Annotated in this window: 93 protein-coding genes and 3 pseudogenes (1 of these 96 only partly in view); 46 read left to right on the forward strand and 50 right to left on the reverse strand. The window is 69.6% G+C overall.

Annotated elements, in window-relative coordinates; genetic code table 11:
* Positions 1-31: 31 nt before the first annotated feature.
* Entirely contained in the window at positions 32-5,350 is a 5,319-nt protein-coding gene (pulA, locus tag AB0I69_RS27490; RefSeq protein ID WP_363098368.1) for a pullulanase-type alpha-1,6-glucosidase, read from the reverse strand.
* 429 nt (positions 5,351-5,779) lie between these two features.
* Here pulA and AB0I69_RS27495 point away from each other — a divergent pair, with 429 nt between their 5' ends.
* Entirely contained in the window at positions 5,780-7,855 is a 2,076-nt protein-coding gene (locus AB0I69_RS27495) for a carbohydrate-binding module family 20 domain-containing protein (RefSeq protein WP_363098369.1), read from the forward strand.
* A gap of 141 nt (positions 7,856-7,996) precedes the next feature.
* On the forward strand, positions 7,997-8,611 hold the full coding sequence (locus tag AB0I69_RS27500; RefSeq protein ID WP_363098370.1) for a DUF4232 domain-containing protein: 615 nt from the start codon (positions 7,997-7,999) through the stop codon (positions 8,609-8,611).
* Positions 8,612-8,672: 61 nt separating this feature from the next.
* Here the strand turns inward: AB0I69_RS27500 and AB0I69_RS27505 are convergent, their stop codons facing one another.
* The 5 genes from AB0I69_RS27505 to AB0I69_RS27525 all read right to left on the reverse strand — a co-directional run bounded on the left by AB0I69_RS27505 (position 8,673) and on the right by AB0I69_RS27525 (position 15,350).
* On the reverse strand, positions 8,673-10,049 hold the full coding sequence (locus tag AB0I69_RS27505; protein ID WP_363098371.1) for an alpha-amylase family protein: 1,377 nt from the start codon (positions 10,047-10,049) through the stop codon (positions 8,673-8,675).
* Positions 10,050-10,188: 139 nt separating this feature from the next.
* Positions 10,189-11,868, reverse strand: coding sequence for a glycoside hydrolase family 13 protein (locus AB0I69_RS27510; RefSeq protein WP_363098372.1), 1,680 nt, complete (start codon positions 11,866-11,868; stop codon positions 10,189-10,191).
* Between the two features lie 194 nt (positions 11,869-12,062).
* On the reverse strand, positions 12,063-12,929 hold the full coding sequence (locus AB0I69_RS27515; protein ID WP_363098373.1) for an ABC transporter permease subunit: 867 nt from the start codon (positions 12,927-12,929) through the stop codon (positions 12,063-12,065).
* Positions 12,930-12,942: 13 nt separating this feature from the next.
* Positions 12,943-13,947, reverse strand: coding sequence for a sugar ABC transporter permease (locus AB0I69_RS27520; RefSeq protein WP_363098374.1), 1,005 nt, complete (start codon positions 13,945-13,947; stop codon positions 12,943-12,945).
* Positions 13,948-14,075: 128 nt separating this feature from the next.
* Positions 14,076-15,350 (reverse strand): extracellular solute-binding protein, encoded by a 1,275-nt coding sequence (locus AB0I69_RS27525; protein WP_363098375.1) that lies wholly within the window; start codon positions 15,348-15,350, stop codon positions 14,076-14,078.
* 350 nt (positions 15,351-15,700) lie between these two features.
* Between AB0I69_RS27525 and AB0I69_RS27530 the strand changes: the two genes are divergently transcribed.
* Both AB0I69_RS27530 and AB0I69_RS27535 read left to right on the forward strand, forming a co-directional pair.
* The gene (locus AB0I69_RS27530; RefSeq protein ID WP_363098376.1) at positions 15,701-16,735 is read left to right on the forward strand and encodes a LacI family DNA-binding transcriptional regulator; all 1,035 of its coding nucleotides are present in this window, start codon (positions 15,701-15,703) and stop codon (positions 16,733-16,735) included.
* A 142-nt stretch (positions 16,736-16,877) separates the two neighbouring features.
* A complete protein-coding gene (locus AB0I69_RS27535) occupies positions 16,878-17,738 on the forward strand; it encodes a phosphatase PAP2 family protein (RefSeq protein WP_363098377.1) in 861 nt (286 codons plus the stop codon).
* Positions 17,739-17,753: 15 nt separating this feature from the next.
* On the opposite strand, the gene AB0I69_RS27540 is transcribed toward AB0I69_RS27535, so the two are convergent.
* Positions 17,754-18,677, reverse strand: a complete 924-nt coding sequence (locus AB0I69_RS27540) for a LysR family transcriptional regulator (RefSeq protein WP_363098378.1) — start codon at positions 18,675-18,677, stop codon at positions 17,754-17,756.
* A gap of 72 nt (positions 18,678-18,749) precedes the next feature.
* On the opposite strand from AB0I69_RS27540, the pseudogene AB0I69_RS27545 reads away from it, so the two are divergent.
* Positions 18,750-19,598: pseudogene (locus AB0I69_RS27545) on the forward strand (DMT family transporter); the annotation flags it as partial.
* A gap of 114 nt (positions 19,599-19,712) precedes the next feature.
* Here the strand turns inward: AB0I69_RS27545 and AB0I69_RS27550 are convergent.
* Complete coding sequence (locus AB0I69_RS27550; RefSeq protein ID WP_363098379.1) at positions 19,713-20,510, reverse strand: hypothetical protein; 798 nt, start codon at positions 20,508-20,510, stop codon at positions 19,713-19,715.
* Positions 20,511-20,659: 149 nt separating this feature from the next.
* On the opposite strand from AB0I69_RS27550, the gene AB0I69_RS27555 reads away from it, so the two are divergent.
* Positions 20,660-21,307 carry a hypothetical protein gene (locus AB0I69_RS27555; protein WP_363098380.1) on the forward strand — a complete coding sequence of 216 codons (648 nt, stop codon included), beginning with the start codon at positions 20,660-20,662 and terminating at the stop codon, positions 21,305-21,307.
* 79 nt (positions 21,308-21,386) lie between these two features.
* Here AB0I69_RS27555 and AB0I69_RS27560 read toward each other — a convergent pair whose 3' ends face one another.
* On the reverse strand, positions 21,387-24,386 hold the full coding sequence (locus AB0I69_RS27560; protein ID WP_363098381.1) for a bifunctional [glutamine synthetase] adenylyltransferase/[glutamine synthetase]-adenylyl-L-tyrosine phosphorylase: 3,000 nt from the start codon (positions 24,384-24,386) through the stop codon (positions 21,387-21,389).
* Positions 24,387-24,558: 172 nt separating this feature from the next.
* Between AB0I69_RS27560 and AB0I69_RS27565 the strand changes: the two genes are divergently transcribed.
* From AB0I69_RS27565 to AB0I69_RS27580, 4 genes are all read left to right on the forward strand, one after another.
* Entirely contained in the window at positions 24,559-24,999 is a 441-nt protein-coding gene (locus AB0I69_RS27565) for a VOC family protein (protein WP_363098382.1), read from the forward strand.
* A gap of 169 nt (positions 25,000-25,168) precedes the next feature.
* Positions 25,169-26,068: an alkaline phosphatase family protein gene (locus AB0I69_RS27570; protein WP_363098383.1), complete on the forward strand. Its 900-nt coding sequence runs from the start codon at positions 25,169-25,171 to the stop codon at positions 26,066-26,068.
* A gap of 1 nt (position 26,069) precedes the next feature.
* On the forward strand, positions 26,070-27,368 hold the full coding sequence (locus AB0I69_RS27575; RefSeq protein WP_363098384.1) for an MFS transporter: 1,299 nt from the start codon (positions 26,070-26,072) through the stop codon (positions 27,366-27,368).
* A complete protein-coding gene (locus tag AB0I69_RS27580) occupies positions 27,365-28,384 on the forward strand; it encodes a TolB-like translocation protein (protein ID WP_363098385.1) in 1,020 nt (339 codons plus the stop codon). The genes AB0I69_RS27575 and AB0I69_RS27580 overlap by 4 nt, the downstream gene beginning before the upstream one ends.
* A gap of 28 nt (positions 28,385-28,412) precedes the next feature.
* Here the strand turns inward: AB0I69_RS27580 and AB0I69_RS27585 are convergent, their stop codons facing one another.
* On the reverse strand, positions 28,413-30,221 hold the full coding sequence (locus AB0I69_RS27585; protein WP_363098386.1) for a hypothetical protein: 1,809 nt from the start codon (positions 30,219-30,221) through the stop codon (positions 28,413-28,415).
* A 376-nt stretch (positions 30,222-30,597) separates the two neighbouring features.
* Between AB0I69_RS27585 and AB0I69_RS27590 the strand changes: the two genes are divergently transcribed.
* Positions 30,598-31,299, forward strand: coding sequence for a histone-like nucleoid-structuring protein Lsr2 (locus AB0I69_RS27590; protein WP_363098387.1), 702 nt, complete (start codon positions 30,598-30,600; stop codon positions 31,297-31,299).
* 76 nt (positions 31,300-31,375) lie between these two features.
* Here AB0I69_RS27590 and glnA read toward each other — a convergent pair whose 3' ends face one another.
* Positions 31,376-32,737, reverse strand: a complete 1,362-nt coding sequence (glnA, locus tag AB0I69_RS27595) for a type I glutamate--ammonia ligase (protein WP_363098388.1) — start codon at positions 32,735-32,737, stop codon at positions 31,376-31,378.
* Between the two features lie 342 nt (positions 32,738-33,079).
* Between glnA and AB0I69_RS27600 the strand changes: the two genes are divergently transcribed.
* The 5 genes from AB0I69_RS27600 to AB0I69_RS27620 all read left to right on the forward strand — a co-directional run bounded on the left by AB0I69_RS27600 (position 33,080) and on the right by AB0I69_RS27620 (position 39,332).
* The gene (locus tag AB0I69_RS27600; RefSeq protein ID WP_363098389.1) at positions 33,080-33,751 is read left to right on the forward strand and encodes a DUF3105 domain-containing protein; all 672 of its coding nucleotides are present in this window, start codon (positions 33,080-33,082) and stop codon (positions 33,749-33,751) included.
* On the forward strand, positions 33,748-34,377 hold the full coding sequence (locus AB0I69_RS27605) for a DUF305 domain-containing protein (protein WP_363098390.1): 630 nt from the start codon (positions 33,748-33,750) through the stop codon (positions 34,375-34,377). The genes AB0I69_RS27600 and AB0I69_RS27605 overlap by 4 nt, the downstream gene beginning before the upstream one ends.
* 265 nt (positions 34,378-34,642) lie before the next feature.
* The gene (locus tag AB0I69_RS27610) at positions 34,643-36,562 is read left to right on the forward strand and encodes a S53 family peptidase (protein ID WP_363098391.1); all 1,920 of its coding nucleotides are present in this window, start codon (positions 34,643-34,645) and stop codon (positions 36,560-36,562) included.
* A gap of 86 nt (positions 36,563-36,648) precedes the next feature.
* Entirely contained in the window at positions 36,649-37,173 is a 525-nt protein-coding gene (locus AB0I69_RS27615; RefSeq protein ID WP_363098392.1) for a hypothetical protein, read from the forward strand.
* Positions 37,174-37,295: 122 nt separating this feature from the next.
* Positions 37,296-39,332, forward strand: coding sequence for an NAD(+) synthase (locus AB0I69_RS27620; RefSeq protein ID WP_363098393.1), 2,037 nt, complete (start codon positions 37,296-37,298; stop codon positions 39,330-39,332).
* Positions 39,333-39,573: 241 nt separating this feature from the next.
* Here AB0I69_RS27620 and fxsT read toward each other — a convergent pair whose 3' ends face one another.
* The 5 genes from fxsT to AB0I69_RS27645 form a co-directional block, all read right to left on the reverse strand.
* Entirely contained in the window at positions 39,574-42,114 is a 2,541-nt protein-coding gene (gene fxsT / locus AB0I69_RS27625; protein WP_363098394.1) for an FxSxx-COOH system tetratricopeptide repeat protein, read from the reverse strand.
* A gap of 158 nt (positions 42,115-42,272) precedes the next feature.
* Positions 42,273-43,487 carry an MFS transporter gene (locus tag AB0I69_RS27630; protein WP_363098395.1) on the reverse strand — a complete coding sequence of 405 codons (1,215 nt, stop codon included), beginning with the start codon at positions 43,485-43,487 and terminating at the stop codon, positions 42,273-42,275.
* Between the two features lie 98 nt (positions 43,488-43,585).
* Positions 43,586-44,638, reverse strand: coding sequence for an endonuclease/exonuclease/phosphatase family protein (locus tag AB0I69_RS27635; RefSeq protein ID WP_363098396.1), 1,053 nt, complete (start codon positions 44,636-44,638; stop codon positions 43,586-43,588).
* A 188-nt stretch (positions 44,639-44,826) separates the two neighbouring features.
* Positions 44,827-45,483, reverse strand: coding sequence for a TetR/AcrR family transcriptional regulator (locus AB0I69_RS27640; protein ID WP_363098397.1), 657 nt, complete (start codon positions 45,481-45,483; stop codon positions 44,827-44,829).
* 55 nt (positions 45,484-45,538) lie between these two features.
* Entirely contained in the window at positions 45,539-47,128 is a 1,590-nt protein-coding gene (locus AB0I69_RS27645; RefSeq protein ID WP_363098398.1) for an MFS transporter, read from the reverse strand.
* 203 nt (positions 47,129-47,331) lie between these two features.
* Here AB0I69_RS27645 and panB point away from each other — a divergent pair, with 203 nt between their 5' ends.
* The 3 genes from panB (at position 47,332) to AB0I69_RS27660 (ending at position 50,348) form a co-directional block, all read left to right on the forward strand.
* Positions 47,332-48,207, forward strand: coding sequence for a 3-methyl-2-oxobutanoate hydroxymethyltransferase (panB, locus tag AB0I69_RS27650; RefSeq protein WP_363098399.1), 876 nt, complete (start codon positions 47,332-47,334; stop codon positions 48,205-48,207).
* Between the two features lie 303 nt (positions 48,208-48,510).
* Complete coding sequence (locus tag AB0I69_RS27655) at positions 48,511-49,530, forward strand: ATP-binding cassette domain-containing protein (RefSeq protein WP_363098400.1); 1,020 nt, start codon at positions 48,511-48,513, stop codon at positions 49,528-49,530.
* A complete protein-coding gene (locus AB0I69_RS27660; RefSeq protein WP_363098401.1) occupies positions 49,527-50,348 on the forward strand; it encodes an ABC transporter permease in 822 nt (273 codons plus the stop codon). Before AB0I69_RS27655 ends, AB0I69_RS27660 begins: the two co-directional genes overlap by 4 nt.
* Before the next feature lie 52 nt (positions 50,349-50,400).
* Here the strand turns inward: AB0I69_RS27660 and AB0I69_RS27665 are convergent, their stop codons facing one another.
* The gene (locus AB0I69_RS27665) at positions 50,401-53,727 is read right to left on the reverse strand and encodes a BTAD domain-containing putative transcriptional regulator (RefSeq protein WP_363098402.1); all 3,327 of its coding nucleotides are present in this window, start codon (positions 53,725-53,727) and stop codon (positions 50,401-50,403) included.
* Positions 53,728-53,942: 215 nt separating this feature from the next.
* Here AB0I69_RS27665 and AB0I69_RS27670 point away from each other — a divergent pair, with 215 nt between their 5' ends.
* On the forward strand, positions 53,943-54,743 hold the full coding sequence (locus tag AB0I69_RS27670) for a site-2 protease family protein (protein ID WP_363098403.1): 801 nt from the start codon (positions 53,943-53,945) through the stop codon (positions 54,741-54,743).
* On the opposite strand, the gene AB0I69_RS27675 is transcribed toward AB0I69_RS27670, so the two are convergent.
* The 3 genes from AB0I69_RS27675 to AB0I69_RS27685 all read right to left on the reverse strand — a co-directional run bounded on the left by AB0I69_RS27675 (position 54,733) and on the right by AB0I69_RS27685 (position 56,839).
* Positions 54,733-54,903 (reverse strand): hypothetical protein, encoded by a 171-nt coding sequence (locus AB0I69_RS27675; protein WP_363098404.1) that lies wholly within the window; start codon positions 54,901-54,903, stop codon positions 54,733-54,735. The two genes, AB0I69_RS27670 and AB0I69_RS27675, sit on opposite strands and share 11 nt — an antisense overlap.
* Positions 54,904-54,966: 63 nt before the next feature.
* Positions 54,967-55,719 carry an NADPH-dependent F420 reductase gene (gene npdG / locus AB0I69_RS27680; protein WP_363098405.1) on the reverse strand — a complete coding sequence of 251 codons (753 nt, stop codon included), beginning with the start codon at positions 55,717-55,719 and terminating at the stop codon, positions 54,967-54,969.
* Positions 55,720-55,756: 37 nt separating this feature from the next.
* Positions 55,757-56,839 (reverse strand): sialidase family protein, encoded by a 1,083-nt coding sequence (locus AB0I69_RS27685; RefSeq protein WP_363098406.1) that lies wholly within the window; start codon positions 56,837-56,839, stop codon positions 55,757-55,759.
* 114 nt (positions 56,840-56,953) lie between these two features.
* Here AB0I69_RS27685 and AB0I69_RS27690 point away from each other — a divergent pair, with 114 nt between their 5' ends.
* Complete coding sequence (locus tag AB0I69_RS27690; RefSeq protein ID WP_363098407.1) at positions 56,954-57,556, forward strand: hypothetical protein; 603 nt, start codon at positions 56,954-56,956, stop codon at positions 57,554-57,556.
* A 281-nt stretch (positions 57,557-57,837) separates the two neighbouring features.
* Positions 57,838-59,154, forward strand: coding sequence for an MFS transporter (locus AB0I69_RS27695; protein WP_363098408.1), 1,317 nt, complete (start codon positions 57,838-57,840; stop codon positions 59,152-59,154).
* Here the strand turns inward: AB0I69_RS27695 and AB0I69_RS27700 are convergent, their stop codons facing one another.
* Positions 59,155-59,385: a hypothetical protein gene (locus AB0I69_RS27700; protein ID WP_043686978.1), complete on the reverse strand. Its 231-nt coding sequence runs from the start codon at positions 59,383-59,385 to the stop codon at positions 59,155-59,157. It abuts the gene before it with no gap.
* A 58-nt stretch (positions 59,386-59,443) separates the two neighbouring features.
* On the opposite strand from AB0I69_RS27700, the gene map reads away from it, so the two are divergent.
* Together map and AB0I69_RS27710 are read left to right on the forward strand one after the other, a co-directional pair.
* The gene (gene map / locus AB0I69_RS27705) at positions 59,444-60,301 is read left to right on the forward strand and encodes a type I methionyl aminopeptidase (protein ID WP_363098409.1); all 858 of its coding nucleotides are present in this window, start codon (positions 59,444-59,446) and stop codon (positions 60,299-60,301) included.
* A 126-nt stretch (positions 60,302-60,427) separates the two neighbouring features.
* Positions 60,428-61,075: a biliverdin-producing heme oxygenase gene (locus AB0I69_RS27710; protein WP_363098410.1), complete on the forward strand. Its 648-nt coding sequence runs from the start codon at positions 60,428-60,430 to the stop codon at positions 61,073-61,075.
* A 2-nt stretch (positions 61,076-61,077) separates the two neighbouring features.
* On the opposite strand, the gene AB0I69_RS27715 is transcribed toward AB0I69_RS27710, so the two are convergent.
* The 3 genes from AB0I69_RS27715 to AB0I69_RS27725 all read right to left on the reverse strand — a co-directional run bounded on the left by AB0I69_RS27715 (position 61,078) and on the right by AB0I69_RS27725 (position 64,928).
* On the reverse strand, positions 61,078-61,722 hold the full coding sequence (locus AB0I69_RS27715; protein WP_363098411.1) for a PhzF family phenazine biosynthesis protein: 645 nt from the start codon (positions 61,720-61,722) through the stop codon (positions 61,078-61,080).
* 191 nt (positions 61,723-61,913) lie between these two features.
* Complete coding sequence (locus tag AB0I69_RS27720; RefSeq protein WP_363098412.1) at positions 61,914-63,413, reverse strand: HtaA domain-containing protein; 1,500 nt, start codon at positions 63,411-63,413, stop codon at positions 61,914-61,916.
* Between the two features lie 75 nt (positions 63,414-63,488).
* Positions 63,489-64,928, reverse strand: coding sequence for an HtaA domain-containing protein (locus tag AB0I69_RS27725; RefSeq protein ID WP_363098413.1), 1,440 nt, complete (start codon positions 64,926-64,928; stop codon positions 63,489-63,491).
* A 129-nt stretch (positions 64,929-65,057) separates the two neighbouring features.
* Here AB0I69_RS27725 and AB0I69_RS27730 point away from each other — a divergent pair, with 129 nt between their 5' ends.
* From AB0I69_RS27730 to AB0I69_RS27760, 7 genes are all read left to right on the forward strand, one after another.
* Complete coding sequence (locus AB0I69_RS27730; RefSeq protein ID WP_363098414.1) at positions 65,058-66,062, forward strand: ABC transporter substrate-binding protein; 1,005 nt, start codon at positions 65,058-65,060, stop codon at positions 66,060-66,062.
* Complete coding sequence (locus AB0I69_RS27735) at positions 66,059-67,096, forward strand: iron ABC transporter permease (protein ID WP_363098415.1); 1,038 nt, start codon at positions 66,059-66,061, stop codon at positions 67,094-67,096. The genes AB0I69_RS27730 and AB0I69_RS27735 overlap by 4 nt, the downstream gene beginning before the upstream one ends.
* A gap of 235 nt (positions 67,097-67,331) precedes the next feature.
* The gene (locus AB0I69_RS27740) at positions 67,332-68,150 is read left to right on the forward strand and encodes a heme ABC transporter ATP-binding protein (protein ID WP_363098416.1); all 819 of its coding nucleotides are present in this window, start codon (positions 67,332-67,334) and stop codon (positions 68,148-68,150) included.
* Positions 68,151-68,324: 174 nt separating this feature from the next.
* The gene (gene efeO / locus AB0I69_RS27745; protein ID WP_363098417.1) at positions 68,325-69,461 is read left to right on the forward strand and encodes an iron uptake system protein EfeO; all 1,137 of its coding nucleotides are present in this window, start codon (positions 68,325-68,327) and stop codon (positions 69,459-69,461) included.
* 7 nt (positions 69,462-69,468) lie between these two features.
* Positions 69,469-70,755 carry an iron uptake transporter deferrochelatase/peroxidase subunit gene (efeB, locus tag AB0I69_RS27750; protein WP_363098418.1) on the forward strand — a complete coding sequence of 429 codons (1,287 nt, stop codon included), beginning with the start codon at positions 69,469-69,471 and terminating at the stop codon, positions 70,753-70,755.
* 3 nt (positions 70,756-70,758) lie between these two features.
* Complete coding sequence (gene efeU / locus AB0I69_RS27755; RefSeq protein ID WP_363098419.1) at positions 70,759-71,631, forward strand: iron uptake transporter permease EfeU; 873 nt, start codon at positions 70,759-70,761, stop codon at positions 71,629-71,631.
* Positions 71,591-72,580 (forward strand): hypothetical protein, encoded by a 990-nt coding sequence (locus tag AB0I69_RS27760; RefSeq protein WP_363098420.1) that lies wholly within the window; start codon positions 71,591-71,593, stop codon positions 72,578-72,580. Before efeU ends, AB0I69_RS27760 begins: the two co-directional genes overlap by 41 nt.
* 26 nt (positions 72,581-72,606) lie before the next feature.
* Here AB0I69_RS27760 and AB0I69_RS27765 read toward each other — a convergent pair whose 3' ends face one another.
* From AB0I69_RS27765 to AB0I69_RS27780, 4 genes are all read right to left on the reverse strand, one after another.
* A complete protein-coding gene (locus AB0I69_RS27765; protein WP_363098421.1) occupies positions 72,607-73,344 on the reverse strand; it encodes a bifunctional DNA primase/polymerase in 738 nt (245 codons plus the stop codon).
* Between the two features lie 163 nt (positions 73,345-73,507).
* Positions 73,508-74,506 carry a small ribosomal subunit Rsm22 family protein gene (locus AB0I69_RS27770; protein ID WP_363098422.1) on the reverse strand — a complete coding sequence of 333 codons (999 nt, stop codon included), beginning with the start codon at positions 74,504-74,506 and terminating at the stop codon, positions 73,508-73,510.
* Positions 74,507-74,616: 110 nt separating this feature from the next.
* Positions 74,617-75,792, reverse strand: coding sequence for a serine hydrolase domain-containing protein (locus AB0I69_RS27775; RefSeq protein WP_363098423.1), 1,176 nt, complete (start codon positions 75,790-75,792; stop codon positions 74,617-74,619).
* The gene (locus AB0I69_RS27780; RefSeq protein ID WP_363098424.1) at positions 75,744-77,030 is read right to left on the reverse strand and encodes a multidrug effflux MFS transporter; all 1,287 of its coding nucleotides are present in this window, start codon (positions 77,028-77,030) and stop codon (positions 75,744-75,746) included. The genes AB0I69_RS27775 and AB0I69_RS27780 overlap by 49 nt, the downstream gene beginning before the upstream one ends.
* A 105-nt stretch (positions 77,031-77,135) precedes the next feature.
* Here AB0I69_RS27780 and AB0I69_RS27785 point away from each other — a divergent pair, with 105 nt between their 5' ends.
* Positions 77,136-78,134, forward strand: a complete 999-nt coding sequence (locus AB0I69_RS27785; protein WP_363098425.1) for a Gfo/Idh/MocA family oxidoreductase — start codon at positions 77,136-77,138, stop codon at positions 78,132-78,134.
* Between the two features lie 16 nt (positions 78,135-78,150).
* A complete protein-coding gene (locus AB0I69_RS27790) occupies positions 78,151-78,912 on the forward strand; it encodes an SDR family oxidoreductase (RefSeq protein WP_363098426.1) in 762 nt (253 codons plus the stop codon).
* A 244-nt stretch (positions 78,913-79,156) separates the two neighbouring features.
* Here the strand turns inward: AB0I69_RS27790 and AB0I69_RS27795 are convergent, their stop codons facing one another.
* Positions 79,157-80,335, reverse strand: coding sequence for a D-alanyl-D-alanine carboxypeptidase (locus AB0I69_RS27795; protein ID WP_363098427.1), 1,179 nt, complete (start codon positions 80,333-80,335; stop codon positions 79,157-79,159).
* 275 nt (positions 80,336-80,610) lie between these two features.
* Here AB0I69_RS27795 and AB0I69_RS27800 point away from each other — a divergent pair, with 275 nt between their 5' ends.
* Together AB0I69_RS27800 and AB0I69_RS27805 are read left to right on the forward strand one after the other, a co-directional pair.
* Positions 80,611-82,098 (forward strand): ABC transporter permease, encoded by a 1,488-nt coding sequence (locus AB0I69_RS27800; protein ID WP_363098428.1) that lies wholly within the window; start codon positions 80,611-80,613, stop codon positions 82,096-82,098.
* Between the two features lie 99 nt (positions 82,099-82,197).
* Positions 82,198-82,953 carry an ABC transporter ATP-binding protein gene (locus AB0I69_RS27805; protein WP_363098429.1) on the forward strand — a complete coding sequence of 252 codons (756 nt, stop codon included), beginning with the start codon at positions 82,198-82,200 and terminating at the stop codon, positions 82,951-82,953.
* A 127-nt stretch (positions 82,954-83,080) separates the two neighbouring features.
* Here AB0I69_RS27805 and AB0I69_RS27810 read toward each other — a convergent pair whose 3' ends face one another.
* Both AB0I69_RS27810 and AB0I69_RS27815 read right to left on the reverse strand, forming a co-directional pair.
* A complete protein-coding gene (locus tag AB0I69_RS27810) occupies positions 83,081-84,070 on the reverse strand; it encodes an aldo/keto reductase (protein WP_363098430.1) in 990 nt (329 codons plus the stop codon).
* A gap of 73 nt (positions 84,071-84,143) precedes the next feature.
* Positions 84,144-84,470 (reverse strand): nuclear transport factor 2 family protein, encoded by a 327-nt coding sequence (locus AB0I69_RS27815; protein ID WP_363098431.1) that lies wholly within the window; start codon positions 84,468-84,470, stop codon positions 84,144-84,146.
* A 122-nt stretch (positions 84,471-84,592) separates the two neighbouring features.
* On the opposite strand from AB0I69_RS27815, the gene AB0I69_RS27820 reads away from it, so the two are divergent.
* The 6 genes and pseudogenes from AB0I69_RS27820 to AB0I69_RS27845 all read left to right on the forward strand — a co-directional run bounded on the left by AB0I69_RS27820 (position 84,593) and on the right by AB0I69_RS27845 (position 89,235).
* On the forward strand, positions 84,593-85,138 hold the full coding sequence (locus AB0I69_RS27820; RefSeq protein WP_363098432.1) for a DoxX family membrane protein: 546 nt from the start codon (positions 84,593-84,595) through the stop codon (positions 85,136-85,138).
* A gap of 59 nt (positions 85,139-85,197) precedes the next feature.
* Positions 85,198-85,590, forward strand: coding sequence for a MazG-like family protein (locus AB0I69_RS27825; RefSeq protein WP_363098433.1), 393 nt, complete (start codon positions 85,198-85,200; stop codon positions 85,588-85,590).
* 79 nt (positions 85,591-85,669) lie between these two features.
* A complete protein-coding gene (locus AB0I69_RS27830; RefSeq protein ID WP_363098627.1) occupies positions 85,670-87,028 on the forward strand; it encodes a hypothetical protein in 1,359 nt (452 codons plus the stop codon).
* A gap of 92 nt (positions 87,029-87,120) precedes the next feature.
* Positions 87,121-88,038, forward strand: a complete 918-nt coding sequence (locus AB0I69_RS27835; protein ID WP_363098434.1) for an NAD(P)-dependent oxidoreductase — start codon at positions 87,121-87,123, stop codon at positions 88,036-88,038.
* Between the two features lie 52 nt (positions 88,039-88,090).
* Positions 88,091-88,330, forward strand: a pseudogene (locus AB0I69_RS27840) (hypothetical protein); the annotation flags it as partial.
* Positions 88,331-88,524: 194 nt separating this feature from the next.
* On the forward strand, positions 88,525-89,235 hold the full coding sequence (locus AB0I69_RS27845) for a DUF4232 domain-containing protein (RefSeq protein WP_363098435.1): 711 nt from the start codon (positions 88,525-88,527) through the stop codon (positions 89,233-89,235).
* 24 nt (positions 89,236-89,259) lie between these two features.
* Here the strand turns inward: AB0I69_RS27845 and AB0I69_RS27850 are convergent, their stop codons facing one another.
* The 5 genes from AB0I69_RS27850 to AB0I69_RS27870 form a co-directional block, all read right to left on the reverse strand.
* Entirely contained in the window at positions 89,260-89,862 is a 603-nt protein-coding gene (locus tag AB0I69_RS27850) for an ATP/GTP-binding protein (RefSeq protein WP_363098436.1), read from the reverse strand.
* Positions 89,843-90,217 carry a DUF742 domain-containing protein gene (locus tag AB0I69_RS27855; RefSeq protein ID WP_363098437.1) on the reverse strand — a complete coding sequence of 125 codons (375 nt, stop codon included), beginning with the start codon at positions 90,215-90,217 and terminating at the stop codon, positions 89,843-89,845. The genes AB0I69_RS27850 and AB0I69_RS27855 overlap by 20 nt, the downstream gene beginning before the upstream one ends.
* Positions 90,214-90,651: a roadblock/LC7 domain-containing protein gene (locus AB0I69_RS27860; RefSeq protein ID WP_363098438.1), complete on the reverse strand. Its 438-nt coding sequence runs from the start codon at positions 90,649-90,651 to the stop codon at positions 90,214-90,216. The genes AB0I69_RS27855 and AB0I69_RS27860 overlap by 4 nt, the downstream gene beginning before the upstream one ends.
* Positions 90,648-93,695, reverse strand: coding sequence for a nitrate- and nitrite sensing domain-containing protein (locus AB0I69_RS27865; RefSeq protein WP_363098439.1), 3,048 nt, complete (start codon positions 93,693-93,695; stop codon positions 90,648-90,650). The genes AB0I69_RS27860 and AB0I69_RS27865 overlap by 4 nt, the downstream gene beginning before the upstream one ends.
* Positions 93,696-94,253: 558 nt before the next feature.
* Complete coding sequence (locus tag AB0I69_RS27870) at positions 94,254-96,026, reverse strand: helix-turn-helix transcriptional regulator (protein ID WP_363098440.1); 1,773 nt, start codon at positions 96,024-96,026, stop codon at positions 94,254-94,256.
* A gap of 470 nt (positions 96,027-96,496) precedes the next feature.
* On the opposite strand from AB0I69_RS27870, the gene AB0I69_RS27875 reads away from it, so the two are divergent.
* On the forward strand, positions 96,497-97,246 hold the full coding sequence (locus AB0I69_RS27875) for a class I SAM-dependent methyltransferase (protein ID WP_363098441.1): 750 nt from the start codon (positions 96,497-96,499) through the stop codon (positions 97,244-97,246).
* On the opposite strand, the gene AB0I69_RS27880 is transcribed toward AB0I69_RS27875, so the two are convergent.
* Entirely contained in the window at positions 97,212-97,496 is a 285-nt protein-coding gene (locus tag AB0I69_RS27880; protein WP_363098442.1) for a hypothetical protein, read from the reverse strand. The genes AB0I69_RS27875 and AB0I69_RS27880 overlap by 35 nt on opposite strands.
* Before the next feature lie 411 nt (positions 97,497-97,907).
* On the opposite strand from AB0I69_RS27880, the gene AB0I69_RS27885 reads away from it, so the two are divergent.
* Positions 97,908-98,498, forward strand: coding sequence for an alpha/beta hydrolase (locus AB0I69_RS27885; RefSeq protein WP_363098443.1), 591 nt, complete (start codon positions 97,908-97,910; stop codon positions 98,496-98,498).
* A 63-nt stretch (positions 98,499-98,561) separates the two neighbouring features.
* Entirely contained in the window at positions 98,562-99,455 is an 894-nt protein-coding gene (locus AB0I69_RS27890; RefSeq protein WP_363098444.1) for an arylamine N-acetyltransferase, read from the forward strand.
* A 19-nt stretch (positions 99,456-99,474) separates the two neighbouring features.
* Here AB0I69_RS27890 and AB0I69_RS27895 read toward each other — a convergent pair whose 3' ends face one another.
* From AB0I69_RS27895 to AB0I69_RS27905, 3 genes are all read right to left on the reverse strand, one after another.
* Positions 99,475-100,734, reverse strand: a complete 1,260-nt coding sequence (locus AB0I69_RS27895; RefSeq protein ID WP_363098445.1) for an ATP-grasp domain-containing protein — start codon at positions 100,732-100,734, stop codon at positions 99,475-99,477.
* 2 nt (positions 100,735-100,736) lie between these two features.
* A complete protein-coding gene (locus AB0I69_RS27900) occupies positions 100,737-101,711 on the reverse strand; it encodes an EamA family transporter (protein ID WP_363098446.1) in 975 nt (324 codons plus the stop codon).
* A 141-nt stretch (positions 101,712-101,852) separates the two neighbouring features.
* A complete protein-coding gene (locus tag AB0I69_RS27905; RefSeq protein WP_363098447.1) occupies positions 101,853-102,215 on the reverse strand; it encodes a holo-ACP synthase in 363 nt (120 codons plus the stop codon).
* 213 nt (positions 102,216-102,428) lie between these two features.
* Between AB0I69_RS27905 and AB0I69_RS27910 the strand changes: the two genes are divergently transcribed.
* Positions 102,429-103,514 (forward strand): branched-chain amino acid aminotransferase, encoded by a 1,086-nt coding sequence (locus tag AB0I69_RS27910; RefSeq protein WP_363098448.1) that lies wholly within the window; start codon positions 102,429-102,431, stop codon positions 103,512-103,514.
* A gap of 28 nt (positions 103,515-103,542) precedes the next feature.
* Here the strand turns inward: AB0I69_RS27910 and AB0I69_RS27915 are convergent, their stop codons facing one another.
* The 9 genes from AB0I69_RS27915 to AB0I69_RS27955 form a co-directional block, all read right to left on the reverse strand.
* Entirely contained in the window at positions 103,543-104,961 is a 1,419-nt protein-coding gene (locus tag AB0I69_RS27915; protein WP_363098449.1) for a S8 family serine peptidase, read from the reverse strand.
* On the reverse strand, positions 104,958-106,535 hold the full coding sequence (locus AB0I69_RS27920) for an amino acid adenylation domain-containing protein (RefSeq protein WP_363098450.1): 1,578 nt from the start codon (positions 106,533-106,535) through the stop codon (positions 104,958-104,960). The genes AB0I69_RS27915 and AB0I69_RS27920 overlap by 4 nt, the downstream gene beginning before the upstream one ends.
* A gap of 42 nt (positions 106,536-106,577) precedes the next feature.
* A complete protein-coding gene (locus tag AB0I69_RS27925; RefSeq protein ID WP_363098451.1) occupies positions 106,578-106,856 on the reverse strand; it encodes an acyl carrier protein in 279 nt (92 codons plus the stop codon).
* Positions 106,857-106,863: 7 nt separating this feature from the next.
* On the reverse strand, positions 106,864-108,375 hold the full coding sequence (locus AB0I69_RS27930) for a radical SAM protein (protein WP_363098452.1): 1,512 nt from the start codon (positions 108,373-108,375) through the stop codon (positions 106,864-106,866).
* A 23-nt stretch (positions 108,376-108,398) separates the two neighbouring features.
* Positions 108,399-108,692 (reverse strand): ferredoxin family protein, encoded by a 294-nt coding sequence (locus AB0I69_RS27935; protein ID WP_363098453.1) that lies wholly within the window; start codon positions 108,690-108,692, stop codon positions 108,399-108,401.
* Positions 108,693-108,744: 52 nt separating this feature from the next.
* Complete coding sequence (locus AB0I69_RS27940; protein ID WP_363098454.1) at positions 108,745-109,833, reverse strand: aminotransferase class IV; 1,089 nt, start codon at positions 109,831-109,833, stop codon at positions 108,745-108,747.
* A 190-nt stretch (positions 109,834-110,023) separates the two neighbouring features.
* Positions 110,024-110,605, reverse strand: coding sequence for a bacilysin biosynthesis protein BacA (locus AB0I69_RS27945; protein ID WP_363098455.1), 582 nt, complete (start codon positions 110,603-110,605; stop codon positions 110,024-110,026).
* Complete coding sequence (locus AB0I69_RS27950; RefSeq protein ID WP_363098456.1) at positions 110,602-111,750, reverse strand: branched-chain amino acid aminotransferase; 1,149 nt, start codon at positions 111,748-111,750, stop codon at positions 110,602-110,604. Before AB0I69_RS27950 ends, AB0I69_RS27945 begins: the two co-directional genes overlap by 4 nt.
* Positions 111,743-112,891, reverse strand: coding sequence for a DUF6421 family protein (locus AB0I69_RS27955; protein WP_363098457.1), 1,149 nt, complete (start codon positions 112,889-112,891; stop codon positions 111,743-111,745). The genes AB0I69_RS27950 and AB0I69_RS27955 overlap by 8 nt, the downstream gene beginning before the upstream one ends.
* A 1,318-nt stretch (positions 112,892-114,209) precedes the next feature.
* Between AB0I69_RS27955 and AB0I69_RS27960 the strand changes: the two are divergent.
* Positions 114,210-114,353: pseudogene (locus AB0I69_RS27960) on the forward strand (IS5/IS1182 family transposase); the annotation flags it as partial.
* 64 nt (positions 114,354-114,417) lie between these two features.
* Here the strand turns inward: AB0I69_RS27960 and AB0I69_RS27965 are convergent.
* Positions 114,418-115,343 carry the 3' portion of an amino acid adenylation domain-containing protein gene (locus AB0I69_RS27965; protein WP_363098458.1) on the reverse strand. It continues 2,293 nt past the right edge of the window, so only the last 926 of its 3,219 coding nucleotides appear in the window; its start codon lies beyond the right edge, outside the window; the stop codon is at positions 114,418-114,420.

Below are 115,343 nucleotides of genomic sequence, written 5' to 3' on the forward strand. Positions count from 1 at the left end.
CCACAGCCTGCCCCACTACGGTAATGCGCTTTCAGGATGTCCGGGTGAATACCGCCACAGTGCGTCCAGGAACGGCGAAGGTGCCCGAATTCTCCGCGTACGAGGCCGCCTTCACGGTGGCGTCCGCACCTGCGGCCTGCACCGGGTGCAGCCGGTAACCGCTGCCCGCGAGGGAGCCCACCGTCTGCTCCTGCGTACTCGGCGTCGCGTTGAACACGACCACGAGATCACCGAGTTCCATGGTGATCACCCCGGGCGTCTCGTCCTTCCCCGACAGCGGGAACGACAGCTTCGCCTGCACCTGCCCGGCCGTGTCGAGCGAGAAGACGGGTTCCGTCGTACGGATCTTCAGCAGATCCTGATACGCGGCGGAGGTCCCCTCGATCTGCCCGCAGCCGACCTTGACCGACGTCAACAGGCCTTTCGCGTACGGCCACTTGGACTCGTTGTCGGCCGCCATCGGCAGCCCCTGCCCGAAGCCGTTGCCGTCCGCGCAGTTCCAGTGGATCGCGTTGAACCAGTCTCCGCTGTCAAACGAGTTGCGGTCCAGGGACTTGGAGCGCAGCAGGTCGGTCCCGGCCTGGGAGAGGGACGGCCCCTGCGACAGGGTCGCCGTGGCCATCGCTAGGACCTGCATCCGGGCCCGGTCGGCGGCGGTCGTCGTGGCGGGCAACTTGTAGGTCAGCGCGTCGAACAGGGACTCGTTGTCGTGCGCGTCGACGTAGGCGAGGGCGTCGCCGGGCGCGTCCGCATATCCGGCGGGAGCGCCGTTGTAGTCGATCTCGGCGCCGGTGACGTCCTTCCCGTCGGTGTCGGTGAAGCGGTACTTGGCGAGGTTGCCGCTCAGACCGACCTTGATGAGGTCCTGGTAGTGCAGGAGGCGGGCCTTCTGCTCGGCCGAAGTGCCGTTCGCCGTAGAGGAGTTGGGGTCGGTGTAGAGCCCGGAGGCGAAGCCCTGCACCCCCGGGTCCGCGTCGAAGGGGCTGCCGCCGCGCACGGCGTCACGGGCCCGGTCGGAGAAGGTCGCGATGCCGGTGCCTGCCATGTTCTTCTGCGTGGCCTGCACGAAACGGGCGTCGTCGGCGACCTCGCCGAAGTTCCAGCCCTCGCCATACATGATGATCTTCTTGCCGTCGACGCCGTCCCTCGCGAGCGTCAGCGCGTCAAGTGCCTTGCGTACGGCGAGGATGTTGGCCTTCGGCTGGTGCCCCATGAGGTCGAAGCGGAAGCCGTCGACCTTGTACTCCTTGGCCCAGGTGACCACGGAGTCGACGACCAGCTTGCCCATCATGGCGTTCTCGGTGGCCGTGTTGGCACAGCAGGTGGAATTGGCCACACTGCCGTCGGCGAGGAGCCGCTGGTAGTAGCCGGGCACGATCTTGTCCAGGACCGAGTAGTCCGCCTGCCCGCCGGCCGCCGTGTGGTTGTAGACCACGTCCATGACGACCCGGAGCCCGTCCTCGTTCAGCGACTTGACCATCTTGCGGAACTCGACGGTACGGCCGGTGCCGTCCGGGTCGGTCGCGTACGAACCCTCGGGGACCGTGAAGTGGTACGGGTCGTAACCCCAGTTGTAGGCGTCCTTCGCGGCGACGGCCGCCACGCACTCCTGCTGCTTCTGCGAGTCGGCGGCGTAGGAGGCGAGGTCGCAGTCGGTGGTGGACTGCTCGGACTTCTTCTCCGGGATGGTCGCGATGTCGAAGGCGGGCAGCAGATGCACGTACGACGTGCCGGACTCGGCCAGCTCGCGCAGGTGCTTCGAGCCGTCGCTGTTCTTGTCCGTGAAGGCGAGATAGGTCCCCTGGTCCTTCGTGGGGACCGTCTTGTCCGCGACGGAGAAGTCCCGGATGTGCAGTTCCTGGATCTCGGCGTCCTTCAGCGCCACCGCCTTGGGCTTCTCCAGGGACGACCAGCCGCTCGGGGCAAGGGACTTGGCGTCGAGGTCGACGACGAGGCTGCGCTCGGAGTCGGCGGTGAGGGCGACCGAGTAGGGGTCGGTGACCTCGTTGGTGACGACCTTCTGGACGGTCGGCGCCCACACCTTCACGACGTACCGGTACGGCTTGTTCTTCCAGGAGGCCGGACCGGTGACGGACCAGACGCCGGTGGTAGCGTTCCGGCTCATCTTCTTGAGCGAGCCGTCGAGGTCGAGCGACACGCTCTGCGCGGTCGGCGCCCAAACGGCCAGCGTGGGACGACCGTTGTGGAAGGTCGGGCCCAGGTCGGCCTTGGTCGCGTCGGCGTACACGTCGTCGAGGACACCGGCGATCTGCACGCCGGTGGCCGCCAACACCGCGCCGTTCACGGCCCGTTGGGAGGCGACGAGCTGACCCTTCAGGGCCTCCCTCACGCGACCCCGGTCACGCGGATCGACCGACCAGGCCGTGTAGTCCTTCAGATAGGGGAACTTGGCCTTCTGGGCGTCGGTGAGCGTGGTCTTCGACAGCCGGAGCCAGCGCTCGTCGTCGCTCGTCAGCGTGCCGTCCTTCACGGCGATCGAACCGTCGTGGGAGTACACGAGTTGGGTGGAGGCAGCCGCGTCGGAGCCGTTCCAGGCGACTGTGTTCCGGTCGATCCAGACCGCCTTGGAGGTGGTCAGGTCGAGGGCCGCCGCACTGCCCGCGGGCTGCGGCAGGAGGTACTTCTCCTGGCCGTTCAACAGCCACACCTCGTAGCCGTTGGACTTGATGTCCAGCGACTGGTCGGCGGAGAGGTCCTTCTCGTCACCCTTGTGGATGATGTAACTGAGGCTGGTGGCGCCGGAGTTGAGCGGCACCTCGAAGACAGCGCCATACGCGTCAGTCTTCACCGGCTGCAGCGGGCTCGACCAGTCCGTGGGACTCGCGGCACCCGTCCAGACATGCAGCCCCCAGCCGGTGTAGTCGCCGTCGGCACGGTGGTAGTGGATGACGGCCTTGGCGGTGTCCTGCGCCGGGTAGTCGGGCCGCTGCGTCTGTACGGCCTCCTTGCCCTGCTCGATCCACACCTCTCCGGTCTGCGTGACGTCGATCGAACGGTCGACGGAGACGTCCTTGTTGCCGTCCTTGTCGATCACCAGGAAGCTGACGTTCGAGGCGCCGGGCTTCAACTTGACGTAGGCGAAGGCTCCGTAGGCGTCCCGTCCGACGAAGGGGTGACTGGCCGGCCAGGTCGTCGCCTCGCCGTCGGCGAGGTCGCCCCAGGCGTACAGGCCCCAGTTGTCGTAGTCGCCGTCGGTGCGCTTGTAGTGGACGATCGCATAGTCGCGGGAGGAGGCGGTGGGGACCTCTTCGGCGGGCGGGGTACCGGAGGTGGAGGCGGCCGTCGCGCTCGCCGTACGCCCGGTCGAGTCGACCACAACTGCCTTGTAGCGCAGGGTGGTTCCGGCCGGTACGTCCTTCCCGATGGCCTGCGTGACCTTGTACGGGGCGTGGTCGGCGGAGCCCAGCGTCTGCCACTTGCCGTTGCCTGTCTGGGCGGCGAAGACGACCCGGTTGAGCTGACCGCCGGTGACGTCTGCGCTCAACTCGACGGTGCCGGTGGCGCCCGTGTCCGGGGCCTTGAGGGTGATCGTGGGGTTGGTGACGGGCTTGGCGAGGGCGCCGGCCGCCTTGAGGACGATCGCCGTACCGGCAGGGACGGTGACGGTCACCTTGTTGTCGGCGCCGCTCGTCGCGGTGGCCGAAGTGCCGTAGATCCCCCGGTACTTCATGTCCGCCGAACCGGTCGCGAAGGTCACCGTCTTCGCCGAGTCGGCGTTGTTGAGGGCGACGACGTACTCCGAGGCGCCACTTGTCCGCGTGAAGGCATAGACACCGGCGCCGTCGGCCGCGTAGCGCTCGGTCTGGACGCCGTCGGTCAGTGCCGGGTTGTCCGCGCGCAGCTTGGAAAGAGCCACAATCTGCTTGTAGAGCGGGGCAGTTGGGTCGTACGCGTCGCTGGCGGCGGTCCGGTCGGTGCCGATCTCGTCGTCGTCGAGATAGTCCGCGACCTTCGACGCGAACATCGTCTGGCGGGCGTCCTTGTCGCCGCCGGAGCCGGTGAAGCCCTGTTCGTCGCCGTAGTAGACGACGGGGTTGCCGCGGCTGAGGAACATCAGCTCGTTGGCGAGCTTGTCCTTGGCGAGGAGTTGGGCGTCGGTGGCCTTCGGGTTGTCCTGGTCGAGGAAGTAGCCGATGCGGCCCACGTCGTGGTTGCCGAGGAAGGTGACCTGCTCGTACGCGTTCGCCTTGTCGGTCGTGTACTTGTAGTCGTCGCCGAAGACGCTCGCGAGTTTCTGTGCGCTGCCGTTCTGGGAGGCGTAGCTGCGGGCCGCGTCCTGGAAGGGGAAGTCGAGCGTGGCGTCGAGGCGGCCCTGGGTGACGTACGGCGAGGTGATGGACGTGTCGGCGGAGTAGACCTCGCCGAACATGAAGAAGTTCTTCCGGCCGTGCTGGGCCGCGTACTTGTCGAGTGCGGTGGCCCACTGGGTCCAGAAGTCCATGTCGACGTGTTTCACGGTGTCGATGCGGAAGCCGTCGACGTCGAAGTCGCGGACCCACTTCTCGTAGATCTTCTCCATGCCGCTGACGACCTCGGGACGTTCGGTCCACAGGTCGTCGAGGCCGGAGAAGTCGCCGTAGGTGGCGTTCTCGCCGACGTAGGTCGAGTCGCCGCGATTGTGGTACATCGTCGGGTCGTTGAGCCAGGACGGGACCTTCACGTCCGCCTTGTCGGCGGGGACGGTCGGGGCCTTCGGGAAGGAGGCCGTGGAGACGGTCGGGAAGGTCTTCTTGCCGTCCGCGTAGTCGGCGTCGTCGAAGGGCTGCCCGTCCTTGGTCAGGTAGGGGAAGGCGCCCTTGGAGAGGTAGTCGTAGGACTTGCCCTCGTAGTCGACGACGTCGGCGGTGTGGTTGGTGATGACGTCGAAGAAGACCTTCATGCCCTTGGTGTGGGCCTTGGAGATGAGGGTGGCGAGGTCCTTGTTGGTGCCGAAGTGCGGGTCGACCTTCGTGAAGTCCGTTATCCAGTAACCGTGGTAGCCGGCGGAGGCGTTGCTCCCCGTCCCCTGCACGGCCTGGTTCTTGAAGATGGGGGCCATCCAGATGGCGGTGGTGCCGAGGCCCTTGATGTAGTCGAGCCTGTTGGTCAGGCCCTTGAGGTCGCCGCCCTGGTAGAAGCCCTTGTCGGTGGGGTCGTAGCCGGTGCTGAGGCGTGAACCGGTAAGCCCGCCCTGGTCGTTGGCGGTGTCGCCGTTGGCGAACCGGTCCGGCATCACGAAGTAGAACTGCTCGCGGGTGTCGTCGTGCCGGGCGGGCGTCGACACCAGTTTCGCGTCGGACGGGGGTGCGGGCGGGGTCGCGGCGTGGGCGGCGAGGGGTTGGAGGAACACTGCCGCGAGGACGGTCGCGGCGAGGGCCGCGATCCATCTCGGGGACGGGGTGCGGCGTGCCGTGAGCGGGTTCGGCGAAGGCCGCTGCGGTTCGGCAGCGGCCCAAAGGGGCGCGGGGCTGTATGCATCAGCGGCTCCGCCACGGGGCGCGGCCGGCCACGACCGCGCCGCGGACGACGGACGACGCGTCCCTGCACTTCCAGCGGAGCGCCTAGGCGCCGGCCATCTCGGTATCACAGGCGTGAACTCCTCGCGATTACGGCTCAGTTCGGGTCCGACCCCGGCGTGACCGTATCGCCGACGCAAGGGTTGCAGCAAGAGACCTGAAAGTCACAGAAAGAACTTTCAGCCGCAACCTTGACGTGCCCTTCTCAACTGGCCCACGCTCACCAGTTGTTGAACGCCGAATCCCCCCTTTCGGAGCCGCAGATGAGCAGATACGGACCTCCCCCTTCCCTGCGCCGGGCGGCCAGTGCCGTCGCCGCCGGCGCTCTCGCCCTGGCGGGCGTCGTCGCCCTGCCCGCCGCCACCGCCCACGCGGACACCTCCGCCAAGGGCGACGTCATCGCCAACCTCTGGGAATGGAACTGGGACTCCATCGCCTCGGAGTGCACGAACGTGCTCGGCCCGGCCGGTTACGGCGCGGTCCAGGTGGCCCCGCCCGCCGAGTCGCTGAAGCAGACCAACTACTACTGGTGGGACGTCTACCAGCCGTACTCGTACAACCTCAACAGCCGTTTCGGTACGGCGACGCAGTTCGCGAGCATGGTGAGCACGTGCCACACGGCGGGCGTCAAGGTCTACACGGACGCGGTGGTCAACCACACCGCCGCCCAGACCGGCACCGGCTACAACGGCACGACGATCACCAGCAAGTACGACACCCCCGACTGGGACCCCTCCGACTACCACACCTCGGCGGACTGCCCCACCTCCGACCTGACCATCCAGGACTACTCGAACCTCACCCAGGTCCAGAACTGCGAACTCCTGGGCCTGCCCGACCTGAAGACCGGCTCGGACACGGTCCGCGCGGGCATCGCGAACTTCCTGAACAAGCAACTCACCCTAGGTGTCGACGGGTTCCGTGTCGACGCGGCCAAGCACATCCCCGAGACCGACCTGGCGGCGATCGAGGGCAAGCTGACCAACACGACGGCGGGTTCGGCGCCGTACGTCTTCCAGGAGATCTACCCCGGCTCGACGCCCCAGCCGAGCGACTACTACGCCTCGGGTGACGTCCTCGACTTCACCTACGCGAGCAAGATGAAGTCGGCGTTCCAGGGGAACGTGAGTGACCTGTCCTCGCTGGAGAGCAGCGGCGTCCTCCCGGCCGCCAACTCGGTGTCCTTCGTGACGAACCACGACACCGAGCGCAACGGCCTGCACATGAGCTACAAGGACGGCGACACCTACAAGCTCGCCAACCTGTTCCAGCTCGCCTACAAGTGGTCCACCCCGACGGTGTACGCCAGCTGGGAGTGGACCCAGAGCGACCAGGCCCCGCCGAACTCGTCCGGCTTCGTCACCAACACCGACTGCTCCAGCGGCAGTTGGTACTGCCTCGACCGGGACACCGGGGTCGTGGGCATGGTGGCCTGGCACAACGCGGTGGACACGGCGGCCGTGTCCAACTGGCAGACCAAGTCGTCGGGCGTGATCGGCTTCGGCCGTAGCGGCGCGGGCTTCTTCGCGCTCAACAACGGTTCCTCGTCGGCGACTTACTCCTTCACGACGGGGATGGCCGACGGCACGTACAAGAACGTGGTGGACGGCGGCGCCTCCACCGTGACGGTGTCGGGCGGCAGTGCGTCCCTCACCATCCCGGCGAAGAGCGCGATCGCGTTCTACAACTCCTCCTACACCTGCACGGTCGGCTGCGAGGACACGGGCGGGGGTGGCTCGTCCGGCTCCACGGTGACCGCCACCTTCAACGAGTACGCCTCCACCACCTCCGGTACGAACGTCTACGTCGTCGGCTCCATCGACGCACTCGGCAGCTGGGACACGTCGAAGGCGGTCGCGCTGTCGTCGTCCGGGTACCCGGTCTGGTCGGGGGCGGTGAGCGTGCCGACCAACACGTCCTTCACCTTCAAGTACATCAAGAAGGACTCCTCCGGAAACGTCACCTGGGAGTCGAACGCCAACAGGGCTGCCACGACGACCACTTCGGCGGTCTCGCTCAACAACTCCTGGAACGTGGCCGACACCGACGCCACCGACGTCACCTTCAACGAGTACGCGACCACCGACCTCGGCACCAACGTCTACGTCACCGGCTCCATCGCGTCGCTCGGCTCATGGAACACGAGCGACGCGATCCCGCTGTCGTCGGCGTCGTACCCGACGTGGAGCAAGCTCGTCATCGTCCCCAAGAGCACGGCCTTCACGTACAAGTACATCAAGAAGGACAGCTCGGGGAACGTGACGTGGGAGTCCGGCACGAACCGCTCGTACACGACGGGTACCTCGTCCGGCTACACGACGAGTGACACCTGGAAATAGGTCTCCTCGCGCACTATCGAAAAATCCTTCGAACTCCTGCGAACAAATCCGCCGTACCGCGCATCGAACCTTGTGTACGGCACCAGAAGGACGGTGCGGGCCGCAGACCACGGCCCGCGCCGCGGAGCAGGAGTGGGGAACATGACCGTGAACGAAGTCCAGCACACCACCGACCAGGCCGGCACCGCCAAGCACCGGCACCGCGCCGACCGCCGGTTCGGGCGCACGGTGATCGGCCTGGCCGCGGTCGCCGGTCTGGGGCTCGCGGCCTGGGCGGGTACCGCCAACGCCGCGACCTCCAGTGGTACGGCCACCGCGAAGGCCACGCCGACCTGCTCCGCCGCCGCGCTCAAGGCCACCTACGGTCAGCAGCTCGCCGGCGGCATGAACCACGAGGGTGTCGTCATCAGGCTGCGCAACCTCAGCGGCAGGACCTGTGCGCTGCGCGGCTACCCCGGCCTGGGCCTGGAGAACTCCGCCCACAAGAAGCTCACGACCCACACGCACTGGGGCAACACCTGGTACGCGCACAACCCCGGGAAGAAGACCCTCACCCTCAAGGACGGCGAGAGCGCCGAGGCCGTCGTCGCCTGGACCCACGCCAACACCGGCACCTCGGGCGCGGTGCACGCCGCCTACCTGGAGATCACCCCGCCCGCCTCCACCCAGCACAAGACCCTGGCACTCCCCCAGTGGGTCGACCACGGCGACCTGTCCGTCACCGCGCTGGCGAAGCACATCACCGTCAACTCCTGATCCCCCACGGGCCGGACGGCGGCGACGTGCCCCCTCGCGCCGCCGCCGTCCAACACCGGGATCAGCAGCTCGACTTGCCCGCGTAGATCGCCAACGCCGTGTTCGAGCCCAGCGTCGCCGTGAACTGGCCGCTGGAGTTCACGGTCACCGACGTGTTGTTCTGGACGTTGCAGTACGTGCCCGCGGCCAGCGACGTCTGGTACGTCTCCGTCAGCGACGACGACTCGTGGTTGATGGCGACGTAGCCCTTGCTGCCCCGGCCGAACCCGATCGCGTCGTTGCCGTCGTCCCACCAGTTGCTGAGGGACTGGCCGCTCGTCGCGTTGCGGAAGGCGACCATGGACTCGATCTCCGGCCAGGCGTGCTGGCACTTCCAGCCGTCCTGCCAACAGGCGGTCACCGCACCGTTGTTGGGCGGTCCGGCGTCCGCGTCCGACCACTCGTAGCCGGAGTTGATGTCCGGGGCGCCGTAGGGGTAGGCGAGCATGAAGACGTTGGCCAGCGTGTAGTTGGCGCCGTCCTTGTAGTTGAGGGTGCTGCCGTTGCGCTCGGTGTCGTGGTTGTCGACGAAGACACCGGCGACCGAGCTGCTCATGTAGCCCCAGCCCTCGCCGTAGTTCTTCAGGTAGGCGAGGTTCTCGTTGTTGAAGACCCGCTTGAGGTCGTAGGCGTAGCGGAACTCCTGCACGTCGCCGTTGCCCGTGTACTCGGTGGGCTGGACGGCCTCGCCCGCGCCGTAGATGACCTCCTGCTTCCAGTACACGGAGGGGTTGGTCAGGCGGGACTTGATGTTCGCGAGGTCGGTCGCCGGGATGTGCTTGGCCGCGTCGATGCGGAAGCCGTCGGCGCCGTAGCCGGGGAGGGTGTTCATGTAGCCGGCGATCGTGGCGCGGACGTACTCCTCGCCGGTGTCCAGGTCGGCCAGGCCGACCAGTTCGCAGTTCTGGACGTTGGCGCGGTTCGTGTAGTCGCTGACCGTCGACGTGCAGTCGTCCATGTCGTACGAGGAGTACAGGCCGGGGTAGTTGTACTTCGTGTACGTCGAGCCGCCGGTGCCGGTGCCGCTGCCCGCCGACATGTGGTTGATGACCGTGTCGACGACGACCTTCACGCCCGCCGCGTGACACGTGCTGATCATGTTCTGGAAGGCGGTCGCGTCGCCGAGCCGCCCGGCGATCTTGTAGCTCACCGGCTGGTACGACGTCCACCACTGCGAGCCCTGTATGTGCTCCGCGGGCGGGGAGACCTGGACGTAGCCGTAGCCGGCGGGGCCGAGCGTGTTGGTGCACTCCTTCGCGACGGAGGCGAAGTTCCACTCGAAGAGGACGGCCGTGACGTCCTTGCTGCCGGGCGGGGACGCGTGTGCGGTACCGGGCACCAGGAGGGCCGTCGCGGCGGCGAGAGCGAAGGTTCCTGCAAGTGATCTGCTGCTGGCCATGTGGGGTTCCTTCTCCGTTGAAGGTTCTTGCTGAAACGCGATGGAAATCTTGCGGTGGCCAGATGTTAAAGGCCCGCCACCCAAAAGGGCAGCGGGCCGTGTGAAGTTGCTGCAAGAACTTCCCGTGGCGGAGGGGGAGTTACGGTGTGGTCGTCCACCATGCCGTCGTATCGGCGGGCAGCTTCGCCTCGCCGTCCGCCTCGGTCACCTCACCACTGCTGAGCAGGAGACGACCGTACGCCGATGTCGTCACCGACTCCCCGCTCGTGTTCGCGACACACACGAACTCCCCGCGCCGGAAGGCGAGTACGCCCTCGGGCGCCCGCAGCCACTCCACCGAGTCGCCCGCGCCCAGGTCGGGTTGGGTGCGGCGGGCGGCCAGCGCGGCCCGGTACAGCTCCAGCGTCGAACCGTCCGCCCCGGTCTGCGCCTCGATGCTCAACTCGCCCCAGCCGTCCGGCTGCGGCAGCCAACTCCCGCCGTTTCCAAAGCCGTACGACGATCCGGTGCGCGTCCACGGGATCGGCACCCGGCACCCGTCACGGAAGCCGTCCTGGCCCGCGCCCCTGAAGTAGGCGGGGTCCTGGCGGACTTCGTCCGGAAGGTCGACGACGTCGGGCAGGCCGAGCTCCTCACCCTGGTAGACGTACGCCGAGCCGGGTAGCGCCAGCATCAGCAGCGTGGCGGCACGGGCTCGGCGCAGGCCCAGCTCCCGGTCACCGGCGGTGCGGATCTGGGTGCCGAGGCCGGGCGGGTTGGCGAAGCGGGTGGCGTGCCGGGTGACGTCGTGGTTGGAGAGGACCCAGGTGGCGGGGGCACCGACGGGGCGCATGGCCTCCAGGGTGCGGTCGATGACCGTACGGAGTTCCGCCGCGTCCCAATCCGTCGACAGGTACTGGAAGTTGAAGGCCTGGTGGAGTTCGTCCGGGCGGACGTAGTTCGCGGTGCGCTCGACGGTCGGCGTCCACGCCTCGGCGACGAAGATCCGCTCGCCCGCGTACTCGTCGAGCACGGTGCGCCACTGGCGGTACACGTCGTGCACGCCGTCCTGGTCGAAGAACGGCATGACATCGTTGCCCAGCAGCTTGAGTTGGTCGTGCGAGCCGAGGTCGGGCAACCCCTCCGCCTTAACCAGCCCGTGGGCGACGTCGATGCGGAAGCCGTCGACGCCGATGTCCAGCCAGAAGCGGAGGATCGAGCGGAACTCGTCCCCCACCGCCGGGTGTTCCCAGTTGAAGTCGGGCTGCTCGGGCGCGAAGAGGTGCAGGTACCACTCCCCCGCCGAGCCGTCCGGTTCGGTGACCCGCGTCCAGGCCGGGCCGCCGAAGATGGACTCCCAGTCGTTGGGCGGGAGTTCGCCGTGCTCGCCCTTGCCGGAGCGGAAGTGGTAGCGCTCCCGCAACGGCGAACCGGGGCCCTCCCTCAACGCCCGCTTGAACCACTCGTGTTGGTCCGAGGAGTGGTTGGGGACCAGGTCGACGATGATGCGCAGGCCGAGCCCGTGGGCGTCGCGGATCAGCGCGTCGGCGTCGAGCAGGTTGCCGAACATCGGGTCCACGGCACGGTAGTCGGCGACGTCGTAGCCGGCGTCCGCCTGCGGGGAGGCGTAGAACGGGCTGAGCCAGACGGCGTCGATACCGAGGTCACGCAGATACGGGAGTCGGGCGCGGACGCCCTCCAGGTCGCCCATACCGTCACCGTTGCTGTCGGCGAAACTGCGGGGGTAGACCTGATAAATCACCGCGTCCCTCCACCAGTCGCTGCGCTTGGCTGCGGCGGGGATCGGTGCCGGGGCGGTGGCGGAGTGCTGCTGGGTCATGGCGTCCTTGGTATGTAACGGGGTTCTGTTCATGGGGAGTTGATGACGAGGCGACCGCGGTGATAGCGGGGTCGGATGACCACCACGGCCGCCTCGGGTCTCAGGGGGGTTTGGGGGGCAACGCCCCCCAAAGGGGCGCGGGGAACTGCGCGACCAGCCACGACGGACCCGCAGACAACAACGAAACCGGCGTTCTAGCCCTTGGTTCCACCCGCCGTCAGGCCGCTGACCAAGTTCTTCTGCACGAGATAGAAGAACGCGGCCACGGGTATCGCGATCAACACCGCCGTCGCAGCCATCAGGTTGCGCTGCGCGTCGTGCTCACTCACGAACGTCTGCAACCCGACCGCGAACGTGTACTTCGTGTCGGACAGCATGAACGTCGACGCGAACGCGACCTCACCGAAGGCCGTGAGGAAGCTGTAGAACGCTGCGACCGCCAGGCCCGGCTTTGCGAGCGGCAGGATCAGTCGCAGGAACGTGCCGAAGGGGTTCAGCCCGTCGACGCGTCCCGCCTCGTCGATCTCGAACGGGATCGTGTCGAAGTACCCCTTGAGCAGCCAGGCACAGTAGGGCACCGCCGTCGAGCAGTAGACGAGGATGAGACCAAGGTAGCTGTCGATGAGCTGCAGGTCGGCCAGGATCTGGTACATCGGCACGATGAGTACCGCTATCGGGAACATCTGGGTGACCAGCAGCACCCACATGAACTTCCGGTAGCCGGGGAAGCGCATGCGCGAGACGGCGTAGCCGGTGCTGGCGGCGATGGTCACGCCGATGACCGTGGTGCCGAGCGAGACGATCAGCGAACTCTTCAACCAGTCGAAGAACTCGGTGTGTTGGAGGACGAACGAGTAGTTGCCGAACGTCATCTTCTTCCAGATGCCGGCCGGGTGGAGATAGTCGTCCGAGTCCGGGCCGAGGGAGAGGAAGACCAGCCAGGCGATCGGGAAGAGGGCGATCAGGCTCGCGACGATCAGGATGCCATGGGAGCCGATGGAGCCTGCGCGGCTCAACTCGCCCCGGCGGCGGGTCCGTTGCGGTGTGGTCGTGGTGCTCATGGGGACTCCTGCCTCAGATCGCGAGCTGTTGGTCATTGCGGTTCAGCCAGCGGCGGTAGAAGGAGGTGAAGACGATCAGGATGGCCAGCAGCAGGATGCCGTAGGCGGCCGACTGGGCGAAGTCGCGCGGCTGTTGGCCGAATCCGAGGAAGTACGACCAGGTGACGAGGATCTGGGCGTCGGGTGCGGTGTTGCCGAACAGCAGGAAGATGACGGCGAACTGGTTGAACGTCCAGATGATGCCCAGTAGTACGACGGTGGAGCTGACCGACCTGAGGCCCGGCAGGGTGACGTAGCGGAAGCGCTGCCAGGGGCTGGCGCCGTCCATCTCGGCGGCCTCGTAGAGCGAGGTGTCGATGGACTGGAGGCCGCCGAGCAGCGAGACCATCATGAAGGGCACACCGCACCAGGTGTTGACCATGATCGCGGCGAACCGCTGCCAGAACGTGCTTTCCAGCCAGTCGGGTTGGGGCAGATGCAGGCTGTGCAGCGCGGAGTTGATGATGCCGCCGTCGGCGAGCATGAAGCGCCAGCCGAAGACCGTGACGAAGGTGGGGACGGCCCACGGCAGGATGAGGATCAGCCGGTAGAGGGTCCTGGCGCGCAGCTTCTGGTTGAGCAACAGGGCCAGGGCGAGGCCCACCGTGTAGTGGAGGGCTACGCAGAGCGCGGTCCAGACGATCGTCCAGATGAAGTGCGACCAGAAGCGGTCGTACGACGTCGGGCCGAACAGGATGTCCTTGTAGTTGTCGAGCCCGATGAACTTGTAGGTGGCGTCGATGTGGTTGACGCCGATCGTGCGCGCGGTGTTGAGGCTGTTGGCGTCGGTGAGCGTCAGATACAGGCCGTACGCCAGGGGGTACAGCACGAGGACGCCGAGCACGACGACCACGGGGATGATCATCGCGTACGCGTACCAGTGCTTCTGGTACGCGAACTTGAGGCGCCTGCCGGGCCCGGGTCGGGGTGCGCGGTCACCGTGGCGCTTGCCGGTCGCGCGGTCGATGGCGACTGTCATGGTTCGTTCGACACCTTCTGGAAGTTCAAGCGGGTACGGCAAGTTCGAGGGCTACGGCGACGCAGGCCGATGGCCGCCGGATCCGTCCCCCCAGTACCTGTCCTGGCGGATCCGACGGCCACTCGGGGCTACTTGCTGAAGTCCGGGACCAGCTTCTGGATCGCCAACTCGGCGTTGCTCAGGCCCTTGTCGAGGGACTCCTTGCCACCGGCGACCTTGGGCAGTTCGGTGTCCAGCGGACCCCACAGCGAGCTGTACTCGGCGAGCGCCGGGCGCGGCTGGGCGGCGCCGAGGACGCTCTGGAAGCCGGCGATCCCCGGGTCGGACTTCACGGCGGCGGTGTAGGCGTCGTCGCGGGTCGGCAGCGTCGAGTTCTTCAGCGCGATCGTCGACTGGGAGGCGGCGGAGGTCATGAAGTTGACGAACTTCAGGGCCGCCTTCTGGTGCGCGGAGTCCGAGCCGGCGTAGACCGAGAGGTTGTGACCGCCGGTCGGGGCACCGGACTTGCCGGTGGAGCCGGCCGGGATCGTGGCGATGCCGAGGTTGGACTTGTCCTTGAAGGCCGAGCCCTTGTAGAAGTTCGTGATCTCCCAGGGGCCCTGGATGATCGCGGCGACCTTGCCGTTGACGAACGCGTCCTGGATGTGGGCGTAGGCGTCCGCGGTGGTGTCGGCCTTGTGCAGGCCGGTGCCGGAGAAGAGGCTCAGCCAGGTGCCGTAGGCCTTCTTCGCGGCGGCGGAGTCCACGGTGATCTTCTTCGCGGAGGCGTCGACGGTGTCGGTGCCCTCGCCGTAGAGGAAGGTCTGCGCGTAGTAGGCCTGGGTGGAGCCCCAGTAGCCGTCGACCTTGGCCTTGGCCTTGATCGTCGCCGCGTCGGTCTTCAACTCGTCCCAGGTGGTGGGCGCTTGGGTGATCCCGGCCTGCTTGAACAGCGCCTTGTTGTAGACGAGGGCCAGGGTGTCGGTGACCAGCGGCACACCGTACGTCTTGCCGTCGTACTGGGCCTGCGTGATCAGGTTCGACTTGAACTTCGCCTGGTCCGCGAGGGCTTCGGTGCCGTCGAGCGGCAGGAAGTAGCCCTTCTTCGCGAAGGCGGGGGTCCAGCCGACCTCCGAACGCAGCACGTCCGGGGCGCCCTTGGAGCCGGCGGCGGTGTCGAACTTGTTCTGCGCCTGATCGAAGGGCACGTTGACGTACTTGACCTTGACGTTCTTGTTGGCCGCCTCGAACTTGGCGACCAGGGCCTTGTACGTGGGTGCCTCATTGGTGGCGTTGGAGGTGTCCCACCAGGTGATGGTGACCGGCCCGTCCGACTTGCCGCTGCCACTGTCACTGCCGCCGCAGGCCGTCGCCGCGAGGGCGAGGGACGCCACCAGCGCGGTGGCCGCTATGCCACGCCGCATGAGTTCTCCTTGAGGGTGAAAGCCCGTGTGCTGCAGGGGGCGGGCCCGTCCGCCGCCCCTGCGACTCGCCGACTGCGCCTTCGCGGCCGCCGGGCGTCGCCGAACGTAACAGCGATGTAAGCGCTGCGAAAGTCCTTGCTGCAAAAAACTGCAAGACAACCTGAGAGTTACCTGCCCGTGACCTCTTCTCGACCCCCGCGAAACCCGGTATTGATGGGGCTGAGCGGGCAATGGGACACTTGTGCAAGACTCTGCAAGCTCTTGCCGCATGCCGTACGCCGACCAGAACACGAGGGATCGCGATGACGCAGCAACCCGCAGCGCGCCGACGGCCGGTACAGTCCACTCCCGTGACCACACGGCTTGCCGACATCGCCGCCCAGGCGGGGGTGAGCGAAGCGACCGTCAGCCGCGTCCTCAACGGCAAGCCGGGCGTCGCCGCCACCACCCGTCAGTCCGTCCTCGCCGCGCTCGACGTGCTCGGCTACGAACGTCCGGTGCGGCTGCGGCAGCGCAGCGAGGGCCTGGTCGGCCTGATAACACCGGAGTTGGAGAACCCGATATTCCCCGCCCTGGCGCAGGTCATAGGGCAGGCGCTGACCAGGCAGGGCTACACCCCGGTGCTCGCCACCCAGACCCCGGGCGGTTCCACGGAGGACGAGCTGACCGAGATGCTCGTCGACCGCGGCGTCGCGGGCATCATCTTCGTCTCCGGACTGCACGCGGACACCTCCGCGGACATGCAGCGCTACGAGCAACTCCGGGCGCAGGGCGTGCCGTTCGTCCTCGTGGACGGCTTCTCGCCGAAGGTGCAGGCGCCGTTCATCTCCCCCGACGACCGCGCGGCGATGACCCTCGCCGTCACCCACCTCGTCTCGCTCGGCCACACCCGCATCGGACTGGCGCTGGGCCCCAAGCGGTTCGTCCCCGTACAACGCAAGATCGAGGGCTTCGTCCGCACGATGCAGGACCAACTGGCCCTGACCGCCGAGGACGTGGAGACCCGGCTGGTCCAGCACTCGCTGTACACGCTGGAGGGCGGGCAGGCCGCCGCCGCCGCGTTGATCGACCGCGACTGTACGGCGATCGTGTGCGCGAGCGACATGATGGCGCTCGGCGCGATACGGGCGGCCCGGCAGCGCGGTCTTGAGGTGCCCCGGGACGTCTCGGTGGTCGGTTTCGACGACTCCCCGCTGATCGCGTTCACCGATCCGCCGCTGACGACGATCCGCAAGCCGGTGCCGGCGATGGGCCAGGCCGCGGTACGGACGTTGCTGGAGGAGATCGGCGGGACGCCCGCACCGCACAGTGAGTTCGTGTTCATGCCGGAGCTGGTGGTGCGCGGTTCGACGGCTTCGGCGCCTGGGGACCGGAAGCGTCACTAAATCATCCCCAAGGGGGAGAAACCGCGGTTGCGCCCAGTGCGCTGGTAGTAGTCCGGGCACTCTTCCCGTCGTAGAACATGCGAGCCGGACCCGACCGGGGGATGATCGGTCGCGGAAGCCTTTTCTGGCAGACTTCGTGTCTATGGGTGAGACCACCGTGACGACATTGGAAGGCCGTGAAGAAGCCGTTCCGAGCCCCGTCGCGGACGCCGCGGGGCAGGGCTTTCTGCGCCGGCTGCGCACCCCGCGCCGGCCCCGGCTCTGGTTCGAGATCCTGCTGATCGCGGTCAGTTACTGGACGTACTCACAGATCCGCAACGCCGTTCCGGAACAGCGGGGCCAGGCGCTGCGCAACGCGGACTGGCTCTGGCGCGTCGAGAACCATCTCGGCATCGCCGTCGAGCAGTCGGTCAACCACGCCGTGAACTCGGTGACTTGGCTGATCGTCGGCATGAACTACTACTACGCCACACTGCACTTCGTGGTCACGCTGGGTGTCCTCGTGTGGCTGTACCGCAGTCATCCGGGCCGGTACGCGGCGACCCGCCTCGTCCTCTTCGCGACGACGGCCGTGGCCCTGATCGGCTACTACTTCTTCCCGCTGGCCCCGCCGCGCCTCATGAACGGCGGCCACTTCGTCGACACGGTCATGGTCCACCAGACCTGGGGCTCGATGGCGTCCGGCGACCTGAAGCACATGTCGAACCAGTACGCCGCGATGCCGTCCATGCACATCGGCTGGTCCCTGTGGTGCGGCCTGACGATCTTCGCCCTGGCGAAACTCCCCTGGGTCCGCATCCTGGGACTCCTCTACCCGGTGGCGACCCTCATGGTCATCGTCTCCACGGCCAACCACTTCTGGCTCGACGCGGTCGGCGGCATGCTCTGCCTGGCCTTCGGCTTCACGGTCTCCCGCCTCTGGTACGGCGCCTTCCCGTACGCCCTGCCGCGGACGGTGGCGGTACGGGGGACGAGCGGTAGCTGGCTGCCCACCAAGGCCTGACCGGCGAAACCAAGGTCAGTCGGCGATACCCAAGGCCTGGTCACCGCCGGTCGCCGCGTCCCGCAGCGCCCGCAGAAACGCCCGCAGAGCCGGCTGTGGCGGTGCCGTCTCGCGGACGGCCGCGTGGATGGTCCGTACGGGCTCCGGATCCCGTACGACCCGTACGACCACGTCGGGGTGGCGGCTGCCGAGCCCCAGCCGGGGAATCAGGGCCACCCCTAGGCCCGCCGCCACAAAACCCTGAGCCGTCACGTAGTCCTCGCTCTCGACCGCGAACCGCGGCCGGAACCCGGCTGCGTCACACGCGCCGAGCTGGGCATCGAGACAGGGCCCCGGCCACTCACTCCCGACCCACGACTCCTCGGCCAGCTCCCCCAGCTCCACACTCCGCCGCCCCGCCAGCCGATGTCCCTTGGGCAGGACGGCGAGATACGGATCATCGAGCAGTTTCACGAGCCGTACGCCCTCGTGTCTCCCGGAAACCCCGGACGCCCCGACCACGAGCGCGACATCCGCCCGCCCCTCCTTCACCTCGGGCAGCGGATCCTCGGGGTCGGTCAGCTTCAACTCCAGCTGGACTCCCGGGTGTTCGACGCGTAGCCGGGCCACGGCAGGGGCGACCAGAGCAGCACCGGCGGTGGCGAAATAGCGGACCGCGAGCCGTCCCGTGCGCCCGGCCACCAGGTCGGCCAGCGCCGTCTCCGCCTCGGCGACCTGCCCGGCGATCGCGTCCGCGTACCCGGTGAGCAGCAGCCCGGCCGCCGTGGGCCGCACCCCGCGCCCGACCCGCTCAAGCAGCGCGGTCCCGGCCTCCTTCTCCAACGCCCCGACCTGCTGACTGACGGCGGACGGCGTGTAACCGAGCCGGGCCGCCGCGGCGGTCACCGACCCACACCCGACCACAGCCCGTAGTACCTGCATGCGTCGCACATCAAGCATGTAGCAGAGGTTAACAGTCACTGTAGAATCATTCGCTTGTCCTGAAAGGACGGCCTGCCCGACCGTGGACCCATGCAGCCCGCTTCGACAGTCCGCATGGCCGTGCTCGCCCTCCTGTGGGGGTCGGGCTTCCTGTGGATCAAACTCGCCCTGAACCACGGCCTCTCCCCCGCCCAGATCACGATCACCCGCTGCGCCCTCGGCACGCTGGTGCTGCTGGCCCTGGCCCGCTCGGCCGGTCAGCGCCTGCCGCGCGACCGTACGACCTGGCTCCGCCTGGCGCTGGCCGCCCTGTTCTGCAACGCCATCCCCTTCGCGTTGTTCAGCGTCGGCGAGCAGACCGTCGACTCCGGCGTGGCGGGCGTCCTGAACGCCACAACTCCCTTGTGGTCCCTGCTGATCGGCATCGCCCTCGGCACAGACCGCGGCCTGAGCCGAGCCCGCCTGACCGGACTCCTCCTCGGCTTCGCCGGTACGGTCCTGATCTTCGCCCCCTGGCACCGCTCGGGCCTGCTCAGCTGGGGCGCCCTGGCCCTCCTGGGCGCCGCCGCGAGCTACGCCGTGGCCTTCGCGTACATGGCCCGCAAACTCACCACGGGCCAGGCGCCGTTGGCGATGTCGGCGGCCCAGTTGATGGCCGCGACGGCTTGGACCACCCTCGCCCTGCCTGCCGCCGGTCCGGTACACCCCGACCCAACGGCCCTGCTGGCAGTGACCGCTCTCGGCGTCCTCGGCACCGGCGTCACGTTCTACCTCAACTACCGCCTGATCGCCGACGAGGGCGCGACGAGCGCGGCAACGGTGGGATATCTGCTGCCAGTTGTGTCGGTTTCGTTGGGTGCGGTGCTGCTGGACGAGAGGGTAGGGCCGAGGGTCGTAGCGGGCATGGCGGTGGTCCTGGCGGGCGTAGCACTCTCAAGGCACCGTTCAGTGTCGGGATTTCAGCACGTCGACCTCACATCGTCCGCAGGGCCCGCTCGAACGCCGCGTCGCGGGCCGACTCGTACTCGAAGCGTGCCGGCTCGGTGTTGCGCGTCAGCGGTGGCCGACGTAGGCGACGAGCCCGCCGACGTTCAGACCCACCGCGCATCCGCGGCGGAAGGCCTCGTAGCGCATGACCGGGGTGTGCTGGGCGGCGGTCATCGCGTACGGTGCGTGGATCCCCAGTTCCACGCCGCACAGGCACACGACGTAGCCGTGACGCAGGGCGGCGGCTGCCCACTCGGGCTCGTGCGGGAGCCAGATCCGGGAGTAGATGTCCCCGTCGGGCGTTCGCAGTTCCAGCCGGGAGTGGGTGTATCCGTAGCGCTGCCACTGTCCTGGCTGTTCATCGGGTATCTCGTGCAGTTCCCATCCGGGGATCGAGCGCAGGTCGGCGTAGCCGGGCGGCCTGCTTCTCATGCCGAAGTAGACCTGGTCGGGGTCGCGTCGCGGCGGCTCGGGCATGCGCAGCTCGTCGAATATGGTGGGCCGCTTCTCGTCGAGGCGGTCCCCGTCGTCGTCGGATCCTGGCGGGTCCGGCATGCGCAGGTCGGAGAACTCGGGCGGTAGGCGCCTCATGCCGAACAGGATGGCGCCTTCGATCTGCGGTTCCTCGGGTATGTCGTCGAGCGAGGTTGCCCACGTGTACCGCATCCCGAAGTCGCCCCTGCCCAGGGCATGCCTGAACTCGAAGAGGGCAGTGGGCATGCGGTACGTCTGTGCGGGATCGAGGGTGACTGTGCCTTCCGCGGTCTCCAGACCCAGCAGGATCCCCTCAAGCTGCAGCGCGGGGTCGTCGCTGAACAGGATCTGCCCGAGGTCGTCGACCTGTTCGTCCTGATGCCGGCTCATCTCCTGCAGCCCTCCGGTTGGTTGCCGTTCCGCGTCCGCGCAGCAGACGACTCGATGTTGAACCATTCTATTGAAGGATCGTTCAACAATCCATACATTGGAACGCGTGCACCACCAGGACGGCGCTTTCGTCGAGAGCAGGGGTGAGGGTGAGCGCGGAGGAAGCAGGCCAAGAGCGGACAGGCGTGGGCCGGCGGGTGCTGGCGGGCGCCGCGAGCACCGGCGCAGCGTTGATGCTGTGGGCGATCGTGCGTCTGATCGGGCGCACGGCCTTCGTCACGCACGCCCAGTGGATCGACGCGTTGTGCGCGCTGGCGATCCTCCTCGGCTGCGTGTTCCTGTGCACGTGCTGGTACTTGGACATCCGGTGGCTGCTGTGTGCGGTGTGCCTCTTCGGGGTGCTGATCCTGCAGAACCTGGAGCTGGATCAGCAGGCACTGCACCAGCACGGGCGTACCGAACACGTCAGGGTCCGACAGATTCAGTGGAACGCCGGTGACGGCATGGATCCGGGCGTTCACCGCTACACGGTCACCGTCCTCGACGGCCCGCCACTGGCTCCGTTCGAGGAGAACGGGCTCATGGGCTGGAAGTGGGTGGTGGGCGGCACTTACACGGTGACCGTCGATCCGCAGGGCAGTGCCTCGCTCAAGCGGGGGAACAAGCCCGGGCCTCCGGTGATCCAGCAGTTCCTGCAGATCCCCCTCGGCCTCGGCCTGGCCTTCGCCCTGTGGCGGCCCGCAGGGCTGCTCCTGCGCCGCCAACGCGTCCCGTCGGCCGAACCCACTCAGCCATAGGGGGCTGTGATCGAGCGGCGGCCTCGTGCACGACACCGACCGCTCACCGGGCCAAGCCCAGCACTTTTGTCAGGAGTCCTCAGGCCCCGTAGAACAACACGTCCACCACACCACGCGCCCGACGAGTCGTACGCCGATAGTCATCAAGCATGTCCCCCACATGCCCGGGCCCGTACCCCAAGTACCTTCCCACGGCAGCCAGTTCACGCGGATCAGAAGGAAACGTGTCGCCCGCTCGCCCCCGCACCAACATCACCGCATTACGAACCCGGGTCGCCAACACCCAAGCCTCGTCCAGTATCGAAGCGTCCTCGGCGGACATCAGCTCGGCAGCACAGGCCGCAGCAAGAGCCGCCCGCGTACGCGTGGTACGCAACCCCGGCTCCGCCCACCCATGCTGCAACTGCATGAGCTGCACAGTCCACTCGACGTCGGAGAGCCCCCCACGCCCCAGCTTGGTGTGCAGAGTCGGGTCCGCGCCGCGAGGCAACCGCTCGGACTCCATCCGGGCCTTGAGCCGCCGGATCTCCCGTACGGCATCATCACCGAGCCCCTCCGCCGGATACCGCAGCGGATCGACCAGCTCGATGAACCGACGCCCCAACTCCTCGTCCCCGGCAACAGGTTCGGCCCGCAACAACGCCTGCGACTCCCAGACCAGGGACCACCGGCGGTAGTACGCCTCGTAGGAGTTCAACGACCGTACGAGCGGCCCCGACTTGCCCTCCGGCCGGAGATCCGCGTCGATCAGCAGCGGCGGGTCCGAGCTGGCGACCTGGAGCAGCCGGCGCATCTCGGAGACGACCTTGTTGGCCGCGTCGGAGGCCTCGCGCTCGGGCATGCCCTCGCGGGGTTCGTGGACGAACAGGACGTCCGCGTCGGAGCCGTAGCCCAGTTCGTGGCCGCCGAAGCGGCCCATGCCGATGACGGCGAAGCGGGTGGGGAGGGTGTCGCCCCAGCCCGCGCGGACCACCGCGCGCAGGGTGCCGGCGAGGGTCGCCGCGGTGAGGTCGGAGACGGCGCCGCCGACCCGGTCGACCAGGGCGCCCTGGTCCGCTTCGACGGGCTGGGTCTCGGTGCCGTAGGAGCCGACGATGTCGAAGGCGGCCGTACGGAAGAGTTCGCGGCGGCGGACTCCGCGGGCGAAGGTGACCGCCTGGACGGCGTCGTCGGCGCGGCCCACCGCGGCGAGGATCTCCTGTTCCAGGTGGGCGCGTTCGCGTGGTTCGAGGCCGCTGCCGCCGTCTCCGTCGCCGAGCAGGGCGACCGCTTCGGGGGCCCGCATGAGGAGGTCGGGGGCGAGGCGGCCGGCCGACAGGACGCGGGCGAGGTTCTCGGCGGCGGCGCCCTCGTCTCTCAACAGCCGCAGGTACCAAGGGGTTTTGCCGAGCGCGTCGGACACCTTGCGGAAGTTGAGGAGGCCCGCGTCCGGGTCGGCGGAGTCCGCGAACCAGCCCAACAGGACGGGCAGCAGGGTGCGTTGGATGGCGGCCTTGCGGGTGATGCCGGAGGCGAGTGCCTCGATGTGCCGGAGGGCCGCCGCCGGGTCGATGTAGCCGAGGGCGACCAGCCGTTCGCGGGCCGCCCGAGGGCTCAACCTGGTCTCGCCGGGGGCGAGTTGGGCGACCGCGTCGAGCAGCGGGCGGTAGAAGAGCTTCTCGTGCAGGCGTCGTACGACCGTCGCGTGGCGCTTCCACTCGCGGTTCAACTCGGCCACCGGGTCGGTGCGCAGGCCCATGGAGCGGCCGAGACGGCGCTGGTCGGCCTCCTCGACGGGGACCAGGTGGGTGCGGCGCAACCGGTAGAGCTGGATGCGGTGTTCCATGGTGCGCAGGAAGCGGTAGGCGTCGTCGAGGCGAGCGGCGTCCTCGCGGCCGACGTAGCCGCCGGCGGCGAGGGCCTCCAGCGCGACGAGCGTGGTGCCGCTGCGCAGCGAGGTGTCGGCGCGGCCGTGCACCAACTGCAGGAGCTGGACGGCGAATTCGACGTCGCGGAGGCCGCCGGGGGCGAGCTTCAGTTCGCGCTCGATCTCGGCGGCGGGGATGTTCTCGACGACACGGCGGCGCATCTTCTGCACGTCGGTGACGAAGTTCTCGCGCTCGGCGACCGTCCACACGAGGGGTTCGAGTGCGTCGACGTACTCCTGGCCGAGCGCGAGGTCGCCGGCCACCGGGCGGGCCTTGAGCAGGGCCTGGAACTCCCAGGTCTTGGCCCAGCGGTGGTAGTAGGCGAGGTGGCTGGCGAGGGTGCGGACCAGCGGGCCGTTGCGGCCCTCGGGGCGGAGGTTGGCGTCGACGGGCCAGATGGACCCCTCGACGGTGGTCTCGGAGCAGATCCGCATCATGTGCGCGGCGAGCTTGGTGGCGGCGCGGAGCGCCTTGCCCTCGTCGGCGCCGTCGACGGCCTCGCCGACGAAGATGACGTCGACGTCGGAGACGTAGTTCAGCTCGTGGCCGCCGCACTTGCCCATCGCGATCACCGCGAGCCGGCACAGCACGGCGTCGTCCGGTGCGGCGGCGCTCGCGATGGCGAGGGCGGCGCGCAGCGTGGCGGTGGCGAGGTCGGCGAGCTCGGCGGCGGTCTGGGCGAGGTCGGTGGTGCCGCACACGTCGCGGGCGGCGATGGACAGCAGGCAGCGGCGGTAGGCGACGCGGAGGGCGACCGGGTCGGTGGCCTCCGCCAGCCCGCGCTCGAACTCCTCCACCCCGGGGTGGAGGTCGCGGGGCTCGTACATGACGAGGGCGTGCCAGTCGCGCGGGTGCCGGGCGAGGTGGTCGCCGAGGGCGGCGGAGGCGCCGAGCACACCGAGCAGCCGGTCGCGCAACGGCTTCGCCGCGATCAGCGTGTCCTGGAGCTCATGCCGGGCGGTGGGCTCGGGCTGCGCCTCCAGCAGCCGTACCAGACCCTGGAGGGCCAGGTCCGGGTCGGCGGTGGCGCCCAGGGCCTCCAGCAGGACCGGGTCGTTCCTTATCGGCGCCAGTTCCGTGCTCTCCAGGAGCCGCTCGGCGGCCGAGGGATCGGTGAAGCCGTGCCGCAGCAGTCGCGTGAAGGTACTGCTCCTGCGTCCCGGCGCCGTCATCCTCGGCCTCCCGTCCGATCGCGTCCTGATCAGGCTCCGATCAAGGTCGTACACGTGAGCGTAACCCGGGGTCTCGCGCTGGCGCCCTGCCGCGGATTCGGGTTCTGTGGGGAGAGCCGTTCGAGGTACGACGGAAGTACGTACACCCGAGGTATGACAAAGGAGTCACACCATGGACATGACCCTCGAAGTGATCCTGCTGCCGGTCTCGGACGTGGACCGGGCCAAGGAGTTCTACCGGGACAAGGTCGGCTTCCACGTGGACCTGGACGGCGAGGTGATGGAGGGCGTGCGGATCGTGCAGCTGACGCCGCCGGGCTCGGGCTGTTCGATCGCGCTGGTCGACGGACTGCGGATCCCCACCGGAACCCCGCGGCCGGGGACGTACCACGGCATGCAGCTGTGCGTCGCGGACGCCAAGGCGGCCTACGACGAGCTGACCGCGCGCGGGCTCGACGTGAGTGAGCCGGTGCAGTTCGCCCCGCAGGACGGCGCGACGTTCATGTACTTCAAGGATCCTGACGGCAACGGCTGGGCGATCCAGGAGTACCGGAAGCGGGCCGCCGAGCCGCTCCACCAGGTGCTGGCTCAACTGGCCGCGCCGCGGGAGTAGTTCAACCGCCGGCGGAAGTGGTTCACCGCCGGCAGGAGTAGTTCACCACTTCTTCATCCGTCGGGTTGAGAGCCGTGGGATGCGGGCATTTTGGCGTGTGCATGCTCTGTCCGCACCGTCACCCCCGTACTCCCCCCACCCGGAGGTAGAAGTGTCCGGCAGTCTAGAAATGCCCGGCAGTTCCGGCAGGTCCGTATACCGCCGCAGCCGCGCCGTCGTGGCGTCCGCGCTCGCCTTCTCGGCAGCCGCCGTCGGGGTCTGGACCGGTTTCGGCACCGTCTCGACCGCGCACGCCGCGACCGGGGTACCGACCCCGGACCACGTCGTCGTCGTGGTCATGGAGAACCACGCCTACAGCCAGGTCATCGGCTCCTCCAGTGCCCCCTACATCAACTCGCTCGCGTCCGGCGGTGCCGCCCTCACCCAGTCGTACGGGATCACCCACCCGAGCCAGCCCAACTACTTCGCCCTGTTCTCCGGCTCCACCCAGGGCATCACCAGCGACAGCTGCTACACGGCCGGCTTCTCCTCGGCCGCGAACCTCGCCTCCGAGGTGACCGCCGCGGGCGGCACGTGGGCGAGCTACAACGAGACGCTGCCGAGCCAGGGTTCGACGACGTGCAGCAGCGGCACCTACGCGCGTAAGCACAACCCGTGGTTCGGCTTCAGCAACGTCGCGACCTCCACGGCCAAGACGTTCGCGCAGTTCCCCACGGACTACACGACGCTCCCCGACATCTCCTTCGTCACCCCGAACCTGTGCAGCGACATGCACGACTGCTCGGTGGCGACCGGCGACACCTGGCTGAAGAACAACCTCGGCGCATACGCCACTTGGGCCAAGACCCACAACAGCCTGCTCGTCGTCACCTTCGACGAGGACAACCTGCTCAGCGGCAACCGCATCCCGACGGTGTTCTACGGCCAGCCGGTGACCGCGGGCGCCACGTCCTCGACCACGTACAACCACTACAACCTGCTGCGGACCCTGGAGGACTCCCAGGGCCTGTCCGCCCACGCGGGCAACGCGGCCTCGGCCGCCGACATCACCGGCATCTGGGCGTCCTGAGATGTACGTGGCGGACAGCCGCGCCAACGCCGACCCAAGTGCCGGGAGTACTACGGGTATTGCCCGTAGGACGGCGCGGGTGTCCGCCGTCGTCTCCCCCACGGTCTTCGCGCTCGGCGCGGTCAGCCTGATCACCGACGTGTCGTCCGAGATGGTGACCGCGGTCCTCCCGCTGTACCTGGTGACAGGCCTCGGCCTGTCACCGCTGGGCTTCGGTCTCCTGGACGGCATCTACAACGGCTTCTCGGCACTCGTCCGCCTGGCCGGCGGCCACCTCGCCGACCGCGGCGGCGGCCGCCACAAGTGGATCGCGGGCATCGGCTACGGCATCTCGGCGGCCTGCAAACCCCTCCTCCTCCTGGCCCACACCCTCACCCCCATCGGCCTGGTCCTGGCCGCCGACCGCACGGGCAAGGGCCTGCGCACGGCACCGCGCGACGCACTGATCTCGCTCTCCTCCACCCCGGAGAACCGCGGCCGTGCCTTCGGCGTACACCGCGCGATGGACACGGCGGGCGCGCTGCTCGGCCCGCTGGTGGCGTTCCTGATCCTCCGGACGACGGTGGACGGGTACGACGCGGTGTTCACGGTGAGCTTCTGTGTGGCGGTGGTCGGCGTCCTGGTGCTGGTGCTGTTCGTGCCGCGTTCCTCGTCGGCGCCGGTGGTCTCCTCAGCACCGGCAGCCGGGGAGGCCGTACACCCGACCCTCCGCGCGGCGTTCGCCCTCCTCGGCCGCCGCGACCTGCGCCGGATCACCGTCTGCGCCCTCCTGCTGGGCCTGGCGACGGTCAGCGACTCCTTCGTCTACCTGCTGCTGCAACGGCGACTCGGCGTGCCGGACCGCTGGTTCGCGCTGCTGCCGCTGGGCACGGCGGCGGCGTTCCTGCTCCTGGCCGTGCCACTGGGCCGCCTCGCGGACCGTGTCGGCCGCTGGCGGGTGTTCCTGGCGGGCCACGGAGCCCTCCTCACGGCGTACGCCATATTGCTGACCTCCTGGCACGGCACGGCCCTCCCCTACGCCGTCCTCCTCCTGCACGGCGGCTTCTACGCGGCGACCGACGGCGTGCTGATGGCGGTGGCCTCGGACAGCGTGCCGGAGGAACTGCGTTCGTCGGGGCTCGCGTTGGTGCAGACGGGCCAGGCTGCGGCGAGGTTCGTGTGCTCGCTCGGCTTCGGCGCGGCGTGGACGCTGTGGGGCGACCGTACGGCGCTCATGGCGTCGGCGGTGGCACTGACGGTCTGCGCGGTGTTCGCCCTGACGCTCCGCCCCGGCCGAACAGTTCTGGAGTCCGCCTCATGAACCTGCGCAACCGCATCCTGGTCCTCCTCGCGGCCGTCGCCGCCCTCGCCGCCGTCGCCACGGCCTCGGTCCTGCACGCGTCCGCGCGAGCGGAGCGACGGGACCAGGCCCAGCCCGGCGGCCCGAAGATCACAGCGGGCAGGCTCGCCCTGACGACGCCCGGCACCATGGTGTTCCGCAACATGGCGTGGGGCCCGCACCGCGACGAACTGACCACGGTCCCGGCCGCCGACCCCTCCGGCCCACGCACCGCATCCGACCTCAAGTGCCTCCGCTTCTACGCCGCTTCGGGCACCGGAGTCTGCCTCCAGGCGGTCCACGGCACGGTCACGGACACGTACCGCGCACTGATCCTGGACGCCCACCTCAAGGAGACGGCCCACTACGACGTCCCCGGCATCCCCTCCCGTGCCCGGGTCTCCCCCACGGGCCACTTCGCCGCGTGGACGGCGTTCGTCGGCGGCGACTCGTACGCGGGGACGAACTTCTCGACGCGGGCAGCGATCGTGGACACCAGGACGGGGAAGCTGATCCCGACCCTGGAGTCGTTCCGCATCCTCAAGGACGGCCACGTCTACCACGCGGCGGACGTCAACTTCTGGGGCGTGACCTTCGCGTCGGACGACCGCACGTTCTACGCGACGCTGGCGACGAAGGGCAGCACGTATCTGGTGCGGGGCGACCTGCGGGCGCGGACGGTCACCACGATCCACACCAATGTCGAGTGCCCGTCCCTGTCCCCCGACGGCACGAGGATCGCCTTCAAGAAACGGGTGAAGGGCCTCCCGAAGGACGCCCCGTGGCACCTTTACGTGCTCAACCTCCGCACGATGCACGAGACTTCGCTGGCGGAGCCGAGGAGCGTCGACGACCAGGCGGTCTGGCGCGACGACCACACGATCGTCTACGCCATGCCCGGGGACTACGGGGCGGACCTGTACGAGGTACCGGCGGACGGCACGGGCAGGGCCCGGCGGATCAGTACGGCGGCGGTGTCGCCGGCTTTCGTGCGGTGAGACTCCCCGCGTCGGGGCTGACAGTTCGTCAGCCGAACTGGAGATGCCCGTCCGAGTCGAGCCGGGCCGCGTCCAGCAGCGGCCGTACCGAGCCGTCGTCTTCGGCGAAGCGGAACCGCAGGGCCCACGTGCTCAGTTGCTTGGTCACGGGGTCATCGTGGCCGGCCAGGAGTTTCAACAGGACCTGGGAGAGATCCTCCGCCGTACCGCCGCCCCGGCCCTGCGCGGTGAAGGTGAGCAGATAGGCGGCGGCGCGGGCGACCGGCCACGTCCGTTCGGCGGTGAGGAGATCCGACCTCACCAGTGTGTCCAGCGTGGGCCGGAGCCGCTCACGCACCAGCCGGGCCTCCTTCTCCGCGCCGCGCGCGCCGAAACAGTCGCCGACGGCGAAGAGCGCGGCGTGCAGTTCGGTGACCATGGCGGGCTTCTCGTCGGGGTGGTCGCACTTGGACAGGTTCTCGGCGGCCCGGACACAGGCGTCGACGAGAGCCTGTCGTACCTCCTGGTTGCGGCACTGCAGGAACCCCAGTGCGAACAGTGCCCGGATCCGCAGCCAGGACTCCTGCCGTTCCTTCGTGAGGACGTCGATCAGGGCGGTGGCGACCTGCGCGGCCCAGCCCGCCGCGACGATCGTGTCGATCGCCTGACGGCGCGGGACACCGGCGTTCTGCAGCAGCGCGTGCTCGAACAGCCTTCTGGTGGCGGGCCGTACATGCTCGGGTATCGTCAGGTCCTGGCCCAGGCTCTCGGCCGCGTTCATGACGGTGCCGAACCATGACTCGTCGTTCGCGGGCCATACGTTGCACACCTCCACGCCCTCGGTGACGACGGCGTCGAGCGTGGCGGCCGTCCAGCGCATCCCGGCGGCTATGTCGGGGCGCGCGTCGGCGTCCTGGAACTCGTCGATCAGCGCTCGCACCTCAGCCTCGACGGTCTCCTTGTCCCGGCCCTTTCCCTGTACGGCACGCTGCCACAGGCCGTGCGCGGCGGTGGCGCGTTCCCGCAGGGTGGCGTCGGTGTTCCGGGCCCGGTCGAGCAGCACCTTGCCGACCCAGTCGCCCGGCGGCCCGTCCGAGGGATCGGACCAGCCTCCGGGCAGGGAGATGGCCAGTTCGAGATCGAGGGAACGGCCCGGATACAAGCTCGTCTCCCGCAGCTCCTCGGCACGCTGCAGCAAGCGCTGCACGCAGACACGGAGGGACCTGATGGCGGCCTTGTCGACCTTGGAATCCTTCGCCGCGGCCGTGTTCACGGTGTTCAGCAGCACGCTCTTGGTGACCGCCCGCCACACCCGGAAACCGAGCGGGGTCGTACTCACCGTCTCGACCAGCCGCTCCCTCATCAGTTCGAAGGCGTATCCCGACAGGGTGCCCAGCCAGATGAGCGCCTCGACGTTGCGCTGGGTGGGCGGCGCGGCGCCGATCAGGATCAGCCGGCTGACCACCGGGTCGATCTCGTCGGTGCTCTGACGGTGCACCGGCCTGCCCAGATCGGAGGCGACCCGCAGCCGGGAGACGAGGGCGTCGGCCTGGAGCAGCACGGTGTCCTCGTCGTTCGACAGGCGGCTCAGCAGCTCCCGGTGGGTGGCGGCCGGCGAGTGGGGGTCGACCGGGCCGCCCCTGCGGTCGTGTGCACCGCGCAGCCGGACGGCCAGCGCACTCAGGCCGCCCGCGTGGTCCAGGCCGAGCACGGACATGATCAGGTCGAACCGCTTGAGGTGCGCGTCCTCGAACTGAGCCTGCCCGGCACCGAGGGCGTGCGAAAGCGCCGAGTCGTCCTTCATGCCCATCTGGAGCGCGATGGCACCCTGGTTGACCTCAAGGTCCCGACGCAACATCAGACGTCCCAGCTGGGACGCGACGGCGTATCTGATCAAATCACGCGGATTGCTGATGTTGTTCAGCACGTGTGTGTGCGGAGGCGGCGCCATCGTGTGAAATTAGCAGCTCTTCATGCGCGGCAAGAGCGGCTTCTTGTGTTTGCTTTCGCCATTCATGAGTTGATCAAGAAAATACGCCTCTGACCTGCAAGTACCAAGAAACAAATCGGCTGCGGAAACTTGCGCCGCAATCCCCGGATCCGCCACTCTTGACACTGCGGAAAGCAACGACCCCCTGAAATGCGCTCAGGGGGTCGATTGCGAGAGAAGAAATCGGGCCCGAGTCGCATTCGGGCACGATCTTGAAACCACTAAGCGCACAAAGGACGCTGACATGGCTCTCTCTTACTTCAAGGGTACGCGCGCGGATGGCTGGTCGGTGCCGATTCCGTGGTGGGAGGACAGCAACGGCAAGCCGAACGCCTGGTGCGGAAAGCGTCCGAGCTGGCACGGACTGATCTTCTACGTGGCCGCCGTCGGCCCCACCCGCGCCGCCCTCAACGTCGTCGCACCGGCCGACTGGACCTGGTACCTGTTGACATACGGCGCCTGCCTCGCGATCGGCCTCGTCGTCGGCCGACTCATCCGCATCAAGGCGGACGAGGAGTTCTCGCGCAAGTGCAGCGGACTCCTCGGCTTCCTCGGGGTCACCGCCACGGGGCTCGTCGTCGCGCTCTCGAAGGCGCACTCACCGGCGGCCACCCAGCCCATGGCGGGCTACGCCCCGGTGGCGGGCGGTGCGTTCCTGCTGCTGCTCACCATGGGCGGCGGGCTGCTGTCCCGGATGTTCCCGCACTGCGTCGGGACGTCGGCGCAGGAGCTGGAGGCCCGGATCGGGGAACTGACGCGGCAGCTCGACGAGGCGCACCGCCGGCACTCGACCCTGCGGCAGGCACCCGCGCCTCGCGGTCACGCACACGACCCCAAGGTGGTACGTGCCTGGGCCCGCGATGCAGGGCTCGGCGTGCCGGCCCGTGGCCGCATCCCCCACCACATCCTGGAGGAGTGGCGGGCGGCGGGCAGCCCCACGTCCTGACCCGGACACCGGAAAAGAGGGTGGGCCCGACGGTTCAAACGACCGTCGGGCCCACCCTCTTGCCGTACGGCAGCGCCTACAGCACCGGCAGGTTCTTCCGCAGCTCGAACGCGGTGACCTCGCTGCGGTACTCCTCCCACTCCTGCCGCTTGTTGCGCAGGAAGAAGTCGAAGACGTGCTCGCCCAGGGTCTCCGCGACCAGGTCGCTGCGCTCCATCAGGGTCAGGGCCTCGCCCAGGTTCTGGGGCAGCGGCTCGATGCCCATCGCGCGGCGTTCCGCGTCGGAGAGGGCCCAGACGTCGTCCTCGGCGCCCGGGGGGAGCTCGTAGCCCTCCTCGATGCCCTTCAGGCCGGCGGCCAGGAGGAGTGCGTATGCCAGGTACGGGTTCGCGCCCGAGTCCAGGGAGCGGACCTCGACCCGCGCCGAGCCCGTCTTGCCGGGCTTGTACATGGGGACGCGGACCAGGGCGCTGCGGTTGTTGTGGCCCCAGCAGATGTACGAGGGGGCCTCGCCGCCCGCGCCCGCCGTGCGCTCGGAGCCGCCCCAGATGCGCTTGTAGGAGTTGACCCACTGGTTGGTGACGGCGGAGATCTCCGCGGCGTGCTTCAGCAGGCCCGCGATGAAGGAGCGGCCGACCTTGGAGAGCTGGTACTCGGAACCCGACTCGTAGAACGCGTTCCGGTCGCCCTCGAACAACGACAGGTGCGTGTGCATACCGCTGCCCGGGTGCTCCGAGAACGGCTTCGGCATGAACGTGGCCTGCACGCCCTGCTCCAGCGCCACCTGCTTCATGACCAGGCGGAACGTCATGATGTTGTCCGCCGTGGAGAGCGCGTCGGCGTACCTCAGATCAATTTCCTGCTGGCCGGGCGCGCCCTCGTGGTGGGAGAACTCGACCGAGATGCCCATCGACTCCAGCATGGTGATCGCCTGGCGGCGGAAGTCCATGCCCACGTTCTGCGGGGTGTGGTCGAAGTAGCCGGAGGTGTCGGCGGGCGTCGGGCGGGAGCCGTCCAGGGGGCGGTCCTTCAGGAGGAAGAACTCGATCTCCGGGTGGGTGTAGAAGGTGAAGCCCAGGTCGGAGGTCTTGGCGAGGGCGCGCTTCAGGACGTAGCGCGGGTCCGCGAAGGACGGGGAGCCGTCCGGCATCAGGATGTCGCAGAACATCCGGGCCGTACCGGGAGCCTCCGCGCGCCACGGCAGGACCTGGAAGGTGGAGGGGTCCGGCTTGGCGATCATGTCGGACTCGTAGACCCGGGCGAAGCCCTCGATCGCGGAGCCGTCGAAGCCGATGCCCTCGTCGAAGGCCTGTTCCAGCTCGGCCGGGGCCACGGCGACGGACTTGAGGAAGCCCAGCACGTCCGTGAACCACAGCCGTACGAACCGGATGTCGCGCTCCTCCAACGTCCGGAGCACGAACTCCTGCTGCTTGTCCATCTTCCGCTTCCCCATCCTTGCTGGTCAGGCCGCCTGTCCTCGTACCGCAGGAGGCGGTCGGGCACCTGAGCATCCCACCACAACACCATTTCGTGCGCGTTGCCGACCTTGATCGACCGGCCGTCCTCGGGCTGAACGGCTCGCGTACGGCAGATGTCCTGCGCTGATGCCCATCTGCTGACCATCTTGCCTGCTCGGACTGACATTCGTAATGCCTGGCCCGGGCACATCGCACTCTTCTGCGGTCTTTGCTGTGGGCGCCCTACAAGAACCCTTTCCTCCCCCACTACGATCAGCAGGTCCCGACCGTCCCGTCCCTTCCCCCAAAAGGACACACATCTCATGGGTTCCGCCAAGAAGACCGGTACCGCGGCGCGCAAGGCCCGCATCGAGGAGATGCGGCGCGCCGAGCAGTCCCGCGAGCGACGCACCCGGATCGTGAAGATCGCGGCGAGCGCGGTGGTCGTCGCCGGTCTCGTCGTCGGTGGTGTCGCCGTCGTGCACGCGCAGTCCGGCAAGAAGGACAGCTCCGCGAGCGACTCCAAGAGCGGCGGTTCGGGTCACTTCGTCGCCGGCGCGGACGGCGTGAACACGTGGAAGGGCACGCTGGGGCGCACCCACGTCAGCGGCACGGTGAACTACCCGATGCACCCGCCGGTGGGCGGCAACCACAACCCGGTGTGGCTGAACTGCAACGGCGACGTCTACGCCAAGTCCGTCAAGGACGAGAACGCGGTGCACGCGCTGGAGCACGGCGCGGTCTGGGTGACGTACAACAAGAAGGCCTCGGCGGCCGACGTGAAGGCGCTCGCGACCAAGGTGAAGTCGACGCCGTACTCGCTGATGAGCCCTTACGACAGCCAGAAGGACCCGATCATGCTGTCGGCGTGGGGGCACCAGCGGACGGTGAAGAGCGCGAGCGACCCGGACGTGAACAAGTTCTTCGCGAAGTTCGTGCAGGGCAGCCAGACGCCGGAGCCGGGTGCGGCGTGCACGGGCGGGCTGTCGCAGTGAGGCATGTGGCACTGATCGCGGGGGCCGCGGCGACGGCGCTCGTCGCGGCCGGCGCGATCACGTACGCGGTCGCCGAGGATGACGGCGGCTCCAGCAACTCCCCTGCTCCTACGGCCGATTCGGCCGACGCGGGCTTCGCGCGGGACATGGCGGTCCACCACCAGCAGGCCGTCGAGATGTCGTACATCGTGCGTGACCGCACGAAGAACGTGGAAGTACGGCGACTCGCATACGACATCGCGCAGACGCAGGCCAACCAACGGGGCATGCTGCTGGGCTGGTTGGACCTGTGGAACCTGCCGAAGGTGTCGGCCGATCCGCCGATGACCTGGATGGGCATGGGCGACATGGCGTCCGGCAAGGACGGCGCGCTGATGCCGGGGATGGCGACCAACACCGAGCTGAAGAAGCTGAACACGCTGAGCGGCAAGCCCGCCGAGGTGTTCTTCCTGCAGCTCATGACGGACCACCACAAGGGCGGTATCCACATGGCCGAGGGCTGTGTGGACAAGTGCCGGGTGGGGGTGGAGAAACGGCTGGCGCAGGGGATGGTCGACGCGCAGCAGTCGGAGATCCAGTTGATGGCCGACATGCTCAAGGAGCGTGGCGCAAAAGCGCGTTCGTAAAGCGTCCCCGGTCGTTCGTTACACGCCCGTAAGGAAAAAAGGCCCCAATTCGCCCCAGGTGACGGTTCCTTGGGTTTCTCTTGACTTTAGCGTTCCCCTGGCATGAACGGTTCATCGAAAGAGTGGCCCCCACGTGTGATCCATCCCGGACCCTCCCGCCGCGGGTTCCGTGCGGATCGACGACGACCAACCACTCCATGCGTGGAACCGCATAGCAGGGGGTTTTATGAGATCCAATCGCGCCACCATGCGCGCCGGAGTGAGCATGGCAGCGACACTGCCCATGATCGCCGGTGCGCTGGCGCTCGGCATACCCGCGGCGCACGCCGCGGACACCCCGGGCCGGGACACGCTCGCGGGCACCAAGCCCGCGTGGGCGACGGCCAAGGCGGACAAGGGAGCGACCTCCGACAGCTCCCAGGTCTCCGCCCGGGTCTACCTCGCCGGCCGGAACGCCTCCGGCCTCGCGGCGTACGCCAAGTCCGTCTCGGACCCGAGCTCGGCCCTGTACGGCAAGTACCTGAGCGCCGCTCAGGTACAGCAGCGCTTCGGCGCCACGACGGCCCAGGTGACCGCCGTCAAGTCCTGGCTGAAGTCCGCCGGGCTGAAGGTCACCGGCACCACGCAGCACTACGTCACGGTCACCGGTGACGTGTCCGCGGTCGAGAAGGCGTTCAGCACCTCGCTGCACAACTACTCGAAGGGCTCGAAGACCTACCGCGCCCCGTCGAAGACCGCCTCCGCGCCGGACAGCCTCAACGGTGCCGTCCTGACCGTCACCGGTCTGGACAACGCCCCGCACAAGGCGAACCACGACGACGCGCTGCCGGGTCCGACCACGGTGTTCAAGAACTCGGGGCCGTTCTCCTCGTACTACGGCTCCAACACCGCGAGCACGCTGCCTTCGGCGTACGGCCAGAAGATCCCGTACGCCATCGAGGGCTACACCGGCAAGCAGCTGCGTGCGGCCTACGGTGCGGGCAAGTACACCGGCAAGGGCGTGCGCGTCGCCATCACCGACGCCTACGCCTCGCCGACCATCGCCTTCGACGCGGCCACCTACGCGAAGAACCACGGCGACGCGAAGTACAGCACCAGCCAGCTCAAGCAGGTCCTCCCCGCGCAGTACACGCAGACCGAGGCCTGTGACGCGTCCGGCTGGTACGGCGAGGAGACCCTCGACGTCGAGGCCGTGCACGCGGTGGCGCCGGACGCGGGCATCACGTACGTGGGCTCCGCCTCCTGCATGGACGACGACCTGCTCGACTCGCTCAGCAAGGTCGTCGACAACCACCTGGCCGACATCGTCTCCAACTCGTGGGGCGACATCGAGGCCAACCAGACCCCGGACCTCGCGGCCGCCTACGACCAGGTGTTCCAGCTGGGCGCGGTCGAGGGCATCGGCTTCTACTTCTCCTCCGGTGACAACGGCGACGAGGTCGCCAACACCGGTACGAAGCAGGTCGACACCCCGGCCAACTCGGCGTGGGTGACGGCGGTCGGCGGTACTTCCCTCGCCGTCGGCAAGGGCGACAAGTACCTGTGGGAGACCGGCTGGGGCACCGAGAAGGCCGCGCTGTCCACGGACGGCAAGAGCTGGACCAGCTTCCCCGGCGCCTTCACCTCGGGTGCGGGCGGCGGCACCAGCAAGACCGTGGCCGAGCCCTTCTACCAGAAGGGTGTCGTCCCGGACGCGCTCGCCAAGGCCAACAGCGCCACCGGCAACCGCGTCGTCCCGGACATCTCGGCGATCGCCGACCCGAACACCGGTTTCAAGGTCGGCCAGACGCAGACCTACCCCGACGGTTCGGTGCAGTACAGCGAGTACCGGATCGGCGGCACCTCGCTCGCCTCCCCGGTGATCGCGGCGGTCCAGGCCCTGGCCCAGGAGGCGCGCGGCGGCAAGGCGATCGGTTTCGCCAACCCGTCGATCTACTCCAAGTACGGCACGAAGGTCTACCACGACGTGACCGACAACCCGACGGGCTCCGGCCTGGCGGTGGCGCGCGTGGACTTCGCCAACGCGTTCGACGCCTCCCAAGGCCTGCTGACCTCGGTCCGCAGCCTCGGCAAGGACAGCTCGCTGTCCGCGGTGAAGGGCTATGACGACGTGACCGGCGTGGGCACCCCGACGGGTGGCTACGTGGAGTCGTACAAGTCGCAGCAGTCACACCAGAAGCACTGATCCGCTGAGCGGTTCAGCATAGGGGCGTGGGGTCCTGACGGACCTCACGCCCCTTTGCGTTCGCCTCCGGCCAAGAAGGAGTGGATGTGAAGGCGTTCAGGCCCGCCCACCCGCGCGCGGTGGCGGTCGCGGCCGTCGCCCTGCTGGCGGCCGGCTGCTCGGGCCACTTCCAGCCGACGCAGACCCCGCACGTCCTGCTGACCAGCGGCGTCTACCAGGGCCAGGCCTGGTCGGTGTACGCCTGGCAGCAGGGCGGGCAGCTGTGCATGGAGGTCAACGGGCCCGGCGACCCGGCGGCCTCCGGGGTACCGGACGCCGGGGCCTGCGGGTTCGACGAGAAGAACCCGTCGTCGGGCTACTACTCCAGCGGCCCGGGGCCCGGTGACAGCGACGTCAACTACGGGCCCCTGCCCTCGCGCGCCACCCGGATCCGGGTGGCGACCAACGAGATCCTGCCGACCAAGCCGTTCCCGTCCGGCAAGCAACTGCCCGCCGGGCGCTACTGGATCCAGATCACGCCGAAGGACTGGCCGCTCCCGGCGAACGGCAGGGAGATCTCGCCGAAGCCACTGGACGCCGCGGGCCACCAGGTCCCGTACCAGGACTTCTGACGCGACAAGAAGACGGGAAGACAGGAAGACACGAAGAGACGACGGAGTGGCGTGGGGTGCACCACACCTCACGCCACCCCATTGCGTCGCCCTGACGATTACAGGCGATTACAGTGGACACCGTGCCTCCACTGAACTTCTGGTCGATCTATCAGCACGGCTTCGCCCGCGTCGCCGCCTGCACGGGCCACACCGTGATCGCGGACCCGCACGCCAACGCCGAGGCCGTCCTGCGCCACGCCCGCCGGTGCGACGAGGAGGGCGTCGCGGTCGCCGTCTTCGCGGAGATGGGCCTGTGCGGCTACTCCATCGAGGACCTGCTCCTCCAGGACGTACTCCTGGACCAGGTCGAGGAGGCGCTCCAGGAGGTGGTCACCGGCTCGGCCGAGCTGCTGCCGGTCCTGGTCGTCGGCGCCCCGCTGCGCCACCGCAACCGGATCTACAACTGCGCGGTGCTCGTGCACCGAGGCCGGGTCCTCGGCGTCGTACCGAAGTCGTACCCCCCGAACTACCGGGAGTTCTACGAGCGCCGCCAGATCGCCGACGGCGCGGACGAGCGCGGCGGTTCGATCCGGGTCGGCGGGGAGACGGTCCCCTTCGGCGTGGACCTGCTGTTCGCGGCGCAGGACATCCCGTCCCTCGTGCTGCACGCGGAGATCTGCGAGGACATGTGGGTGCCGGTGCCGCCCAGCGCGGAAGCGGCCCTCGCCGGCGCGACAGTCCTCGTCAACCTCTCCGGCAGCCCGATCACGGTCGGCCGCGCCGAGGACCGCAAACTCCTGTGCCGCTCGGCGTCCGCCCGCTGCCTCGCCGCGTACGTCTACGCGGCGGCCGGCCTCGGCGAGTCGACCACGGACCTGTCCTGGGACGGCCAGGCCATGGTCTACGAGAACGGCGCACTGCTGGCCGAGACCGAACGCTTCCCCCTGGGCGACGAGTACGCGGTGGCCGACGTCGACCTGGACCTGCTGCGGCAGGAACGCCAGCGGACGGGCACGTTCGACGACAACCGCCGTACGCATCAAGCGCGCACGGGTGACTTCCGGACGGTTCCTTTCACGCTGGATCCGCCCCTCACCGATCTGGGACTGCGCCGCCGCCTGGAACGCTTCCCGTTCGTGCCCGCCGACGCGGAGCGCCTCGCGCAGGACTGCTACGAGGCGTACAACATCCAGGTCGCGGGCCTGCAACAGCGGCTGGCGGCGATCGGCGGCCCGAAGGTGGTCATCGGGGTCTCCGGCGGCCTCGACTCCACGCACGCGCTGATCGTCGCGGCCCGAGCGATGGACCGCGCGGGCCGTCCGCGCAGCGACATCCTGGCGTGGACGCTGCCCGGTTTCGCGACCAGCGACCACACGAAGGACAACGCCCACGCGCTGATGCGGGCGATCGGCGTCACGGCGGCCGAGCTGGACATCACGCCGACCGCACGGCTGATGCTGAAGGAGATGGGCCACCCCTTCGCCTCCGGCGAGCCGGTGTACGACGTCACCTTCGAGAACGTCCAGGCCGGCCTGCGCACGGACTACCTGTTCCGCCTCGCCAACCAGCGCAACGGCATCGTCCTGGGCACCGGTGACCTGTCCGAGCTGGCGCTCGGCTGGTCCACGTACGGCGTGGGCGACCAGATGAGCCACTACAACGTCAACTCCGGCGTCCCGAAGACACTGATCCAGCACCTGATCCGCTGGGTCATCAGCAGCGACCAGTTCGACGAGGAGACCGGCAAGATCCTCGCCGCGATCCTCGACACGGAGATCAGCCCGGAGTTGGTACCGGGTGAGGAAATGCAGTCCACGGAGTCCAAGATCGGTCCGTACGCGCTGCACGACTTCACGCTGTTCCATGTGCTGCGGTACGGCTTCCGCCCGTCGAAAATCGCGTTCCTGGCGTGGCATGCGTGGCATGACGTGGAGGGCGGGGCGTGGCCGCCGGGATTCCCTGAGGCGAAGCGGGTGGCGTACGACTTGCCGGAGATCCGACGGTGGCTTGAGGTGTTCTGCCGACGGTTCTTCGGGTTCGCGCAGTTCAAGCGGTCGGCTATGCCTAATGGGCCGAAGGTTTCGGCGGGGGGGTCGCTTTCACCGCGGGGGGATTGGCGGGCGCCTTCTGATGGGTCGGCGGGGGTTTGGGTGGGGGATTTGGGGTGGTTTGACTAGAGAGCACGGAGAAGGGGCGGGTCGGGCGATGGTCACCGACCAGCCTTAGTTGCCGTCTCAGTGCGCCCGATCCGGTACCGCCCGCCGTTGTGTGCCAGATTTCTGTGAACCCTGACTGAGGGGCGATGGAGGTTGCCTTCGTAGGCGGCCACGGGCACCCGGAATCAGGATCGGGCAACCTGTGATTCGGGATCGCTGGGGCGCTGAGTGATCGCTTCCGGATGCCGGGATTCTCGCGCTCTCAATCCAACTGCTCCAGGAACCTGGCGGTGTTCAGGGTATCGGGGTGGTCTTCGCCTAGCACCCGGCGCCGTCGGGTCAAGGTGTCCTCGGCCAGGGCGCGGGCCTCTTCCGTCTGCCCCAGCGCCGCCAGCCGGACGGCCAGGTTGAAGGCGGTGCGCAAGGTGTTGGGGTGGTCCTCACCCAGCACCCGGCGCCGTCGGGTCAAGGTGTCCTCGGCTAAGGCACGAGCCTCCTGCGTCTGCCCAAGCACCGCCAGCCGGTTGGCCAGGTTGGAGGCGGTGCTCAGGGTGTCGGGGTGGTCCTCACCCAGCACCCGGCGCCGTCGGGTCAAGGTGTCCTCGGCCAGGGCGCGGGCCTCTTCCGTCTGCCCCAGCGCCGCCAGCCGGTTGGCCAGGTTGCTGGCGGTGGTCAGGGTGTGGGGGTGGTTCTCACCCAGCACCCGCTGGCGTCGGCTCAGAGTATCTTCGGCCAGGGCGCGGGCCTCCCGCGTCTGCCCCAGCGCCGCCAGCTGGATCGCCAGGTTGGAGGCGGTGTTCAGGGTGTGGGGGTGGTCGTCGCCCAGCGCCCTCCGTTGCCGGGTCAGGGTGTCCTCGTTCAGGGCGCGAGCCTCTTGCGTCTGCCCCACGGCCGCCAGCCGGATGGCCAGGTTGTTGGCGGTGCTCAGGGTGTCGGGGTGGTCTTCGCCCAGGAGACGGCGGCGGCGTTGGAGGGTGTCCTCGTCCAGGTCGCGGGCACGCGCGTGGTCCTGGGTGTCGTCGTGGGCGCGGGCAAGGCAGTAGGCGGTCCACAGGGTGCCCTCGTGGTCGGGGCCCAGTTTCCGCGACCAGACGTCGTACAGCTGCTGGAGTCGGTCTCGGGCCGTGTGGGCCTGGCCTCGGTCCATCAGATACCAGCAGGCGTCGCGGACCACGTCCCGCCCCGCCTTGGTGGTGATGAGGGCTGGGTCCACCGTCAGGAGGTGGGGCAGCAGCACCCGCCAGGCGGGCCATGCCGAGGGCTGGTCGATGTCTCCGGGAGTGGCCGCGGTCAGAAGGGCTTCAACATCCCGGCCCGCGTGTTCGCGTTGGTCGGGTGTGAGCTGGTCGTACAGGACGGTTTGGGTGAGGCGGTGGAGCTGGATGGTGCCTTCCTGCGTCCGGGCCAGACTGTGCCGGGTGACGGCATGCAGCGCTGCACCGGCGGCCAGACGGGTGGCCAGAGCGTCCTTCAGCGGTGGGGAGGCGTCGTCGGTGAGGTGGCTGGCGCTGGTAGTGACGGGGAAGGGTTCGGGAGCCAGCAGGGTCAGCGCGAACAGCAGGGCGGCCGCACCCGAGTGATCAGATTCCAGCCGGGTGGTGGTGAGACGGACCTGCGCGGCCAGCGAGACCGGGTAACCGACAGGGCAGCCCTCGGCCAGCACCGCAGCCGTGCTGCGTGCCAGTTCGGCGCTCAAATCCGCCGCGGACAGCCCGTCCGCGAGAAAGGCGGCGGCCTGCGCGAGAGCCAGAGGGAGATCATCGAGGGTCCGGGCGAGATGGCTGGCGTTGGTGTCGTCCAGGACGGCACCGCGCGCCCGCAGCAGTGCCACGGATTCGGCGCGGGTGAAGACGTCGATGTTCAGCGGGGTGGCATGGGCGTGCCAGTGCGGGTTGCGGGAGGTGATCAGCACATGACCCCGACCGCCCGGCAGATGCGGCGTCAGGGCGTCGGGGTCTTCGATGTTGTCGAAGACCAGCAACCACCGCGAGCGGGTGCGCAGTTCACCCAGCAACGCATCCACCGCCTCGGCCGAGGACGCCCCAGCAGGCGCGGCGCCGATACGGGTAGCCAGCTGAGCGAGCTGGTCAGGGATCAGAGCCGGGTCCTCGGACGCGATCCACCACGCGAGTTCGTACTCACCCGCGAAACGGTGCGCGTACTCCACCGCGAGCTGGGTCTTCCCCACCCCACCCCGCCCATGCAGCGCCTGCACCGCCACCTTCCCGCCGGCCGCCAGCGTCTGGCGCAGCCGGACCAACAGCCCGTCCCGACCGGTGAAGGAAGCATTACGGGACGGCAGGTTCCACACCCGCGGCAAAGACCCCGGCAGCCGCGGCCCACTGCCACCCAACTGCCGCAACGCCCCACCCCCCGGAAAGGACGGCGCAACGGTCGGCCGGGACGGACCGTCGACCGCCTCCAACAACGCCCGCCGCGCCGCCTCCTCACCCAGCCCGAACAGATCCCGGGCAATCACCGACCGCAGAATCGCCGGCGAGACCACCTCGGCCACCCGAACCGGAGTGACCTTCTCCTTCATCGCCACCACCGCCGACCACTCCGGCGTAGTGAACCGCTCCGGTTCGAAATAGGCGGGCGAGAACAACGCCAGCAAACGCCCCCGCTCCAGCGCGGCGCTCATCTTCAGGACGAAGTTGTCACCCGCACCCCAGTCCCAGAGATCCAACTCCACCTGGAACCCGGCATCCACCAACTGCCACGCCACCCACTCCGCCCAGGCCCGATCCGCCCCCGCATGACTGACGAACCACACCCCGTCAGGCGCACCGACCCCGCCCATCCCACATCCCCCGCGTCCAACCACCGCACCGCCCCGAACCACCGAGCCTAGAACCCCCCACCCCCAACCGCCCCGCGTTCCCCCACAAAGGCGCCCGATCCCGCCGCTCAAAAGGTGAACCTTCCAACCGACCGAGACGGGTGGGCGGGTGGGCTAAGTCAGGACTGCAGTGCTGGTGACTGGTCAGGTACGTGCGTTGCGACCACGCGCTCGCGTCCGGGTACCGCTCGACGCCGGTCCACCGCAGCCGCCGTACCGGCAACTCCCAACCCCAGTACCGCCAACACCGCTCCGGCCAGCGCAGGCGACGTCGCTCCGAAGCCCGCCGCCAAGGCGAGCCCCCCGATCCAAGCGCCGCCCGCGTTGGCCAAGTTGAACGCCGCCTGGTTTGCCGACGACGCCAACGACGGGCCCGCCGAGGCCTTCTCCATCACCATCAGCTGGAGCGGGGACCCGGTGACAAACGCCGCCACGCCCAGCAGGACGACCGCCAACGCCGCGCTCCACTCCGTGGTCATCAGGAGGGGGAACAGCGACAGGACGACCACCAGGGACACCAGCCCCCCGAACAACGTCCCCCGCATCGAGTGATCGGCCAGCCGTCCGCCCACCAGGTTGCCCGCCGTCGCCCCCACGCCGAACAGCGCCAGCAACAACGTCACGCTGCCGTCCGCGAAGCCCGCCGCGTCCGTCAGCATCGGGGTGATGTAGCTGTACGCCGAGAAGAGCGCGCCGAAGCCCGCGACCGTCGTGCCGAGGGCCAGCCACACCGGGAGCGACCTCAGCGCGGCCAGTTCGCCGCGCAGACCGGCGGCAGGCGCCTGCGCGTGGTCGTGCGGGATCAGCAGCGCCAGCGACGCTATCGCCGCCAGGCCGATCACGCTCACGCCGAGGAACGTGGCCCGCCAGCCCAGGTGTTGGCCCATCAGCGTGGCCGCCGGTACACCCACGATGTTGGCGATGGTGAGGCCCAGGAACATCAGGGAGACGGAGCGCGCCTTGCGTTCGGGCGCGACCATCGTCGTAGCGACCACCGCCCCTACGCCGAAGAAGGCGCCGTGCGGCAGACCGCTCAGGAAGCGGGCGGCCAGGAGGGAGTCGTAGCCGGGGGCGAAGGCGGACAGGGCGTTGCCGCCGACGAACAGGACCATCAGACCGATCAGCACCGTGCGGCGGGAGAGGCGGGCCGTCACCGCCGCGAGCAGCGGGGCGCCGATCACCACGCCCAGTGCGTACGCCGAGACCAGGTGGCCCGCCGTGGGGATCGAGACGTGCAGGTCGTCCGCGACCTCGGGCAGGAGGCCCATGATCACGAATTCGGTGGTGCCGATACCGAAAGCGCCGACGGCCAGAGCGAGCAGGGCCAGGGGCATGGAAGTGCCTGTGCCTTTCGAGGGAGAGCGGAGTTCCGTACTACCGAGCTTAAGTTCAGTTACGGAACAAAGACTCCCAGGCCCGCTATTCCACGAGGTTAAGAGCCCGTGTCGAGGTTCACACGGGCCGCGATCGGGAGGTGGTCGCTGCCCGTCCTGGGGAGGGTCCACGACGTGACCGGCTCCACACCCTGGACCATGATCTGGTCGATCCGCGCCATCGGGAACGAGGCCGGCCAGCTGAACCCGAAGCCGTCGCCCGCCGCGCCCTGCGTGGAGCGCATCTGGGAGGTGACCGCGTTCAGCGAGCGGTCGTTCATCGTGCCGTTCAGGTCGCCGAGGAGGATCTTCCGCTTCAGCGGCTCGGCGGCGATGGCCTCACCCAGCGCGTCCGCGCTCGTGTCGCGCTGCCGGGCGGTGAAGCCGGCTTCGAGCTTCACCCGCACCGAGGGGAGGTGGGCGACGTAGACCGCGATCTGTCCCTCGGGGGTCGCGACGGTGGCGCGCATCGCGCGCGTCCAGCCCAGCTTTATGTCCACGGCCTTGACGCTGCTCATCGGGTACTTGCTCCACAGGCCGACCGTGCCCTCGACCGAGTGGTACTTGTACGTCGACGCGAGCGCCTTCTCGTAGGTCGGGACCGCCGAGGCCGTCAGTTCCTCCAGGGCTACGACGTCCGCGCCGGACGCGGCCACGTCGCGGGCCGTACCGGCCGGGTCGGGGTTTTCGGCGTTGACGTTGTGCGTGGCCACCGTCAGGTCGCCGCCGGTGCCGGTCTTGTCGCTGAGCAGCAGTCCGCCGAAGAGGTTCAGCCAGACGACCGCCGGGAGCACGACGGCGATCAGCGCGGTCGCCGACTTGCGGAACAGGCCGAGCACCAGCAGCAGCGGGATCGCGATCCCGAACCAGGGCAGGAACGTCTCCGTGAGGCTGCCGAGGTTGCCGATCCGGTTCGGGATGCGTGAGTGCAGCAGCATGACCAGGGCCAGGAGAATCGCCAGCGCGGCGAGGATCAGGCCCCGGCGCCAGATCCGCGGATCGCCCCGCCAACCGTCGAGCAGTCTGTTCCGCAGGCGCCGAAGTCGGTCTCCGCGCTGCTCGTCCCCCGAGCCGCCGTCGTCCGTCTCCGCCACATACGCCTGCTGTGCCATACCGTCGCCTCACTACCTGCCGTGCACACCATCGTCCCCGCGTCTACGACCCTAGGGGATGATCGGTTCCGATCCGCCGTCCCATGACGGCCGTACGGGCACGAGGACGAACAAGTCGGCGTCCGGAGTTCCGAACACGGGCGACGGAAGCGCCTTCTGTGACGGAACGCGCACATTCCGACGGAGGCTCAGGCGGCGGGCCTGACGGGCCGTAGGGCCACCAGCACCGTGTCGACGAGGAGTTCCGACAGGCCCTCGGGGAGGTCCGCGTCGACGCGCATGACGGTGCGCAGGAGCATCGGTCCCACCAGCATGTCGTTCATCAGCTCGGCGTCGATGTCGGTGCGGAGTTCGCCGCTCTCCTGGCCGCGGCGCAGGATGTCCACCTGCTTGCGGCGCCGGGGTTCCACGACGGTCGCGTGGTAGGCGGCCCACACTTTCGGGCTGCTCTTCATCTGTGCGAACACGTTGTGCAGGAGCGCCGAGGACCGGGTCAGCAGGCCGCGCTGGCGCAGCTGTTCCATCATGGCGACGAGGTCGTCGCGCAGGGAGGTGCCGGGCAGTTCGGGGTCCTGCGGCTCGGCCTCGCGGACGACGTCGACGAACAGCTCCTCCTTGCCCGGCCAGCGGCGGTAGATGGTGGCCTTGCCGACACCGGCGGTGCGGGCGATGCGCTCGATGGAGAGTTCGGCCAGGGGCACGCCTTCCTCCAGGAGCTTCATCACGCCCTCCGTGATGGCGCGTTCGACGGCCTCGCTGCGCGGGCGTCCCCTGGTGGGCGCGCACGGCCGAGTCCCGTTGTCGGTGCCGTTGTCCGTACCGGTGCCGTTGTCGGCAAGGCTCACTTCACTCCGTCCCTTCCGCTGTTCCCCCCGTTCCCGTCTCAGGTGATTGTCGTCGCTATTCCCCTACGACGACCAACTCCTGCTCCTCCTTGCCCTCCTGAGGGACCGGAGGCCTGCCGGGCAGGAACAGGAACGCCACTACGGCGCCGACGACCGCGACGCCCGCGCCGCACAGGGCGGTGACGTGCATGGCGTGCAGGAAGGCGTCGTTGGCCGGGCCGACCAAAGCCCTGCCCTGCGGGCCGAGCTTCGCGGCGACACCGAGGGTGGCCTCGATGGACTCGCCGGCGGTGTCCTTAAGGGCGGACGGTACCGAGCCGAGCTTGCCCTCGATGCCGTTGCGGTACGCCGTGGACAGCACCGAGCCGAGGACGGCGATGCCGAGGGCGCCGCCGACCTGGCGGAAGGTGTTGCTCAGCGCGGACGCGGAACCCGCCTTCTCGCGCGGCAGGGCCTGCATGATGACGACGCTGGTCGGGGTCATGACGTGTGCCATGCCCGCGCCCATGAGGAAGAAGATGACCTCCAGGATCCAGATCGGCGTGTCCGCCTTCAGGGTCGCGAAGGCGGCGAGCATCCCGGCGAGCAGCACCAGGCCGACACCGGTCGTGATCCTGTTGCCGAACCGGTTGACGACCAGCCGGGCCCGCGGCGCGAAGATCATCTGCGCGGCGGCCAGCGGCAGCATCAACAGGCCGGTCTGCAGCGGCGAGTAGCCGCGCACGCTCTGGGTGTAGAAGACCGAGAAGAAGGTCACGCCCATCAGCGCGAAGAAGACCAGCGCGATGGCGGCGATCGCGGCCGAGAACACCTTGTTCTTGAAGTACGTGACGTCGATCGACGGGTGGTCGCTGCGCTTCTCGAACCACACGAACCCGGCGAGGACCACGACACCGGCGATGATCGTCGACAGCACCTTGGGCGCCGTGAAGTCGGCCAGCTCGCCGCCCTCGATGATGCCGTAGACCAGCAGGACGAGGCCTACGACGGACAGGACGACGCCGACCGGGTCGAGGCGGCCCGGATTCGGGTCGCGGGAGTCGGGGACCAGCCAGATCATCAGGGCGAGCGCGATCAGCACGATCGGCACGTTGATCAGGAAGACCGAGCCCCACCAGAAGTGGTCGAGGAGCACACCGCCGGTGATCGGGCCGATGGCGATGGCGAGGCCGACGCCGCCGGCCCAGATGCCGATGGCCTTGGGCTGCTCGTCGCGCTCGAAGACGTTCATGAGGACGGCGAGGGTGGCGGGCATCACGAACGCGGCACCGAGGGCCATCAGGGCGCGGAAGGCGATGAGCTGGGTCGGCGAGCCGGACTCGGCGGCGAGCGCGGAGCCGATGCCGAACACGACGAGCCCGCCGAGCAGGACCTTCTTGCGGCCGATCCGGTCGCCGAGGAGGCCCGCGGTGAACAGCAGACCGGCGAAGACGAGGGTGTAGGCGTTGATCGCCCACTCCAGCTCGCTCTGTGTCGCGCCCAGGCCGGTCGGGGCCGGGGTGGAGATGGTCTTGATGGCGACGTTGAGGATCGAGTTGTCGAGCACCACGATCAGCAGGCTCAGCATCAGCACGCCGAGGATGGCCCAGCGGCGACGGTGCACCGCTTCGGGTATCCGGGTGCCAGGGACGGGTGGAGTGGTCATGCCGACCAGACTAGGGAGTTCCGGGCGAGTTTCGATACGAGACCGTGCCGTATCGTAAATCTTTTACTCAGACCTTACGCATGCCTCCTTACGTGACGGGGGTGACGGGGGTCCCTCTGGCCCTCCGTGGCACGAGGTGCCACCATGGAGGGGATCCGGGGACGCCGTGAGGGCGCTTCGAGATGACTGAAGGAGCCGTTGCAATGACGCAGCTTTCGGCTGCCCAGGCTGGGAAGAACAGCTCCTCCGACGGCAGCAAGGCGCTGTACGGAGGCAAGGGCACACGCCGTATCACCGTTCGCGACATCGGCCTCGCCAAGGAGCGCGGCGAGAAGTGGCCCATGCTCACCGCCTACGACGCGATGACCGCGTCCGTCTTCGACGAGGCCGGTATCCCGGTCATGCTCGTCGGCGACTCGGCGGGCAACTGCCACCTCGGGTACGAGTCGACCGTGCCCGTCACGCTGGACGAGATGACCATGCTGTCCGCCGCGGTCGTGCGGGGCACGCAGCGTGCGTTGATCGTGGGCGACCTGCCCTTCGGTTCCTACCAGGAGGGTCCGGTGCAGGCGCTGCGCTCGGCGACCCGGCTGGTGAAGGAGGCGGGGGTCGGCGCGGTGAAGCTGGAGGGCGGCGAGCGGTCGCACGAACAGATCCGGTTGCTGGTCGAGTCCGGGATTCCGGTCATGGCGCACATCGGTCTCACCCCGCAGTCCGTGAACGCGATGGGGTATCGCGTGCAGGGGCGTGGCGAGGAGGCCGCCCAGCAGTTGCTGCGGGACGCGAAGTCCGTGCAGGACGCGGGGGCGTTCGCGGTCGTACTGGAGCTGGTGCCGGCGGAGTTGGCGGCCGAGGTGACTCGGGTGCTGCACATTCCTACCGTCGGGATCGGGGCGGGGGCCGAGACGGACGCCCAAGTCCTGGTGTGGACCGACATGTTGGGGCTTACGGGCGGTCGGATGCCGAAGTTCGTGAAGCAGTACGCCGATCTGCGTGCGGTCATGGGTGACGCGGCGAAGGCGTTTGCGGAGGATGTCGTCGGCGGAACGTTCCCTCTTGAGGAGCACTCGGTCCACTGACCGGTTCAGAGCCACTGCGGCACCATGGCAGCCCGCCGAACTTCCCCCGTCGGCGGGCTGCCTCTTTGTTGCCTGCCGCCCGCCCTGGGGGCTCCGCCCCCAGACCCCCGGCCTATGCCCACCCACCACCCGTTTACTGTCGGTCAAAAGGTGAACCTCCAAAACACCCGAGACGGGTGGGTGGGTGGGAAAAAGAGGCCCCTGCACCAGCCGTCGGTCGCCTGTAGGTGGCTGTCGGTGGCTGTCGGTGGCTGTCGGTGGGATGTCGGCGATCTGTCGGCAGGCCCTGGCACTGTCATCGGCATGACGCGAATCGACAACACTCCCAGCGGCACGGCAGTCACCGTGCGGGGGCTGGTCAAGCACTACGGCGAGACCAAGGCGCTGGACGGCGTCGACCTGGACGTCCGGGAGGGCACCGTGATGGGTGTGCTCGGGCCGAACGGTGCCGGTAAGACCACCCTCGTACGGATCCTGTCCACGCTGCTCGCCCCGACCTCCGGCGAGGCCACCGTCGCCGGCTACGACGTCCTGCGCCAGCCCCGCCAGCTGCGCCGGGTGATAGGCCTCACCGGCCAGTACGCCTCCGTGGACGAGAAGCTCCCCGGCTGGGAGAACCTCTACATGATCGGGCGGCTGCTGGACCTGTCCCGCAAGGACTCCCGGGCCCGCGCCGACGAGCTGCTGGAGCGGTTCTCACTGACGGATGCCGCCAAGCGGCCCGCCAGCACTTACTCCGGCGGTATGCGGCGACGGCTCGACCTCGCCGCCTCGATGATCGGGCACCCGCAGGTGCTGTTCCTCGACGAACCGACCACCGGCCTGGACCCGCGCACCCGCATGGAGGTGTGGGACGAGGTGAAGTCCATGGTCGGCGGGGGCGTGACCGTGCTGCTCACCACCCAGTACATGGAGGAGGCCGAAGCGCTCGCCTCCGAGCTGACCGTCGTGGACCACGGCAAGGTCATCGCGAACGGCGGGATCGACGAGCTGAAGGCGAAGGTCGGCGGACGGGCGTTGCGTATTCGGCCGACCGATCCGCTGCAACTTCGGCCGCTGGCCCACGCGTTGGACGAGCTGGGCATCACCGGCCTGGCCACCGTCACCGTCGACGTGGAGAGCGGCACCGTCCTGGTGCCGATCCTCAGCGACGAGCAACTCACCGCCGTCGTAGGAGCGGTGAGCGCCCGCGGTCTCACCATCGCCTCCATCACCACCGAACTGCCCAGCCTGGACGAGGTGTTCCTGTCCCTCACCGGCCACCGTGCCAGTGCCCCGCAGGACACCGTGCCCACCCAAGACCGCGAGGAGGTCGCCGTATGAGCGCCATCGCCGTACACCCCGTCGACACCGCGGCGGACCCCCGTATCCCGCTGCGCAACCATCTGCGCCACACCGGCGCGCTGATCCGCCGCAACCTGCTGTGGATCCGGCAGGACCCGGAGTCGATGTTCGACGCCATCCTGTTCCCGGTCATCTTCACGCTGCTGTTCGTGTACGTCTTCGGCGGCTCGATCGGGCAGTCGCTCGGCGGCGGGCAGGAGGCGTACGTGCAGTACGTCGTGCCCGGTCTGCTCGCCATGATGGGCATGAACATGGCCCAGGGGGTGGGCACCGGCTTCAACACCGACTTCCACACCGGGGTCATGGACCGGTTCCGGTCGCTGCCCATCGGGCGCGCCTCGGTGCTGATCGCCAAGATCTCGGTCGAGATGATGCGGATGCTGGTCGCGTCCGCGGTGCTGATGGTCGTCGGTGTTCTTGTCGGCTTCCACATCCACCACTGGCTCGGCATGTTCGCCGCGATCGGACTGTCCGCGGTGTTCGGCTCGGCCCTGATGTGGGTGTTCCTCACCCTCGGCGTGACCATGAAGAGCGCGCAGTCCGTGCAGGCCATGGGCTTCCTGGTGCTGATGCCGCTGCAGTTCGGCTCGTCGATCTTCGCGCCGACCGGGTCGATGCCGGGCTGGCTGCAGAACTTCACCGACTACAACCCGCTGTCCGCCCTGGCCGACGCGGCCCGCGGGCTGATGGTGGGCGGCCCGGTCGCCCACGGCACGCTGCTGACCCTCGCCTGGTCGGTGGGGCTCACCGCGGTGATGGCCCCGATCTCGATCTACAAGTTCCGCACCAAGACCTGACCTGCCGTGACCGGCCCGCCGGGTTCGCCCGGTCCACCGGGTTCGCGTCGGCTCACACCAGGGCGGCGGCCTCCTTCGCGGAGAGGCTGCCGCCTTCGGCGTACTCGGCCGCGCACGCCTCGTAGGCCGCGTCGCCGAGCGCGCCGCGCGCGTGCTGTTCGGCCTCGCGGTAGACCTCGCGTTCCATCAGGGTCGCGACATGCCCGGGCGGCAGCAGCGCCCGCGCCGTGACGAGGCAGCGGACCCCGACCCGGGCCCTGTCGCCGCCGTCGAGTTCCGCGAGGGCGACCACGGCGATCCCCAGGTACAGCGAGGTCATGTGCGGGGCGATGGCCTCGGACAGCGGGTCACCGGCCCGCTTCAGCGCCTTGCGGATCTTGTCCAGGGACTCCTCGTACTCGCCGTCGAGCGCCGCCACCCAGGCCTCCGCGCCGAGGATGAACGCGTCGAAGACGATGAAGTGCGCGATGTGGAACTCCTCGCGCAGCAGACGGAGTTCCTCGCGTGCCTCCGGGATCCGGCCGGATGTGGCGAGGCGGCTCGCGAGGAACATCCGGGCGGCGGGCATCGCCTCGCTGCTCACACCGTGCGGCCGGTCGATCACCTCGCGCAGGATGTGCTCGCCGCGCTCGAACTGTCCCTCCTCGATGAGCACACTGCCGAGCCGGGCGCCCAGTACGGCCGTCTGCCCATGGGCGCCGAGCCGTTCGGCGTGCTCGATCGCGGCCTCGTAGTCGGCGGCGGCGAGCTGGTACTCGCCGATGCGCTCCCGAGCCTCGGCGCGGGCGGAGAGAGCCTCGGCGATGCCCCAGGTGTCGCCGATGCGGCGGAAGATCTCCAGCGACTCGTCGGCGTCCCGGGCCGCGTTACCGGCCCAGTCGGTGCGGTTGGCGAGCATGTTGGCGCGCATCTGGAGGGTGGTGGCGAGCTCCCACTCCATGCCGGGGTTGGTGCGGCAGGTGTGGACGTCGGCGTCGAGGATCACGGGCAGCCGCTCCACGCCGCCACTCAGCATCACGGCGAAGAACCAGAACATGCCGGGCGTACGGCAGGTCTGCGGCAGACCCGGTTCGTAGACCTCGGCGATGAGGCCCAGCTTCTCCTTCGCCGCCGGCGTCTCCCAGGCGTCCAACTCCGTGTCCATGCAGGCCAGATGCGCGAGATGGAGGCCGCGCCGGGCCTCGGCGAGGAGTTCCCCGGTGAGCGGGGGCGGGACGTCGGTGCAGCGCTGCCAGACCGGGGCGGCGCGGCGGAGAGGGGTGGCGAAGGGGTCGGGGCCCAGGGCCATGACCTCGACGCACCAGTTGCGGGCCTCGATGCGGACGTCGCGCATCTGCCAGTACCAGATCAGCGACAGGACGAGGCAGATCGCCTCCTGTTCGTCGCGCTCGGCGACGGCGTGCCGCAGGGCGGTGCGGAGGTTCTCGTACTCCAGCTCCAGCCGTCCCACGGCGGCGAGTTGGCCGGGGCCGCGCAGCAACGGGTCGGTGGTGCGGGCGAGTTCGCGGTAGTACGTCAGATGGGCGCGCTCGGCACGGGGGCGCCGGCCGGCCTCGTCGAGCCGCTCCCCCGCGTACTCGGCGACGGTCTCCAGGAGCCGGTAGCGCATCTCCCCGTCGCCCGAAGGGGCGGCCACGACAAGGGACTTGTCGACGAGGGAGCCGAGCGTCTCGAACGCGACGGGCCCGCACACGGCCTCGGCGGCGTCGAGGTCGCAGCCACCGGCGAAGACGGACAGGGTGGTCAGCACGTCCCGTTCGTCCTCGTCGAGCAGGTCCCAGGACCAGTCGACGACGGCCCGCAGGGTCTGCTGGCGGGGCAGCAGCGTACGGCTGCCGGAGGTGAGGAGCCGGAAGCGGTCGTCGAGCCGGTCGGCGATCTGACGCGGCGTCAACATCCTTAGCCGGGCTGCCGCCAGCTCGATGGCGAGGGGCAGTCCGTCGAGGCGGCGGCAGATCTCGGCACAGGCCTCGGGGTCGTCCTCCACCGTGAACCCGGGCCGGGCGGCGGCCCCGCGGTCGGCGAGCAGCCGTAGCGCGACGGGGTCGGGCAGCGGCTCCACCGGGCGCAGCAACTCCCCCGGTACGCCCAGGGGTTCACGGCTGGTGGCGAGCACCGTGAGCCCGGGGCAGCGCTCCAGGAGTGCCTCCACGAGCCGGGCGGCGGCGTCCACGACGTGCTCGCAGTTGTCGAGGATGAGCAACATCCGGCGTCTGCCGCAGTGTTCGGCGAGCCGCTCGACGGGGTCGTCGTGCCGATCGCCCCCGGCGGCCCGGATCGCCTCGGCGCCGGCGCCGTACATCACGGTCTCGCGCGCGCCAACTGCCGTGAGTACGGCGGTCGGTACGGCGTCGGGATCGTCGACGGGGGCGAGTTCGGCCAGCCACACCCCGTCCCGCGCCGCGTACCGCACGGTTTCCGCGGCCTCCTGCGACAGCCGCGTCTTCCCGGCGCCGCCGGGCCCGAGCAGCGTCACCAGCCGAGCCGCCGCGAGATCACCCCGGATGACGTCGATGTCGGCCTCCCGGCCGACGAAGGAGGTGAGGCGGGCGCGGAGGTTGCCGGGGGGTGGGGTGCCTTGAGGGGAAGGGGCGTCTGCGGGGGCGGGGGCGGACGTGTCGTGGGTGGGAGCGGGAGTGGGGGTGTTGTGGGCGGGGGCGAGCAACTCCCCGTGCAGCGACCGCAGTTCAGGACCGGGGTCGGAGCCCAGCCGGTCCGCGAGGAGTTGTCGTACGTCCTCGTAGGCGGCCAGTGCCTCCGCCGTGCGGCCAGTGGCGCGCAGGGCCTTCAGGCGCAGGGACTGGAGGGGTTCGTCGAGGGGATGGGTGTCGCACAGGGCGGTCAGTTCGGGCAGGGCCGTGTCCGCGTCGCCGAGGGCCAGGGCCGCGGTGAGGCGGGCCCGGCGGGCGTCCAGGTGACGGGTCTCCCAGCGGGCCGCCTCCGCCGTACGGTCGGGGAGGTCGGCCAGGGCCGGGCCGCCCCACAGGGCCAGCGCGTCGTCCAGCACCTCCGCCGCCTTCGCGGGGTTGCCGTCGGCCAGCGCCCGCAGCCCCTCGGCGGTCAGCCGCTCGAAACGGTGCAGGTCGATGTCGTCGGCGGCGACGGCGAGCCGGTAGCCGCTCTCCGCCGAGGTGATCGCGTCGGCGCCGAGCGCCCGGCGCAGCCTGCCCACCAGCGCCTGTAGCGCGCCCGTGGCGTCCGCGGGCGGGTCGCCGCCCCACACCTCGTCCACCAGGAGGCTCGCGGGCACAGCTTTGCCGGGCCGCAGCGCGAGCACGGCGAGCAGGGCACGCAGCCGCGCCCCGCCGACCGGGACGGGCGTGCCGTCGGGGCGGAGTACCTGGGTGGTGCCGAGGATGCGATAGCGCACGGGGTCCATTGTCTCTGGTGGCGGCGGAAGCGGTCACGGGGTTACGGCGGCGCGGCGGCGGGCATGGTTCAACACCACCCGAGGGGTGACGGGGTCGTAGAACGCGTGCCAGAGTCGCATGTCCCCACCTTCCCCGGAACCGACGGCCGCTCGCGAGACGTTTTCCCCCTGTGCCCGGTACCGTCGGGCTTCGCGTCCACCGACCCAGCAGGGAGCCCGTCCCCATGACCGCCACCACCACCCGCACCGGCGACCGGCGGGTCAGCCCCGTCTTCGTCGGGATCCTGGCCGTCACGGCGGTGACCGGCTGGGCCACCTGGACCGGGTTCTCCGAGCGGCCGGGCATCGCCGTGTTCCTGTTCGTGACGGCGGCCTGGATCGTCTCCCTGTGCCTGCACGAGTACGCGCACGCGCGCACCGCCCTGCACAGCGGTGACATCTCGGTCGGCGAGAAGGGCTATCTCACCCTCAACCCGCTGAAGTACACGCACGCGCTGCTCAGCATCGTGCTCCCCGTGATCTTCGTCATCATGGGCGGCATCGGTCTGCCCGGTGGCGCGGTGTTCATCGAGCGGAACCGCATCCAGGGCCGCTGGAAGCACAGCCTGATCTCGGCGGCCGGCCCGCTGACGAACGTGCTGTTCGCGGTGGCCTGCACCGCGCCGTTCTGGCTGCACTCCCTCGACGGGGTGCCGCGGGACTTCGAGTTCGCGCTGGCGTTCCTCGCGCTGCTCCAGGTCACGGCCGCGATCCTGAACTTCCTGCCGGTGCCGGGCCTGGACGGCTACGGCGTGATCGAGCCCTGGCTGTCGTACAACATCAAGCGGCAGGTGGCGCCGTTCGCGCCGTTCGGCCTGCTGTTCGTGTTCGCGCTGCTGTGGGTGCCGTCGATCAACACGCACTTCTTCGACGCGATCGACGCGATCCTGCGCGGCCTCGGCATCAGCGACGTCGACACCTACTGCGGTCAGAACCTGTACCGCTTCTGGCAGAGCACCGACCAGTACTGCTCGATCAGCGGGTGACCGACCGCCCGCGCTTCAGGTAGTACCAGCACATGTTGGACGAGAGGCCCGCGAGCAGCACCCACACGATCCCGATCAAGTTGCCCTGTACGAAGGAGACGACCGCGGCGGCCACGGCGAGCAGGCAGACGACGAGGGCGTAGAGGGCGAGGCGGGGCATGGGATCGGCTCCTGTCGAGGGCGGGGGGACACTGCTGGGCGGTCACCAGTGTCCCCCACCCGCTCAGACGTCCGTGACGCGCAGTCCCGCGTGCGCCTTGTAGCGGCGGTTGACGGAGATCAGGTTCGCGACCAGGGACTCCACCTGGTGGGCGTTGCGCAGCCGCCCGGCGAAGACACCGCGCATGCCGGGGATACGGCCGGCCAGTGCCTGCACGATCTCGACGTCGGCGCGCTCCTCGCCCAGCACCATCACGTCGGTGTCGATCTCGGCGATCTCCGTGTCCATCAGCAGCACCGCCGACAGGTGGTGGAAGGCGGCGGCGACGCGTGAGTCGGGCAGCAGGGCGGCGGCCTGTTCGGCGGCGCTGCCCTCCTCCGGCTTCAGCGCGTAGGCGCCCTTCTTGTCGAAGCCGAGCGGGTTCACGCAGTCCACGACGAGCTTCCCGGCCAGTTCCTCGCGCAGCGACTCCAGGGTCTTGCCGTGGCCGTCCCAGGGCACGGCGACGATCACGACGTCGCTACGGCGCGCGGTCTCGGCGTTGTCGGCGCCCTCGACCCCGTGGCCGAGTTCGTCGGCGGCGGCCTGCGCGCGGTCGGTGGCGCGGGAGCCGATGATCACCTTCTGGCCGGCCTTGGCGAGCCGGTAGGCGAGGCCCTTGCCCTGCGGCCCGGTCCCGCCGAGCACGCCGACGACCAGTCCGGAGACGTCGGGGAGGTCCCACGGGTCCTTGGCGGGGGCCTTCGCGGGAGCGGTCCCGGAGGCCGTCGCGGGGGCCGTCGCGGGAGTCTGTGCAGCGCTGTCGGTAGAGGTCATGGGCCGACTTTACGTCCGCCTCCGCGCCCGCATCGGCTCAGGTGAGGTCCGTCACGGGGACCCGCCGGAAGGTGATCGTCTCGTACGCGCCGAAGTCCCCGGTCTCGTAGAGGAGTCCGACCGTGTCGGCGTCGATCCGCACGAGGTCGGAGTAGGCGGCGGGCAGGCCGTCGACCGTGTGGACGGGGCGCCAGGTGGTGCCGCCGTCGGCCGATGCGCGCAGGGTCATCAGGGCGCGGGCGGCCGGGTCGCCGGGGCCGGAGTACAACAGCACGTCGGGGTCGCGGAGTTGGAGGACGCTCGCCTCGCAGACGGGGGCGGCGAGGCCGGCCTGGGGGCGGAAGGGCTTCACGAGGGTCCTGCCGCCGTCCGCCGAGTGCGCGTCGGCGCGGTTGCCGGGGGACGTCGAGTCGTTGCGGGTGTTGAAGTAGACGCGCCCGTCCGGGAGTTCGGCGGCGGTGGTCTCGTTGCAGTTGATGTAGCCGTCGGTGTTCTCGTCGACGTAGCCGAGGTACCAGGTCTCGCCCTTGTCGTCGCTGAGCAGGCAGTGGCCGCTGTTGTACTTGCCCTCGTTGCCGACGTCGGTGCCGGCCGGCGGGACCGTGTGGTTGCCGGGGACGACCACGCGGCCGGTGCTCAGTTGGATCGCGTGCCCGGGGGTGGTGGCGTACCAGCGCCACTCCGGCTTCTTCACCTGCGCGGTGATCTCCTTCGGGCTCGACCAGGTGACGCCGTCGTCGTCGCTGTACCGCACCCAGACCCGGCGCCCGTCGGCCGGCTTCACCTTGCCGCGCAGGATGGCGTCCTCGCTGGCGGTCGCGGCCGAGCGGACGTGGACGAGCAGGATGCGGCCGGTGTCCAGGACGACGGGGGCGGGGTTGCCCGCGAGGTCGCTGCCGTTGTCGGCGGCGACGGTGAGCGGGCCCCAGGTCCGGCCGCCGTCCGTGGAGCGCCGCAGGACGATGTCGATGTGGCCGTGGTCGCTGGCGGAGTCGACCCGCCCCTCGCAGAAGGCGAGGAGGGTACCGGCGGAGGTCACCACCACCGCCGGGATCCGGTAACTCGCGTAGCCGCCTTGGCCCGCGACGAAGGGGACGGTGACGTCTGCGGCGTCTGTCATGAGTTGACTCCCTGTGCGACGAGTGGGACCGATGAGCCCGCACCATCCCCAAGTCGGGCGAATTCGTGGTGAACTCCACGTCACGAGTGGCCGGTTGCGGCAGGATGCGCGGACATGGACGCCGTACGGGTCGCGCTGCTTCGTGAAGTGCTCGCCGGGACCGAGTGGTTGGGGGCCACGCGACGGTTCGCGGGGGTGCTGCGCGGGTCCGTGGTGTCGCACGGCGGCGGGCTGCTGCTGGTGGGCACGCCCGCGTACGAGCCGTGGCATCTCGCGGCCCATCTGGTCGACGAGGCCGCCTGGTCCGGTACGCCGGAGCTGGCTCCGACTCTCGTACGGCATGCCGCGCGCCCCTCCGATCCGGCTCATCTGGCCGTCGGGCTCGGGCGGATCGAGGCGGCCCGGCGTGGCGAGACGCTGTTGGTCGTGTCGCCGGAGGGTCCCGGTGACCCGCTCCTGGAACGGGTGCACGATGCCCGCCGGGCCGGGGCGACCGTCCTCTCCCTCGGCTCGGAGAACCGTGAACTGGCCTCCCTGGCCCACGAGTCGCTCGCCGTACCGGAGGGCACGGACCTGGACCTGGACACCGTGCAGCACCTGGTGAGCGCGGCGGCCGGGGAGAATGTACTGCCGGTGACACGGGGCCGGCGACGTTTCCGTGACCGACTGTCGCACCTGACCGACCAGTTGACGGCACCGCCGCCTGCCCCTTGGTAACGGTTTTCCCACCCGCCCATCCGTCTCGGCCAGTTGAGAGGTGGACGAGAAAAGCGGTACCAGGTCGTCACCGCCGACTCCCCTACGCCGCCCGGCCACCGAACGCCCGCTGCTCGCCTGCCCGCCGCTCGCCCCCCGCTGCCGCCCACCCGCCTGCGCACCGCCAGCCAGCCACCCACCCACCGACACCCAGACACCCCGACAAATCCAGTCACCCCCACAACACGACCCGCGAAAAATCCGGTTGCCACCCCCGCACCCCACCCCGACCATTGCCCCTCGTGACCGACAGCCCCGATCCCCCCGCCGAACCCCCCACGGGCCTCCGCGCCCTCCTCCCCGACCTGGCCCCCTGGCATGCCTCCGCCGACTTCCGCAGGCTCTGGCTCGCGGGGCTGGTCTCGAACTTCGGGAATTTCCTGACGTTCGTCGCGCTCCCGGTGCAGATCAAGGAACTCACCGACTCCGCGGCGGCGGTGGGCGCGGTCGGCGCCGTAGAACTGGTCCCTCTCATCGTCTTCGGGCTCTACGGCGGTGCGCTCGCCGACGCGTGGGACAAGCGGAAGCTGATCGTCTGGACCGAGGTCGGACAGGGCGTGCTCTGCGGGGCGCTGCTGTTCAACTCGTTGTTGCCGCACCCCGCTGTCTGGCCGCTGTATGTCTTCGCCGCCCTGACCTCCGTGCTCGGTTCGATCCAGCGGCCCGCGCTGGGCTCGCTGTGGCCGCGGATCGTGGCGCACGAGCACATGACGGCCGCGTCTGCGCTCAACTCCCTGCGCTGGACGGTCGGCGGGGTCACCGGCCCGGCGCTGGCGGGGGTGGTCGTGGCGTTCGCGGGGCTGCCCTACGCGTTCGCGGCGGACACGCTGACGTTCGTCATATCCGTCGTCCTGATCTTCCGTATCGCCGCCTCCCCTGGCGCCCACGAGGCGCAGAAACCGTCGCTGCGGTCGATCGCGGAGGGCGCCCGGTACGCGTGGAGCCGCAAGGAACTCCTCGGGACGTACGCCATCGACGTCGCGGCGATGTTCTTCGCGATGCCGTTGGCGGTGCTGCCGTTCCTCGCGGACGACCTGCACGCCGAGTGGTCGTTGGGGCTGATGTACTCGACGGTCCCGGCCGGTGCCCTGCTGGTGAGTGTGACCAGTGGCTGGACCTCGCGGGTCCACCGGCACGGGCGGATGGTGGTGCTGGCGGCGGCGCTGTGGGGCGCGGCGATCGCCTGCGCGGGTGCCGTGGGCAACGTGTGGCTGGTGCTGCTGTTCCTCACCGTCGCCGGCGGCTGCGACATGGTCAGCGGCATCTTCCGCGGGGTCATGTGGAACCAGACGATCCCGGACGAGCTGCGCGGCCGGCTCGCCGGGATCGAGCTGCTGTCCTACTCGGTGGGCCCGCAGCTGGGTCAGGTCAGGTCGGGCGGCATGGCCGCGCTGACCGGGGTGCGGACGTCGGTATGGGCGGGCGGGCTGATGTGCGTGGGCGCGGTGGGGCTGCTGGCCGTAGGACTGCCGAAGCTGATGTCGTACGACGCGCGGACGGACGAGCACGCGCTACGGCTGAAGGCGCAGCGGGCCGCCACAGCCTCCGCCAACGCCTGATCAGTCGTCCTCGGCACTCCCCTTCGTGGCGTCGTGCCACTTGGGGTCGTTCTCCCACTCCAGGTTGCGCTCGCGGGCCGTCTCCATCGCGTGCTCGGCCTCCGCGCGGGTGGCGTACGGCCCGAAGCGGTCCTTGGCGGGGCACTCCGGCCCCTCCTCGACCTTCTTGTGTTCGAGGCAGTAGTACCACTCGCCGGGCTTCCCGACCGTGCGCTTCTTGAACAGGGCCATCAACGGCTCCTTTCCCTACGGCCATGTTCCCCCATGTCCGCTGGTTAGACTCGCTGGCATGTCTGGCCAGTCGCTGCTCGTACCAGGGGAGCTCTCTCCCATCCGTTCCGTGCCCGGAAACATCCGTCGCCCCGAGTACGTCGGCAAGCCCGCGCCGACCCCGTACACGGGGCCGGAGGTGCAGACCCCCGAGACGATCGAGGCGATGCGGATCGCCGGGCGGATCGCCGCGCGGGCGATGGCGGAGGCCGCGAAGGTCATCTCGCCGGGTGTGACCACGGACGAACTCGACCGGGTGGCGCACGAGTACATGTGCGACCACGGCGCCTATCCGTCGACGCTCGGCTACCGCGGCTTCCCCAAGTCCCTGTGCACCTCGCTCAACGAGGTGATCTGCCACGGCATTCCGGACTCCACGGTGCTGTGCGACGGCGACATCATCAACCTCGACGTGACGGCGTACATCGGCGGGGTGCACGGCGACAACAACGCGACGTACCTGGTCGGTGACGTCGACGAGGAGTCGCGGCTGCTGGTGGAGCGCACCCGCGAGTCCCTGGACCGCGCGATCAAGGCGGTCCGTCCCGGCCGCCAGATCAACATCATCGGCCGGGTCATCGAGTCGTACGCCAAGCGCTTCGGGTACGGCGTGGTCCGGGACTTCACCGGCCACGGCATCAACTCGTCCTTCCACTCCGGCCTGATCGTCCCGCACTACGACAGCCCGCACGCGACGACGGTCATCCAGCCCGGGATGACGTTCACGATCGAGCCGATGCTGACGCTGGGGACGTACGAGTACGACATGTGGGACGACGGGTGGACGGTCGTCACGAAGGACCGGAAGCGGACGGCGCAGTTCGAGCACACGTTGGTGGTGACGGAGACGGGGGCGGAGGTTCTGACGCTGCCGTAGGCCTCCCGTACTGGTGAAAGCGGCTCGCTGCCCTCGTGGAGCGGGCCGTTTTTCTTGTACGCTTTTACCGACAGGGTGTCGGTAACCCTGTTGACTTAGGTAAGCCTTACCTTAGAGGATAGGCCCATGGACTCCTTCTCGACAGTCATCCGCACCGCGTCCCACGAACAGCACGTGGAGGCCGAGACCTCCACCTTCATGAGCGATCTGCTCGGCGGCCGGCTGGGCGTGGACGCGTACGCCCGGTACACCGAGCAACTGTGGTTCGTCTACGAGGCGTTGGAGACCGGTGCGGAGCGCCTCGCGGCGGATTCGGTGGCCGGGGCGTTCATCCGGGCCGAGTTGTTCCGGCTGCCTGCGCTGGAGCGGGACCTTGAGCATCTGCGGGGTGCGGACTGGCGCGCGGGGTTGACTGCGCTTCCCGCGACGCGGGCCTACGCGGAACGGGTGCGGGAGTGCGCGGAGTCGTGGCCTGCCGGGTACATCGCTCACCACTACACGCGTTACCTCGGGGACCTCTCCGGCGGGCAGATCATCCGGGACAAGGCGGAGCGGACGTGGGGGTTCGCGCGGCGGGGGGACGGGGTGCGGTTCTATGTGTTCGAGGGGATCGGTAACCCCGCCGCGTTCAAGCGGGGTTACCGCGAACTGCTGGACGGCATCCAGGTCGACGATCTGGAGAAGCAGCGGATCGTGGCGGAGTGCAAGAAGGCGTTCGCCCTGAACACCGGGGTGTTCCGGGACTTGGGTGACGAGTTTCCTCTGAGCGCCTGACGCTAGCGCTCCAGGAACACCCGTCCCCCGACCTCCACCCAACCCCCCGGCTGCGGAGCCGTAAGTATCTGAGAGCCCGCCCCCTGCGTGATGTTGAGAGCCCTGCCCAACTGGTCGGTCAACAGCAACGCCGCCGCGCCCGTCGCCTCGTCCTCGTGGATGCCGTCGTCGCGGCCGGGGAAGGCTCGGGCGCGGATACGGCCCGCTGCTTCGTCCTCCCAGGCCCAGGCGTAGATCCACTCGCCGGGCGGGGGGACGGGGAGGGCGTCGACCTCGGGGGCGGTGGCGTACTGGCGGAGGGTGCGGGGCGGGGCCCACTCCGGGAGGGCCTCGATCCAGCTGAACTCGCCGTCCAGGCGGGCGCCAACTATGCCCGCGGGGGTGACCAGTTCAGGTATGTCCAGGAGCCAGGCCGTGCCGACGCAGGGGTGGCCGGCGAAGGGCAGGCGCGTGGTCGGGGTGTAGATGTCGATGACTCCGCGCTCGGGGTCGTCGACGAACACCGTCTCGCTGAAGCCGAGTTTCCCGGCGAACACCTGCCGCTCGTCCGGGTCCGGCATGACGGAACCCTCGCGGACGACGCCGAGTTCGTTGCCGTATCCGCCGCTGGGACCGCAGAAGACACGCAGTACGTCGTAGTCAGTCACGGTGGCATTCAAACACCGTTCGGGCGGCGAGGTCATCCCAGGTCGGGGCTCCGCCGGGGAGGGGCCGAGCGGGTCCGTCGAAGTCCGGTCCAGTTCCGCCGCGCTCCGAAGGGGCGCGGGGCTGTGTCCATGTGCGGCTCCGCCGCGTGGGCGCGACCAGCCACGGCGGACCCGCGGGCAATGGGACAGTCCTACGCCTCCGTACGCCGCCTGCGCACCGCGAACACCACGCCCGCGCCCGCCGCCACGGTCACCGCCGCTGCCGTGCCCAGTGCCGCCACCGGGATGTCGGAGCCTGTCGAGGCCAGCGAGTCGTTCACGCCGCCCGTCGTGGAGCCGGTGACGCCGCCCGAAGTCGAGCCTGTCGTACCGGAGTTGGCGGAGGTGTCGGAAGAGCTCGTGCCGGTCGTCGACGACGAGTTGTCCGAGGGGAGGTCGGCGTCCGCCGTGAGGGCCACCGAGAGGTCCAGCGGGTCGAGTGCGGCGCCGGTCTGGTAGAAGCCGCCGAAGGCCTTCGCGCCGGCCGCGGTCAAGGTGGTGGTGACGTCGTCGAGGGTGATGACGTCGTTCTTCGCGGTGAGGTCGGTCGAGTCGGACTTCAGGTCGGCCAGGACCACGTCCTCGGACTTCTCGCCCAGGCTCGTCACGTCCGCCGTCAGTTTGCCGGAGCCGTTGTCGAGGGTCGCCTTGAGGTCGGTGAAGGTGAGGTCGAGGCCGTAAGTGCCGTTGTCCTCATGGCCCTTGAAGTTCACCGCGCCCTCGAAGGCGGCGGAGAGGGTGTCGGCGTCGGTGTCGTAGGTGCCGGTCGCGCCCGTGAAGGTGAAGACGCCGTTGCCTGCCGCCTGGGACGCGCCGGCCGACGTCGTGATCCTGCCGTTGGCGACGCTGCCCACGACGTAGGAGCGGAAGGACTCCTTGACGCCCCAGTTGAGCTTGCCGTCCGCGATGTCGCCCTTGGTGGCGGCCGGTTCGGAGGCGGTGTCCGAGGGGCTCGCGCTGTCGGAGGGCGTGGTGGACGGGGGCGTGCTCGGGGTGGCCGTCCCGGTGGGAGTGGGGGTGGGGGTGGGGGACGCGGATGCCGATTCCGTCGACGAGTTGGACGGGGTCGGGGACGTCGTCGACGTCGGCTTGGCCGCCGAGAGCGGGTCTCCGGCCGCGTTCGCGTACGAGTCGCTGCCGAGGAACGTGCCCGCCGCCGCGGTGAGTGTGGTGGCCAGGTTCTTCAGGTCCTGGCTCGTCGGTGCGGCGACCGTCGCGAGCGTCACGTCCTGCTGCTTCGTGCCGCCGTTCGAGACCAGGTCGGCGGTGAGGGTGCCCGCCGCGCTGTCGTACTGGAAGTCGGACATCTCCCGCACGAAGCCGTGCAGCGTCGACTTGGCGGTGACCGTGCCCTTGAAGGTGAGGTGCAGGGTGTGGCCGGTGGTGTCGTAGGTGCCCGTTCCGTCGGTGAACGTGAACGCGCCGTTGTCGGCGGCCTGTGAGGCGCCGTCGGCTGCGGTGAAGGAGCCGAGCGCGACGCCGGTCACGTACGTGCGGTACGACTGCTTGATGCCCCAGGTCAACTCGTAGCCGCTGAGCGGGACTTCGGCCGCCGACGCGGTGGTCGTGGCGAGCGCCGTGGCACCGAACGCGGCGGCGGTCGCGACGGCCGCGGCGAGGGCGAAGGAAAGTCGAGGGCGTCTGACGGGCATGGCCGTGGTTCTCCTTGAGGTGGAGGTGGGTGGATGGTCCGCCAGCACGCGGACCGGGTAACCGGGTAGGAGGAGTTACTCCGCTTCCGGCGATGCGCTTTCGGCGGCCGGGCGGCGGGTGCCGCGCCTGCGGACGACCAGCACCGACAGCGCGGCCACCACCAGCAGGCCACCGGCCGCCAGGCCGATCGGCAGCGCGGCCGAAGTGCCGTTGTCACCGGCGGAGTTGTCGGCGACCGGTACCGCGGACATCGAGGGGTGGGCCGACTGTTCCTGGGTCGCGGTCGCCGCGGGCGTGGTGCCGAGGTCCGGTAGCGCGGGCAACTTCGCGTCGTCGGTGAGGGCGACGGCCAGGGACACCGGGTCCATGGCGGTGCCCGCCTGGTACATCCCGCCGAAGGCCTTGGCACCCTGCGCGGTGAGTTTCGCGGGCGCCTCGGTGACCTTCGCGAGCCCCTTGACCGCCTTGAGGTTCCCGGCGGTGAAGGTGACCAACGGGACCTTCTTGCCGGTGAAGTCGGCGCCGGTGACGTCGGCGGCGGCGACATCGGCGTAGAGCGTGCCCTTGCCGTCCTTGACCGTCGCCCGGACTCCGCTGAGCTTCAGGTCGAGGCCCTGCGCGCCGGTGAAGCGCACCGCTCCCTTGAACGAGGCCGTCAACTCCCCGCTCTTGTATGTCCCTTCACCCTCGGGGAAGCGGAAGAGGGCGCCGCCGTCCTCGGCTCCTGCCGAGAGCGTCCACTTGCCCTTGGCGATGTCGCCGGTGACGTACTCCCGGAAGGTGCGGCGCACACCCCAGTCGACGGCGCCGTCCTCGATCGCGCCGCTTGAAGTCTCCTTCTTCGCGGCGGACTTGGTCGGTGTCGGAGTGTGCGTGGCGGTCCTGGCGGCTGCGGCCTTGACGTCGACCGAGAGGCTCACCGGGTCCAGCACGGTGCCGGCCGTGTAGTAGCCGGCGAAGGACTTGGCGCCCTGCGCGGTGAGCGTGGCGGGCATGCCGTTGAGGACGATCCCGGTGACGTCGCCGGCCTTCATGTTGATGCCGCGCAGCGCGAGGGAGGCGAAGGGCACCTGCGAGAACGTCGTGACCGTCCCGGTGCCCTTCGCCTTGCTGGTGACGTCCAGGTAGAGCGTGCCGGTGGAGCCGGAGATACGGACCGTGGGGCGGCTCAGGGTGAGGTCCAGCTCGTAGCTGCCGTCGGTCTTCCTGTGGCCGACGAAGTGCACCCCGCCCGCGAAGGACGAGCGGAACGCGCCCGTCGAGCCGTCGTACGAACCCGTCGCCGACGGGAAGCGGAACTGGCTGCTGCCCACGGTCGCCGCGCCGCCGCTGAGGGAGTAACTCCCGTTCGCTATGGGGCCGGTGACATAGCTCTGGAACGAGGACTTGATGCCCCAGTCGAGCCGCCCGCCCTGCACGGTACGGCTCTCGGCGTGAGCGAGGGCCGCCGGGAGCAGGGCGCCCAGGACGGCCGTGCACACCACGGCTACCAGGGCTTTCAGACGCGCGGGCATGGCTGAGTCCTCCGGTGACGACTGCCGGTAGCGAACAAAGGTAAGGCTAACCTAAGCTTTCCTCACCAGAAACGACAGTGCCGGGGAGAACCGACAGTGTCCGAAGGACCGAGAGAGACGGGCGGGACCGTGCCACGCTTGCGCACACGACTGGCGGGAGCACTGTTGTCCGTGCTCGCGCTCACGCTCACCGGATGCGGTGGCTCCGGCACCTCCGCGGCCACGGCGTCCTCGACGACCGCCGCCACCGCCAACCGCGTGCAGCCGCTGACCGACACCCCGGAACCCCAACTCCCGGTCACCGTAAGGTCGGCGGACGGCAAGAAGGTCACCGTCGACAAGGCGCGGCGCGTCGTGCCGCTCTCCGGCAGCCTCAGCGAGATCGTGTTCACGCTCGGGCTCGGCGACCGGGTCGTGGCCCGGGACATCACCGCCACCTTCCAACAGGCCGCGGAACTCCCGCTGGTCACCCGCAACCACGATGTCTCCGCCGAGAGCGTGTTGTCGCTGAAGCCCGACCTCGTCCTCGCCGAGAAGACCACCGGGCCGTCCGAGGCCATGGGTCAGATCCGTGCCGCCGGCGTCCCGGTGCTGGTCGTCGATCCGGCGCAGGGGCTGGACGATGTGGGCCCGCGGATCCAGGCGGTGGCCGACGCGCTCGGTGTAACGGCCGCCGGCAAGGAGCTGACCAAGCGCTCGGAGGAGCGGATCACCGCCGTGCGCAAGGCGATTCCGGCGCACAAGGAGAAGCCGCGGGTCGCGTTCCTGTATCTGCGCGGGTCCGCCTCCGTGTATCTCATGGGGGGCAAGGGATCGGGTGCGACCTCGCTCCTGGAGGCGGCCGGGGCGGTCGACGCGGGCGCGGAGTCGGGGCTGAGGCAGGACTTCACGGCGATCACCACCGAGGCGCTGGCGAAGGCCGCGCCGGACGCGATTCTCGTCATGACCAAGGGACTTGAGTCCGTCGGCGGGGTGGACGGGCTGGTGAAGATCCCGGGTGTCGCGCAGACCCCGGCCGGGATGAACCGGCGGGTCGTGTCGATCGAGGACGGGGTGCTGCTCAACTACGGGCCGCGCACCGATCAGGTACTCAAGTCGATCGTGGACCAGTTGTACGGGGACGACACCAAGTGAGACGCGAGCACAGCACCGCCTGGCTGCTCACCGTCGGGCTGGTGGTGGCCCTGCTTGTGCTCGTCCCGGTGGCGGCGGGTCTTGGCGCGTATCCGATCCCGACGGGGGACGTGCTGTCGTCGGTGCAGCACCGACTGGGGCTCGGAGGCGGGGCCTTGGACCGGGTACCGGAGTCCGTCCTGTGGAACGTCCGCTTCCCCCGGATCGCGCTCGCCCTGCTCGTCGGCGCCTCGCTCGGCTGCGCGGGGGCGTTGATGCAGGGCGTGTTCGGGAATCCGCTCGCCGAGCCCGGGGTCATCGGGGTGTCCTCGGGTGCGGCGGTGGGCGCGGTCGCGGTGATCGCGCTCGGGCTCGACTTCCTCGGCACCTGGACGGTGTCGGCGGTGGCGTTCGTGACGGGGCTCGCGACGGTCCTGCTGGTCTACGCGATGTCGCGCTCGGGCGGTCGTACGGAGGTCGTGACGCTGATCCTCACCGGGATCGCGCTGAACGCGTTCGCGGGCGCGCTGATCGGCCTGTTCCTGTTCTTCGCGGACACCGCGGCCGTCAACCAGATCACCTTCTGGCAGCTGGGCTCGCTCTCCCAGGCGACCTGGCCCAAGGTCCTCGCGGTCCTGCCGTGCGCGGCGGTCGGCCTGGCCCTCGCGCCGTTCCACGCGGGCCGGTTGGACCTCCTGGCCCTCGGTGAACGCCCCGCCCGGCACTTGGGAGTCGACGTCGAACGGCTCCGGATCGTCCTGGTCCTGGTCATCGCCCTGCTCACGGCGGCGGCGGTCAGCGTCTCGGGGATCGTCGGCTTCGTGGGCCTGGTCGTACCGCATCTGCTGCGGATGGCGGCGGGGCCCGGCCACCGGTTCCTGATCCCGGCGAGTGCGCTGCTCGGCGCGCTGGTGCTGCTGGCGGCGGACCTGACGGCCCGCACGGTCGCGGCTCCGGCGGAACTCCCGCTGGGCGTCCTCACGGCACTGCTCGGCAGCCCGTTCTTCTTCTGGCTGCTGCGCAGGACGCGGCGCAGGCAAGGGGGTTGGGCGTGAACCGGATCCCCCCGAGACTGCCACTGGATGCGCGTTGGGGGCTGCGGGCCGGTGGGGGCTGGTCGCGCCCACGCGGCGGTAGCCGCACATCAGATACAGCCCCGCGCCCCTTCTGCTCCGGCCGTCAGTTCTCCACCGCCCGCCAACTCTCCTCCGCCGCCACGACGCCCAACCCCCGCGAACCATCCCGGCGGTGCCGAACAGCCCCCATCCCCCACCCACAAGGAGCCGGCACATGAGACTCCTCCGTAGCCGCCCCGCGCCCCCCACCCCCGCCGAACCGGGCGACATCCTCGCCGAGGCCGAGGACCTGCACGTCAACCTCGGCCGGCGCAGCGTGCTGCGCGGCGTCTCCGTGCCCGTCCGCGCCGGTGAGGTGCTCGCCCTCGTCGGGCCCAACGGGGCTGGTAAATCAACGCTGTTGGGGGCGTTCGCCGCGGATCTCCCGGCCGCCGCCGGAGTCGTACGGATCCATGGTCGGCCCTCCACCGAGTGGTCCGCGCCCGAACTCGCCCTGCGCCGGGCCGTACTTCCCCAATCGGCCACGCTCTCCTTCCCGTTCACTGTCGAGGACGTCGTACGGATGGGGCGAGCACCCCACGCCACCTCCCCCGCCGAGGACGACCTCGCCGTGGTGGAGGCGATGGCACGGGCGGAGGTCACGGACTTCGCGCTACGGCCGTTCTCGGCGCTCAGTGGTGGTGAGCGGGCCCGGGTCGCGCTCGCCCGGGTGCTCGCCCAGCGGGCGCCCCTGCTGCTGCTCGACGAGCCGACGGCCGCGCTCGATCTCCGGCATCAGGAACTGGTCCTGCGGCTGTGCCGGGAAAGGGCGCACGCGGGGGACGCGGTGGTCGTGGTGCTGCACGATCTGGCGCTGGCCGCCGCCTATGCGCACCGGGTCGCGATCCTGCGCGCCGGTCGTGTCGCCGCCGACGGTCCGCCGGGGGACGTTTTCACCGAGGAGTTGCTTTCGGACGTCTACGACCAGCCGGTTGAGGTCTTTCCGCATCCGCGCACAGGAGTGGTCGTCGTCGCTCCGCGGCGCCACGCTTGACTCTCTCTTGACCATCCCTTGGTGTGCGTTTTTCGCCGTCGAGATCAAGCCGTGTCTGTGATTTTTCTGTGGGCGGTGAATGCCCACCCGGGCGGGTATGAGTGAGGTAAGCCTCAGGTAAGTTAGGGCAGCCTCACCACACTGCCTCATCACACACCCTCGCTTGGAGCCTGCATGCGTGCCGTCCGACTTCCCGTCGTCACCGCTGTCGCCGCCGCGGCCGCACTGACCGCCGTCACGGCGTGCACCGCGAAGAGCGACGCCAAGGACGGCGACGCGATCCAGGTGACCGCGGCCGACTCCAAGTGCACGACCTCGGCCAAGTCGATCCCGGCCGGTCAGGTCACGCTGAAGATCGCGAACACCGGCTCGAAGGCGACCGAGGTCGAGATCCTCTTCCCGGACGACCGGATCGTCTCCGAGAAGGAGAACATCGGGCCGGGGACCAAGTACACGCTGACCGCCGAGGTGAAGGCCGGGTCGTACGAGATCGCCTGCCGGCCGGGGATGAAGGGGCACGGCGTACGGCAGAAGCTGACCGTCACCGGCGGCTCGGTCGCCAAGCGTGATCCGAAGCTGGACGCGGCCGTCGCCGCCTACCGCGAGTACGCGCAGGAGCAGGCCGACGCGACGATCCCGAAGGTGGAGACCTTCGCGAACGCCATCAAGGCCGGGAACATCGAGGCCGCCAAGAACGCCTACGCGCCCTCCCGCGTCGGCTGGGAGGCCACCGAGCCGATCGCCGAGTCGTTCGGGGACATCGACCCCAAGACCGACACCCGCGCCGACGGCCTGGAGAAGGGCCAGAAGTGGACCGGCTGGCACGCGCTGGAGAAGGCGCTGTGGCAGGACAAGAAGATCGGTGCCGAACAGAAGGCCCTCGCCGCCGAGTTGGTCACCGATCTGAAGGACTGGCAGAAGCGCGTCGGCAAGGCCGAGATCACCCCGACCTCCATGGCCAACGGTGCCAAGGAACTCCTCGACGAGGTCGCCACCGGCAAGGTCACCGGCGAGGAGGACCGTTACTCGCACACCGACCTGAGCGACTTCAAGGCCAACGTCGAGGGCGCGCAGAAGGCGTACGAGCTGCTCAAGCCGGTCGCCCAGAAGAACGACGCGGCGCTGACCACCGAACTGGACAAGCAGTTCGCCGCGTTGAACACGCTGCTCGACAAGTACCGCTCGACCTCGACCTCCGACGGCTTCGTGTCGTACGACAAGGTCACCGCGGATCAGCGCAAGGAGCTGTCGGACGCGGTCAACGCCCTTGCGGAGCCGCTGTCCAAGCTCGCCGCCGCCGTCGTGAAGTAGGCCTGAAATGACCGAAGTTCAGGAGAGCGAAGTCCAGGGGAGCGGTTCGCCGTCCCGTCGTTCGCTCATCGGGTGGGGCGGTGCCGGGCTCGCGCTCGGTGCCGTCGCGGCCGGTGGTGCGGTGGCGATGACCCGTGTCGGTGAGGACGTCGATCCGGCGGGCGCCGACACCGGTGCCGCGGTCGCGTTCCACGGCGCCAACCAGGCGGGCATCGCCACGCCCGTGCAGGACCGGCTGCACTTCGCCGCGTTCGACGTGAAGACCGACGACCGCGCCGAGTTCGTACAGCTGCTGAAGGACTGGACGGCCGCCGCCCGGCGGATGACCGGCGGGCACGCGGTCGGCGAGGGGGCCTACGGCGGGCTCGCCGAGGCTCCGCCGGACGACACCGGTGAGGCGCTGGGGCTGAAACCCTCGCGGCTGACCCTCACCATCGGCTTCGGGCCGGGGTTCTTCGACCACTTCGGGCTTAAGGGCAGTCGTCCCGACGCCCTCGTCGATCTGCCGCAGTTCCCCGGCGAGAACTTCGACAAGTCCCGTACGGGCGGCGACCTTTGTGTGCAGGCCTGTGCGGACGATCCGCAGGTCGCCGTGCACGCAATCCGCAACCTGGCCCGCATCGGCTTCGGCAAGGTCGCCATCCGCTGGTCCCAACTCGGCTTCGGGAAAACGTCGTCGACGACCCCGGGGGCTCAAACCCCGCGCAATCTCATGGGGTTCAAGGACGGCACCCGCAACATCGCGGGGACGGAGACGGACCGGCTGAAGAAGTTCGTGTGGGTGGGCGAGGGCGACAACAGCGCGAACTCGGCCTGGATGACCGGGGGTTCGTATCTCGTCGCCCGGCGCATCCGGATGAACATCGAGACCTGGGACCGAACCTCGCTGCAGGAGCAGGAGGACGTCTTCGGCCGGGACAAGGGCGAGGGCGCGGCCGTCGGCAAGGCGAAGGAGCACGACCCGCCGTTCCTGAAGGCGATGAAGCCCGACGCGCACGTCCGGCTCGCGCACCCCGACTCCAACAGCGGGGTCACGATCCTGCGCCGGGGCTACTCCTTCACCGACGGCACCGACGGCCTCGGCCGTCTCGACGCGGGCCTGTTCTTCCTGGCCTACCAGCGCGACGTACGCAAGGGATTCATCCCATTGCAGCGGAAGCTGTCGGCGTCCGACGCGCTCAACGAGTACATCCAGCACGTGGGTTCGGCGGTCTTCGCCGTCCCGCCGGGCGTCCGTGACAAGGACGACTGGTGGGGCAGCACGCTGTTCTCCAAGGACGCGAAGGAGTCGTAGACCGTGTTCTCCAACTATCTGATCGGTCTGCGCGAGGGCCTCGAAGCCAGTCTCGTCGTCTGCATCCTGATCGCCTACCTGGTCAAGACGGAGCGGCGGGACGCGCTGAAGCCGATCTGGATCGGCATCGTCGTCGCGGTGCTCATCGCGATGGGCTTCGGCTGCGCGCTCGAATTCGGCTCCCAGGAGATGACGTTCCAGGCGCAGGAGGCGCTCGGCGGCTCGCTGTCGATCCTCGCGGTCGGTCTGGTGACGTGGATGGTGTTCTGGATGCGGCGCACCGCCCGGCACCTGAAGACCGAACTGCACGGCAAGCTGGACGCCGCCCTCGCGATGGGCACGGGCGCGCTGGTCGCCACCGCGTTCCTCGCCGTCGGCCGCGAGGGCCTGGAGACCGCCCTCTTCGTGTGGGCGTCGGTGCACGCGGCGAGCGACGGCACCCCGCGCCCGCTGGTCGGCGTGGGACTGGGCCTGGCCACCGCTGTGTTCCTCGGCTGGCTGTTCTACCGCGGCGCGCTGAAGATCAACCTGGCCAAGTTCTTCACCTGGACCGGCGCGATGCTGGTCGTCGTCGCGGCGGGTGTACTGGCGTACGGCTTCCACGACTTGCAGGAGGCCGACTGGCTCCCCGGCCTGACGAAGGTGGCCTTCGACATCAGCGACACGATCCCGCCGGACAGCTGGTACGGCACCCTCCTCAAGGGCGTCTTCAACTTCCAGCCGGACCCGACCGTCCTGCAGATCACGGTGTGGCTGCTGTACCTGGTCCCCACGCTCACCCTGTTCTTCGCCCCGGTAGGGTTCGCCTCCGGGAAGGGGAAGGTGAAGACACCTGATGAGCAGGGATCGCAGCCCTCGAAGGCTCCGCAGGCTTGACCGGCGCGTACTGATAGCGGCCTCGGTGAGCGCTTTGTCGCTGACGGCGAGCGGTTGCGTGGTGGTCCACGGCGAGCGGGAGGTCCTCCCGGCCACCACCCGCGCCGAGGCCGCCAACGCGCTCCGGCAGTTCACGACCGCGTACAACGCGGCCGACAAGGCGTACGACAGTTCCCTGGACGCCGCTCATGTCACCGGCGCGCTCGGTGACATCGACGCGGCGCGGCTGAAGGCGGGGCACGCCAACAACCCGGCTGGGAACCCGAATTACACCCCGCTGGAGCTGACGGACGCGAAGTTCACCATCCCGAAGAAGGCCGGCTGGCCGCGCTGGTTCGTCGCCGACACCGCCGCCAACAAGGGCGGCGGCGTCCGCTGGTTGCTGGTGTTCACCCGCAACGACCTGTCCGAGCCGTGGCAGGTGGCGTATCTGACGCTGCTCGCGCCCAGCGCCGTACCGAAGTTCAAGACCGACAAGGACGGCTGGGCCGAGGCCGTACCGGCGAACTCGACCGAACTCGCCGTCGCGCCGGGCAAGTTGAGCCAGAGCTACGCGACATATCTGAAGAGTGGCGGGACGGACTTCGCGGACGGCACGCACACCAGTGGGTGGCGTGCGGACCGGGAGAAGGCCACCAAGCCCGGTCTGGCCGTCCAGTTCCTCGACCAGCCGCTGACGAGCGGCGACTACGCGCCGTTGGCGCTGCGTACGGCGGACGGCGGGGCGTTGGTGTTCTTCACCACGCGGTACTTCCAGAAGGAGACCGCGGCGGAGGGCACATCGGTGCCGACCCAGAACAAGGACGTGCAGGCGCTGACGACCGGTGAGGTGGAGCAGTCCCTCACCCTCCAACTCGTGTCCAACGAGGTGGCGTTGGACCCGAAGCGGGGCGGCAAGGTGTCGGTGCTGGGGCGGATCGAGGGGCTGACCTCGGCACAGGGCGGCTGACCTCAGGAGGTCAACGGCCCAGGAGGTCAACGGCCCAGTGGCCAGGCCGCGTTGGCGTGGTCCGGCTCCGTACCGGCGTGGCGGGCGCAGGCGTCCGTGAGGGTTTCGAGGAGGGTCAGCGGGTCGGGCAGGGGATGCTCGGGGCCGCGGACCCAGTGCACGGACTGGTTCTCGCCGGGGAGTTGGGCCGGGGGGACGAGGACGTAGGAGCCGCGGCAGTGCCAACGCAGGCCGGGGTGTTCGTCCATCGTCTCGGGGTGGCAGTCCAGTTCGCACGGCCACCACTCGTCCTCGTCCTCGGGGGTGCCGCGGGTGAGGGTGAAGAAGAGCAGCCGTCCGTCGTCGCTCGCGGCGACGGGCCCGACCTCGATGTCGGCGGCGAGCAGCCGCTCCAGCGCCTCGCGCCCTGCTTCGAGGGGGACGTCGAGGACGTCGTTGACCATGCCGGTCGCGGTGATGAAGTTGGCCTGCGGCTGGTGGCGGGCCCAGCGCTCGATCTGTGCGCGGTCGGTCGTGGACTGCGTCTGCCAGGCGAACGACACGGGATGCCGGGCCGGTGTGGGGCAGCCCACACGGTCGCACGAACATCGGTAGCCCGGGGCGGGGTGCGCGGCGGGGGCGAGCGGCAGCCCGGCCTCGGCGGCGGCCAGCAGCAGCGCCTCGCGTCCGCTGCCGTTGTCGGGGGCCTCCTGCGGGCGGCGTCCGCGCAGCCACGAGGAGAGTTTGCCCTGCCGACCGGTCCGGCCACCGAACGTCGCGCTCATCTATCTCCTCGCCCTGCTGTTGTCGCCCTGCCGTGTGCGGAGAAGCCCTGCCGTTGTGCGGAGAACTTCCCCTATGGTCCCACCATCCTGCGCCCCGAGAGGCGGTACCCCACATCCGGGGTGGGTGGGACGAGACACACGTGTGACACTTTCAGCTAAAGTGTCACGCTTTTTCCGGCCAGGGGTCCGGCCAGGGGTCTCCCCAGCTCACGTTCCGTGCTGCCTTGTACAGGTCGCCGTGGCGTTTGGTGACCGTCGTGCGGCTCAGCTGCTCGTCGGTCTCGCAGAGGTCGAGGAGTACCTGCCCCTTACGGATCTGCGGACGTCGTACGACACGGGCGGGCGCGGGTTCGACGGGGAAGCGGGCGGCGGCGACGTAGCTGAACTTCTCGTCCTCGTACGGCAGGGAGCCGCCCTTGACCTGGCGGTGCAGGGAGGAGCGGCTGACCCGCGTCGAGAAGTGGCACCAGTCCTCGCCGGGGACGATCGGGCAGGCGGCGCTGTGCGGGCAGGGGGCGGCGATGTGGAAACCGGCGGCGATCAGTCTGTCTCTGGCCTCGATGACGCGGGCGTAACCGTCGGGGGTACCGGCTTCGACGATCACGACGGCCTGTGCCGCGGACGCGGCGGCGTCGACGAGGGCGGCTCGGTCGGGGACGGTGAGTTCGTTGAGGACGTAGGAGACGGTGACGAGGTCGGTGGGGTCGAGGGTGAGCGCGGAACCGATCCGGGCACGTTGCCAACTGGCGTTGCGCAGGCTCGGGTTGGCGGTCGCGAGCTCTTTGCCGAGCGCGAGTGCGGGTTCGGCCCAGTCGAGGACGGTCACCGGGCGGTCGCCGGACCAGGTGGCGGTGACGGCCCAGGTCGCGGCGCCGGTGCCGCCGCCGACGTCCACGTGGCCCTGCGGGGCCCATTCGGGTACGGCGTCCGCGAAGGCGTCCAGTGCGGAACGTACGGCTTCGAAAGTCGCCGGCATGCGATAGGCCGCGTACGCCGCCACGTCCGCACGGTCGCGCAGGATCGGGGCGTCGGTGGGGGTGGCCCCACGGTAGGTGCCGATCAGGCGTTCCACAGCCCCGGCGGCCTGCCTGGGCGGAAGCCCGTCGAGCAGGCGGGCCAGAGCGGTACGGAGGGTTTCGGCGGGCGCCACGGGGTCGTTCACCCGCCGATTCTAAGTGGGCCGGGGCGGGTGCGGACGCCCCTGGGGGCTCCGCCCCCAGACCCCCGGCCTATGCCCACCCACCGCCGACTCGGGCATTGAAAAAGCTCGGCTCAAAAACCCCGTACCGCTCGCGCCACCCTCGTCCCCGCCGCCGCCCGCGGCCCGCTGTCCGCTCCCCGTCTCCGTGGATGCACCGTGTTGGCCAGCAGTACCAAGAACGTGTCCGTCGCCGGGTCCAGCACCATCGACGTGCCCGTGAACCCCGTATGCCCCACCGCCCCCCGCCCCGCCAACTCCCCCATGAACCACGCCTGATCGACCCCGAAGCCCAGCCCCGGCGGGGTCAGCAGCAGTTCCACGAAGTCCGCGCCGAGGATGCGGGCGGGGCCGTAGGAGCCGCCTGCCAGCAGGGTGCGGCAGAAGGTCGCCAGGTCGCGGGCCGTCGAGAACAGGCCCGCGTGGCCGGCGACCCCGCCCAGTGCCCACGCGTTCTCGTCGTGGACGACGCCCCGCAGCATCCCCCGGTCCGCCTTGGCCCACGGGCGGCGCTGGTCCTCCGTCGCCGCCGCGCCGGGGCACGGGCCGAAGTCCGTCGAGGTCATGCCCAACGGGCGGGTGATGCCGTCGTGGATGAGGACGTCGAGCGTGCGGCCGCTGATGCGTTCCAGGACGAACTGGAGGAGGAGCAGGTTCAGGTCCGAGTACACGTACTCACCCGGCTCCCCCACCGGTGCCTCCGTTCGGAGCATCGACAGGCGTTCGGTGTCGTCCGCACAGTCGTACAGCGGGAGTTCGGGGCGTAGGCCCGAGGTGTGGGTGAGGAGTTGGCGGACGGTGATGCCGTGGCGGGCCGCCGCGCGGAAGTCGGGCAGGTAGGCGCCCACCCGGGCGTCGATGCCGAGCGTGCCTCGCTCGATCTGCTGCATCGCGGCCACCGACGTGAACAGTTTGGTGAGGGAGGCCAGGTCGAAGGGGGTGTCGACGGTCATCGGTACGCGGGACGCCGGCGGCAGTTCGACGCCCCGGTCGGTCTCGGGGTCGTAGGCGGAATACCGTACGGCCCAGCCCGCCGCCTCCTCCACGGCGATCACCGGGCCGCGGCCGGCGACCACGACGGTGCCCGCCGCCCAGGGGCGGTCGCCGGTGGTGAGGTCGTGGACCTCCCGGACCAGGTGGCCGAGTTCCTCGGGGTCGAGGCCCGCCCGTTCCGGGGTGTCGTTGCGCAGTCTCGGGGCGCTCAGCTCCCCACTCCCTCCACGGTCGTACGTGTGTTCCAAGGACGGCACATTCCCACGAAGCAGGCCGCCGCCACCAGTGCGGCCACCAGTTGGACGACCGCCATCGGGACGGCGGTGTGCTCGCCCGCGATGCCGACGAGCGGGGAAGCCACCGCGCCGATCAGGAAGGACGAGGTGCCGAGCAGTGCGGAGGCGGAGCCCGCGGAGTGCCGGGTGCGCATGAGGGCGAGGGTCTGGGCGTTGGGGAGGGTCACGCCCATCGCGGACATCAGGACGAAGAGGGCGGCTGCCACGGGCACCAGGCCCACCGCTCCGAACGTGCCCGTCGCCATCAGCAGGAGGGCCGTGGCCGCTACGACCACCACCGCCAGGCCCGCGCCCAGGACCTTGTCCATCGAGACCCGCCCGACCAGCAGCTTGCCGTTGATCTGGCCCACCGCGACCAGCCCGACCGAGTTGATGCCGAACAGCAGGCTGAAGGTCTGCGGGGAGGCGCCGTAGATCTCCTGGATGACGAAGGGGGACGCCGAGATGTACGCGAACAGGGCCGCGAAGGCGAAGCCGCCCGTGAGCATGTAGCCCGTGAAGGGGAGGTCGGCCAGGAGGGTGCGCATCGAGCGGAGGGCCTCGGCCGTGCCGCCCGCGTGGCGGTCCGCCGGGGCGAGGGTCTCGGGGAGGCGGGTCCAGACGAGGACGGCGAGGGCCGCCCCGACGAAGGTCAGGATCACGAACACGCCCCGCCAGTCCGTCACGCGAAGGATCTGGCCGCCGACGAGCGGCGCGACGATCGGGGCGACCCCGGAGACCAGCATCAGGGTGGAGAAGAAACGGGCCATGGCGACCCCGTCGTACAGGTCGCGTACGACGGCCCGCGCTATCACTATTCCGGCCGCGCCCGCGAGGCCCTGCACCAGGCGGAAGGCGATCAGGAACTCCACGTTCGGCGCGAACGCGCACAGGGCGGTCGCCACGATGTAGACGGCGAGGCCGGTCAGGAGCGGGCGCCTGCGGCCCCACTTGTCGCTCATCGGCCCGACCACCAGCTGCCCCAGCGCCATGCCGGCGAGGCACGTGGTGAGCGTGAGCTGGACGGTCGCGGCGGGTGCGTGCAGGGAGCGGGTGACCTCCGGGAGCGAGGGGAGGTACATGTCCATCGCCAGCGGGGGCGTCGCGGTGAGGCCGCCGAGGATGAGAACGACGAGGAGGCCCGCACGGCGGGTCGCCTTCGGCGACGACGGTACGGCGGACTGTGGCACGGCCGGCGCCTGCGCCCCCTGCTCGGACATGTGCCCCTCCCTCTCCGATGGCTCCGATGTCTCCTGGTGATCCGCCACCTATGCTCTCAGCTCGTACAGGGTGCCGAGGGTCTGGTGAGCGAGGGTGGGGCCGCGATGACGGAACAGAGGGTGCGCTGGGGAGTCCTGGCGACCGGCGGGATCGCCGCCGCGTTCACGGCGGCGCTGGTCGACCTGCCCGACGCCGAGGTGGTCGCGGTGGCCTCGCGGACGGAGTCCTCGGCGAAGGCGTTCGCGGAACGCTTCGGGATCGAGCGGGCCTACGGCGACTGGGACGCGCTGGCGAACGACGCGGACATCGATGTCGTCTACGTCGCCACCCCGCACTCGGCGCACCGCGCGGCGGCCGGTCTCTGCCTGGAGGCCGGACGGAACGTGCTCGTCGAGAAGGCCTTCACCCTGAACTCCCGCGAGGCCGCGGAACTGGTGACCCTGGCCCGCGAGCGCGGCAGCTTCCTCATGGAGGCCATGTGGATGTACTGCAATCCCCTGGTACGGCGGCTGAAGTCGCTCGTCGACGACGGTGCGATCGGTGAAGTCCGCACCGTCCAGGCCGACTTCGGGCTCGCGGGGCCCTTCCCGCCCGCGCACCGGTTGCGTGATCCGGCGCAGGGCGGGGGTGCGCTGCTGGACCTCGGGGTGTACCCGGTGTCGTTCGCGCATCTGCTGCTCGGTGAGCCCGCCGACATCAAGGCTTCGGCCGTGCTCTCGCCCGAGGGTGCCGACCTCCAGACGGCGGCCCTGTTCTCCTGGGACAACGGTGCGCTGGCCGCGCTGCACTGCTCGATCGTCGGCGGTACGGGGACCTCGGCGTCGGTGACGGGTTCGCTGGGCCGGATCGACATCCCGGACGGCTTCTTCCACCCGGAGCGGTTCGTGCTGCACCGGGACGGCCGTGATCCCGAGGAGTTCGTGCTCGACCCGGCCGACGGGCCCCGCAACACGCTGCGGCACGAGGCGTCGGAGGTGATGCGGGCGCTGCGGGCCGGTGAGACCGAGTCGCCGTTGGTGCCGCTGGAGGGCACCCTCGCGGTGATGCGGACGCTGGACGCGGTGCGGGAGCGGATCGGGGTGCGGTATCCGCAGGAAGGGTGACTCGTAGGCTGCGGCCATGAACGCTGAGGAATCGTCGAAGATCGCCGTGGTGACCGGCGCGGGCTCCGGCATCGGCCGCGCGGTCGCCGTGGAACTGCTGCGCGCGGGCTGGTCGGTGGCACTGGCCGGCCGCCGCACCGGGACGCTGGAGGAGACGGCCGCGCTGGTGCCCGAGGGCGCCTCCCTCGCCGTAGCGACCGATGTGGCGCGGCCGGAGGATGTGGACGCGCTGTTCGCGGCGGCCGTGGAGCGGTTCGGGCGGGTGGATCTGCTGTTCAACAACGCGGGGATCAACGGGCCGCGCGAGGTGCCGGTCGAGGAGTTGCCGTACGACGCGTGGCGGCAGGTGGTGGACACCAACCTCAACGGGGCGTTCCTCTGTGCGCAGGCGGCGTACCGGCAGATGAAGGAGCAGGCGCCGCAGGGCGGGCGGATCATCAACAACGGGTCGATCTCCGCGCATACGCCTCGGCCGCACTCCGTGGCCTACACGGCGACCAAGCACGCGCTGACGGGGCTCACCAAGTCGCTGTCGCTGGACGGGCGGCCGTACTCGATCGCGGTCGGGCAGATCGACATCGGGAACGCGGCCACCGACATGACGCGGCGGATGGAGGCCGGGGCGCTGCAGGCCAACGGGGTGGTAACCCCGGAACCGGTGATGGATGTCGCCGATGTGGCGCGCACTGTGCGGCACATGGCGGAGCTGCCGCTGGGGGCGAACGTGCAGTTCGCGACGGTGTTGGCGACCGCGATGCCGTACGTGGGCCGTGGCTAAGTCGATTTGCACAAGCGGAATTTGACCGTCCATACCATTGCGGCCGGTTGCTGACCTATGCTCAACTCTTCTCCACCAAAGCTTCACACTTGGAGCACAGGGCTTCCGCAGTACTGGAGCCCTGGGTTCCCGCAGGCCAATCCGAGGGGGGAGAGGCGACAGTCGTTCCACGGCCCGGGTGGGGGTGGATCTCGCGTGGGACCGCGAGGTACGCACCGGGCCGTGGGGCGGCTGTCGCGTCACATCAACTCCCGTCCCCCTCCTGGGACTTGGCCGCCGCTACGGCCGCCCGCCGCCTGCGCAGCGCGAACGCGCCGCCCGCGAGCAACGCGACCGTTCCGGCCGCGCCCTCCAGCAGCCGCCAGGGCGAGGGACCGTCCGACGAGGAAGCGGCGGCTCCGGTGGCTCCCTCCGCCCCCTTGGCACCCTTCCCCGACGGCGTAGGGCTCGCGGTCGCCCCGCCCTCGCTCAGCGGATCGACCAGCGTGCCCACCGCCCGGGCCGAACTCCCCCTGCCGAAGCCCCAGTCGAGCAGTGCCTCGGTCTCCTTGTAGACCTCGTTGCCGCCGTTGGCGGGGTGCATCACGGTGACCAGCAGGGTGCGGCCGTCGCGGGTGGCGGCGCCGGTGAAGGTGTTGCCGGCGTGGCTGGTGTAGCCGTTCTTGACGCCGATCATGCCCCGGTACGTGCCCAGGCCGTAGGCGCCGGTGAGCAGGCGGTCGGTGTTCTGGATCTGGAAGGTCTTCTTGCCGCCGGCCGGGAAGTTCGCGGTCCGGGTCGAGCAGTACGAGCTGAAGTCGTCGTCGTGCAGCCCGTGCCGGGCGAAGAGCGTGAGGTCGTACGCCGACGACACCTGCCCGGGGTGGTCGAAGCCGTCCGGGCTCACCACATGCGTGTCCAGGGCCTGGAGGTCCTTCGCCCTGGCCTGCATCTCGGCGACCGTCTTCGCGATCCCGCCGTTCATGTGGGCCAGGACGTGCACGGCGTCGTTGCCGGAGCGCAGGAAGACGCCCTGCCACAGCTGGTGGACGGTGTAGGTGATGCCGGGCTTGACGCCGACCATGCTGGAGCCGGAGGGAACGTCGGCCAGGTCGGCGTCGGTCACCCGGTAGGTCCGGGTCCGCTCGAACTTCCCCAGCACGGTGTCGGCGAACAGCATCTTCAGCGTGGACGCGGGCGCGAGGCGCTGGTGCGCGCGGTACGAGGCGAGCACCTCACCGGTCTTGTGGTCGGCGAGGAGCCAGGAACGGGCGGTGAGCTTCTTGGGCAGACCGGCGGCACTGCCCACCTGGATCCCGTCGCGGGCCAGACGCTCACCGCCTATCACGGTGGCAGCGGACGCGGGGGTGGCCGCCGCCACGGGAAGAGCGGCGGCGGTCAGGCCGAGAGCGGCACGCCGGGTGAGCCGAGAGGAATCGCGCATCCCGGGACCGTACAAAATCGGGGCGGGCCCGTGCACGGCGGGGGTGGCGAGAAGAAGCCGGCGCGAAGGCTCGGGAACCCATGTCAGCAGGCCATTGAACAGGGGTTTCCTGGCAGGAGGCCCTCCACAGCTTAGGAATGAGCTGTCTGACCCAATTCTGATTTCGGGCCTGTTTTTCTCAGGCCAGACACATCCTTTACTCAGGTCGACTCAAAGGTTCCTCCATAGCTTGTGGCCGCGCCCACAGCGGGCGCCAAGAACCTTTGGGGAACGGGATGTTTGGCATCTATCTCAAGCGCGAGCTGAGCCGGCGCAAGAAGGCGGCCCTGGTCATCGCCATGGGTCTGGCGCTCGGAATCGCGCTGGTCATCACCGTCAACTCGGTGTCGGCCGGCATGAATCAGGCTCAGGACAAGGTCCTCAAGTCTCTTTACGGTCTCGGAACTGACATGACCGTGACCAAAGCGCAATCGGCTCCCAAGGCCGGCAGCTCGCAGGGTCCCAGCTTCAAGTTCGGCGCCACCTCTTCCAGCAGCAGCTCGCAGAGCTCGGACCGGGTGAATACGCAGGGTGGTCAGGCCCTCGCGTCCTCCCTGGTCACCAAGGTCGCCTCGCAGAAGGGCGTATCCACCGCGGTCGGCGCGCTCACGCTGAACGTCACCAAGGTCGACGGCTCCTTCACCCAGGGCAAGGCGAAGTCCTCCACCAGCTCCGGTTCCTCCTCCTCGCAGCAGGGCGGCCCCGGCGGCGGCACCAACAGCGGTGGCACCAGCACCGGTCAGCCCCAGGTGCAGGGCGGCGGCGCCAACTTCAACGTGAACTCGTACTCGGTCGCGGGTATCGACGTCACCAACCAGACGCTGGGCCCGCTGTCCACGTCGAAGATCACCACCGGCAAGACGTTCACGACCGCGCAGACCAACGCGAAGGTCGCCGTCGTCAGCAAGTCGTACGCCAAGACGAAGAAGTACAAGGTCGGTTCGACCTTCAAGATCTCCAGCACCAAGTTCACGGTCATCGGCATCGCGACGCCCAACAGCAGCGAGTCCACGATCGACGTGTACGTGCCGCTGAAGCAGGCGCAGACGCTGGGCGACTCGAAGAACAAGGTCACCACGATCTACGTCAAGGCGACCGACTCCAAGCAGATCTCGACCGTCAAGTCGACGATCCAGAAGAACATCTCGGGTACGACGGTCACCACCTCCGCCGACCTCGCGTCCACGGTCTCCGGTTCGCTGTCCACCGCCTCCAACCTGGCGACCAGCGTCGGCAAGTGGCTGTCCATCGCGGTCCTGATCGCCGCGTTCCTCGTCGCCGCGCTGCTCACCTCCTCGGCGGTGTCCCGCCGGGTGCGTGAGTTCGGCACGCTGAAGGCGCTCGGCTGGCCGAGCCGCAAGGTGACCCGGCAGGTCGTCGGCGAGTCCATGGTCAACGGTCTGATCGGCGGCGGTCTCGGTATCGCGCTGGGCCTCCTGGCGGCCTACACGGTCACCGCGATCAGCCCCAAGCTGACCGCACAGCTCGGCTCCACCTCCACCGGCGGTGGCGGCATGGGCGGCGGCCCCGGCGGCGGCCAGGGCGGTCCCGGCCAGCAGGCCACCTCCAACACCCTGGAGATCGCCCTGAACGCGCCGGTCTCGCTCACCACGATCGCCCTCGCGGTGGGCCTGGCCGTCACCGGCGGTCTGATCGCCGGCGCGATGGGCGGCTGGCGTGCGTCGCGGATGCGTCCGGCGGACGCGCTGCGCAGCGTGTCGTAGACCGACCGCACCCCCTGATCCGGGGCGCCGCCACCGATCCCCCCGGGCGGCGGCGCCCCGCCCCTCTTCTTCACAGACGTTCTTCACGACGGAGATCCCATGTACAAGCTCACCGGCGTCACCAAGCGCTACACGCGGGGCAAGGAGACGGTCGAGGCGCTGCGCGGCGTCGACCTCACGATCGAGGACGGCGACCAGCTCGTCATCCAGGGCCCCACCGGCGGCGGCAAGTCGACGCTGCTCCAGATGATCGGCGGCCTGGACCGCCCCTCCGAGGGCAGTGTCGAGCTGGACGGCGTCAACCTCGCCACCATCAGCGAGGCCAAGCTGACCCGGCTGCGGGCCGAGAAGATCGGCATCATCTTCCAGTCCTTCAACCTCATCCCGACGCTCACCGCGCAGGAGAACGTCGAGACGGCCCTGGTCCCGCTCGGCGTCAAGCCGGCGGAACGCCGCGAGCGGGCGGCGGAGGCGCTGAGCTCGGTCGGTCTCGGCGACCGCCTGAAGCACGCCCCGTCCGAACTCTCCGGCGGCCAGCAGCAGCGCGTCGCCATCGCCCGCGCGCTGGTCAAGAAGCCGAAGGTGCTGCTCGCCGACGAGCCCACCGGCAACCTCGACGAGGGCACCCGCGACGACATCATGGGCCTGCTCGAAGGCCTCTGGCACGAGTACGGGCTGACCTTCATCATGGTCACCCACGACTCGTCGATCGCCCGCCGCGCCCCGCGCCTGGCCACCATCAAGGCCGGCCAGATCACCCTCACCGAACAGGGCCGCGGCAACGGCCAGTTCGCACCCCAGCAGGGCAACACCGGTCAGCAGCAGTACGCGCAGTACGGCAACCAGGGTCACTGAGCCGGGCCCGCGACAACCGGGCTGTCGCGCCCGTCAGCGGGCCGAGTCGGCTAGGTACATCCGAAAAGTGTGACACTTTTGCGGAAAGTGTCACACTTTTTCGGCTAGGTACCCCCCGTCGGGCCGCTCACCTCCCGAGCACCTCGTCGACCTCCGCCAACTGCCCCGCCGTAAGCGGCCCCTTCGCCATCGCGCCCGCGTTCTGCTCGGCCTGTGTGACCGAGCGGAAGCCCGGGATCGGGATGGTGCGGGGGCTGCGGGCCCACAGCCAGGCGAGGGCGCCCTGGGCGGGGGTGCGGCCGTCGGACGTGAGGATCTCGCGCAGGGCGTCGACGCGGGCGACCCAGTCCTCGTCCGCGCCGGCGCCCTGCTTGAAGCCCTGCATCCAGGCCGGGGGCGTGTTGCGGATGTCCCCGGCCTCCAACGCCCGCCCCACGGCCTGCTTTCCGGTGAGCAGGCCCATCGCGAGCGGGCTGCGGTTGATACTGGCCAGGCCCAACTCCTCGCACAGGGCGAACATTTCCGGCGCGTCCTGGAACACGTTCGCCGCGTGCTGCACGGCCGCGCAGTGCTCCCCCTCGGCGAACACGGCGGCGCGAGCGGGGTCGTCGGTGCTCCAGGCGTAGGCGCGGATCAGCCCCTCCCGCACGAACTCCTCGCACTGCTCCCGGAGTTGGGCGGCCCGCTCCAAGTCGGCGTCGGACAGGTGCAGTTGGTACAGGTCGACGTGGTCGGTGTCCAAGCGCTTCAGCGACGCGGTGAGCGCCCTGCGGGCGTACTCCGGGGAGTCGTCGGCGCCGGTGAGGGTGCGGGTGTCCTCATCGAAGACGTTGCCCCACTTGGTGGCGAGGACCACGTCGTCCCGGCGCTTGCCCAGCGCGCGGCCGAGGACGCGTTCGCTGTGCCCCGCGCCATAGGTGTCGGCGGTGTCGAAGAACGTGACGCCGAGATCGAGGGCGCGCCGAACGGCCCGTACGGACTCCTCGTCGTCGACCTTGCCCCAGCCGAGCGGCTGCCCGCTCGCGTCCTGCCACTCACCGCCGATCGCCCAGCAGCCGAAGCCGAGAGCGCTCACGTCGATGCCGCTGCGTCCGAGAGTCCTGATGTTCGTCTCCATGCCTGCGAACGCTAGGAGTTGGAGTGCACACGAAGGCAAGGGTTTTTACGTCGGTCGGGCCTGCCCGGTACCTCTACGCCTGCCCGGTCTCGAAGCGGGCGATCCTGCCGTCGTCGCCGACCGTGAAACTCCACCGGGTACGCATCTCGCCCCACGCGTCGTTGGAGTAGCGGGCGACGAGGGCACGGCCGCCGTCGGACTCCCGGTCGACCTGCATGTGGCCGTGGGAGGAGAAGATCTCCCGGTCGATCCACTCGGCGAGGTCACGGTCGGAGCCGTCGTCCGCCATCGTCGCGCCCGGCGCGAGCAGCGCCAGGAAGGCGTCGCGGTCATGGGCGTTGACGGCGCTGACGAACGCCCGGACGGCCGGATCGCTGAGTTTGGCTGGCTGAATCGTCATGCCGGTCAGACTCACATCGTTCCCGGGCCCCCGCCACCCGAACGGCGGCCTGCGCAGGCCCGCCCCAGGCCGGGGGTGCGACGGTGGGAGGACCGTTCCCGCCGCCTGTTCAGGGAGTCACCGTGACCTGCTACGACCGACAAGATCTGGGCCTGCTGCTGCTCCGCCTGGGTACCGGCGGAGTGCTGGCCGCGCACGGCTCGCAGAAGCTGTTCGGCTGGTTCGGCGGGGGCGGGATCGAGGGCACCGCCGCGGCCATGGAGGCGATGGGCTACTCCCCCGGCAAGCAGAGCGCCACGATGGCGGGCCTCGCGGAGGCGGGCGGCGGCGCGCTCCTCGCGCTGGGCCTGGCGACCCCGGCGGCGGGCGCGGCGGCGGCCGGCGCGATGGCGGGAGCCACCGCCGTACACGCGCCCAACGGCTTCTTCGCGGCGGGCGGCGGCTACGAGTACGCGGCCTCCCTCGCCCTGACCGCCGCCGGCCTCGCGGTCACGGGCCCGGGCCGCCTCTCCCTGGACCACGCGCTCGGCCACGCGGTGAACCGGGGCTGGATGGTCCCGGCGGCGCTCGCGGTGACGGGGGCGGCGACGGCCGTGGTGATCGGCCTGCGGAACAGGCGGGTGCGGGAGGCGGCGGAGTTCGGGCAGGAGACGTTGTTCGACGAGTAGGGCGTCGAGCAGGGCGAGGAGTCGGGCAACGAGCCGGCCCGTGATGGCAGGCTGGGTCCATGAGTGATCAGAAGGACCGGCCCGCCGACCTCTGGGCCGGCATCGACGACCTGTGGGCCTGGCTGGAAACCGACCAGCCCCTCGGCGGCCGTGAAGGCATGCTCCTGCGCATGCTGAAGCTGTCCGAGGAGGTCGGTGAGGTCGCCGAGGCGGTGATCGGGGCGACCGGCCAGAACCCGCGCAAGGGCGTCACCCACACCTGGGACGACGTACAGGGCGAGTTGTGCGACGTCGTGATCACCGCGCTGGTGGCGCTGCGCACGCTGACCCCCGACACGCAGGAGGTCTTCACCCGCCACCTGGCCCGGGTCATGGAACGCTCCCTCGGCCCGTCCGCCGTTGTTCACCCCGAAGACCTGCCCGCGCCGCGCGGAGTTGGTGAGATCCGCTGACCCTTCTCGTCGACACCGAGCCGACGAAGGGGTCCCAGTGCAGGACTACGTTTTCCCCAGGTCACGCCAGACGGTCGCCGTGGCGGGCACCTGCCTCGCCCTCGCGGCCCTGGGCCTCGGCCTCAACGGCCAGGCGCACGCGGCGAGTTACGGCACACCGACCATCTCCCTGTCGGCCACCTACCTTTCGGGCGCGGTGGGCGGAGTCGGTGACCCGACCGTGCAGGTGACGATCGCCCAGAGCGGCGCGGACGTGGGCGCGTTGACCGTTGCCGCGAGCAAGAGCAGCAAGACGTCCGTGGCGCCGACGAGCGCGGTGACCGTCACCGGCACCGGCGCCACCCGCCAACTCGCCGTCGCGGCAGCCGCGCAGGGCTACACCGACCTGACGGTGAAGGTCACGGGCCTGGGCGGCAAGACGGCCACGAAGACCCTGCACTACGCGGCCTCGACCTCCGTCCAACAGCCCACCGACACGCGCTACTTCACCGGCTCCAGCGACGCCTCCGCCGCGGTCGACGTGGGCGGGGGCTACGTCGTCGTAGCCGATGACGAGTCCAACGTCCTTCGCCTGTACGACCGTTCGACCTCCGGCGCGCCGGTGAAGACCTGGGACTTCAGCGACGACATCGGCGTCGACAAGGAGATCGACATCGAGGGCGGGGCGCGCGTCGGCGACACGATCTACTGGACCGGCTCGCTCGGCAACAACAAGGACGGCGAGTACAAGGCGGCCCGCAACACGGTCTTCACCACCAAGGTGACCGGCACTGGCGTGAACACGACGCTCTCCTACGGCAGTTCGTACGGCAAGCTGCGCGACGACCTGGTGGCGTGGGACGAGGCGAACGGGAACCGGTACGGCTTCGCGGCGGGTACCGCGGACGGTCAAGTGCCCAAGGAGATCGACGGGTTCAACGTGGAGGGGCTGGAGTTCGCGCCCGGCTCGACGAGCACGGCGTACGTCGGTTTCCGCGCGCCGCTCGCCCCGGCGGTGGCGGGCGGCAAGGCGCTGCTGGTGCCGGTGACCAACATCGACAAGGTCGTCGCGAACGGCACCGCCGCCACCTTCGGCACGCCGATCGAGCTGGACCTCGGCGGTCTGTCGGTGCGCGACATCCGCAAGAACGCGGCGAACCAGTACCTGATCGTCGCCGGTTCCTGGGCCGCCGACGACAACTCCGACCCGTACGCCCTCTACTCCTGGACCGGCAACGCGGCCGACAGCCCGGTCAAGCTGCGCGACCTGCCGACCACCGACCCGGGCGCCTGGGAGGCAGTCGTCGACGTACCGGACCTGACGGCCTCGGGCGCCCGCGCCCAGCTGATCACGGACGACGGCTCGGCCGACCTGTACGGCGACGGCACCGAGGCGAAGGACCTGTCGTACCCGGAGTGGCAGAAGTCGCGGTCGACCTGGTTCACGGTCACCGGCTGACGACGGCTGACGCGCGCCCTGCCGGGAGGCCGGGCGCGCGTCACCCTGGCACCCTGGTTCCCGACAACACCGTCGAGGACGAAAGCCGAGTCATGACCACCGAGAAACTCACCGTAGGCGTCCTGGGCACCGGCATCATGGGCGCCGCGATGGCCCGCAACCTCGCCCGCGCCGGCCACACCGTCCACGCCTGGAACCGCACCCGCGCCAAGGCCGACCCCCTCTCCGCCGACGGCGCGCACGTCACCGACACGGCGGCGGAGGCCGTACGCGACGCGGACGTGATCCTCACGATGCTCTACGACGGTGACGCCGTACTCGATGTGATGCGCGAGGCCGCGCCCGTCCTGCGGCCCGGCGCAGCGTGGGTCCAGTCGACGACCTCGGGCCTCGAATCGCTGGGCGAACTGGCCGAGTTCGCGAACCGGCACGACCTGGTCTTCTACGACGCCCCCGTCCTCGGCACCCGCCAGCCCGCCGAAGCCGGTCAACTCACGGTCCTGGCAGCGGGCCCGGAGAGCGGCCGTAAGACGGTGACCCCGGTCTTCGACGCGGTCGGCGCCCGCACGATGTGGGTCGGCGAGGACGGCGCGGCGGCCACCGCGACCCGCCTGAAGCTGGTGGCCAACAGCTGGGTACTGGCCGTGACGAACGCGGCGGGCGAGGCACTGGCATTGTCCAAGGCGCTGGACGTGAACCCACAGAGCTTCCTCGACCTCATCGCCGGCGGCCCCCTCGACATGGGCTACCTGCACGCCAAGTCCGCCGCCATCCTCAACGACCAGCTGACTCCGGCGAGTTTCGCGGTCACGACGGCGGAGAAGGACGCCCGCCTGATCGTGCAGGCCGGCGCGGCCCACGGCGTCCGGCTCGACGTGGCGGCGGCGGGCGCGGAACGGTTCGCCCGGGCGGCGGCGCAGGGGCACGGGGACGAGGACATGGCGGCGGCGTATTTCGCGAGCTTCGACGAGGGGGCCGGGGCGGACACCGAGGTGAAGCCGACCGACTGACGGTCCAACGAGCGGGTGAGGGACGGGCGTTGGCGGTCCCGGGCATGGCACGATGGCCGCCGTGTCCGGTCAGGTCTGGGTGTCCCTCACTTCGTTCGGCGGCGTGGCTCTCGGGGGCGTGCTGTCCTTCCTCGTCCAGTTCACCACCCAGCGGTCGGCCGAACGGGCCCAACAGCAGCGGCAGCGAACGGAGTTGGCCGAGTCCCGTCGCGCGGAACGGCTCGCTCTGCTGGAGCGGTTCGTCGAGGTCGCGGCGGAGGCGGAGCGCATGGCCTTCACCCGGCCGCGGGAGTAGGACGAGACGACCCCGTGGAACCTCAAGGCCCACGACGTCATGAACCGGCTCTGAGCGTCCTGATCCGGCCTTGATCCCGTCACCGTACGGACACAGCGGACACACAGGAGAAACCGCGCGTACGGCCTGACCTGTCTCCCCCGTCGAAATGCCGGCATGTCCGGTCGCACGAACGGAACTCGGGGGACGTCATGCAGAAGAACAGCATCCGCAGGGTCATGGTGGCGGTGGCCGCGCTGTCGGCGGCGATGGTGATGACGGCGTGCCAGCCGGGCGACTCGGAGAGCGGGTCCGACGGGTCCTCCGACGCGCCGACCGCGACCGCCTCCCCCATCTCCTCCGGGTCCACGGGAACGTCCGGGTCCACAGGATCGACCGGCTCCACCGGCTCGACCGGCTCCACCGGCTCCACCGGCTCGACCGGATCGACCGGATCGACCGGATCGACCGGAACCGCGGTGAAGACCTGCGCGGCGACGGCCCTGAAGGCCACCGCCTATCAGGCCGCCGATCGCCCTTCCGGTACCGGAACCGGAGCGGCGATCGTCCGGTTCACCAACACCTCGACCAAGCCCTGCACCCTCCAGGGCCACCCCACCGTCGCCGGTGCGGCGAACGGTTCCCCGGAGCTCAACGTCCCCCTCCAGGTCACCCCCGTCGGCTCCGCCTCCCCCGTGAAGCTCGCCCCCGGCGGCAACGCCTGGCTGAAGCTGACCTTCGTCCAGGTGCAGGGCGAAGGGGACGGTTACTGCAAGTCCGGTTCGGCGCCGGTGATCTACCCGACGATGGTGATCGGTCTGCCGGGCGCCGGGGCACACCAAGTCGCCCTGGACGACGGGCAGTTCGCGGAGTGTGACGGCACGCTGACCGCGACGGCCGTATCGGCGGCGAAGCCTTCCTGACCGTAGGGCTGGCCGATCGTACGGCTATGCCGACGCCTCCGCCGCCAGCCCCCGCATGACGTGTTCGAGCAGGGCGAGCAGCACCGTCTTCACCGACTCCTTGTCGCGGGCGTCGCACAGCACGAGCGGTATGTCGGGGGCGAGGTCGAGGGCGGCGCGGATCTCCTCGGGGTCCTCCTCGCAGCGGCCGTTGAAGCAGTTGACGCCCACGGCGAAGGGGATGCCGCGGTGCTCGAAGAAGTCGACGGAGGGGAAGCAGTTCTCCAGTCGCCGGGTGTCGGCGAGGACGACCGCGCCGAGCGCGCCGCGGGACAGGTCGTCCCACATGAACCAGAAGCGGTCCTGCCCCGGAGCTCCGAAGAGGTAGACCACGAGGGCCGAACTGAGCGTGATCCGGCCGAAGTCCATGGCGACCGTCGTCGTGGTCTTCTGCTCCACCCCGGCCAGGTTGTCGATGCCGACGCTGGCCTCGGTGATGAGTTCCTCGGTACGCAGGGGCGTGGTCTCGCTGATCGCGCCGACGAGGGTGGTCTTGCCGACGCCGAAGCCGCCCGCGACGAGGATCTTGGCCGTCGCGGCGTTGGGCGCCACCGTGGTGGCACGGCGGTCAGATTCTGCGTATGCCATCGATCACTGCCTGGAGGAAACGGGCGTCGGGGGTACCGGCCGCGGCGGGCGGGGAGACGGAGACGAGTTCGTTGTCCAGGAGGTCATCGAGCAACACCCGTATGACCGCGACGGGTTGATCGAGCCGGGCGGCAACCTCCACCAGCGCGGTCGGAGTACGGCACAGCGCGAGCAGCCGGTTCTGTTCGGGCTGCAGCCGCTGGTCGCGGGTCGGTGGCCGGACGGTGCTGATCAGGGTGATCAGTTCGATGCCGGAGTGGGCGGTCGGGGTCCGGCCGCCGGTCACCGTGTACGGGCGGACGAGCAGCGCGGGATCTTCGTCCGCCCAGGGATCTTCCTCGGACCAATGTCTCATTCATGCTCACCCGCGAAGGGCACGCCGCTGTACTCCGGGAACCGCGGGGCCGCGCTGAGGAACTGCCCCACCTGTCGTACGACCATGGTCATCTCGTAGCCGACGTTGCCCACGTCCACCTGCGAGGTGGCGAGTACGGCGAGCCGGGCGCCGCCGCCGGCGGTGGTGACGAAGAGGAAGAGATCGTCCATCTCGATGACGGTCTGCTGCACGCGCCCGCCGCCGAAGTGCCGGCTGGTGCCCAGCGCCAGCGAGTGAACACCCGAGGAAATGGCGGCGAGTTGCTCGGCGTCGTCCTGCGCGAGCCGTTCGGAGGAGCCGACGAGCAGTCCGTCCTCCGACAGGACGATGGCGTGCAGGGTCTCGGGGATCCGCTCGATCAGGTTGTCCAGCAGCCAGGCCAGTCCGCCGTGCGTGGTGTTGGGCGCAGTCATGGGTTGTTCCTTGTCGGACGGGGACGGGTGGGCAGCTGACGCCGCTCGGGCGGGGCTGTGGGCCAGGAGGGGGCGGGGGCTTCTTCTCGCGGTTGCCGCGGCCGGGGGGCGTCTCCACGCAGCGACGAGGGCCAGGCGGGCGCGGGCACCTCTTCCTCCGCGCGGGCCCGACGCGTACCGTCCCGCAACGCGGCCAGCATCGAACGGGCCTGCTCCGGCCGCCGCTCGGCCTCCCGCCCCGAAGTGCGATCGCCGTCCGCGTCCTCGGGCCGTGTCCGCAACTGCGGCGCGAGATGCGCCTGCCGCACGCGCCGCGGGAGCCGGCCGGAACCGGAGCCGCCGACGCGGGGCGTTGCGGGAGAAGCGGCAGCCGGGTGGCCGTCCGAGGGGGATCCGGACGTACCGGAGGTTCGGGCATGCGGGAAAGGCACGGCCCCACGAGGGCTGGCGGAGGATCCGGCCCCGCGGGTGCCTGCGAAGGGGCCCCCTGCACGGGGGTCGCCAGAGGAGCCGACCGCACGGAAGTCCGCCGAGGACTCGGCCGGGCGGGCGTCCGAGAAGGACTCGGCCGCACGAGAACCCGGGGCGGGACCAGCCGCACGGAAGTCCGCAGACGGTCCGGCCTCGCGGAAGTCCGCCGAGGCCCCGCCCTCGTGGGAGTCCGCGAAGGGTGTCGTGTCGCCGGGACCCGCCGAAGGCCCGGCCGCGCGCGGCGACGCGGCGGCGGAGTCGGCTGCCTGCCGTGCCGCTGAGCCGGAAGGCGACTGGGCGTGCGGTGTGGGGCGAGTGCGGACACGCATCGGCATACCACCGGCCGTCACCCCGCCGCGTCCCGAACCGGCGACCGGCCCGGTGGTCGCCCCGGCGGCCGAGCCCACGCCCGAGCCACTACTGCCCGACCGGGTCCCTGAACCCTGCCCCGAACCCGTCGCCAGACCGGTTACCGAGCCCGGGCCAGTCACCAGCCCCGGCCCTGAATGTGTCCCCGTCCCCGACCCCGAGCCGGTTTCCATCCCCGTCATCGACCCCGTCGCCAACCCCGCAACCGAAGCCAGATGCCGTTCCGCCCGCGCGTCCAGCGTCGGCGGCACGGCATCCACCGCTGATTCCGTGAGGGCGTGCGGCAGTACGACGACGGCCAGTGACCCGCCGTACGACGAGGCCTGCAGGCTCGCCGTGATGCCGTGGCGTTGTGCGAGGTGGCCGACGGTGAAGAGGCCCAGGCGCGGGTCCTCGCCGAGTGTGGTGAAGCTGAAGTCCTTGGGGTGGTGCAGGAGTTCGTTCGCGGCCGTGTACTCGTCCGACGTCAGGCCCAGTCCCCGGTCCTCCACCTCGACGGCGTATCCCTGCGCCACCGGCAGTGCCCGGACGCGCACTTCGGTGTGCGGCGGGGAGAACGTCACGCCGTTCTCGATGAGTTCGGCCATGAGGTGGATGGCGTCGCCGACCGCCGGTCCCAACACCGCGATCGGCGGCAGGGGTTCGACGACGACCCGGGTGTAGCCCTCGATCTCGGACACCGCGCTGCGCAGCAGGTCCGCGAGCAGCACCGGCTGCTTCCAGCGGCGCCGCGGGGCCGCGCCGGACAGCACGGTGAGGCTCTCCGCGTTGCGCCGCATCCGGGTGGCGAGGTGGTCGACCCGGTAAAGATCGGCGAGGAGTTGGGGATCCTGCTCCTTGCGTTCCATGGAGTCGATCACCGTGAGCTGACGGTGCACCAGGAGCTGGATACGGCGGGACATGTTGTGGAACACCAGCCGCGCGCCCTCGCGCAGCGAGGCCTGCTCCAGCGCGACGCTCACGGCGGTCCGCTGGGCGCTGTTGAAGGCGTCCGCGACCTTGCCCAACTCGTCGGTGCCGTAGTCGAGTTCGGGCAGGTCGTCGAGTTCGGCCCGTTTGCCCTGGGTGCGCAGCCGGGTGATCAGTTCGGGCAGCCGTTCCTCGGCCAGTTCGAGCGTCGCCGCGCGCAGGCCGGACATCCGGCCGATGAGGGACCGGGTGATGCGCCAGGACAGGATGGCCACGGCGAGGACGGCCACCAGTGCGAGGGCGCTGCCGAGCATGGCCTTGACGAGCACCTGGTGGGTCCGGTCCGCGGAGTCCTGGGTGACCTTGCCCAGGAACTGGCCCTCCACGGCCTGTACCGCGCCGGACACGCGCCCTGGGGCGGCGGCGCGGGCGGCCGGGACGGAGGCCACGGAGATCGTGCCGTCGTGTCCGGCGGACGCCGCGGCGACGGTCTTCTCGAAGTCCGTCATGGCGGCCCAGTCCCGGCCGTCCATCGTCTTGCCCAGCTCGGCGGCCAGCGCCGAGGGCAGGTAGGGCTGCACCTCGTTGGACAGCACGGAGACCCGGACGGCCTGGGCTGCCGCCAGCGCCGACCGCTCCTGGACGCTCAACTTCCTTGACGCGGCGGTTCCGTTGAGGATCGCCTCCTCCTGCGACAGGGCTTCCGCCCCGCGCAGGAACGCCAGGGCGTGGCCGGCGTCGGCCGCGGTGGCCGCGTCGCCGCTGTCGGTGCTGAGCATCCCGAAGAGGTTCAGCGCCGAGGACACGGCGTCGGAGTAGGCGGTGTAGGCCTGCTGCCGGGTGGCCTTCCCGTCGTCGACCGCGGTCCGTTCGGTGGTCAGCCCGGTGAGCCGTTTCCGTACGGTCGCCAACTGGGCCTGGTACTGGGCCGTTCCGGCCCCGGCGGAGGCGGCGTCCGCCTTGCGGAACCCGGCGAGTGCGGCGTCCGTCCGACGCCGCTGCGCCTGCAGGGCGGCGGGGCTGCCGTGCGAGGCCAACAGGCTGACCGTCAGCTGCCGTTCCTTCTGGAACTCGCCGACGGCCGGTTGCAGGGCGTACGTGGTCTTCGCCGCCTGCCCGACGTCGTTGGACTTGCGCCACTGGTCGAAGAGCGCGTACGAACCACTGACCCACAGCAGGACCATCGCCGTCGCCGGCACCACCGCGAGCGTGATGAGCGAGGCACGGATACTGCGCCCCCGCCCGGCCCTTGCTCCCGCTTCCTCCGGCGCGGACGTACCCCGATGTCGGCTCACCTCGCCCACCGGCACCCGACGGCACGGCAGAGAAGAGGAGCTGCGGTGAAGAACTGCGACACCGGCGTTTTCCTTTCCGGGGTGGCGCGCGACGTATCGAAACGGGCCGGCAGACACGTCAACACGCCTGCACACACTGGGGAGTTGACGGCGCAGCACGCCAGGAACGCCAAGGACACCCTGCGGATTCCCGACGGGCGCCCGAGCCCCCCGCGCAGTTGGTCAGTTATGAAACCGAGCCATCCGACCCGGGTCAAGGGACGTCACGAACACGCCAGGCGCAGAGGTTTAGGCCACTCAGTACACTATGCGCGTAGACAATCCGTCGGCCCTCACCCTCGACCTCCCGGCCACGAAGACGTTTTGGCTGACTACGCACGGTGAGGCGAGGGGCAGAGGGTGGTTCGGGGGACGCCGGGGGCCGCGCGAGGGCGATGGGGCGGGAGGTCCGGCCCGGAGGTGCGTGTGACCTAGTTCACAGCATGAACACCATCCACGTACACCAACTCCACGGGCTGCCGTGGTCGTTGTGCGGGCGCCCCACGGAACGGCCCCCGCTCAGCCCCGCCCCGGCGCCTCCAGCAAGGCCTGGCTCTGTGCCCCGAGCCATGTCATGCCGTACGTCTCCGCCCCGCGCGACGCCTCCCGCAGCAGGCGGACCGCGTGCGGCTCGCTCCCCGGGCCCCCCGCGCGACGCACTGCGCGGGCCTGGGCCAGGCGGAGGCGGGCGAGTTCCGGCTGGGAGGAGCGGGCCGGGACCGCCGCCTGCCGGAAGTGTTCGAGGGCGGTCTCCGGCTCCCCCGCGGCCAGCGCCAGCACACCGCAGGCCCGGGCGGTCGGGCCGACCAGGACGGTGGGCCAGCCGCCGAGAGCGACCTGCTCGCCGTCGTGCGGCGCCAGCCGGGCCCGGAGCACGGGCAGCACCTGGGCCAACTCGGTCTCGAATCCGCCCTGGAGGTCCAGCGCCGCGCAGACCTCCGCCAGCAGGACGAGCGCGGGTACCGCCCAGCCCGACGGCGGGAACCGGTCCACGTCGGCGACGCAGCCGAGGAACAGGTCCGCCCCCTCGGCGTGCTGCCCGGTCTCGCACAGGGCGAGGGCCAGACCGGCCCGCCAGATCGGGAAGTAGGCGTGCCGCTCGACATCGCCGGCCAGGTCGGAGGTGAACAGCTCGGCCAGCCGGCCCTGTTGCCTCAGCAGCCAGTAGGCCTGGCCGAGACGGGTCTGGGTCAGGTTGTCCGCGGGTACGGCGTAGTCGGCGCGGAGCAGTTCGATGAACTTCAGCGAGTCGACGAAGATCCACTGCGCGGCGGCGTCGAACCGGCCGTGCCACAGGTCGAGCAGGGCGTCGAGGGTGTGCCGCTGCCAGCGGGCGAGGGCGCTGTGGGTGTCGGCGGCGTGCTTGCGGTACTGGTTCGCGGTGGCGAGGGCGCTGAAGATCCTGCCGTTGCGGAGTTGGTCGATGGCGACGGCCATGAGTGCCTCGCCGCGGAAGTACGTCGAGTCCTGCCGGGCCGCGGCCTCGCGCAGTTGCTCGGAGAGCGTCAGTGACTCGGGGGCGGTCATGAAGTCGTAGCGTGCCCAGCGGCATTCGGTGAGGACTTCGCAGCGCACCTCGTCGTCGCCGTCCACGGGTAATCGGCGCAGCGTGTCCTCGGCGAGTCTCGCGCCCTCGGCGGGTCCCGCCAGTCCCGCCGCGGTGTCCTGGCTGACCGCCAGGGCCATCTTCTTCGCCAAGTGGGCTTCGAGACGCAGCCGCAGGCCCGCGGCCTCGGTGCCGCCGTCGCCCTCCAGCGCGGCCAGGCATCCCCTGATCGACTGCAGCAGCTCGCGGTCGACCTGCCCGGGATCGGACCAGCGGCGCGCCATGCGGATCACGGCCTCGGCCTGCGCCCGCGGATCCCCCGCGGCACCGCGGTAGGCGGCGGTGTAGTGCCGTTCGGCCTCCCGCATCTCGCCCGCGGCATGGCTGAGGTCACCGCGCCTGAGCAGCCGCCGGAACTCGGCACGGTCCTGCCCGGGAGGTGAACTCCCGTGCCCCTCCGGCGACTTGACCGCTCCGGGCGCCCGCCCGCTCGCCCCGTCCCGGACGGCCTTCGGTACGGCTTCGGAGCCGGGCAGCGGCGCCAGTCCGGCCAACGCGCCCTTGGCGCCCAGGACTTCGTCGCACAGCTGGGCCAACTCCAGGGAGGCCCTGCGTCGTCCGTTCTCGACCCGGCTCAGGAAGCTACGGCTGCAGTAGACCTTGCCGGCCAGTTCACTCAGCGACATACCGGCCGCGATGCGGCGCCGCCGTAACTCCGCGCCGAATCCGTCGTGCTCGATGGCCATACCCCCAACAACAACGCACCACCCGACCGGTGTTGCCAAATACCCGCTGGCAACACCCGACCCCTCCAGACCGCGACGACTACCGACGAAGCTGTCTGTGCCGGAGCCTACCGGGCACAGGGGCGTGCCCAAGGGCGGAACAGGAGCACTGGTCACGCCTTCGGGCGAACCCGAGGCACCGCAGCTTGTCGATATGCCGGAGGCACTCGACAGCAGCACACCCGGCACGCGCTCCACAGGGGCGCCGAAGAGCTGAACGACGACGGGGGGATGGGGGGGTCTACGGTCCGGGGCGCGCGGGGGGCGCTCCGGACCCGCGATCCCGGGCCCGCGATCCTGCGCGGCGGCGGAACCCGATCGCCGACACCGCCCGCCGCAGCGGCCAGGGGCGGGGCGCTTCGGGCGCCTTGGGAGCGGCCAAGTGCGGGGTGCCGCGGGTGCCTTGGGCTGACGGGAGGCAGGATGCCGTCATGCACCGCCGACAGATCAGCGCCATCGCCCACACCGACCACCCCGTGGCCGCCCCGCTGAGCGACGACTCCGTACGCGCACTCCTCGACCGGGCACTGCCGAGCGGCGACGCCCGGCTGCTCGACCTCGGGTGCGGATCGGGCACCTGGCTGATGCGCGCACACGCCGCTCGTCCGGGCCTCCGTGCCGACGGCGTCGACAGCGACTCCGAAGCCATCGCCGCCGCCGAACGCGCCGCCGACGAGGCGGGGTTCGGTGACCGGATCGCCTTCCATGCCCAGGACGCCGGGGAGTTCAGTTCCCCGCACCGCTACGACCTGGTTCTCAGCATCGGTGCCGCCCACGCCTTCGGCGGCCTCCTCCCCACCTTGACGGCCGCCGGCAGCCATCTCGCCCCGGGCGGAACCGTTCTCCTCGGCGACTGCTTCTGGGAACGCGCACCCGGCCCCGAAACCCTTGACGCCGGTTTCGCCGTCGACGACTACGACGACCTCGCGACGACCGTCGACCGTGTCGTGGCCGCCGGCTGGGTCCCGCTCCACGGGCACGTCAGCACCCTCCAGGAGTGGGACGACTACGAGTGGTCCTGGACGGGATCGCTCTCCCGCTGGGCCCTCGACAACCCGGACCACCCCGACCACGGCGAGGCCCTCGACGCCGCGTCCGGCCACCGCGACGCCTGGCTGCACGGCTACCGGGGCACGCTCGGCTTCGTCACCCTGCTCCTGCGCCGCGCGACCCTGCCGTAGGACTGCCGGACAACTCCCGTCGTCGGCCGAGGTGTTGGAGGTGCCGCAACCCTGCGTGCGGCACGGCCATGTCGACGAAGGCCGCGGGCACCGGGCCCGCCTCTCCGACTCCGGCCGGGAGCACCAGGGTGCCGTCGAGCGCCGAGGCCAGAGCGGTGCCCGCCGGTCCCGCCGCGAGGTGGTGGACGCCGCCGTCCTTGCCGTAGGCGATGCTCGACACCACCGGAATGCGGCCGCTGTCGAGGAACATGCGGAGCGCCCCCTGCCCCACTCGGCGGCGGAGGCCATGTCGGGGAAGAAGCCGTGGCCGTTGAGGTTGGCGCTGGATGACGCGCGGAACCGACTCTCCCGCGTACGCCGATCAGCTCCACTTCTCCGGCCGGGAGGTGAGCTTGCGTCGGCGGGTCGCCTTTTAGCCAGTGCCGATTTGGACATCACTCGACCAACGAGCACCGCACCTTCCTGCTGCCTGCACGCACCCGCGCACCCCTGATTCGAGCCTTGTCGCGGTTCATGTGCACATGTTATTTTACCGACGGCTGGTTGGTGGTAACTCGCTTGAGTAAGTGAAATCGATCCGATAGCTCGCTGGTGGGATGCGGCAGGAGGGGTCCGTGCACTGCACAAATGGCGAGATCGGTACGATTGTTGAGGCCGACCGATGCCCGTGACCAAAGCGGATATGCGGATCGTTCTGATCCATGGGAACGCCGGTGCCAGTATCGAAAGGGTCTGGTTCCCCTATCTGAAGCGAGAGTTGGAGAGTCGCGGCTACAACGTGGTGGCCAAGACATTCCCGGATCCGCTCAAGGGGCGAATGCGGTACTGGCTGCCTTTCCTCACCGATGTCATCTGCCCGGACGAGCGGACAGTCATCGTAGGGCATTCTTCTGGAGCGCTGACCGCTTTCCGGTATGCGGAGTCCGCCCCGCTGCTCGGCACCTTCGCCGTCGCCGCGCACCACACCGACTGCGGGTTCGAGCTTGAGCGGCGGAGCGGTTTCTTCGACGGCCCGTGGGACTGGGCGGCGATCAGACGCAACCAGCGCTTTATCGTGCAGTTCCACTCCACGGACGACCCGCTGGTCCCGGTGGAGGTCGCCCAGGAATTGCACCAGCTTTCCGGCAGCCGCCTCACCATGATGGAGGGGATGGGGCATTTCGGCGCCTTCGGCCAGGAGATGGACTCATTTCCAGAACTGTTGGACGCCATCTGCCAGGAGTTGGAAAGCCTGCTTCGAGCGGAGGAATGAGCATGCCGGAATGTTTGACCGGAACTTATTGCAGGCTCGCAGTCGCGAAGGGTTCATCCATCGATGATCGACGTTAACGGCTACCTGGCACGGTTGGGCGTCGAGCACCCCGGCCCGCCGAGCGCCGAAGCGCTCCGGCAGTTGCACGCCGCCCATGTCGAACGGGTGGCCTACGAAGTGCTCGACATCCACCTCGACCGGGTGGTCCCGATCGACGCGGAAAGCTCGGTCTCCCAGATCCTGCGCGGCCGTGGCGGCTACTGCTACACGCTGAACGGCGCGTTCTCGGCCCTCCTGACCGCCCTCGGCTACCAGGTCACCTGGCACCGGGCGGGCGTCCAGGCCACAGGGGAGGAGCATGCCCCGGGAGCGGGCCGGGCCAACCACATGACGCTGATCGTCACCGGCCTCCCGGACCAGGACTGGATGGCCGACGTCGGCATGGGGGACGCGCTGCACGAGCCCCTTCCCCTGGCCGAAGGCACGTACGAGCAGGGGCCCTTCCGCTACCGCCTGCGCCCCTCGGAGGTCGTCCCCGGCGGCTGGCGCCTGGACCACGACCCGGCGGGCTCGTTCACCGGCATGGACTTCGAGTCCAGGACTGCCGAGGTGTCGGAGTTCCAGGCCAGGCACGAGTACATGTGCACCTCGCCCGATTCCGAGTTCGTCCGCACCTGCGTGGTCCGGCGCCGCGACGCCTCCGGGATCGACTCACTCCTCGGCTGCGTCCTGCGCCGGACCGGCACCGGGTCGTTCAACCGCGTGCTGGACAACTCCGCTGACTGGTACGGGGCGTTGGCCGACGTGTTCGGCCTCACGCCGGCCGACCTCGGGCCGGACGACCGGGACCGCCTCTGGCGGAGGGTGCACTCGGCACACGAGGCATGGATGGCTTCAGGGGGCTTTCTTCAGCTGCTCCGCCAGCGCCCCCGGCGGTCCCGGCAGCCACAGCAGTAGCGCAGACGCAGCCGCGGGGTCAGCGTCCCTCTTCCTCCGGGCGGTAGCTGATCGTCACCGTGGCGGCGATGAAGTCGTGCAGTTCTTCCGCGGATTCGTAGTCGTCGTGTCGCGAGAGCACGAAGGCGGGGTAGCCGGTGAAGTCCGGGTACGGCCGCACCACGTCGCCGGGGTGCAGCATCTCGATCACCTGGTCCACCCGCGGGTCTGCCGCGACCTCGGCCATTCCCGTGATCTCCGTGATGACCCCCTGGCCACCGCACTGCACGATGTAGTTGGCGGCCACGCCCACGGCGGGCGCCAGACCGTCGGGCTTCGTACCGGCCAGACCCTGCGGCGGGAGACCTACGGCGATACGGAACGCCTCGCCGGCGAAGTCGACACCGCTGGCACCCTCGGCCATGTAGTGGGAGGCGCCCGAGCCGCCGAAACGCGCGCCGATCTCCAGCAGGAAAGGCCGTCGCCCGTCCGCGCACAGCCGCAGTTCGCTGTGGGTGGCGCCGGTGGTGATGCCCAGGCCCCGGTGGCCGCGCACCACTTCCTGCACGACCGCGTCCTCCACCGCCTGCTCCAGCCGCACGGGAGCGATGTAGACCTCCTCCTCGAAGTAGGGGCCCTGCGGGAACCCCTTGTAGCCGATGCACAGCACGTGGACCGTGCCGTCGACGACGAGGCACTCGACCGCGTACTCGGGGCCGTCCAGATACTCCTCGACCACAAGACCGGACAACTCCACGTCCTCGTCCAGCAACCGGCCGCTGATCTCCCACACTTCGGCCATCGCCCGCGGCAGCTCCGCGGGAGTGTCCACCCGGGTCACGCCGATGCTGGACAGCCCGTTGGCGGGCTTCACCACAACCGGGAAGGTCAGCGCGGAGAAGTCGGCCTCCTCGTCGGGCCCGCCGAGCCGCACGAAGCCGGGGGTGTGGCAGCCGGCCTCCGCCAGGGCCGCACGCATCCGGCGCTTGTCCCGAGCGTTGAGCGCGGCCTCCTTCGAGAGCCCCGGCAGGGACATCCGCTCCGCGAGTTCGGCGACCAGCGGCACCGTCGCCTCGTACGGGGTCAGCACCCCGTCGAAGGGCGTGTGCGCATGGGCGGCCAGCACGCTCTCGACGTCCTCCGCGTCGATGTCCAGGATCTCGACCACTCCGGGGGGCGGCGTCCCCATCGGGTCTCCGGGACGCGGGATCACCACCAGGTCGATCCCCTGGCGAACCGCCGCCTCGAAGAGCCACGGCAGACTCGCCTTGGGGTGGACCAGCAGAAGACGCTTGGGCACGGTCATTTTCCTTTGGGGGAAGTCGGTGCGGAGATGGTCAGCCACGTTCCGGCCGCGCAGGCCAGCAGGCAGAGCACCGTGGCCAGGTCCGGTGCCGGTGCCGCGCCCAGGAGCCAGTTGGCGATCCGGACCAGGAACGGCAGGGAAAGCCCGGCTGTCGCACTGAACAGGGCGCTTCGCCGCTGGATCAACTCGTGGGCCAGGAAGAAGATCGGCGCTGTGAGCACCCCGCCGAGCAGCGCGATCTCCCCCCACTGGGCGAGAGTGACCGAGCCGATCCGACCGCTCATCAGGGCGAGCGGCAGCAGGCACACCGTGGCCAGCGCGGTGATCCCGGGCAGGGCCGCGATAGACGGCAGGTCGGCCATCCACTTCTTGTAGAACAGGCTGTAGAGCGCGTAGGCGATGGTGCCGGCCAGAGTCACGGTCACCCCCATGGTCCAGGCGCGTGCGCTGACGTGTGGACCGGAGCCGGTGGCGCTGAGGATGTACCCGACGGTGGCCAGCACGGCCAGCCCTGTTCCGACGGCCTTCCTGGCCCGTACCTGTTCCCCGAAGAAGGCGATGCCCAGCACGAAGGTCACACACGGCAGAGAGGAGACGATCAGGTTCGCGGGGGTCAGGCCGATCTGGCCGAGTCCGAAGATCGTCGCGCCGAAGTAGACGACGAATCCCGACAACGCCAACAGCACGAGCGCCCTGGGCCGTTGGACCACCGCGTGGACCACGGAACGGGTCTGCTTGCCCAGTACGGCCGCCAGGCTCAGTGTCACGAAGGAACTGAACAGCCGGCCCTCGGCCACGACGAAGGGATCGACGTGAGCCACCAAGCGATCGGCGACGATCCAGCCCGAGGTGAGGAACCCGAGAATGGCGACGGTGAGCCCGGCCACGATGAGGCCGTCGCCCACGCCCCGGCGCGACTCGGTCTGTTGGCCAGTGGTCGAGGTCGTCGCCTCGGTGCGGGACTGGGCCACCTCAGAAGACCTCTGCCTGCCTGGTGGCTAACTCTGCCGAGGCCGTGCCTGTGTCCAGCATGGGTGTGCGAACCTCCCGTTACGGATGCGCCGCTTCGCGGGCACCCAAGTAGCACATTTACAAAGCGAGTTTACAGATCATCAGTCCCCCGTTCCGGCGACGAAGGCGTGGGCCAGGTGCCGGGTGTGGGTGAGCGTGATCAGCCATGACCTGATCCCGCCCGCCCGGGCCAACTCCGCCGCCCTACCGGTCAGATGGAGCGAGGGAGGACCTGCCGGCTCTCGGCGCACCTCGATCTCGGTCAGCACGGATCCCGTGAGACCGACCCCCAACGCCTTCAGTACGGCCTCTTTGGCGGCGAACCGGACGGCATAGCGCTCGGCGGGGTCCGCGAAGAGTTCGCAGTAGGCGCGCTCGTCCTGGGTGAACGCGTGGGCGGCGAAGCGCGGTTGACGCGACATCGTGGCACGCATTTCGGCGACCTCGACCAGATCGGTTCCCACACACAGAACTGTCCTGCCCACCAGCAGGGGCGCCGCATCGCGAACCGCCGTCGCGACCGCGTCGGCGTCCGCGGTGAAGGGTTCCTGACGACCCGTCACTTCCATGATCCAAGTCCCTTGCTACTCCTGCGACGCAGCAGATAGTGTGCCGAACCGCCGACCACGACGGAGCACGCGCGCGGAAGCCAGGCGCCGCCAGAGAGGATCTCCGGGATGACGCTGAACTTCTCCGTCCACCCTAATCCTGACCCGACGGGCCCTGAGCGCCGCGCGGAGATCCTGGCGGACCCCGAGTTCGGGAAGTACTTCACCGACCACATGGCCCGCGCGGTGTGGACGCCGGAGACCGGCTGGGCCGAGGCCGCCGTAGTGCCGTTCGCCCCGATCGCCATGCACCCGGCCGCTGCCGTGCTCCACTACGCGCAGGAGATCTTCGAGGGGCTCAAGGCCTACCGGCACCCGGACGGTTCCGTGTGGACGTTCCGGCCCGAGGCCAACGCCGAGCGGTTCGTTCGCTCCGCCCGCCGACTGGCCCTGCCCGAGCTGCCGGTCTCCGCGTTCCTCGACTCGGTGCGGAAACTCGTCGCCGTCGACCAGGAGTGGGTACCCGGCGGCGGTGAACAGAGCCTCTACCTACGGCCGTTCATGTTCGCCTCGGAGCCGTTCCTCGGGGTCCGACCCTCGGTCGAGGTCACCTACATGGTCATCGCCTCGCCGGTCGGCCCCTACTTCTCCGGCGGTGTGAAGCCGGTGAGCATCTGGCTGTCGCAGGAGTACACCCGCGCCGGACGAGGCGGTACCGGCGCGGCCAAGTGCGGCGGCAACTACGCCGCGAGCCTGGCTCCCATGGTGGAGGCCGCCGAACACGGCTGCGACCAGGTGTGCTTCCTCGACGCGCAGGAGGGCCGCTACGTCGAGGAACTCGGCGGCATGAACCTGTACTTCGTGACGCGTGATGGGCGGCTGGTCACTCCCGAACTCGGCACCATCCTGGAAGGGGTGACTCGTTCCTCGATCCTCACCCTCGCCAAGGAGATGGGCCTGGAGATCGAGGAGCGGCCGGTCGAGATCGGCGAGTGGCAGGAGGGTGCGCGCAGCGGCCGGATCCGCGAGGTCTTCGCCTGCGGCACCGGCGCCGTGGTCACCCCCGTCGGCCGGCTCGTCTGGCCCGACGGCGAGGTGACGGCTCCGGACACCGGTTCGGAGGGATCGGTGACCATGCGCGTACGCCAGCGGCTCGTGGACATCCAGTACGGGCTGGCCGAGGACGGCCACGGCTGGATGCAGCGCCTGGTGTGACCGTGCGCCCTGCCGTGCCGGCCGCCGGTCAGCGCCGGTACGGCAGGGCGGTGACGAGCCCGTGGCCGACCGCGTGGTTCGGGTGGGCCCCACCGCAGTCGTCCCCGGTGAAGGTCCGGCCCCGCGTCACCGGTCGACAGGCCGTCAGCAGATCCTCCGTACGCAGCGCACGGCCGCTGCCGATGTTCTGCTGCACGGCGAGCGCCGCGACCCCGGCGGCATACGCGGTCGCACCGGATGTGCCGCTGGACACCAGCCAGCCGTCGTCGGGCGCCGTCCCGTCGTACGCGCTGTTGCGGCGGTCGAACAGGCAGCCCGGCTGGGTCGGGAAGACGATGTAGTCGCCGTGCGGCAGCGTTCCGCACGGTCCGCACAGGTCCGGGACCGCACGTCCGGGGAACACCTCGGAGCGGTAGCTGGAGGCCAGGTCGGAGGCGCGCAGTTCGCCGTCCGGTCCCACGTGCACGCCGCCCACAGTGATCGCTCCTGGCGTGGCCACCGACTGGAACATGGCGGTGGGCCGGTCCGTCGATCCGTTGCCGGCGGCGAAGAGGACGGTGATGCCGCGCCGGACCGCGTTCGCCACCTCCAGGTGCAGGTGCGGCTCGGAGCGGAGAGTTCCCCAACTGCAGGAGATGATGTCCGGCTCCAGTTGCACCGCCCGCTGGAAGGCGGCCACGGGGAAGGAGAACGCCTCCCCCGCCATCTTGACCATGGTCAGCTCCACCCTCGGTGCCACCGCGAGCAACAGCGCCGACATGGCTGTTCCGTGGCCGCGCTCGTCGGCCCCGGGGTCCAGCGGTTCGAGAGCGGGCACGACACGGGTGGTGTAGCCGTGCAGGCGGTGGTGGGGATGGTCGTACAACCCGGTGTCCACCATCACCACCCGGACGCCTTCGCCGCGAATCCCGGCCGAGTGCAGCGGTGCGGCACCGGCCAGCCGTACCGCGTCCTCGGGCAGCCGCAGATAGTGGTCGCCGACCCCGTCGGGCGGGGTGACGCTCGCCTGCGGCTCGGCCGTCGTCGTACCGGCGGCGAGCTCGAACCCTGAACGGGGCGTCAGGACAGCGGCGACCAGCTCGGGGTGGACCCGGGAGCGGAGCGGGCCCTCGGCCGCCAGCTCGTAGCGGACCGATCCGCGAATGTACTTGTTGCGCACGGGTACCACCCGGCCGCCGAAGACCTCCGTGAGCAGCTCGGTGCGGCCGGCCACTGTCAGCCCGACATCGGTGCACGCCTCGACGACCAGCCCTTCTTCGGTGAAGGCCTCGGCCAGCCGGTCCACCGCGCCCGGCGGGGGCAGGAAGTCCGCCACCGGCCGGTGGAGCAGTTGCGCGGGATCGTCCGCCGGCACCGGCACGCCGGCCGACCGGGGAACGACTGTCACCACGCCGTGCTGCTCGAACCAGGCGAGTTCGTCCTCGACCATGGGGTGCCGTCCCTTCATGTGTTGGCCAGTGCCTTCAACCGACCGCGGTCGAGCTTGCCGGAGGCGGTCAGGCCGACGTCCGCGCCGGTCGGGAACTCGATTCTGGTCGGCATCATGTAACCGGGCAGGCGCAGGGCCAACTCCTTGCGCAGCTCCGGCTCGTCCGGCCCGGAACCGTCCCCTTCGTCGAGGACGAACAGGGTGATCGCCCTGCCGGTCACCGGATGCTCGGCCGGGACCGCGCAGCAGTCCGTCACCCCGTCGACGGCGAGCGCGGCGGCCTCCACCTCCGACAGATGGACCAGATTGCCGTTGATCTTCAACGCGTCGTCCCGCCGCCCCAGGAACACCAGCGCTCCGTCGGCCCTCCGGCGCACGTAGTCCCCCGAGCGGTAGTAGCGTGCTCCGCCGGCCGCCGGGGGTGCGACGAGCACGTCCGCGGTCCGCTCCGGGTCTCCGCAGTAACCCGTCATCATCTGCGCACCGCCGATGAGGAGTTCACCGGTCGTGCCGTCCGGAACCGGTCGGAGTTCGTCGTCGACGACGAGGAGCTCCACCGCCGGCAGTGCGGTGCCGATCGGCAGGAACTCGTCGCTGTATCCGTCTATGTCGCCGGTCAGGAAGAGGGTCGCGCTGTGCGTGGTCTCGGAGGGACCGTACCCGTGGACGTAGGTGAGCCCCGGTGCCATGGCCGCGAAGGCCCGCAGCACCGACACGGGGCAGGACTCGCCACCGAACCAGAGCCGGCGCAGCGAACTCAGGTCGCGGCGGCCCGCATCGCTGAAACGGCTCACCAGCATCCGGATCACCGAGGGGACCAACAAGGTGTCGGTGATCCGCCACTTCTCGATGGCCCGGGTGACCTGAGTGGGCATGCGCAGCCGGGGCAGCAGATGGACCGTGCCGCCAACCAGGAACGTGGACCAGAGATCGACGACCGAGGCGTCGAAGAACAGCGGTGCCACATTGAGGTAGCGCATGCCCTCCTCGAAGCGGACCACCTGCTGCACCCCTTCGAGCAGGGCGCACATCGCACGGTGGCTGATCGCCACGCCCTTGGGAGCACCGGTGGAACCAGAGGTGAAGACCACATAGGCCTGGTCCTCGGGGCTCCGCCCGGCGGTGTCGGCCGGACGGATCTCCGCCTCGGTGTCCGGATCCCACCACGGCGCGCCTGCGGTGTGTGACCCCTCGCCGACGGTCAGCACCGTTCCCGCGGGCGCCCCGTCGACCAGGCCCTGGTGCTGCGGGTGCACCAGGGTGACGGCGGGTTCGCACATGCCGAGCAGCACGGCGACCCGCGCGGTGGGCAAGGACTCGTCCACCGGTACGTAACGGGCGCCGAGCCGCAGCGCGGCCCACATCACCGTGACCGAGTCCGCGCACTTGTCCATCACCATGGCGACGGTGCTCCCCCGGCCCACGCCGAGTCCGGCGAGGAGATCCGCCAGGGCCTGGGTCCGTCGGGCGAGCGTCCGGTAGGACACCTGCCGTCCGGTGCCCAGGTCCACGACCGCCGTCGCCTCGCTGGTCCGGCGACGCTCCAGGACCTGGTCGGCCAGTTCCAGCACCGCTGCCGTGCCCTCGCTCACATGCCCTCCTGCGTGGAACTGCTCGATGAACCGCTGTGCGTCTCAGACAGCGGAGACCTCGTCCTCCAGGAGGTCCAGCAGGAGCCCCGAGAGGGAACCGAGGGTGGCGAAGTTCTCCACCGTCAGCATCTCCGGTTCGAGCTCGATGTCGTAGAACGTCTCGAAGGCCAGGGTGAGTTCGATCATCTGGGTCGAGTTGAGTGACAGCCCGCCGTTGAACAGCGGTGTCTCCGTGGTGAGTTCGACCTGCTGGGCGGGGAAGATCTCGGCGATGACCCCGCGGAGGTCCTGCTCGATGTCGTCCTGTGTCCTGCTTCCCACCGCCGCGTCAGCTCCTCTCCGCGGTCTCGTCCGCCGTCTTCGGGCGGGTCTGGAGGAACAGCGGGGTCCGCGGGATGTTCTGCGCGTCCTGGTGGAACGGATTGCGCTTGTTCTTCAGCGACAGGTACATGGTGCGGCGCGCCCGGGCCTTCTCCTCGTCCGAGTAGAAGAGGAAGGCGATGTTGCCGGCGTTCTCCCGGCCGACCTCGGTGAGGGTCAGTTCCTCGTCCGTCTCGATGGCGTATCCGCCCTGGACGAGCCAGTCCACCTCGCGGCGGTACTTCTCGAAGTTGGCGACGTCCTCCTTCCGGACCGTGCCGAAGACCGGGAAGAAGACCATGACGCGGTTCTCGACCTCGTCCTCGCTGCAGATCCTGCCCTGCTCGATGGGGATGACGTCGGCCTCGACGTCGCGCATCCAGCGCTCTACGTCGGTGTGGTTGCGGTAGCTGCGCTCGCCCATGTAGTTCTCGGCGGCCGGACCGATCCCCAGGGTGTAGCTGGCGCGGTAGCCGTTCCCGCCGCAGGCGTGGTTCAGGCCGATCTTGCCCGGGTCGTCCAGGTGCGTGAAGAAGTTGATGAGCAGCTGCTTGTCGTAGCCGTAGGCGGCGAGGCCGTCCTTGATCTGCCGGTACTGCACTCGCTCGATGCTTCCGGACGGCTTGACGTCCGCCACCTTGCCCGCGCGGATCTGCTGGTCGAGCCGGGTGCCCTCCCACTGGTTGAACCGGTAGGTCTGCACGAAGCTGGGTCGCAGCTCGGCGCAGATGCCCTCCAGGTCCCGGGCAAGGACCTCGTCGTCCTGACCAGGGAGGTTGTACATGAGGTCGAGGGCGAAGGTGCGGATGCCGGCCTTGCGGATGTTCTCAGCGGTCTGGTGCACCTGCTCGACGGTCGCCTTGATGGTGAGCTTCTTGCGGATCTCCTCGTCCAGGGTCTGCACGCCGAACGAGATGCGGGTGATCCCCAGTGACTTGAGCATCTCGATGTAGCCGTCCTGGGAGAGCCCGAGCGGGCTGCCCTCCAGGGAGATGCCGTCCGCCTCGCTCAGGTCGAACTCCCGGTGCACCGCCTGCAGGATCTCGGCCATCGACTCCTGTTCGAGCGCGGAGGGCGTGCCACCGCCGAACTGGACGTACTTGATCTTCGTTCCCTGGAAGTACTTCGACCGCGCGTTGCGCTCGATCTCCCGCACCATCGCCCTGACGAACCGCTTCTGCCGCTCCCCCTGGAACTTGGCCGCGGACTCCTTGAAGCAGGCGCAGAAGTTGCAGAACGCCTCACAGAACGGGATGTGGAAGTACAGCAGGATCTCGGTCTGCTGCGGGTGGGACTGACGGTCCAGGAAGGAGAAGTACTCCGCCTTCTTGTCCTCGTCGCCGAGGCGATCCTGGAACCCGCAGATCTTGGGGTAGAACCAGGTGACGTTGGTGCGCTTCTCCGGGCTTTCGAACTCGTCCTTCAGATAGAAGTTGGAGTCGAGGCCGAGCATGAACGGGTTCTCCACTTGGGTCGTCATGACCTCTGGTACCTGCTCTCTCGTCAGGAAGGCTGGTCGGTCGGCTGTCCCTTGTCGCCCCGGCTCTCGGCGAGGACCGGGTACTTACTGCTCATCTCGCCGTTGATCTCGATCCACTGGAGCTTGTCCTCGGGCAGGTCGACGTCCGCCCAGATGGCCTCCGGCGGACATTCGGCCACGCAGGCGTTGCAGTCGATGCATTCCTCGGGGTCGATGTAGAGCATGTCGGGCCCCTCGTGGAAGCAGTCCACAGGGCAGACGTCCACGCAGTCCGTGTACTTGCATCCGACGCACTCATCAGTGACGACGTAAGCCATCTTCGGGTTACCTCCGTGCTCCTGGTGGGCGGCGCGTGTCCGCGCCGGCGTCTTACGCGTGGACCGGGGCGATCTCCGTCGTCCGGCGCATCCAGCCGAAGCGGTCGGCCGCACGGCCCTGCTGTATGTCCCGCAGCAGGTCGCCGAATTCCGTGCCGACCGGTCCCGTGCCGCCGTTCGGCAGCGTGTGCTCGACGCCCTCGTGGCCGAGCGCGCCCACGGGAGCCACGCCGACCTCGGTTCCGGTGGCGAAGCACTCGGTGACCGAGCCGTCGTTGATGCCCTTCAGCACCTCCGCCAGCTCCAGCGGCCGTTCCAGGACCTTCGCACCGGAGTCACGTGCCAGCTTGACGACCGAGTCGCGGGTGATCCCGGGGAAGACCGTGCGGTCCAGCAGAGGGGTGGTGAGCACCCCGTCGATCACGAAGAACACGTTCAGGTTGCCGACCTGCTGCACGAAGCGTCCGTGTGTCCCGTCGAGCCAGAGCACGTGGTCGTAGCCGTAGTTCGCGACGACCTCGGCCGGGACCACGCCGGCCGCGATGTCGCCCACGGCACTGGTGTCACCTGTCCCGCCGGGCCAGGAGCGGACGTAGTCGGCCGTCGTCATCGCCCGCAGCGGGGGCGACACGGCCGGTGCCGTCGGGGGCACCGACGCCAGCACGTAGAAGAGGCACCGGTCGGCGGGGGCGGGAACGAGTCCGTCGCCGGCGGCGGCCAGCACGGCGTGCAGTTGCAGTACGGCGCCGGTGTCGGCGGCCGGCCAGTCCTGGTCCAGCTCCAGCAGGGCGCGCACCGAGCTCCACACCCGGTCGAAGTCCACCTGCGGAAGTCCCAGGCGGCGCGCGCTGTTGTTGAGCCGCTTGATGTGGCTGTCGGGACGGAAGGCGGCGACCGAGCCGTCCGACATGCGGTGTGCACGGAATCCGGCCGTCACGCTCTGCCCGTTGAGCAGCGCCGCGGCGGCGGGCCCCAGTGCCGGAATGCTGTCGCGGTCGGCGACTGTCAGCGCCTGCCAGGTGCGGCGTTTGCCGGAGCGCATGTGGAAGGCGTGGTCGGTCAGGAGTGGCCCGCTCTCCGATGACGCCTCCGGCCTCGGGCGGGGGGCGCTCGTCGGGGTGACCGTCAGTTCGTCGCTCATGGTGGATGCCTTCCTCCCCGTCGTCGCCGACGGTGGGCTGTGGATTCGGACCGAGTTCGTCGGCGACCCCGCCGGTCGGATGCCCGGGAACAGCCGTGTCACCGGTGACGTCCGGCAGTCGGCCGCTGAACTCGTTTGTCTTGGCGGGCAGTTCAGCCCTTATGGCCGCGCGCCGGTCACCGAGCCGGAGTCAGCTTCTGCTCCCGGCGGCGTACCGCCCCTTGCCCACATGGAGGGTGAACACCATGGGAACCGCGCCGAAGTCCTCGACCACGTGCAGTCCTTCGTTCCGGGCCGCGGGGGCCGTCGTCACACAGGCGTCGTACTCGCCGGCGGCGCACAAGGCCGCTGCCCGCGAGTTGCTGCTGGTCAGACTGAGGTCTCCACGGCCCGCGACCAGACAGCTCGGAGCCGGATGGGAGACAACGGTGTTCACCGGCGACTGGGTGTCCCGGCTCGCGAGGACCATCTCGTAGGTGTCCAGGAGGAAGCTGTCGACCATCTCCAGGCGGTGCAGGTTGTGGAAAACCAGGTCGTGGAGGCGCGGGTAGACGGCGCAGGCGAGGATCGCCTCGGTCCCGTCGAACCTCATGGCGTCGAGACCGTCCTCGACCTCGGCATGCAGGACCACGTTGCCCACCGCGCTCCGCCCGGCGAACCAGTGGTGGGCCGCCTTCTCCAGGTTGGTTCCGGAGGGGCCGAGCGTGTGGATCCGACTGATCCGCGCCAGACCGCCACCGTTGCCGGCCCGCACCTGTGTACTGGTGTTCATATCCCTCGTCCCTCGTCTCCGTGACTGCCCTCGGCCGGCTCCGTTCCCTCGACGTGCAGCAGCCACCCGTGCTTGTCGGGGGTGCGCCCGTGCTGAACCGCCAGCAGCGCATCGCGCAACCGCGCGGTCGTCACGCCTTCGTGGCCGTCGCCGACAGTGAAGTCCTTGTCTCCGATGCCGAGCCGGCCGACGGCCACGACGGCTCCGGCCGTGCCGCACGCGAACACCTCGACGAGGCGTCCCGACTCCAGCCCGTCGCGCATGCCGTCGACCGAGGTCGGCTCCTCCACGGCGTTCAGGCCGAGGTCGCCCGCCAGCGTGAGCAGCGCATCACGGGTCAGCCCTCGGACCACGGTTCCGGTGCAGGGCGGGGTGGTGATCCGCAGGCTGTGCCCGGTGGCCTCGGTACTGCCGTCGTTCCAGACGAAGAAGAGGTTCATGGTGCTGAGTTCCTCGACCCAGCGCCGCTCGATTCCGTCCAGCCACAGGACCTCGTCGTATCCGGCCGCCTGTGCCTGAGTCCGCGTCAGCAGGCTGGCGGCGTAGTTGCCCGCGCATTTCGCCTCGCCCGTGCCGCCCCGTACCGCGCGCACCGCGTCGGTGGCGACCTTGACCGAGAGCGGACGGAAGTCCTTCCCGAAGCACGGGTCCGCGGGATAGGCCAACAGGACACAGCGCAGGCTGCGTGGGGGCTTCAGCCCCAGGTCCGCCTCCGACCCGAACAGCAGCGGCCGGATGTACAGGCTCTGCCCGAACCCGGAGGGCACCCAGTGGTGATCGGCCGAGACCAGCAGGGAGCAGGCCCGGACGAAGTGGTCCACCGGCACACCGGCCATGGCCAGCCGTTCCGCGGACAGTTCGAAACGTCGCCCGTGGTCGGCCGCGCGGAACAGGGCCACTGAGCCGTCCGCCGACCGGAATGCCTTCAGCCCCTCGAAGACGACCTGTCCGTAGTGGAGTCCCAGAGTCGCCGGGTCCATCGCCAGCGCACCGTAGGGTTCGAGCGACGGCTCCGACCACGGCCTGCCGGGACCTCCTTCGAACACCGCGATACGGCCTGTCGAGTAGCGGCAGAACCCAGGATCGTCGAGAATCCCGGCCGGTACGATGTCGGTTGCGACCGTGGTCGCCTGCGCCTCAGACACTGACCTCGGCACCCCAGAGACTCAGCGGTGCCAGGGGACCGCCGTACCGCAGCGGCTTGGCTTCGGGCTTCCGCAGCAGAGTTCGGTAGAGGAACTCCACGGCCTCGGTCCGGTAGACCTCGTCGTCCTCGATCTCCTCGATCTCCTCGATGAGGCGCACGAGACGACGAACGCTCTCGACGATCGCGGGCTTCGATCCCAGGACGCGGACACCGGAGTCGTCCACCGCGAAAAGTCCCTCCGACGCCAGCCAGGTCCCCAGGGCGAAGCCGGTACCGGAATCGAAGTTCCGCAAGGGATCCGGCTGTGTCGGGTAACGGAACAACCGTTCCAGAAGGATGTACTCGAAGACGACGGGTCCGTAGGGGACGTCCTCCTCGAAGCAGGCGATCGCCGACTTCATGTCCACCTTGAGTTCCTCAAGGAGGCCCGGGCGCCATGTGGTCTTCAGCGCCAGATGTTCATCCAGAGGCCGCGGGCCGGTGTGGTGGAAGTAGTCGTGCAGATATCCCCAAACACACCGCGCCTGGTACACGTCCTCCGGATCGAGCCCGGCGGAAAGCAGCTCGGCCGATTCGGCGAAGGGTGAATCCGGGCCGCACAGACGCTCCACAATCCCGAGCGTCTGGGCATAGATGTCCGTGTGGCGATCGAAGAAGAACCAGGCGAAGTTCTGGTCGGTACAGCGCGTGTCCGCCGGAATGTTTTCCGGAAAGAAAACCACGCAGTTGCCTTCCCGTAAGCCACGGGAAGCGGACCGCAGTCGGGTGGACTGGAAGACCGCCTTCGGATGCGGATACTTCGCCTGCAGATATGGAGTGCAGTCAGGGTCCTGCCGAACGACCGAGAAGGCCTCGATGTGCACTTCCCGGCGATCACTGTTGGGAAGCACCACCGGCCCGACGTAGGCGGCGGCCTCTCCGTCAAGTGGAGCGGGAACAGCGTCCCTTGTGGCATCGAAGGACGGGACACCCGTCATGCCGGCTTCCTGCCACCGTCGCAGGTCGAGTGTTGTCGCAGCTATCTGACGCTCCGACATGAGGCCGTCCAGCCCCTCGACCGCTCTGCACAGATCGGTGACAACTTCCCGTAGTTCCTCGGCATCCGCGCTGCCGCGCAGCGCCCGGAGGCGATCCGCCACCGGTAAGACGTTCCGTTCGAAGTCCAGCAGCTTGGACTCTATGCCTGGCGTCACAAGTTCCCCCGCCTTAGCCCTTACATCGGTCAAACATCTGCGTTCCAACGGCCTTACCCGCAACAGCATTCAGCGACCACGGAAGTTAGCAGCGATCTACGAGCCAGACAACACCCCCTCGTCGGGAGCGAGGCCTGCAGACGCAGCGCATGGCGGTGCCGTCATGACTATCTTCGGGAGCGCACAGGATATGCATGCCGATATCGAAGATTCCATTGCCGACGCTTTTTTCAGACAGCTTCCCGCACCATGGTTTAAGGATCACCAACGGTTCCGGGTGCGCTTTCCGGCCGGGCGGCGGAGGCGGTGTGCTCGTTGTCCAATACCGGTTCCGCGCCCGGGAGTTGGCCCAAGGACCCCACCAACGGACGGCGGCGATCGAAGTCTGGAACCAGCCACTCGTCGCCCGATCGCTCTCGTCTCACGACGTGCTGCGTGTCGGCGGGCTCGTCGATCGCCGACCGCCAGGGCGAGTTGGCGACGGAGGCGCCCGGCGCGGGGACGGCCGGAATGTCGGCCATGCGGGGTGCTTGCAGGCTGCGGAGTCGCTCGATCCCGCCTCGCAGGTCGGGCTGGGTGCGGAGCCAGGACCGGGTCGACATTCGCGCGGCGGGCGAGGGCGTCGAAGCCGAACGAGGCGGCTCCGTCCACGAGTTCCCGCAGGGCCTGGATCGCCCTGCAGTGGGCGAGTTCGCGGCGGCGAGGATCAGATGGCTCGACACGACGCCGGACTTCCGGCCTGAGCTCCGTCGCCGTCGCCGTCGTACCGAGGTGGACCCGGTGTCGTCGATACGAGCCCCGGTGTCCCCGAGGGCCGCGCGCAGGCCCGCGCCGAAAGCTCCGGGGCGAACCCAAGCACGCTGCCCCCACGGCAGCGGACGGTGGAGAAATTCATCTACGCCCCGACTGAACGAGCAGAAACAGAGGCCGCTTCGACTTCCGCGCCCGCCATACTCCCGGCCGATTTCAAAAGCGATCCATATCCCGGATATCGCACCTTTCGAACGGAATACCTCCTCTACGGGGACAAACGCCCGCCCCTCCGCCCCAAGCCTGTGAAAGGTCCCCAGCCTTCGCCACCTCGACGTGGACGTCGCCTACGCAGTGACAGCGTTGTGGCGCGTTTTCCTGGCGCTGGTCGTCGTCCCGTACACGCTGTGGTCGGTAGAAGTGTTGTCGCGGCGCAGCTCTTCGGTGTGTTCGTGGGCGCCGACGTGGCCGTCCGGCAGACGCAGGCCAAAGGCCGTACGCAGGGCCGCCGCACGTCTTGGTCGCCGCCTGCCGGCCAACGAACCTGACCTTGCGTCAACTGACCCTGCTGCTCGGGGTGCCCAAGTCCGCGGCCGAACGCATCGACCACCCCAGGCCGTTGCTTACGGTCCGGCAACGCAAGCGGTTCTGCAAGGACCCGGTGCAGCTGCACCGCGCACTGCGCTCAGATGCTCCCGGATGCCGCGGCGACCGCCGACCGCTCATCGGACGAGTTCCGCAGTCGTGGGCGCGATACCCGCCGTGAGTGCCGACAGCTGTCCGGCGAACGCCGCCACCACACGTCCGGCGGTGGCGTCGTCGATCAGCTGCCTGCGGTAATGGAGTTCACCCGACAGACCACCCTCCGCGTACTCGACGATCAGCGCCAGATCGAACTTCGGCTGCGGCTGCCGCAGCCGGCGGCGTACGCACGTGACCCCTGGCAGTTCGAGCCGGATCGCCGTGCTCATGCTCAGACAGATCTCCGGGAAGCTGCGCGGGCGCGGGATCACGTCACGCAGGAGTTCCGCGGCTACCGCGCTGAAGGGGAGGTCCTGTTCCGAGACCGCCTGCGCGAGCTGTCCGGCGGCGGCGAGGATCGCGGGCTCGGGTGCGGTGTGCGGGTCGCCGTCGGCGCGTAGCAGCACGGTGTTGACGAAGCAGCCGGTCGCCCGGGAGGAGTTGTTCTCGGTGCGGCCGGCGGTGACCATGCCCAGCGGGAACTCCGGGAGGTCCAGGGTCTCGCCGACCGCGCGCTGGAACGCCGCCGAGAGCAGCGCGGGGAGGGTCGTACCGATGCGGCCGGCTGCGGTGGGTGCGGGCAAGGGGGTGCCGAAGGTGATCTCGACCGGGAGGCCGGACGCATCTGCTCCAGCCGCGGGGCCGTGCCCCGCGTCGATGACGGTCCTTCGGACGGCCAGCGGGAGCAGCTCCACGCCCTTCAGGCGGGTCACCGCCTCAGCCGCCCTGGCGCGGGTGGCCGGGTGGTCGAGGGCCGCGATCTCCAGCGCGTTCAGGTCGCAGGCGGTCACCGGGGACGGCTCCGGGCGGAAGGCGGGGTCCGCGCAGCGGCTGCGCAGGTCGCCGAGGAAGACCTGGAAGGACACCGCGTCCACGACCAGGTGGTGCCAGACGAAGAGCAGGACGT

It is taken from the genome of Streptomyces sp. NPDC050508 (assembly GCF_040655155.1).
In the GTDB taxonomy this organism is placed as follows: domain Bacteria; phylum Actinomycetota; class Actinomycetes; order Streptomycetales; family Streptomycetaceae; genus Streptomyces.

What these genes read in the sequence shown, in the direction of transcription:
- AB0I69_RS27495 (WP_363098369.1), top strand. Translation starts at nt 5,780, where the DNA reads ATGAGCAGATACGGACCTCCCCCTTCCCTGCGCCGGGCGGCCAGTGCC.
- AB0I69_RS27500 (WP_363098370.1), top strand. Translation starts at nt 7,997, where the DNA reads ATGACCGTGAACGAAGTCCAGCACACCACCGACCAGGCCGGCACCGCC.
- AB0I69_RS27505 (WP_363098371.1), bottom strand. Translation starts at nt 10,049, where the DNA reads ATGGCCAGCAGCAGATCACTTGCAGGAACCTTCGCTCTCGCCGCCGCG.
- AB0I69_RS27510 (WP_363098372.1), bottom strand. Translation starts at nt 11,868, where the DNA reads ATGACCCAGCAGCACTCCGCCACCGCCCCGGCACCGATCCCCGCCGCA.
- AB0I69_RS27515 (WP_363098373.1), bottom strand. Translation starts at nt 12,929, where the DNA reads ATGAGCACCACGACCACACCGCAACGGACCCGCCGCCGGGGCGAGTTG.
- AB0I69_RS27520 (WP_363098374.1), bottom strand. Translation starts at nt 13,947, where the DNA reads ATGACAGTCGCCATCGACCGCGCGACCGGCAAGCGCCACGGTGACCGC.
- AB0I69_RS27525 (WP_363098375.1), bottom strand. Translation starts at nt 15,350, where the DNA reads ATGCGGCGTGGCATAGCGGCCACCGCGCTGGTGGCGTCCCTCGCCCTC.
- AB0I69_RS27535 (WP_363098377.1), top strand. Translation starts at nt 16,878, where the DNA reads ATGGGTGAGACCACCGTGACGACATTGGAAGGCCGTGAAGAAGCCGTT.
- AB0I69_RS27540 (WP_363098378.1), bottom strand. Translation starts at nt 18,677, where the DNA reads ATGCTTGATGTGCGACGCATGCAGGTACTACGGGCTGTGGTCGGGTGT.
- AB0I69_RS27550 (WP_363098379.1), bottom strand. Translation starts at nt 20,510, where the DNA reads ATGAGCCGGCATCAGGACGAACAGGTCGACGACCTCGGGCAGATCCTG.
- AB0I69_RS27560 (WP_363098381.1), bottom strand. Translation starts at nt 24,386, where the DNA reads ATGACGGCGCCGGGACGCAGGAGCAGTACCTTCACGCGACTGCTGCGG.
- AB0I69_RS27565 (WP_363098382.1), top strand. Translation starts at nt 24,559, where the DNA reads ATGGACATGACCCTCGAAGTGATCCTGCTGCCGGTCTCGGACGTGGAC.
- AB0I69_RS27570 (WP_363098383.1), top strand. Translation starts at nt 25,169, where the DNA reads ATGCCCGGCAGTTCCGGCAGGTCCGTATACCGCCGCAGCCGCGCCGTC.
- AB0I69_RS27575 (WP_363098384.1), top strand. Translation starts at nt 26,070, where the DNA reads ATGTACGTGGCGGACAGCCGCGCCAACGCCGACCCAAGTGCCGGGAGT.
- AB0I69_RS27580 (WP_363098385.1), top strand. Translation starts at nt 27,365, where the DNA reads ATGAACCTGCGCAACCGCATCCTGGTCCTCCTCGCGGCCGTCGCCGCC.
- AB0I69_RS27585 (WP_363098386.1), bottom strand. Translation starts at nt 30,221, where the DNA reads ATGTTGCGTCGGGACCTTGAGGTCAACCAGGGTGCCATCGCGCTCCAG.
- AB0I69_RS27590 (WP_363098387.1), top strand. Translation starts at nt 30,598, where the DNA reads ATGGCTCTCTCTTACTTCAAGGGTACGCGCGCGGATGGCTGGTCGGTG.
- glnA (WP_363098388.1), bottom strand. Translation starts at nt 32,737, where the DNA reads ATGGACAAGCAGCAGGAGTTCGTGCTCCGGACGTTGGAGGAGCGCGAC.
- AB0I69_RS27600 (WP_363098389.1), top strand. Translation starts at nt 33,080, where the DNA reads ATGGGTTCCGCCAAGAAGACCGGTACCGCGGCGCGCAAGGCCCGCATC.
- AB0I69_RS27610 (WP_363098391.1), top strand. Translation starts at nt 34,643, where the DNA reads ATGGCAGCGACACTGCCCATGATCGCCGGTGCGCTGGCGCTCGGCATA.
- fxsT (WP_363098394.1), bottom strand. Translation starts at nt 42,114, where the DNA reads ATGGGCGGGGTCGGTGCGCCTGACGGGGTGTGGTTCGTCAGTCATGCG.
- AB0I69_RS27630 (WP_363098395.1), bottom strand. Translation starts at nt 43,487, where the DNA reads ATGCCCCTGGCCCTGCTCGCTCTGGCCGTCGGCGCTTTCGGTATCGGC.
- AB0I69_RS27635 (WP_363098396.1), bottom strand. Translation starts at nt 44,638, where the DNA reads ATGGCACAGCAGGCGTATGTGGCGGAGACGGACGACGGCGGCTCGGGG.
- AB0I69_RS27645 (WP_363098398.1), bottom strand. Translation starts at nt 47,128, where the DNA reads ATGACCACTCCACCCGTCCCTGGCACCCGGATACCCGAAGCGGTGCAC.
- panB (WP_363098399.1), top strand. Translation starts at nt 47,332, where the DNA reads ATGACGCAGCTTTCGGCTGCCCAGGCTGGGAAGAACAGCTCCTCCGAC.
- AB0I69_RS27655 (WP_363098400.1), top strand. Translation starts at nt 48,511, where the DNA reads ATGACGCGAATCGACAACACTCCCAGCGGCACGGCAGTCACCGTGCGG.
- AB0I69_RS27660 (WP_363098401.1), top strand. Translation starts at nt 49,527, where the DNA reads ATGAGCGCCATCGCCGTACACCCCGTCGACACCGCGGCGGACCCCCGT.
- AB0I69_RS27665 (WP_363098402.1), bottom strand. Translation starts at nt 53,727, where the DNA reads ATGGACCCCGTGCGCTATCGCATCCTCGGCACCACCCAGGTACTCCGC.
- AB0I69_RS27670 (WP_363098403.1), top strand. Translation starts at nt 53,943, where the DNA reads ATGACCGCCACCACCACCCGCACCGGCGACCGGCGGGTCAGCCCCGTC.
- AB0I69_RS27675 (WP_363098404.1), bottom strand. Translation starts at nt 54,903, where the DNA reads ATGCCCCGCCTCGCCCTCTACGCCCTCGTCGTCTGCCTGCTCGCCGTG.
- npdG (WP_363098405.1), bottom strand. Translation starts at nt 55,719, where the DNA reads ATGACCTCTACCGACAGCGCTGCACAGACTCCCGCGACGGCCCCCGCG.
- AB0I69_RS27685 (WP_363098406.1), bottom strand. Translation starts at nt 56,839, where the DNA reads ATGACAGACGCCGCAGACGTCACCGTCCCCTTCGTCGCGGGCCAAGGC.
- AB0I69_RS27690 (WP_363098407.1), top strand. Translation starts at nt 56,954, where the DNA reads ATGGACGCCGTACGGGTCGCGCTGCTTCGTGAAGTGCTCGCCGGGACC.
- AB0I69_RS27700 (WP_043686978.1), bottom strand. Translation starts at nt 59,385, where the DNA reads ATGGCCCTGTTCAAGAAGCGCACGGTCGGGAAGCCCGGCGAGTGGTAC.
- map (WP_363098409.1), top strand. Translation starts at nt 59,444, where the DNA reads ATGTCTGGCCAGTCGCTGCTCGTACCAGGGGAGCTCTCTCCCATCCGT.
- AB0I69_RS27710 (WP_363098410.1), top strand. Translation starts at nt 60,428, where the DNA reads ATGGACTCCTTCTCGACAGTCATCCGCACCGCGTCCCACGAACAGCAC.
- AB0I69_RS27720 (WP_363098412.1), bottom strand. Translation starts at nt 63,413, where the DNA reads ATGCCCGTCAGACGCCCTCGACTTTCCTTCGCCCTCGCCGCGGCCGTC.
- AB0I69_RS27725 (WP_363098413.1), bottom strand. Translation starts at nt 64,928, where the DNA reads ATGCCCGCGCGTCTGAAAGCCCTGGTAGCCGTGGTGTGCACGGCCGTC.
- AB0I69_RS27740 (WP_363098416.1), top strand. Translation starts at nt 67,332, where the DNA reads ATGAGACTCCTCCGTAGCCGCCCCGCGCCCCCCACCCCCGCCGAACCG.
- efeO (WP_363098417.1), top strand. Translation starts at nt 68,325, where the DNA reads ATGCGTGCCGTCCGACTTCCCGTCGTCACCGCTGTCGCCGCCGCGGCC.
- efeB (WP_363098418.1), top strand. Translation starts at nt 69,469, where the DNA reads ATGACCGAAGTTCAGGAGAGCGAAGTCCAGGGGAGCGGTTCGCCGTCC.
- AB0I69_RS27760 (WP_363098420.1), top strand. Translation starts at nt 71,591, where the DNA reads ATGAGCAGGGATCGCAGCCCTCGAAGGCTCCGCAGGCTTGACCGGCGC.
- AB0I69_RS27765 (WP_363098421.1), bottom strand. Translation starts at nt 73,344, where the DNA reads ATGAGCGCGACGTTCGGTGGCCGGACCGGTCGGCAGGGCAAACTCTCC.
- AB0I69_RS27780 (WP_363098424.1), bottom strand. Translation starts at nt 77,030, where the DNA reads ATGTCCGAGCAGGGGGCGCAGGCGCCGGCCGTGCCACAGTCCGCCGTA.
- AB0I69_RS27785 (WP_363098425.1), top strand. Translation starts at nt 77,136, where the DNA reads ATGACGGAACAGAGGGTGCGCTGGGGAGTCCTGGCGACCGGCGGGATC.
- AB0I69_RS27790 (WP_363098426.1), top strand. Translation starts at nt 78,151, where the DNA reads ATGAACGCTGAGGAATCGTCGAAGATCGCCGTGGTGACCGGCGCGGGC.
- AB0I69_RS27795 (WP_363098427.1), bottom strand. Translation starts at nt 80,335, where the DNA reads ATGCGCGATTCCTCTCGGCTCACCCGGCGTGCCGCTCTCGGCCTGACC.
- AB0I69_RS27800 (WP_363098428.1), top strand. Translation starts at nt 80,611, where the DNA reads ATGTTTGGCATCTATCTCAAGCGCGAGCTGAGCCGGCGCAAGAAGGCG.
- AB0I69_RS27805 (WP_363098429.1), top strand. Translation starts at nt 82,198, where the DNA reads ATGTACAAGCTCACCGGCGTCACCAAGCGCTACACGCGGGGCAAGGAG.
- AB0I69_RS27810 (WP_363098430.1), bottom strand. Translation starts at nt 84,070, where the DNA reads ATGGAGACGAACATCAGGACTCTCGGACGCAGCGGCATCGACGTGAGC.
- AB0I69_RS27815 (WP_363098431.1), bottom strand. Translation starts at nt 84,470, where the DNA reads ATGACGATTCAGCCAGCCAAACTCAGCGATCCGGCCGTCCGGGCGTTC.
- AB0I69_RS27825 (WP_363098433.1), top strand. Translation starts at nt 85,198, where the DNA reads ATGAGTGATCAGAAGGACCGGCCCGCCGACCTCTGGGCCGGCATCGAC.
- AB0I69_RS27835 (WP_363098434.1), top strand. Translation starts at nt 87,121, where the DNA reads ATGACCACCGAGAAACTCACCGTAGGCGTCCTGGGCACCGGCATCATG.
- AB0I69_RS27845 (WP_363098435.1), top strand. Translation starts at nt 88,525, where the DNA reads ATGCAGAAGAACAGCATCCGCAGGGTCATGGTGGCGGTGGCCGCGCTG.
- AB0I69_RS27850 (WP_363098436.1), bottom strand. Translation starts at nt 89,862, where the DNA reads ATGGCATACGCAGAATCTGACCGCCGTGCCACCACGGTGGCGCCCAAC.
- AB0I69_RS27855 (WP_363098437.1), bottom strand. Translation starts at nt 90,217, where the DNA reads ATGAGACATTGGTCCGAGGAAGATCCCTGGGCGGACGAAGATCCCGCG.
- AB0I69_RS27860 (WP_363098438.1), bottom strand. Translation starts at nt 90,651, where the DNA reads ATGACTGCGCCCAACACCACGCACGGCGGACTGGCCTGGCTGCTGGAC.
- AB0I69_RS27870 (WP_363098440.1), bottom strand. Translation starts at nt 96,026, where the DNA reads ATGGCCATCGAGCACGACGGATTCGGCGCGGAGTTACGGCGGCGCCGC.
- AB0I69_RS27875 (WP_363098441.1), top strand. Translation starts at nt 96,497, where the DNA reads ATGCACCGCCGACAGATCAGCGCCATCGCCCACACCGACCACCCCGTG.
- AB0I69_RS27880 (WP_363098442.1), bottom strand. Translation starts at nt 97,496, where the DNA reads ATGTTCCTCGACAGCGGCCGCATTCCGGTGGTGTCGAGCATCGCCTAC.
- AB0I69_RS27885 (WP_363098443.1), top strand. Translation starts at nt 97,908, where the DNA reads ATGCCCGTGACCAAAGCGGATATGCGGATCGTTCTGATCCATGGGAAC.
- AB0I69_RS27890 (WP_363098444.1), top strand. Translation starts at nt 98,562, where the DNA reads ATGATCGACGTTAACGGCTACCTGGCACGGTTGGGCGTCGAGCACCCC.
- AB0I69_RS27910 (WP_363098448.1), top strand. Translation starts at nt 102,429, where the DNA reads ATGACGCTGAACTTCTCCGTCCACCCTAATCCTGACCCGACGGGCCCT.
- AB0I69_RS27915 (WP_363098449.1), bottom strand. Translation starts at nt 104,961, where the DNA reads ATGAAGGGACGGCACCCCATGGTCGAGGACGAACTCGCCTGGTTCGAG.
- AB0I69_RS27930 (WP_363098452.1), bottom strand. Translation starts at nt 108,375, where the DNA reads ATGACGACCCAAGTGGAGAACCCGTTCATGCTCGGCCTCGACTCCAAC.
- AB0I69_RS27935 (WP_363098453.1), bottom strand. Translation starts at nt 108,692, where the DNA reads ATGGCTTACGTCGTCACTGATGAGTGCGTCGGATGCAAGTACACGGAC.
- AB0I69_RS27940 (WP_363098454.1), bottom strand. Translation starts at nt 109,833, where the DNA reads ATGAGCGACGAACTGACGGTCACCCCGACGAGCGCCCCCCGCCCGAGG.
- AB0I69_RS27945 (WP_363098455.1), bottom strand. Translation starts at nt 110,605, where the DNA reads ATGAACACCAGTACACAGGTGCGGGCCGGCAACGGTGGCGGTCTGGCG.